The sequence below is a fragment of the Alcaligenes sp. GW821-FHT11D07 genome, from assembly GCF_058808495.1.
On the sequence record NZ_JBXART010000002.1, the window covers coordinates 692,938 to 807,506 of the forward strand.

Consider the following 114,569-nt stretch of genomic DNA (forward strand, 5'->3'; position numbering starts at 1 on the left):
GCCTGGCTTCAGGCTTGGACGGGCTGGAGCTGGACTGCCTTAGACCAGTTCCAGATTCAGATCATTAATATCGCTTTGCCAAGCTTGCACTTCCGCCAGCAAGGAAGCCTGAGACAAGGGGTGGCTGGACATCCATTCATGATCCAGATGAATCAGCACCGTCTTGCCACGCACTTGCAGGCTGAGGGGCAAAGTCTCGCGGTCTTCACGGCGGCGCATCAACATGACGGCCAGACGCAGGCTTAGCAGCGTCAGCCACCAGGCATTATTCGTCTCAAAGCGCTTGAGCTTGCCCAGCTTGCCCTGATGACCCAGGCTCAGAAAACTGAGCAGGGCCTGATCGTCGTTGGAAAAGCCGGGCATATCGGCGTGTTCCAGTACGTAGGCGGTGTGCTTGTGATAATCGGCATGGGCAATGCTCAGGCCCACCTCGTGCAGATCGGCTGCCCAGCCCAGCTGACGTTCCAGCTCTTGGACTTCTGAGGTATCGGGCAACTTCAGTTGCTTGAAAAATTGCAGTGCAGCTTGATGGACACGATTGGCCTGTCGCGTATCAATCTGATAGCGCTTGACCATCTGCTGCACGGTTTGATCGCGTTGGTCGTGTTCTGATTCACGGCCCAGCATGTCGTAAAGCACCCCGACGCGCAGAGCACCTTCACCGGGCAACATCTGGCGAATTTTCAGCTCTTGGAAGGCGGCCATCATAATCGCCAGGCCTGCTGCCAGCACGGGTGCGCGATGTGGCTTGATGCCGCTCAGGTGGCGCGTGTCCACTTTGCCATCTTGTACCAGCCGCTTGCGCAGCAGTTCCATGCCTTCCAGCGTAATGCCCTTTTTGGACATACCGTTTTCTTGCAAGATAGCGATCAGGCCCTTGGCCGTTCCAGAGGAGCCGTAGGCTTCCTGCCAACTTGTCTTGCGATACTGGCGGGTGATACCTTCCAGCTCGCGGCGCGCAGTGAGGATTGCATTGTTCATGCGATCTTCTGTGATCACGCCATCAGAGAAGAACTTGTCCGTATAGCTGACACAGCCCATGTACAAGGAAGAGAGCAGCAAAGGTTTGAGTCCTTTGCCGATAATGACTTCTGTTGAGCCGCCACCAATGTCTATCATCAGACGTCGATTGGGGGAGGGGGGCAGTTCATTGCTGATCCCGGAGAAAATCAGACGGGCCTCTTCGTGGCCGGAGATGACCTCGATAGGAAAGCCGAATGCGGCCTCGGCAGCTGGCAGAACTTCGCTCAGGTTGCGGGCAACCCGAAAGGTATTGGTGGCCACTGCGCGAACACGATTGGGGTGAAAACCGGCCAGGCGTTCGTTAAAGCGTTTCAGGATGACTACGGCGCGTTCAATAGCATCGGGGCTGATGTACTTATCGGGGCCCATGCCTGCGGCGAGTCGGACGGATTCATTGAGACGGTCTATGGTGTAGATCTGGGCATGACCATTGTGCTGAACCACTCGTCCAATGGATAAACGAAAGCTGTTGGAGCCCAGGTCCACAGCGGCAAGAAGTTGTTCCATGAGGCATTGCTCGGGATGATTACTGTGCGATTATAAGGACATTAATCATGGCTTTTGTTACATAAACAGGAAAATTAAGAAAAGATAGACTAAAGCTTGTTTTCCAAGGCGATAGGGTATTTGTAAGGCCGGAGCGTTACTGTGATTTAGACTTCAAAAAGCTAGGGGTCATAGAGCTGTAACATTCATGTAGTAAAAGTCTCACGATCCCATCTTCTTTGGCTTTTTTAACGACCTCACTATGCAGCCTTCCCAAGATTCAACTTTGCTAAACCGTGAGTTGTCCTTGCTCAAGTTCAATGAGCGAGTTCTGGCTATGGCCGAAAATCCGACCACGCCCTTGCTGGAGCGTTTGCGCTACATCTGTATCGTCAGCTCCAATCTGGACGAGTTCTTTGAAATTCGTATCTCCAGCCTGAAAGAACAGATTTTGCAGAACCCTCTCCAGGTGGGGGACGATGGGTTTTTACCGCAGCAGGCTTTCGAGCAAGTGCAGGCCGCTGCCCACCAACTGGTGGACAGGCAAAATGATCTGTTGATGGACGAGGTCTTGCCCACTTTGATGGACGAGGGCATTGGCCTGCTGCTGACCGCGCTATGGACACCGGCGCAGCGTGAGTGGGCCTATCAAACCTTTTTGCGTGATGTCATGCCTTTGCTCACGCCTATCGGTCTGGACCCGGCGCACCCTTTCCCGCGGGTCTACAACAAAAGTCTGAATTACATTGTCGAATTAAGTGGTGAAGACGCCTTTGCGCGTACCGGCACGATTGCCATTGTGCAGGCCCCTCGCGCTTTACCGCGTGTGATTCGCGTGCCCGATGACATTGCTGGCATTCCCCAAGGCTATATGCTGCTGACCTCCCTGATCAGCGTCTTTGTGGGGGAACTGTTTCCCGGCATGGACGTGAAAGGCTGCTATCAGTGGCGCGTGACGCGCAACAGCGATTTGTTCGTGGACGAGGAAGAAGTCACCAATTTGCGAGCGGCCTTGCAAGGGGAGCTGTCGCAACGCAACTTCGGTGCGGCCGTGCGTTTGGAGATCGATCGTTCCATGCCGCAGCGCCTGGAGCGTTTCTTGCAAAGCGAATTCTCGCTGGATGTGCTCGATACCTATCGCGTCAGCGGCCCGGTCAATCTGACCCGCTTGATGCAGCTGTGCAATGTGCCTGACCGTCCTGATCTGCTGTTTTCGGACTATCGTGCGCCCATTCCAGCCCCCTTTGATTCCTCTTTTGAGTCCCCAGCGCAGTTCTTTGAGGCGATTGCGCGCAAAGACCAATTGCTGCACCACCCTTATCAGTCCTTTCAGCCTGTTCTGAGCTTTTTGCGAGCGGCAGCGGCAGACCCGGCTGTGGTGGGCATCAAACAGACTATTTACCGTACAGGTGAAGACTCGGAGTTGATGAACATCCTCTTGTCGGCAGCGCGCGCGGGTAAAGAAGTCACGGTAGTGGTGGAACTGATGGCCCGTTTTGACGAGCAGACCAATATCAATTGGGCCGCCAAGCTGGAAGAGGTGGGGGCACATGTCAGCTACGGTGTCGTGGGGCATAAAACTCACGCCAAGATGGCCCTGGTCTTGCGCCGCGAGGGCGGTTCTATTCGTCGCTACGGGCATTTGGGGACGGGGAACTATCACCCCCGCACGGCGCGTCTGTATACGGACTTTGGTCTGATTACCGCCAATCAAGATGTGTGCGAGGACATGGACAAGGTGTTTTCCATGCTGACGGGCTTGGGAGCCTGGCGCCCCTTGAAAAAGTTGCTGCAATCGCCTTTTACCTTGCACGACAGCATGATGGATCGGATTCAGGCAGAGACAGAGCGCGCCTTGGCAGGCCAGAAGGCGCGCATCATGGCCAAGATGAACTCTTTGCTGGAACCCAAGATCATTCAGGCCCTGTATGACGCCAGTCAGGCCGGGGTCGAGATAGACCTGATTGTGCGCGGTGCTTGCGCCTTGCGCGCCGGGGTCAAGGGCTTATCGGAAAACATTCAGGTGCGTTCTATCATCGGACGCTTTCTGGAGCACTCGCGCGTTTTCTATTTCTACAATGGCGGCCAGGAAGAGGTCTTTATTTCTTCAGCTGACTGGATGGATCGCAACTTTTTCCGGCGTGTGGAGCTGGGTGTACCGGTTCTGGACCGCAGCCTGAGAAAACGGGTGATTGCAGAGGCATTTACCTATGCGCTGCGCGATAACCAGCTGTCCTGGAAAGCCAGTCCCGATGGCACGTATAATCGCATCCGAAGTCGTGGGGCGCCATTTAATCTGCATTTGCATCTGATGCAGCGCCTGGGCGGTGTGTGAAAAAAACAGACTGTCACGAACGTGTCATATAGCTTGTTTAATATGACGTCACATACAGGGTGGGCCTGTCATCTGACTATCATCAAGAGGATTTCTCGATGTTAAAACGTGTATTCAACAAGGTAAGTATTGCTCTGGCATTTAGCGCCTTTGCAGCCACTGCCACAGCTGCGGACGTCACCGGTGCCGGCGCGTCTTTCCCTTACCCTATCTATGCAAAGTGGGCGGCTGAATACGCCAAGCAGACCAATAACCGCGTTAACTACCAGTCGATTGGTTCGGGTGGTGGTCAGCAGCAAATTATTGCCAAGACCGTGGACTTTGGCGCATCGGATGACCCGATGAAGGTCGAGACCCTGGAAAAAGAAAACCTGCTGCAGTTCCCCGCCGTGATCGGTGGTGTGGTGCCAGTAGTCAACGTGGAAGGCATCGAGCCTGGCCAATTGAAGCTGTCCGGTAAGGTACTGGGCGACATCTACCTGGCCAAGATCACCAAGTGGGATGACGAGGCCATCAAGGCACTGAACCCCGATTTGACCTTGCCTAACAAAGACATCGTGGTGGTTCACCGCTCCGACGGTTCGGGCACCACATTTGGCTGGACCAACTACCTGTCCAAAGTGTCGCCAGACTGGAAATCTCAGGTTGGTGAAGGCAAGGCTGTGAAGTGGCCTGCCGGTCAAGGTGGCAAGGGTAACGAAGGCGTAGCCGCTTACGTTCGCCAGCTGAAGAACTCGATCGGTTACGTTGAATACGCTTACGCCAAGCAAAACAAACTGTCCTGGACTCAGTTGCAGAACAAGGATGGTCAGTTCGTTCAGCCTGGTCAGGAAAGCTTTGCAGCTGCCGCGGCCAATGCAGACTGGACTGGTACGCCTGGCATGGGTGTGATTCTGACCGAAGAGCCAGGTGCACAATCCTGGCCTATCACTTCGGCCACTTTCATCTTGATGCACAAGGTGCAGGACAAGCCTGAAAGCGGCAAGGAAGTGCTGGAGTTCTTTAACTGGGCCTTTGAAAACGGTGCCAAATCGGCTGAAGAGCTGGATTACGTTGCCTTGCCCAAAGATGTAACGGATCAGATCAAGGCAGCCTGGGCTTCCGAGATCAAGTCTAAAGACGGCGCTGCGGTCTGGAAGTAAGATTCGTGTTCAAATACAGGTCAGTTGTAAATTGATCTTGTGAGACGGCCCACCTTTAGGTGGCGCCGTCTTTATTATGTAAAAATTACGGTTTTGTCTTGGACGCACAGCGCGTGAAGTCCTCCGTTTTACCGCTCTGATCAGCTCTGGCTGTTACAGAATCCGTGAATCGGTTGCAGTGCGTTTGTCCCATTCCGGCCTGACCCTTCATCTGTCTACATGAAATCAAATCAGAACGCCTTTATGGACGGCATTTTCAAGAACATGACGCGCTCCTTTGCGTTTTTCGTGTTCATTTTGCTGGCTGCCATCTCTATTTCCCTGATCTATGGAAGCCGGGAATCGATTGCCGAATACGGTTTCTCTTTCCTTTGGACGAATAACTGGGATCCGGTCAATAACGAATATGGTGCATTGGTGCCCATTGCCGGCACCTTGCTGACTTCCTTGATCGCCCTCTGTATTGCGGTGCCGGTCTCGTTCGGGATTGCCATGTTCCTGACAGAACTGTCGCCCGCCTGGTTACGGCGTCCCTTAGGTACCGCCATTGAAATGCTGGCCGCGATCCCCTCCATTATTTATGGCATGTGGGGTTTATTCGTTTTTGTGCCCCTGTTTCAGACCTACGTGCAGCCAGCCCTGATCTCCCTTTTTGCCGGTGTGCCGGTGCTCGGTCAAATCTTTGCCGGCCCTCCCTTCGGTATTGGTGTGTTCACGGCCGGTTTGATCCTGTCCATCATGGTGATCCCCTTTATTACGGCAGTGATGCGGGACGTGTTCGAGCTGGTGCCTCCCATGCTGAAAGAGTCTGCATACGGCCTGGGCAGTACCACCTGGGAAGTGATGTGGCGCGTTGTCTTGCCCTTTACCAAAAACGGGGTGATTGGCGGAATTATGCTGGGCCTGGGTCGTGCGCTGGGTGAAACCATGGCGGTGACCTTTGTGATTGGTAACTCCTTTAATCTGCCCAACTCGCTGTTCTCGCCGTCCAACTCGATTGCGTCGGCCTTGGCCAACGAATTTAACGAAGCCGGTGGCATGCAAAAGTCCGCCTTGCTGGAGCTGGGCCTGATCCTGTTCCTGATCACCACGGTTGTGCTGGCGATCTCCAAATTGCTCTTGCTGCGTCTGGCTAAGAGCGAAGGCACATCGCGCTAAGGATCACCTACCATGTTTGATAAAAAATCTGCAATTAGTCTGAGCAACCCGATTTACAAGCGTCGACAGATTTTCAACCGTCTGATGCTGGGTGTGTCTTTTGCTGCTCTGATCTTTGGCCTGTTCTGGCTGTTCTGGATTATCTGGACCTTGATCGAAAAGGGCAGCAGTGCCATGGGCTGGTCCTTGCTGCTGGAAAGCACTCCGCCTCCTGGTGGCGAGGGTGGTCTGCTGAACGCCATTGTTGGCAGTGTGATGATGGCGGGTGTGGGCACCTTGATTGGTACGCCCATCGGTATTCTGGCCGGCACTTACCTGGCCGAGTATGGCCAGCGTGGCTGGTTGGCTCCGGCGACCCGCTTTTTGAATGACGTGCTCTTGTCTGCACCGTCCATCATTATTGGTCTGTTCATTTACGCAGTCTACGTGGCGCAAGTTGGGCACTATTCGGGTTGGGCTGGTGCACTGGCTCTGGCTATTTTGGTGATTCCAGTTGTGGTTCGCTCCACCGACAATATGTTGCTGCTGGTGCCTAACGGCTTGCGGGAAGCGGCGGCGGCGCTGGGCTGCCCGAAATGGAAGATTGTGATGTCCATTTCCTACCGTGCGGCCTTGCCCGGCATTGTGACCGGTGTCTTGCTGGCCGTGGCCCGTATTGCGGGTGAAACCGCGCCCTTGCTGTTTACGGCGCTGAACAATCAGTTCATGTCTTTGAACATGAACGCGCCACTGGCTAACTTGCCCGTGGTGATTTTCCAATACGCTGCCAGCCCCTTTGAGGACTGGAACCGTCTGGCTTGGGCTGGTGCGGTCCTGATCACCTTGCTGGTGCTGGGTATTAATATCCTGGCTCGCAGCCTTTTCCGCCAAAAATAACGTTTTCACGGAGCGCCCTTGTCGGCCAACGCTATGAGTCAAATTATTACCTCCGACGAATCGACCAAGATTGAAATCCGTAACTTGAATTTCTTCTATGGCAAGTTCCATGCCCTGCGCAACGTGAACATGTCCATCAAGGAAAAGAAAGTGACGGCCTTTATCGGACCTTCGGGTTGCGGTAAATCCACCTTGCTGCGCACGCTGAACCGCATGTACGAGCTGTACCCCGGCCAACGTGCAGAAGGTGAAATTTTGCTGGATAACGAAAACCTGCTGACCTCCAAGCAGGACATCTCCTTGATCCGCGCCAAAGTGGGCATGGTGTTTCAGAAGCCCACTCCGTTTCCCATGAGCATTTACGACAACGTGGCCTTTGGCGTGCGTTTGTTCGAGCGACTGAGCAAGGGTGAAATGGACGAGCGCGTGGAATGGGCCTTGTCCAAAGCAGCGCTGTGGAATGAAGTGAAAGACAAGCTGCACCAAAGCGGTAATGGCTTGTCCGGTGGTCAGCAACAGCGTCTGTGTATTGCCCGTGGTGTGGCGATCAAGCCAGAAGTCTTGCTGCTGGATGAGCCTTGTTCGGCTCTGGACCCGATTTCTACTGCCAAGATTGAAGAGCTGATCGCGGAATTGAAAACGGACTACACCGTAGTCATCGTGACCCACAATATGCAACAGGCTGCTCGTTGTTCGGATTACACCGCCTATATGTACCTGGGCGAGTTGATGGAGTTTGGCGAAACGGACCAAATTTTCGTCAAGCCAGCACGCAAAGAAACCGAGGACTACATTACGGGTCGTTTCGGTTAATCAGGCAGGCTCGGGCTAAACCCGTGTTCGTCCGGGTGGATCCGAGCCCAGCGGGATCGATACAGCAGGGCCGGGCGGATGCTCTGGCCCTAAGCCCCCGAAAGTTTGGAGAAATCTTCAGGCCTTCGGGGGTTTTTCTTTTTCTGGGATCAGCGTTTTGGTCTGCCCTTAAAAGTGTCTGCTTTTGCCGCTACGCATGGGCCAGCTTACAGCTTTATCGTTTACGCAAAGCATGACGAATGACTTTTCCAGTGGTCGTCATGGGCAGAGCATCTAAAAACTCGATCAGCCGGGGATACTCATGTGCCGCCACACGGTGTTTGACGTGCTCCTGAATCTCTTCGATAAGGGCCTCGGACGGCTCCAAGCCTTCCTTCAGCACAATGAAGGCTTTCACCAGCTCTGTGCGTTCGGGGTCAGGCACACCAATGACAGCGGCCAGGGCGACGGCCGGATGGCCCATCAATCCGTCCTCGATCGGGCCGGGGCCAATGCGATAGCCTGAGCTGGTGATGACATCATCATCACGGCCAACAAACTGGATGTAGCCCTGCTCATCCTGCGTGCCTTTGTCGCCAGTCAGCAGCCAGTCGCCCACAAACTTGTCGCGTGTGGCTTCTGCTCGTTGCCAGTAGCCCAGGAACATGACCGGATCGGGAGATTGCACGGCGATATGTCCTTCTACCCCCGGTTTTAGCACTTGCCCTAGATCATCAACGATAGCGACCTTATGGCCCGGTACGGCCTTGCCGATTTTGCCTGCCTGGCCGGGAAACCAGGCCGAGCAAGAGGACACGATCATATTGCACTCGGTCTGTCCGTAAAACTCGTTGATGGTGATGCCCAGCTCTTGCTTGGCCCAGTCCAGAAGTTGTGCACCCAAAGACTCACCGCCACTGGCAATGGATTGCAGTTTTAAAGGCCATTGTTCGCGTGACCATTGGCTGCGACGCAGCATTTTCAGGGCAGTGGGGGGCAAGAACGTATGGGTGACGCCGTGCTCGGACATCAGCTTCCAAGTGGCTTGCGCGTCAAACTTGGGGAAGCGGTAAGCCAGGACCGGGATGCCGTGGTGCCAGGCCGGCAGCAATACATCCAACAAGCCTCCAATCCAGGCCCAGTCTGCGGGCGTCCACATCAGTCCTTCACCGGGGCGCAGGAAATTGTGCGACATCTCCACACCTGGAAGGTGTCCCAGCAATACACGGTGGGCATGCAAGGCGCCCTTGGCAGAGCCGGTCGTGCCAGAGGTGTAGATCAGCAGGGCAGGGTCGTCAGCGCGGGTGTGCAGCGTTCCTGTTACAGGCTCGGGGTGATCTTGAATGGCTTGCCACAAAGAGCGCGCCGGCTTCTGGTCGTGCTGGCTATCACTTTGATAAAGGTGTTTAAGCTCAGGCAGCTGGTCAAGTAAAGGCAGCACCGAGACCAAGCCTTGTGCGTCAGTAATCAAGGTACTGGCGCCTGAGTCATTCAAGCGGTAGCGCAAGGCGTCTGTGCCAAACAAGGTGAACAAGGGCATGGCAATCGCCCCGATTTTGTACGTTGCTAAATGCGCCAGTGCGGTTTCCAGACCTTGTGCCAAAAAGATGGCGATGCGGTCGCCGGCCTGTATGCCTTGGGCCTGCCAGGCGGCAGCCAAAGAATCGGACCAGGCTTTGAGTTGATCGAATGTATAGCGCTTGACCTGACCATCGGGCAGTTGCTGGATCAAGGCCAGGCGGCCTGAACCGTCAGCCCACTTGTCGCAGGCGTCTTGAGCGATGTTGTAGTGCTCGGGGATGGACCAGTGAAATTCCGAGTAGCTTTGTGAGTAAACAGAATCAGCAGACAGCATGGGAGACAGGTTTTCCAAAGGTGAAACACAACTCCATCCTAACGCCTTAGACGGGATGACCCTATCCGGGCTAGTCAGTAGATAAAGCAGAACGGGGATTGGAAAAGGCGGATGTGAAAAGGGGGCGGATTCTGTGTAACTCGAGTGGGCAAGAAAAACGGCGCTGGGGGGCGCCGTTTTTCGTCCAGCTTACTACAACTACACCTACTAGCTACAACTACTGACTACTGCTTTGAATAACAATGCGAACAACAACAGCAAACAGCAACGGCTAACTTCACTTGCTTAGGGGAAAGTGATTCTGAACAGGCTCAAGCTCAAAGCTTATTTGGCCTCTTTCGTGGCGGCGTCACGCTGCTGTTCATGACCAGCGCGGTGACCACGACGGTGTTGACCATCGGTCTTGCGTTCTACAACGCTAAAGGCGCCGTTTTCACCTTGGGCCTGGACACGGACGACTTTGCCGTCTTTATCCACAACCATGGCCATGATGCGGTCGCCGCGTTGGTGCAGGCTGCCAACCTTGGTGTAGCCTGCGTCCTTCAGGCGTTGGTAGGCTGGGCCGATATCTTTGACTTGATCTGCCGTCAGGGGTTTGTGTTCACGAGCTTGACGAGTCTGCGTCGTAGCGCTTTGGGCCTGGGCAGTCGTAGCGGCTTCCTGGGCGATGGCAGCGGTGCCGCCCAACAGGCTGGCGCTCAAAACCAAGGCGGAGAAAAGGGAAGTGCGTTTCATGTTTAGCTCCTTCAAGTAATCAAAAAGTAGTGCTGTCAGATTCCTGGGTAGCTTCCGTTTTGGAGGGGGAAGTGGTGCTTTCCTGTCAGCCTGGTGCCCATTATGCGTAGTGGCCTCTGAATCTAAACTGAAGTCGCTGTTCATGTTATGTTCATCCGCAGCTTGCTATATAAGGGGGCGTGATCTTTTGATCCCTCTTTTTCGTGTTGCGCATACCGGTTCCCATGATGTCCATTAAACAATCTGCATTGCTGCTGTGTCTGGCTGCGGTCCTGACCGCCCTGATGCCGCTGGCAATGGCCCACTCCCATGATGACTCTGCCTGTGATGTGCCGCGGCAGGGCGATTCGCGTTGGGGGACGGATGAGCCCGCAGACTGGTCGGGACATGAGTATTGGCATGATGAGCTGCGGGAGGATGACTGTGCTGGTCGCCCACCTCCTGCGCCTCCCCCCAATGAGCGCTTTGGGCCTAGCCCTTATTGGCCGCCGGGCCCGGCTTATCGAGGCCACGATCAGGCCCGAGAGGCGGTGCGCCGTGGCGAGGCCCTGCCGCTTAGAGAAGTATTGCGGCGCGTCCGCGATGATTATCCCGGACGAGTTCTGCGGGTGCAGTTTGAATATGATGAGCGCTTTGAGCTCTGGGTGTACGACATACGCATGCTGTTTGATGACAACCGTTTGCTGCGTCTGAAAGTGGACGCCTTGAATGCCAAAGTGCTGCTTGTGCGGGGCGTAAAGCGCTCGCATTCCAAAGGACGTTGATATGCGGATACTGGTTGTCGAAGACGAACCCACCTTGGCAGCGCAATTGCAGCAGGCACTGGAGCGGGCGGGCTATGCCGTTCAGGTCGCCCATGATGGAGAGCAGGGCCATTATCAGGGCGAAGTCGAAGCCTTTGATGCGGTGGTGCTGGATCTGGGCTTGCCGGGACTGGATGGCGTGTCGGTGCTGCGCCGCTGGCGGGCATCGGATATCAATATGCCGGTGCTGATTCTGACGGCGCGCAATGACTGGCATGACAAGGTGGAAGGCATGGATGCCGGGGCCGATGATTATGTGGCCAAGCCATTTCATATGGAAGAATTGCTGGCTCGGATGCGGGCCTTGCTGCGTCGTGCTGCCGGGCAGGCGAACCCTCGCTTGCTGCTAGGCGAGCTGGAGCTGGATGCACGCTCCTCCTCGATAGCTTGCGCGGGCATGACCTTATCACTGACCAGCCATGAATACCGGCTTTTGGCCTTTATGATGCATCACCCTGGGCAAGTGCTGTCGCGCACGCAATTGACCGAGCATATTTACTCCCAGGATTTCGAGCGGGACTCCAACACCATCGAAGTGTTTATTGGCCGCTTACGCAAGAAACTGCCCGCTGCTTATATCGAGACTGTGCGTGGCATGGGCTACCGTCTGGTGGACCCTAAAGCATGATTGTCGCGCGCAGCCGCACTGCTTTGGGCTCTTTGCGCAGCCGGCTGCTGCTGGGGACCTTGGCCTGGATTTTGCTCAGTATCATTTTGGCGGGCCTGGGTTTGAACCGCCTGTTCCAGGACCATGTCTACCGCCAGTTTGAGCAGCGTTTGCAAACCCATCTGGACCAGATCATGGCTGACGTGAATCTGGACAGTGCGGACAGCGTGACCTTGCAGTCGCGCTTGAGCGACCCCCTGTTTGAGCAGCCGTATTCCGGTATGTACTGGCAAATTGCCCGTCAAGAGGTCGAGAGCGATCAATGGATCGTGGCTTTGCGCTCTACCTCATTGTGGGACGAGGCGCTGGATGTGAATGCGGCGGATACCCCCTCTGGTGTTTTGTCTCTGACTGGCCCGGAAAAGCAGCGTCTGGTGGTCTTGCGCCAGGAGCTGGATGAGGTCAACGACAAGGGGCAAAGCCTGCAAATCATGGTGGCGGGCAATCGGGAACTCTTGGCAGAACCTTTGGCGCGTTTTGAACGGATTCTAGTGCTGTCGCTAGGCGGTCTGGCGCTTGGGCTGATTCTGGCGGCGGTACTGCAAGTAGTGCTGGCTTTGTATCCCTTGCAACTGCTGCGACGCCGTTTGCTGGAAGTGCGTGAAGGGCAGCAACCTCAGGTAGGGGGCAGCTTTCCCACTGAAATTCAGCCCTTGGTGGATGACTTCAATGCGGTGCTGAGCGCTAACGCAGGCATGGTGGACAGGGCACGCGCCCAAGCTGGTAATTTGGCCCATGCGGTCAAGACGCCCTTGACGATTATGGGCAATGCCGCGCAAGCGCAAGACCCTCATCTGGCTGCTGTCGTCAGTGAGCAGGTGGCTTTGGCCCAGCGGCAGGTGGATCACCACCTTTCTCGCGCTCGGGCGATGGCGGTGCGGGCGATTGGGGTACGTACCGATGTGACGACTTGCCTGCAAGCCCTGTGCCGGGTGATGGGGCGTTTGCACAGCGATAAGCAGATTCATTTGGACCTGCCCGAAAACGCGTTGATCTTCAAAGGCGAGGAGCAGGACTTACAGGAGATGGCGGGTAACTTGCTGGATAATGCCTGCAAATGGGCAACACAGAATGTGTGGTGCCATGTCTGGCAGCAAGATAATGTGCTGCATCTGGTGGTGGAAGATGATGGCCCGGGGCTGGACCCGGAGCAACTGGAGCGAGTTTTTGGCCGAGGCCAGCGCGCGGATGAGCGTCATCCCGGCTTTGGTCTGGGGCTGGATATTGTGCGTGAACTGGCGCGCAGCTATCAGGGGCAGGTGCAGGCCAGTGCGTCATCAAAAGGTGGTTTGCGCCTGGATTTGACGCTGGCCAGCTAGATGCTTTTAACGACTTGTTCCAATGAAATGCGCCCGTTAAAACGGGCGCATTTTTTAATTCTGCCAAGGCGGGGCAGGCTTAATTCCAGGGGCCGCTCTCGCCACCCAGACTGTAGCGGCCGGCGCCAATCAAACCGACTGTCAAGGCACCGATCAGGAACATGCCTTGCAGTTCTAAAGCCCAAATGCCCTGGGCATTAAAGCTGCCGATCTGGTTGCTGTGGGCCAGCAATAAGGCGATGAGCATGTTCATGGCTACAATCAAGCCGCCAGCGCGGGCGTAAAAGCCCAGGATCATTAAAACGGGGGCAATCACTTCACCGATATAGACGCCCCAGGCCAGAAAGCCCGGCATATTATTGGCGATCAGCATCTTCTCAATCCCTCCGATGCCATAGCGTATCTTGGCGATGCCGTGCAGCAGTATCAGCACTCCGACTGTGACACGCAGCAAAAGTTTTCCAAGATCATCACGAGACATACAAACGCTCCATTATGTATTGGGACAGGAAGGTGAGTTATTGTAGAAGACCGGGTTCTTAAAAGTATGACGGAGCATTTACATGACACAAAAGCAGGCTGTTGCAGCAGAACTTGCCCCTACCGGGGTCTTGCGTGTTGCCATGAACTACGGCAATCCCGTCCTTGCCCAACGCGGTGCCAATGAGCAATCGCCTCGGGGTGCCTCCGCCGATCTGGCGCGCAGCGTGGCGCAGGAGCTGGGTTTAAGTATTCAGTTCCATAGCTACGACGCGGCCCAGGCGGTCGTCGAGGGCGTATACAAGGACGAGTGGGATCTAGCCTTCTTGGCGATTGATCCCAAGCGCGCTGAAAAAATCCGTTTTACCGAAGCTTATGTGCATATCGAAGGGACCTATTTGGTCCGTGAGGATTCCGCTTTTCAGACGGTCGATCAGTTGGATCAGCAAGGCGTGTGTATTGCAGTAGGCAAAGGGGCTGCCTACGACTTGTTTTTAAGCCGTACCTTAAAGCATGCCGATCTGGTCCGAGCCGCGACATCGGCTGCGGCGATTGACCTGTTTGTGGAGCAAGAGCTGGATGCCGCGGCAGGCGTGCGTCAGCCCTTGGAGCGCTATGCCAGTTCACGCAGCGGTCTGCGCGTCTTGTCTGACAGTTTCACCGTGATTCGTCAGGCAATGGCCGTTCCGTCCGAGCGTAGTTTGTCTCATTCCTGGCTGGAGGCCTTTATTGCCCGGCAGAAAAAGGAAGGAATGGTGGCGCAGTTTCTGGCTGATAGCGGTCAGGCGAATGTTACGGTGCCGCAATAGGCTGAATACGCGTATTCAATTCGTCCTGCAGGGCCTGACGGAACAAGGCCTGCGCCTTACCCGCATCCAGACTTTTGGATTGCAGCAGGTAGATGGGCAAGTCCAGACCATTGCTGCCGGTAGAGAACTGGATGCGGCGCAGGCGCCCCGCAGTGAGTGCAGGGCCCAGGCAAGACAAGGGCAGATTCGCCCAACCCAGGCCGCGCTCCACCAGTTCCAGCGTCAGGGCCAAATTATCGGTTTTCCATTGCCGCAGGCTGAGCATGGAGCGGTCTTGGCTTATATCACCTCCTGGGCTGGTAATGACAATCTGCCGATAAGCCTTCAAGTCCTCCAATGGCCGCGCTCCGTCCTGCAATAAGGGATGGCCGGGAGCGGCTACGGCGCTGATGGTTTCCGTCCAGAGTGATTGCACAATACCGACGCTTTCCAGCTCCAGGCCCCCGTAGGCAATGCATAAATCTAGTTCCCGTTCTTTCAAGGCCTTGATCAAAGCGTCTTGAGGGGCGGTGCGCAGCTCTATATCTAGGCCGGGATAGCGCTCTTCCAAGGTTTGCAGCGCGATCAGTGCCGGTTTGGGGTCTACATCGCATACCATCCCTAAGCGCAAATGGCTCTCCAAACCACCGGACAGTTCTTGCAAGTGAAGACGCAGACCTTGGAGCCGGCTGGCGATCAGCTTGGCATCGGGCAACATGGCCAGTAGCTCGGCGGTGGGTACGGGTTCCCGGCGACTGCGGTCAAAAAGTGACAGATCCAGTTCGGCCTCCAGATTGGCCACGGCCATGCTGACGGCAGACTGGGTGCGTCGCAAGGCTCGCGCTGCGGCGGAAAAGGAGCCGTGCTCGACAACGGCCAACAAAAGTTCAAGGTGATCACTGCTAAGCATGCTCAACCCATAAGTAAAACTGATGGAATCTGACTTTATCTAAAAGCCGTACTGCGGATAATCATCCTTTCTTAGATTTTGTTCAAGGATATTTATCGTGCAGGGATGGAAACGAAAGCTGGTCTACGTTGGCATGTTCGAATTGCTGGGCATGATGGTAGCGGCAACCGTATTGGGGCATTTGAGCGGGGCGGGGGCGGTGGAAAGCGGGGTGTTGTCGTTCATGATCAGTACCTGCGCGGTGTCAGTGAACCTGTTCTACAACATGTTGTTTGAAGCGTGGGAACGTCGCCGTGCCATTCAGGCCCGTACCTTCTGGCATCGAGTGTTACATGTGGCGGGCTTCCAGCTGATGCTGGTTTCCATCTTGATTCCGCTGATTGCCTGGTGGCTGGATATCAGTTTGTGGAAGGCTTTCATGATGGAGCTGGTGCTGCTCGCTTTCTTTCCCGTGTTTGCCTTCATTTACAACTGGGCCTTTGACGCAATTTTTGGCTTGCCCGATTCGGTTGGCGTCAGCACCAGCTAAAGCCAAGTTTTAGTCCCACAGCTTGGCTAAAGCGCCCGGAAAACTAAAAGGCCTTGCAGATGAAAATCTGCAAGGCCTTTGAATTTTTTTGGTCGGGGCGATAGGATTCGAACCTACGACCCTCTGGTCCCAAACCAGATGCGCTACCAGGCTGCGCTACGCCCCGACTAAGAAAAAAATTATATCCCGTGCCTGTGTACTTGGCAAGCAAATGCCTGCCTTACGGTGAAACTGGCTGGCGTATTGGGGGTGTCAGGGGCGGTTACAGCTCTGTAAGGGTGTGTTTCTTGTCTTGGGCTTAAACATTTTAAGTGCTTATAGTTAAGTGACAAGCTGATAACAAAGCATTGTGATCTTTGATGGTTTCCACACGAGTAGCATTCATGCACCGGGGATTAGCAAAGAAGTTGGGGGGCGGATGCTGCTCATCACTTTTCCCAGAGGAGAGAGCACGATGAGCCAAGTTTCACAGGGTGGAATACTGACACGGCGACATTTCCTGACCATGGTCGGGTATGCCGCAGGTGGCGCGGCAATGTATCAGGCCATGATGCGCCTGGGCCATGCGGCGGAAGGGAGTTACGACGGCCCTATTCGTCTTGAGGGTAAGCCCAAGCCAGGAACCTCTGTTGTGATTCTGGGGGCAGGCTTGGCCGGAATGGTTGCCGCTTTAGAACTGCGCAACGCAGGCTATAAAGTCAAAATTCTGGAATATCGGGAAAAAGTCGGGGGCCGAAACTGGTCTTTGCATGGCGGTGACAGTTTTACCGAACTGGGCGGTGCCAAGCAGGAGGTCAAGTTCGATAAAGATCAATACATCAATCCAGGCCCGTGGCGTATTCCTTATCACCACAGAGCCTTGATGGACTATTGCAAGCGGCTCAAAGTGCGGCTGGAGCCCTTTGTCCAGTACAACTACAACGCTTACCTGCACAGCAGCAAGAGTTTCGATGGCAAGCCACAGCGCTTTCGCCATATCCATGCGGACTTTCAGGGACAGGTTGCCGAACTCCTGTCCAAGGCCATCAATACCAAGGCGCTGGATGCCCCTATCTCCAAAGAAGATCAGGAAAAGCTGCTGGAAGCCCTGCGCAGCTGGGGTGCTCTGGATAAAAACATGGCTTATGTAAAAGGCCATGCCAGCTCTGAGGTGCGTGGTTTTGAGCGTGATGCCGGTGGTGGTCTGAATGCCGAGCCGACTTTCTCCGAACCTCTGGGCCTGGGCGATATTGTGAACTCCAGCCTTTGGCACAATATGGGCATCCATGATCTGTACGAATTTCAGCAGACCATGTTCCAGCCCGTTGGCGGGATGGATCAAATCGGGGTGGCATTTGGCAAAGAGCTGGAAGGCCTGTTTACCTTTAACGCAAAAGTCACGGCCATCAAGCAAGGCGATGGCAAAGTGACTGTGACCTACACCGACCACGTCAAAGGCGAAGAGCACAAGGAAACGGCAGACTGGTGCGTTTGCACCATTCCTTTGTCGATTCTGAGCCAGATTGATGTGGATGCCAGCAAGGAAATGCGCGCGGCTATTGATGCGGTTCCCTACGCGCCTTCCGTGAAGATCGGCCTGCAGTTCAAGCGACGGTTCTGGGAGGATGACGAAGCCATTTATGGCGGGATCAGCTATACCGATTTGCCCATTACGCAGATTTCCTACCCCAGTGGCGGGATGAATGCAGGGGGCAAGGGTGTCTTGCTGGGTGGCTATATGTTTGGGCCCAGTGCCACTGAATGGTCTTCGCTCAGTCCGGAAGACCGAGTCAAGCATGCCGTCCAGTATGGGGCGCAGATTCACCCGCAATATAAGGATGAGTTTGAAAACGGGGTGGCGGTGGCCTGGCATCGGGTTCCGTGGACCTTGGGCTGCTATGGCATGTGGACCGATCAGACCCGCAAGGCGCATTACGACAATCTGTGCCAGATCGACGGGCGGATGGTGTTGGCCGGGGAGCACGCTTCCTACATCAACGCCTGGCAGGAAGGGGCGATTTTGTCTTCCTTGAATGCCATCACTCGTTTGCACAGCCATATCGTTGGTAATCAGCAAGCCGATTCCAAAGGAGCCCAGTCATGATGATGCGATCTTTAGCGGCCTTGCTGGCCTCGGGTTTTCTCACCGTCAGCTATGCCGATACGGCAGTAGTGGGGGGTGACACCCAGGTCTTTACTCAGAAAACGGGCAAGGAGCTGTATGAGCAGGTCTGTGCCTCTTGCCACATGCTGGATGGCAAAGGTGCGCAGGGGGCGGGCACTTATCCGTCCCTGTCCAAGAATCCCAAGTTGGGAGCGCCCGCGTATGCGGTGTTTATGGTGACCCAAGGTAATAAAGGGATGCCCGGGTTGGGGGGCGTGATGAATGACGAGCAGATTGCTGAAGTCGTCAATTATGTACGCTCTAACTTTGGCAATGAGTTCAGTGACAAGATTAGTGCGAAAGAGGTTGCTGCTCAGCGGCCTAAAGACCACCAGTATTTTGATCTGAACTAGTCTTTATTTTGTCTGCGGATGGCAGGGCTGGGGCTTCAGGCCTGATAGCCCTGTCCAATCCAGATCAGGCACAGGATGAAGGTAAACAGGGCAAGCGGAAAAGGTAGCAGGGTGATGGCTCGAATACCGAAACTTCGATCTTGTCCGCGCACGCCGCGTCTGTAGACGTAAGCGCTGATCAGGCAGGCCAGCAGGGGAAGTAGAAAGACGGGCAGGATGAGAAAGAGGGTGGGCACTGTCATCAGGCACAGCAGCACGGACAGAATGCTCAAGCCTAGAATTTTTGAATTGCTCATTTGCCGATTCCTGATCGTATTTTGCGTCTAAAGCATAAAGAAAATCAGGTTTCAGACAGGCAAAGAAAAAGGGTTAGTTCACTAGAAAATGAACTAACCCTTTAATTCTTTAATGGTCGGGGCGATAGGATTCGAACCTACGACCCTCTGGTCCCAAACCAGATGCGCTACCAGGCTGCGCTACGCCCCGACTAAAGACAAGCATAATAGAACGGATTCTTGGCTTCGTCAAGCCTTGCCCGAAGAGAATTAGCGTTTTTGCAGATGCGGCAGAGTGTAGGCCTGTTCGTGATAAGCCCAGCTAGGCCACAGCACATGAGCCAGGGCTTCTTTCGCCAGGGCTTGGTCAATGTGTTCCAGTTCTTCGTATTTGTCAGGTGCGGTGTAGCGGTATTGGCAAGGCGGTAGGTGTGGCATCAGCACAGTCAGGATGTCGCCTTTTAGATAACCGTAGTTTTCAAAGTACTGCATCATGGCTCGGTCGCTGTCTTGTTGGGTCAGATCGCGCCCGATCATGGGGTGCTCACTTTCAATGCCCATCAGGGACAACAAGGTGGGGGCCAGATCAATCTGGCTGATGATGCGCTCGTCCTGGCGGCTGGGAACACCGGCGCCCAGAATCAAAGCAGGGATATGGAAGTGACGCAAAGGCACTAGGTTGGCCCCGCCTACGCGAGAGTCATGATCCGCCACAATCAAAAAGACCGTGTTGTCCCAGTATTCGGATTCGCGAGCTTTCTTGAAGAAGTCGCCAATCGCCCAGTCGGCATAGCGCACTGTATTTTCGACTGTGGCAGGGTCGCCTTCAACCTGGATGCGGCCAGCAGGGTATTCCCAAGGCGAGTGGTTGCTGACGGAAAAAGCCAGCGTCAGGGTGGGTTGCTCCGTATCCTGGCCAAGCAATTGGTGCAGCTTATTGAACATATCCTCGTCGCTGGCGCCCCAGGTGCCTACGAACTCTGGGGATTCAAAGCTGGACTGCTCATGCAGTTCATCAAAGCCATTGCCCAGGAAAAAGCTCTTCATATTGTCAAAGTGAGCCTCGCCGCCGTAAATAAAGCGTGAGCGATAGCCTTGTTCTTTTAACAATTGAGCCAGGGTGAAAAAGCGGGTTTGCGAACCGGGTAAACGCAGGACAGCGTCGGCAACCGTAGGCGGAAAGCCTGCCGAGACCGCTTCAAGACCACGCACGGAACGCGTTCCCGTGGCGTAAGCGCGGCGGAAATTCCAGCCAGTCTGCGCCAGTTTGTCCAGTTCGGGGGTCAAGTTCGCCCCGCCCAGATTGCTGACGTACTGTGCGCCCAGGCTTTCTTCCACAATCAAGACCAAGTTGGGCTTGCGGGTGCGCTGCTGAGACGGGGTTTGCTGGTGCAAGGTGGGCAGATTGTCCGGCCCGGCAGGCAAAGAAGCTGCATCACGCACGATCTGGTTCATCTCGCTCACTTCCATGCCACCGTAAATATCTTCGGCAGAGCGCTCGTTCTTCATGCTGTAAATGGCATAGGCCACGTTATACAGCGAGTTCAGTGGCAGCGTGTTGAGCATGCTGTCGCTGCTCCAGGCTACCGAGGAAGGATTGATAGGGCGGTGGGCCAAGGTGCCCCGTATGGCCAGCACGCACAGAACAGCACCGATCAGTGTCCAGACAGGACGTAGCCACCAGCTCATAACCGGGTCTGGTGCAATGTGGCCGAAAATCGACCAGCCTGAATACACAATCAGTGCAAGCCCAATCAAGGCTACGCCTATCATCAGCTTGTAGCCTTTCCACAGCATGCCCATGACTTCCTGAGGATGCTTCAAATAGTCCACATACAGGCGGTTGGGGCGGGTGTCGTATTCAATAATGAATTGCGGGGTGGAAACTTCCAACAGGGTCAGCAAGAACCAGGCGAAGGTAAACCAGATGGCCGCTATGGTGGTCATCCAGGAGTAATGACCCAGCCAAGGGGCCAACAAGACCACAGGCGCGCTCAAAGCGGCAATCATCAGGGCATCTATTCGCAAGCCGCCGATCAAGATAGGCAACAGCCCGCCTGCCTGACGCACCCGCGGCCATTGCCAAAGGGCAAAGGCCAGCCTGAAGGCTGTCAGCAAAATCAGAGCGGATGGAATGAATACGTAAACAAGATGGCGCATAAGAGTGTGGTCCCTGGTCGACCCACACGTCACGGGCGTGACACTGGCATCGAAGTGCATCGATTGTATGTCAGTTTATTGAGCAAACGATGTCCTTAAACGGGCATGTTCCCTAGGAGCAGGTATCGGTTTGCTACGAATACGTACAGGCGAAAAAAAGCAGGCCGCTTGATAAGACAGCCTGCTGTCAAAGAGGAGCTAAAGTTTGCCAACCCTGCAAGCAGGGTTGGCGGTAGGGGGGTTAAGCAACGCGCTGGCTAGGTTCCGTACGGGATCGGAACTGGCTGCGTTGCAGTTCGCGTTGGGCGTAGGCTTTCACATGACCGGCATCTTTCACGTGACCGTAGCCACGAATCAGGTCCGGGTAGTTCAACCAGCGCTGGGCCGTTTCCAGATTGTCCGCATCCAGGTGAGCGCTAACTTCATTCAGGTCAGCCAGATAGTCCTCGATATTCTGGCGTTCCTGACGACGCTCTTGCGTGTAGCCAAAGATATCCAGAGCGGAGCCACGCAGGCCGCGCAGCCGCGCCAGGATCTTGAACAGGCTCAGTGTCGAGGGGCCGAATTTGCTCTTGATGGCTTGGCCTTCGCTGTTTTTGCGGCCTAGCAGGGGCGGAGCCAGATGGTATTGAATCCGGTAATCCTTGCCAGGTTCACCCGCAAATTGGGCGCGCAGCTTGTCCATGAAAGCGGGGTCAGTATAAAGACGGGCGACCTCGTACTCGTCCTTGTAACTCATCAGTTTGGCCAGTTGCGTGGCCGCAATGCGGGTCAGAGGCAAGGTTTTGTCCTGCTCCAGGCGTGATTCACGTTCCATCACTTTATGAATGGCATCGTGGTAACGCTTTGCCCAGGCCGGGTTCTGATAGTCGCTCAGATGGGTTTCCATCCGTTTGATCAAGGACTGCACCGTTTCAGGGAAGGCAACAGCACGTGCTTTGGGCTCTGCCCCTTCCATCAAGGCATCGATACCTTTTTCAGCGGCCAGACGACCCCATTGGAAGGCCTTGCGGTTGGCTTCAACAGACACGCCGTTCAGCTCAATGGCGCGCAGCAAGCTGTCCATATGCAGCGGAATCCAGCCACGCTGGAAGGCGTAACCCAGCAAAATGGGGTTGGCATAGAGCGCGTCACCCATGACATGCACGGCCAGGGCGTTGGCATCCAGATAACGAATCTCTGTGCCAACTGCACTTTCAATATCCGTGCAGGCTGTTTGCAGCGGGAATTTCCAGTGCGCGTTACCAATCAGATCCGAGGTAGGGCTGGCAGCAGTATTGATAATAGTGTGAGTACGGTCGCGGCTGACACGGCTAAGAACATCCATGGAAGCGCTGACCAGTGCATCACTACCAATCAGCAGCGAAGCCTCGCCGGTTGGAACGCGAGTGGCATGCAGCAGATCAGGGTGGCGGGCAATTTGCACGTGGCTAAGAACCGCACCTCCTTTTTGGGCCAGACCGGCCATATCCAGAACACTGACGCCTTTTTGCTCGATATGGGCAGCCATGCCTAGCAGGCCTCCAACCGTCACAACCCCGGTGCCACCGATACCGGCAATCAGGATGCCGTAGGTCTTGTCCAGATCAGGCAACTTGGGCAGTGGCAGATCGGCCAGATTGAACGACTCCAGCGAGCGGCCCTGAGCTTCTGGCTTGCGCACTTGTGCGCCTTCCAGCGTTACAAAGCTGGGGCAGAAACCATTGACGCAAGAGAAGTCCTTATTACAGGAGGACTGGTTGATGCGGCGTTTGGAACCCATGGGGGTTTCTAAAGGTTCAACCGACAAACAGTTGGATTTCACCGAGCAGTCACCACAGCCTTCGCAGACCGCGTCATTAATAAAGGCGCGGAGTGCCGGGTCGGGGTAAGTACCTTTTTTGCGACGGCGGCGTTTTTCTGTGGCACATGTCTGGTCGTAGACCAGAATGGTGGTGCCGGGTACTTCACGCAGTTCGCGCTGGACGCGGTCCAGTTCATCTCGGTGATAAATGGGCGGATTGCCGGCCAGTGTCATGCCCTTGAATTTTTCAGGCTCGTCAGTGACCACCACAATCTTGCGGGCACCTTCGGCGTGAACTTGGGCAATGACATCAGTGACTTTCAAGATACCGTCTACGGGTTGGCCGCCTGTCATGGCAACGGCATCGTTATACAGAATCTTGTAAGTGATATTGGAGTTGGCGGCGATCGACGCGCGAATCGCCAGCACCCCGGAGTGAAAATACGTTCCGTCGCCCAGATTGGCGAAGACGTGTTTTTCGTCGGTAAAGGGTTGCTGGCCAATCCAGGCCACCCCTTCGCCACCCATATGACTGAAGGTGGAAGTGCTGCGGTCCATCCAGACGGTCATGTAGTGACAGCCAATCCCGGCCATGGCACGCGAGCCTTCCGGCACACGGGTAGACGTATTGTGCGGACAGCCCGAACAGAACCAGGGTTTGCGCTCTACGCTGACGCGCGGCATTCGCGCTTCGCGGTCCTTGGCGTCCAGAATAGCCAAGCGCGCCTGGATACGGGCTTGCAGCTCGTCGGGAATGTCCAGGGTGCACAAACGGCGGGCAATAGCGCGCGCAATAATGGCGGGGGACAGTTCACCTTGAGGAGGCAAGAGCCAGGGTGAGCGCGACAGGGACCATTCGCCACCACCGTGTTCGGTTTCGTCGAACTTGCCGTAGACGCGGGGGCGTACATCATCGCGCCAGTTATAGAGCTCTTCTTTCAGAGCGTATTCCAGGATTTGGCGTTTTTCTTCAATAACCAAAATCTCGGACAGGCCGGTGGCAAACTGGCGAGCGTCTTGCCCATCCAAGGGCCAGATACAGCCCACTTTGAATAGGCGAATACCTAGTTCTGCGCAGAGTTCGTCAGACAGGCCCAGATCGGCCAGCGCCTGACGGGTGTCCAGATAGGCCTTGCCGGCGGTCATGATGCCAAAGCGGGCCTGGGGCGAATCGATTTCAACGCGGTTCAGCTTGTTGGCGCGCACATAGGCCAAGGCGGCGTACCACTTGTGGTTCATCATGCGGGCTTCTTGAGCCAGCGGCGGATCAGGCCAGCGGATGTTCAAGCCATCGGCGGGCATGTCCTCGATCTCGGGCAGCACAATATTCAGGCTGTCCGGGTCCAGGTCTACCGAGGCGTTGGATTCCACCACCTCGGTCACGCACTTCAAGGCAACCCACAGACCGGAGAAACGGCTCATGGCCCAGCCGTGTTGACCGAAGTCCAGGTATTCCTGCACGTTGGAGGGGTACAGCACGGGGATGCCGGCGGCGGCAAAAACGTGGTCGGACTGGTGGGCAACAGTGGAGGATTTGGCACCGTGGTCATCACCAGCCAGAACGAGCACACCGCCATGGCGTGCGCTGCCGGCCGAGTTGGCATGCTTGAACACGTCCATGGAACGGTCTACGCCAGGGCCTTTGCCGTACCACATGGCAAAGGTGCCATCGAAGCGGGCACTGGGATACAGATTAGTTTGCTGGCTACCCCAGACTGCGGTAGCCGCCAAGTCTTCGTTCAGACCGGGCTTGAACACGATGTCGTGTTCTTTAAGGTGTTTGCTGGCTTGCCACAAAGCTTGGTCAACGCTACCCAGGGGGGAGCCCCGGTAGCCTGAGATAAAGCCAGCTGTATTCAGGCCGGCACGCCGGTCCCGTTCTTTCTGCAGCATGGGTAAGCGCACCAGAGCTTGGGTGCCGCTCATATAGGCGCGGCCCTTGGTGACAGTGTATTTGTCGTCCAGGGACACGGATTCCAACATAGCCTTGTAAGGTTTGTTGAGTGGGGCATTCATGAGTTGTCTCCTGCAAGAAGAGGTTTTCGTGCAAGTTGTTGTAGTTTGTTGTTTAGTCTAGGGCAGGTTTTTGTTATCGTAAAATCAAATTTACGTGTACCTGATATCTGAAAAACGGATGGCTATGAAACACGAAGTGACCCTGAGACAGTTCCGATATTTCATTGCTGCTGCGGTCAGTGGCCAGTTCTCGGCAGCCGCCCAGGCGGAGAACGTATCGCAGTCGGCAATCAGCAATGCGGTACAAAGTTTGGAACGCCAGCTCAACGTTTCCTTGTTTGAGCGTTTACCCCATGGCGTGGAATTGACACCACAGGGACAGGCTTTTTTTCACCATGCGCATCACGTGCTCGATGCGGTCAGTGATGCCCTGAACCATGCCGATTTGCGGCGTCAGAACATCAAAGGGCAGATTCGGGTGGCGGCGGGCTACACCGTGCTGGGCTATTTCTTGCCTGATCTCATCAGCCGCTTTAAGCACAGCTATCCCAATATCGATATTGAACTGGTCGATATGGAGCGCCCGGAAATGGAGGCAGCGCTGCAAGCGGAACGCATCGATTTGGGTGTGGCTATTTTGTCTAATATCAGCGACTTGGCCAGATATGGGCATCATCGCCTGAGCAGCTCCCGGCGTCGCTTGTGGGTATCGGATCAGCATGCTCTGGCAAATGAAGCCAGTGCGTCGCTGGAGCAGATTAATGGTTTTCCCTACATATTCCTGACTGTGGACGATGCAGACACCGCCGCCATGCGCCATGGCGGTGACTCCGGCTTTCCCGAGCGGGTCGCCATGCGTACTCGTTCTTTGGAAGCGGTACGAGGTTTGGTGGCTTACGGTTTTGGTGTGACGATTCTGTCTGACATGGTTTACCGGCCCTGGTCATTGGAGGGCAAGCGTATTCATGCCATTGGAATCAGTGACCCGGTAGAGTCCGTTGAGGTGGGCTTGTTGTGGCCCAAAGGGCGCGAACCTGAAGGTTTGGTGGCCTTGTTCCAGCGCTTTTTAATTCAGGCCTGTGACCATGATATGGCTCGCGCCGGCCTGGGAGGCCGGCGCGGTGGGGGATTGCTGTAGCGTCGTAAGGGTTTACGGCACCAAAGCCAAACCGATACGGAACTGCGAGGAACTGCGTTCGCGGTAGCTCAACATGGTTTCTGCGTATCCCGAGAAGTACTGGCCATAGATGTAGCCATTCATATTCAAGGGGGTACGCTTCAAAGGCCAGGCAATCGAGAGCTCGTGCGTGTTGCGATTACCCGCTCCCTTGTTGTACATACCTGACAAGACCAGCCCGTTATCCTGAGCGTAGCGGATCTTCCAGTCGAAGCGGCCACGGTAGTGTGCCCAGTCATCGTTCTCGCCCATGAACACATAGTGTTTGACGCGCGGCGCAAAGGTCAGGGTAGCGCCGTGATCGAAGCGGTAATTGAATTCAGGCTGGATAAAGACTTCGTTCATGGAACGGGAATCGTCGCCTGCCTTACCGTTGGACGCGTGCTCGTACCCCGTTGCCAGGCCCATGAACAAACGTTTCTGATCGGATTCCCAGATCGAATCCTTACGCCAGAAGAAGCTGGGTCGGTACGTGGTATCGATAAAAGGCTTGGAATCAGAATGCAGATCCCACAAAGCCGTCTGCGTGTAACCGATATAGAAGTGGTCGTAGAAGCGCGGGTTGCTCGGGTCTGACGGGGAATGCAGGCGGTACTTGAAGCTCAGCTGGAAGCGAGCATTGTTACCGCCTTTATTGCCCATGATGAAGTAGGTCGGATCATGCTCGGAGATCGCATTGCTGAAATTCTCAAAGCTGGAACTAGCAGGCTTAAGACCATAGCCACTATTGATGGCGGGGCCTTCTGCTTGCGCACCGGCTGCAGCGGCCTGGGCAGAGGGCAGGGCCGGGTCAATCACGCGTGGATCACTGCCCGCACCGGCATTCACGACTGCAGAAGCGGCTGGCCGTGACGTAATCGGGCTTTGGCCTTCCGGATTGGTGTCCAGCGCCAACATTACACGTTCGCCTTCAATATTGACGGCTTGCAGGCCGATGAGTCCATTGGGGACGACGGCTCGCCAGCTGTAGGCGGTGAAATTGTTGGTGGGGATGGACGCTCGGGGCCGTGGGGTCACTAGCTCGGCCAAACTGCGGATAACATTGCCATCGTTGTCGCGCCATTGCAAAACCAGGTTTTGCGGGGCGGTCCAGTTCATCAAGCTACCGGTGTCGTTGTAGACGATGGCGTCAATATTGACGCTTTCGCCTGAGCTGGCCTGAACTTGGCGCAGTTGATAGGTGATACCTGCCTGGGCGGTGCTCAGGACTGCGCTCAAGAGAAGGAATGGGGCCGATAGGATTAAAGAGTGCTTGCTTAGTTTCTTTGTTGTCGGCATGGAAAATGGGTCCAGGAAACGAGTTAATCCGTACACGACTGTACCATTTGGGCTCCAAAATACTACTTATAATTATTATTCTTACAGTATTGACACTCTGTCCCGCTTGCTGCTTATCTAAATCGGCTTTTCAGGCTAAAATAGTCGATTGTCCTATTCACGCCTTATTTTTCTTTGCAAAATCAGGCTGGAAATTCGGTCCTTTCTGACAGGACCTTGCACCGGACAGCGACTGCTGTTTGGCGTGCAATCTGAACTTGGCGGGTGTAGCTCAGTTGGATAGAGCACAGGCCTTCTAAGCCTGGGGCCGGGGGTTCGAACCCCTCCACCCGCGCCATCTTCACTCCTTTTCTTACACGGTTTGCGTCGCCTTACTTTCTGGCCGACACGCTGCTTCTGTGCGTCTTTTATCCCCTTTGTTTTTCTTGCAAGTCACTGTTTTTGCAGTGGTTTTTTGTGTCTTTGTGTGCCTGTTTCCTAGCAGGTGGAAAGAGGGCTTTGTGCTTTCCTAGGCATTACCCTGATGCCCTGCTCATAGTAAGCATGGTGTAAGTGTCCGGATCTAATGTTCACCGCATAGGCGTCGGCAGGCGTCTTTACAGCGCCGTTTTCCGCCTTTTCAGGGCGGGGCCGGTTCATAAGATACGCCAGCGAAATAAGGCGTTCAGAACAATGCGGAGACAAACTATGCAAGACCCTCTTGTAGGTCGAATTTCGGCCAATCCTCGCTATCAGAATCTGGTCAAGACCCGGCTGCGCCTGGGATGGATCCTGACTATCGTGATGCTTGTGGCGTATTACAGCTACATCGGCATTATTGCGTTCGACAAGGAATTGTTCGCTGAGCGCTTGGACGACGGTGTCATGACCTTGGGCATTCCCGTGGGCTTTGGCGTGATCGTCCTGGCTGTTGTCATCACCGGCATTTATGTCTGGCGGGCCAATACCAAATTTGACCAGATGGCCAAGGAAGTTCTTGAGGAGGTGCGTAAATGAAGCATTCCTACCTTCGTTCTGGCCTGGCTTTGGGCTTGATGCTGGCTAGCCCCGCTTTGTGGGCGGCAGGCGGCGATCTGGGTGAGCTGCAACAGCAGCCCACCAACTGGACGGCCATTGGCATGTTCGGTGTCTTTGTTCTGGCCACCTTGTGGATCACTAAATGGGCGGCTGCCCGTACCAAATCGGTGTCGGACTTCTACACGGCAGGCGGCGGCATTACCGGCTTTCAAAATGGCCTGGCCATCGCGGGCGACTATATGTCGGCTGCTTCCTTCCTGGGTATTTCTGCGGCAGTGATGATCAACGGCTATGACGGCCTGATCTACTCCATCGGCTTTTTGGTGGGCTGGCCCATCATTACCTTCTTGCTGGCAGAAAAGCTTCGCAACCTGGGCAAGTTCACCTTTGCCGACGTGGCTGCGTACCGCTTCCGCCAGGGCCCCATCCGCGCCTTTGCCGCTTCGGGCACGCTGGTGGTGGTGCTGTTTTATCTGATTGCCCAAATGGTAGGCGCGGGCCAGTTGATCAAGCTGTTGTTTGGTCTGGAATACTGGGTTGCCGTGGTGCTGGTGGGCGTGCTGATGATGGTGTACGTGCTGTTTGGGGGTATGACAGCCACCACTTGGGTACAGATCATCAAAGCTGGTCTTTTGCTGTTCGGTGCCTCGTTTATGGCCATCATGGTGTTGGCACAATACGGCTTCTCGCCTGAGAAACTGTTTGCTGCCGCCGTGCAAGTCAAGACGGATGCGGCGCTTGCTGCCGGTAAAGACGCTGTGCAGGCCTCCACGATTGGTCAAGCCATCATGGGTCCTGGCAACTTCATTAAAGACCCCATCAGTGCGATCTCCTTTGGTATGGCTCTGATGTTTGGTACGGCTGGTTTGCCACACATCCTGATGCGCTTTTTCACTGTGCCTGATGCAAAAGAAGCACGTAAATCCGTGTTCTGGGCCACTACCTGGATTGGCTACTTCTACATTCTGACCTTCATTATTGGCTTTGGCGCTATCGTGCTGGTGTCCACCAACCCTCGCTTCCTGGAAGTGGGTGGCGACTTGATCGGTGGCTCCAATATGGCAGCCGTTCACTTGGCGGATGCTGTTGGCGGTGATGTGTTCCTGGGCTTCATGTCGGCCGTTGCCTTTGCCACGATTTTGGCGGTGGTGGCTGGTCTGACCTTGTCGGGTACTTCGGCCGTATCGCACGACTTGTACTCCACCCTGATCAAAAAGGGCGAGGCCACTAACGAGGAAGTCATGCGTGTTTCGCGTATCACAACCTTGATTCTGGGCGTGATTGCCGTGTTGCTGGGCATTATGTTCGAGAAGCAGAACATTGCTTTCATGGTGTCCCTGGCCTTTGCGATTGCGGCTTCGGCTAACTTCCCGGTCCTGTTCCTGTCCATTATGTGGAAAGGCTGTACGACACGGGGCGCAACGATTGGCGGCTTCCTGGGTCTGGTTGTGGCTTTGGGTCTGACCTTGCTCTCGCCATCGGTGTGGGAAGCCACATTCGGCAATCCAGCAGGTTCGTCGCCATTCCCATATGCGTCGGCAGCCTTGTTCTCCATGCCCTTGGCCTTCGTTGCTATCTGGTTCTTCTCGATCACGGACAAGAGTGCCCGTGCCCAGATCGACCGTGCGGGTTACGAAGCTCAGTCGGTACGTTCCGAAACAGGGGTGGGTGCAGAAGCAGCGTCCTCGCACTAATCTGATGCTCAAAGGCGGGCTTTCGGGTCCGCTCTTTATCCCGACAAGCTTGTTCTGTGTCGGGATATAAAAAAACCGGTGTGATGCAAATCACGCCGGTTTTTTCTTTCTGTCTACGCCTGATGGGAACGACGTTGGATAAGGCGTCAGATGGCTTGAGCCGAGTCGGCAGGCTGTGGCAGTCCGTCAAATCGCTCGTAGAAATAAGCGGCCGCCTCAGGGGCCTGATCATCTTCGGCCCGCAAGGTGGACAGAATGTAGCGCTCTGCCTTGCCGCAGACCTGACGATAGATAGCCCGGCACAACTCATAGGCCTGTTTGCCCGCCCAACCCGCTGGAAGCAGTTCGATGGGCAATTGGGGGTCGTGCAGCTGGATGCGTCGGAATTCGTGGATCAACAAGGTGCGGATCACAAAAGCCAACTCGTCGTTATAGTCCTGTCCGGCCTCCAGCATGGCCTGCGCAGGCGCAAAGCGTTGAATGAACTGGCCGTAGCCGCTAGCGACTTGAGCCAAATCCCAACTGTCCTGAATCAATTGGGACAGTGGGCGGGTTTGGGGCAGTTGCGACGGCTCCAGCTTGCCCACATACACTTGGGACTGGGCCTGAGTGGCCTGCAGGATGTAATCCAGAATGGTGTGGTCTGGATTGGGATGCAAGAAAGCCGTGGGCGACAAAGCACAAAAGCCTTCCCACAGCAGTTCTTTACGCAGGTCTGCCCGCTGCTTGGAATTCATCATCAGGCTGGGCATGCTAAAGATCAGCGTCCATTGCCCATCCCAGGCCAGATAGGTGGGGGTGTAGATGCGCTGGTAGGCGTGCTCAAAGCGCTGGCTGGCTTCGGGGCGCAAGGTGTACTGGCTGCGCCTTCCTTCGCGCTGCGCGCTGAGCCAGCCTTCCTCTGCCAGGCGATAAACGCTGGTACGCACCAAGCGGTCGCTGATCCCAAAGGGGGCCAGCAACTGAATCAGGCTGCCCAGCCAGAGTTTGCCGCCATGCGGGCGAATAACGTCGCCAAACAAGGTCATGACCAGGGACTTGGCGCGGGGAGGGCGGTTTTCCAGATGGTGGGCGGCCCATTGGGCCAGGTCGGGATTAGAAAGCTCGGACATTGTTTTTGTAAAGGCGCTAATGGCTTTATTAAGATGGAACGCCTGTCTGTGTGGACCGTTTAAGCGCTTGATTATAAAGGCTGGGTGCGCAACAGGATTGAAAGATTGTGCAAGCCAAGGTCTTTCTTGAAGCTTGCGCCAATCGGTATGTGCCGGTTTTACAGATATGGGCTAGCCAGCCAGATCAGTCGGTTGCGCAGGCGTTTGCTAAAGCCAATCTCGCTCAAGGACTCCAGGCTGACTGCTTCGGCTTCTTCAATTTCAAGATCAATCAGGTTTTGAAGCTGTCTGGCCGTATCGCGGCTGTAGATCTCCACATCCAGCTCGAAGTTCAACCGCAGGCTGCGGGGGTCCAGATTGGATGAGCCTATATAAGACCACACCCCATCAATCGTCATGAGCTTGGAGTGGTTGAACGGCCCGCAAGCACGCCACACTCGGCACCCCGCGCGCAGTACCTGATCCAGTTGGGCGGTCATGGCGTAGTTCACCAGACGCAGGTTGTTCTTTCCCGGAATCACGATGTCCACTTGAATGCCGCGCCGCGCCGCTGTATTCAGGGCACCCAGCAAGATCTGATCGGGCAGAAAATAAGGGGACTGAATGCGGATATGGCGTTGGGCAACGGCGAAGGCGCCCAGCAGCATATGGTGGGTGCTGGCCATGAAGCGATCCGGTCCGGAAGCGATGCAGCGAGCAGGAACATGCGGCTTGGGGGCGGGCGAGGCGCTGGCGTGCCAATAGTCGGGGGACAGATCCTCGCGGGTGGTAAATTGCCAGTCGTGCCGGAAAGAAGCCAATAACTGCATGACTGCCGGGCCTTCCAGGCGAAAGTGGGTGTCCTGGGAGGGCTTGCCGTCCGTGTATTGGGCCATAAAGGATTCGCGCAGATTCATACCGCCAGTAAAGCCGACGGTGCCGTCCACAATCAGTAGCTTGCGGTGACTGCGTAAATTCGCATAGGGCATGCGGAGAAAGCCCAGGGGATTAGTCATGAACAGAGCGCAGCGTATGCCCTGACGCCGCAGCAGCCGCACGATAGGAGTGCGGGAGTATTTCGCTCCAATTGCATCGACCAGTACGCGAATTTGCACGCCGCGTTGATGGGCGAGTGACAGCGCGCTGACAAATTCGCGCCCTAAGCGGTCGCTGTCAAAGATGTAGCTTTGCAGCGCAATAGTGCTGTGTGCCTGATGAATGGCTTCCAGCATGGCGGGATAGGCCTGATCACCGCCCACCAACACCCGTACATTATTGCCATTGCGCAGTTGGCTGCGGCTGACCCGGTCTCCCAGAATCTGCAAGGAACGAAAAGGGGCGCCGACTAAAGCGCCGATATCTGAAACCGGGGGATGTAGATAAGTGACTTGTTCGTAGAACACATCCGCACTATGTTCCAGCCGGCTTTGCCTGCGTACCCGGTTAATGCCCGCAATCAAATACAGAAAAGGCCCCAGCAGCGGCGACATAATGATGACGCCTACCCAACTGATGGCGGCGCGCACATCATTTTTGGTCATGGCGGCATGAATAGCTGCCGAGGCTCCCAGGACAACGCTCAGTGTCAGGGCCAGGTGCGGCCAATATTCGTGCAGCAGGAAGCGCAGTTGTATCAGATGCTCTTGCATGGGCTTCAGGGTTGATGGTTCTTGTCAGGCAAATCCGGGCGTTGGCAAAGGCTATGCATCCAGGACGGATTGGGTTCACCTTGGGCAGCCAGTTGCTGCAAGCGGGAGGGGGATCGCCACACGCCACCTCCTATACCAGGGCTAGGCTGTACGCCATACCAGAACCATTGGCCGTCTTCGTCTTGTGCTAACCAGTCCCAGTTGGCGGGCGCCTGATCCCAGCAGGGAAAACTGAGTGTCATCAGCAAACTTCCAGGAAATAGGACAGATTAGAGTATAAGAAAGCGTGGGTTTGTGCCAGTTTCTATTACAGAAGAGACCTGTCTGGTGCCAGGGATACCAATAAGCGCTTGCCTTGGTATCAGCTGTTTGCCGCCTAAGCAGTGGGGGGCTTGATAGCAGAGTGCTTGGGGCGGGGACTCACATTCAAACACAGTTTATTGTCCTGCCTGATTGCAGGTGGGGGTGTGCGAAGGCGCCAAACTTGCTACGATGAACAAACGCAAAAAAGCCCGCTTGCTTGCGGGCTCTTAGTTTTTTCCAGTTCCCGGTTTTGTCACCACTTAAGGAGATATGCAAAACGTGAGAAGCGGTAAATTTTGGGGTGACCGATGGGGCTCGAACCCACGACAACCGGAATCACAATCCGGGACTCTACCAACTGAGCTACGGTCACCACTGTTACTGCTGTTTTTGCTTCCAGACCACTTTTAGGTGTGCTGTGAAGTAAAAAATGTATTCTAGCATGGCTTTTCAAAATAATGCAATAGCTCTGCAAGAATGTCTCGACCCTGAGTTTGACCCCGGTCTTGCCGGTTTCAACACCACTCAGGTTTAATGATTTCCCCTCGTAATAGCAAGGAAGCGCGAAATGTCTCAATTATTCGTCGTTCATCCCGAAAACCCCCAACCCCGCGCATTGGCTCAAGCGGCCGAACTATTGGCCCAAGGAGGGCTTTTAGCCATTCCTACCGATTCCAGTTATGCCGTTGTGGCACGACTGGATGATAAGTCTGCGGCTGACAGCCTGCGTCGTTTGCGTGGCTTGGATGACCGTCATCATCTGACCTTGCTGTGTCGCGATCTGGCTGAGATCAGCCATTTTGCCAAAGTGGACAACCCGCAGTATCGCTTGTTGAAAATGGCGACTCCTGGCCCGTGGACTTTTATTCTGGAAGCCACCAAAGAGGTGCCACGCCGAGTCTCCCACCCTTCGCGTAAAACCATTGGTATTCGGGTTCCTAATCAGAAAGTGGCCCTGGCCCTGATGGAACAAGTGGGCAGCCCCCTTATTTCCACCACCCTGATTCCCGAAGGCGAAGATGAGCCTTTGAATGATGCCCAGGAAATTCTGGAGCGTTACGCGCATCAGCTGGCCGCAGTCGTTGACGGTGGTCCTTGCCCCTTGCAAGCGACAACCGTGATTGATCTGACCGGCCCTACACCTGAAGTGCAGCGTCTTGGCTCGGGCGATCCGGCCACCTTGGGTCTTTCCTGATCCCTTTCGCTTGCACAAAACTCGCGTCCAGGTGCGTATCCGTGTTTCAATTCTGAACCTTGGGGCAGCACTCGCTGTCCCAATCAGACGGGCTGATTGCAGGTGGTTTATCACTTCTGATTGTTCATAGATAAGCCCCCAGCCCGGACCAAGGATCACCATGGACTCTTTTATACAGACCTTGACGGTCTATGCCTTGCCAGTCATTTTCGGTATTACCCTGCACGAAGCCGCTCACGGCTACGTGGCGCGCATGTTTGGCGATCCCACGGCCATGTTGGCCGGACGCATCAGCTTAAATCCGCTGCGTCACATCGACCCGATCGGGACCATCGTTGTGCCAGCGGTCTTGCTGTTGTCCAGCGCCATGATGGGCATGGGCGGTATTTTGTTTGGTTGGGCCAAACCGGTGCCAGTGGATTGGAGCCGCTTGCGCAACCCCAAGCGCGATATGTTGTGGGTCGCATTGGCTGGCCCGGCCTCCAATATGCTGATGGCCATCGTGTGGGTGTTATATGCTCATTTGATGGTCAAGCTGGGGCAGGGCGATAGCCGCTTCTGGATGGGAATGGCTGTTGCCGGCGTTCAGGTCAATCTGGTCTTGATGGCCTTAAATCTGCTGCCTTTGCCGCCTCTGGACGGTGGACGCATCGTATTTAGTCTATTGCCTAATCGTTTGGCCTATCATTATTCCCGTATCGAGCCTTACGGCATGATCATTTTGATCCTGCTGATGTTTACTGGCGTACTTTGGACCCTGATGCGTCCTTTGATTGCGCTGGGCGAAGGCGTGTTGAAATGGTTCTTATGATTTAACGGCTTATCCGTTAAACTTGTGAGTCATATTTTTTTTGGGCTGTTGGGCCTTAAACCCGGAGATTCATCTCATCATGGCAAGTTCGGACTCTGCTATTTCCAATTTTCAGGGCAGCATGGTTGCCCTTGTTACACCCATGGATCCCAATGGGGGTCTGGATTTTGCCGCTTACCGAAAGCTGATCGACTGGCACATCCAGGAAGGAACCCGTGTGCTGGTGGTCGTTGGAACCTCGGGCGAATCGCCTACGGTCTCGGTTGATGAGCACGCCGAACTGATCAAGGTAGCCGTTGAACACGCTGCCGGTCGTGTTCCCGTGATGGCCGGTGTGGGTGGAAACTCCACGCTGGAAGCGATTGAACTGTCCCGTCACGCTCAGGAAGTGGGCGCCAATGCCGGTCTGTCGGTCGTGCCTTACTACAACCGTCCTACCCAGGAAGGGATGTATCAGCATTTCCGCGCCATTGCTGAAGCGGTTGATCTGCCTCAGTTCCTCTACAATGTGCCCGGCCGCACGGTTGCCGATCTGCAAAACGAAACCGTGCTGCGTCTGGCACAAATCCCCAACATCATTGGTATCAAGGATGCAACGGGGGATTTGGCTCGCGGTGGCTTGCTGTTGCGCGATGTTCCAGAGGACTTCATTGTGGTCAGCGGTGATGACCCAACCGCGGCTTCCTACATTTTGCTGGGCGCCAAAGGTAATATCTCCGTGACCGCCAACGTGGCCCCACGTTTGATGAGCCAGTTGTGCCAAGCAGCCTTGGACATGGATGTACCTACCGTACGCCGTCTGAATGCCCATTTGGCCGGTTTGAATAAAAACCTGTTTATTGAAGCTAACCCCATTCCCGTGAAATGGGCCGTTGCAGAATTGGGCCTTACTCAGCTGGGATATCGTTTACCATTGACGCCGTTAAATGCACAGCATCACGAATTGCTGCGTCAATCTTTGAAACTTGCGGATCTTCTTCCATGATTGCTAAGTCAGTTAATAAAAGCCTGATCGGGCTGTCCCTGGGTATGGTGCTGCTGTCGGGTTGTTCGACAGTGGACCAGATAATGGGGGGAGGCGAGTCGGTTGATTACAAGAGCACGGTGTCTGGTGATCCTTTGAGCATTCCTCCGGATCTGACCCAGGCCAACCGCGATGCGCATTACCGCGCTCCGGAAGGTGCTACGTCCTACTCGATCTACGCACAAGGTCAAAACGCTCAGCAGGCCAAGGGCGGAGCAAGCGAGATCTTGCCTCAGTCCGATGCCATTAAAGTGATGCGTGACGGCGATCTGCGCTGGTTGGTGGTAGACCGCCCCGTAGAAGACCTGTTCCCCCGCATTATTGAGTTCTGGGGTGATCATGGTTTCACCATTCAATCCCAGGATACGCGTGCTGGCCTGATCCAGACCGACTGGGCAGAGAACCGTGCCAAGATTCCTGAAAGCTGGATTCGCAGCGCCTTGGGTTCCATCATTGATCAAGTCTTTGACAGTGGCGAACGTGATCGCTTCCGCACTCGCTTTGAGCGCGTAGGCAACAAGACGGAAATCTATGTGTCCCACCAGCACATGGAAGAGACCCCTACGGCTGACGGCTCTGCCTTCAAATGGGTGTTTGCCAAGGAAGATCCAGGCCTGAACGCAGCCATGCTGGCTCGCATGATGGTGTTCCTGGGTACCGATATTGAAACTGCCCGCAACGAAGTGGCGAATGCCTCCAAGGACCCAGGCAGCGTTCAGGTTCAGACTGCGGACAAGTCGGACCAGGCCGAACTGGTGCTGAACGAGCCCTTTGACCGCGCATGGCGTCGTGTTGGCGTGGCTATCGACTCGGCAGGCTTCTCGGTTGAAGACCGTGACCGTTCCGCTGGCGAGTTCTTCATCCGCTATCTGGATTCGGATACCGGTGAGAAGATCGAACAGCAAAACATCATTGGCCGCATCTTCGGTAGCCGCAACACCGCCGAAGCCACACCGTTCCGCATCAAGCTTAGCGCTCAAGGTGCTGGCACACGTGTGACGGTACTGGATCAGCAGGGTCAGGAACAGACGTCGGGAACAGCCAAGCGCATCATCAATGTGCTGTCTACCAATCTGAGCTCCGGCAACTGATTGTTTTAAGCTGGCTTTGCGGCCGGCTTGGAAAAAGCCCTGGTTTTTACCAGGGCTTTTTTTCGTCTATGCAGGCTTGGCAGGCAGGGTGCTCAGCCTTAGGCACCTGGCTTGGCTCAAGGCTTAGAGCCCCTTGGGGACTTTCTTGTGCTGCTTAGATGATGGCTTTGGAACGGGTAGATTCGTGTTGGTCCGCCACTAACTTTTTATCCCATATAAATCTTTACTGCACAGGGCTGGACTTTCTTCAAAACTGTAAAGATAATAGGAACTATTATCATTTGATGCTTTTAGGGAGTGGCCCATGCTGAAATCGTTTTACCGTTCCGGTTTACGTTTTTGCCTGCGTATAGTGCGTGGCAGTCAGGCCTCTGCTCACGCTCCTGTAGAACCGGGTGCCCGCGCCCTGGCCATGATCGAAGCGTTGCCACGCCGTCGCCGTGAAGCGTTTGTGCTGCATCGTTTTGAGGGGCTGACCTACAAAGAAATTGCCATGCACATGGGCACCAGCCCGCGAGTCGTGGAGCAGTATGTACGCATGGCGATGCTGGCGTGCCGTCAAAACCCTGCCTCTGCAAACCGGAAGGATGGGGCTGTGCCGCGTCCGGCTGGCTCGTATGTCTAAGGACGAGCAGATGCAGCATATTGATGAACAGGCCTTGAACTGGCTGCTAAAGCACCACGACCCCAAGCACCGGAACGATGCCCGTAGCCAGTCTGCCTTCAGAGCCTGGCTTTCGATTGATCCTGAACATCAGGCTGCCTTTTTGCGCTGGAAGCTGGAGTGGGAGGCGATGGACGGGATTAGCGCTGAACAGGTGGAAAATCTGCGCTCACGTTCATCACGGTCTCAAGGGACGGAAGAACAAAACACCTGGCGTCAGCGCTGGGCGAATTTCTGCGTGGATGCCTGGTCTGCCAATCCCGCCTTACGCTTTGCCTTGAGCGGTGCTGTCTGTCTGCTCTTAGGTGTCGCCTTGCTAGGGGGCGTAGGCAGCTACTTTCTCTAAAAAACCTGTGGTGCGTATATTGTTCACAGGCTCCAAGGTGAACGCAGATACTGAGCCGCTTGTTCAATACGTTCATCAAGGCAGGCTGAGTCCAGCGAGGGAATCACACCCAGACAAGCGCCGGGTAAGTAATCGTGCAGAGTTTGCAGGTTCTCCTGAAGATGCGTCATGTGCGGGTCAACACAATTGGCCACCCAGCCCAGCAAAGGCAAACCACTGGCACGTATGGCGTGAGCCGTTAGCAAAGCATGGTTCAGTGCGCCCAAGCGCAGTCCTATGACCAGCACAACAGGAAGCTGCAAAGCCTGCGCCAAATCCACACCGCTTAGCCCTTGGCCCAAGGGCAACATAAAGCCACCCACGCCTTCAAGGACCATATAGTCGGTCTGCCCATGCAGTTGAGCAATCTTGTGTTTGATCAGAGTTGGGTCCAGTTGAAGGCCCGCTTGTGCTGCCAAAATATGTGGTGCTGCGGGCTCTTGAAACAGATAGGGCGTTAATGCCTCGGTAGAAATCTGAACGCTGGAGTGACGTGCTAATGCGTCCACGTCTTCGTTATGCAAGCGACCATCCTTTTCTTGCGCACCAGAGGCAATGGGTTTCACACCCAAGCAGCGTGCCCCTTGCTGGCGGAGCTGGTGCAGCAGGGCCGCGCTGACCAGGGTCTTGCCGATCTCCGTATCGGTGCCTGTCACAAAACAGGCCTTCATGCGTATTCCTTCATCAGTGCGTCCAGGCCAGCCAGCAAATGCTGGGCTTCAGCCTCATTCCACAGATAGCCGGGCATGAGGTAAATCGTATTGCCAATTGGCCGCAGCATCAGCCCGTATTGCAAGGCGGAGCGATAAAAGCGCCGTGCAAAACCTTGATGATCGTAGCGGGCGGGCCCCACATCCAGCTCAAAAGCCCAGATCGTTCCGCAACGCCGCAGATGCTGCATCTTTTGATGGCGCCGTGCCAGCGATTGCAAGCCGGCTTCCAGTTGCCTGCCCAATGTGTTTTGCAGCTCGTATATGGGGTACTGACGAAACAGCTCCAGAGTGGCCAGGGCGGCGCGACAAGCCAGCGGGTTACCCGTGTAGGAGTGGGAGTGCAGAAAACCTCGCCGCAAATCAGTATCGTAAAAGCCTTGGTAGAGCTGCGTGCTGGATAGCACCACGGACAAAGGCAAGGCACCGCCGCTAATGCCTTTGGACAGACACAGCAGGTCGGGCCAGATGCCGGCCTGTTCGCAGGCAAAGAAGGTGCCGGTACGCCCACAGCCGACTGCAATCTCATCCAGAATCAAATGCACTTGATAGCGGTCGCACAAGCTTCGTACGCCCCGCAAATAGTCCGTGGAATGCATCCTCATGCCAGCCGCGCATTGCACCAAAGGTTCCAGAATGACGGCTGCAATATCAGAATGACTATCCAGAATGTGTTCCAGAGACAGCAAGGCGTTTGCTGTGACGTGCGGGTAATCTTCCGGGCCAGTTGCCTGACGCAGATCCGGGCTGGTTGCAGTGTAGTGAGCACTGAGCTGGGCGCCGTAGTGTTCACGGAATAAAGCGACATCAGTGACTGCCAGGGCACCCAGGGTTTCACCGTGATAGCCCTGTTCAATGCCGACAAAACGCTGCTTGTGCTCCTGCCCTTGATTGCGCCAGTAATGCAGGCTGAGCTTGAGCGCGATTTCTACGGCGGAAGCACCATCACTGGCATAAAAAGCGTGGCCGAGTTGATGCTCTGTCAGTGCCGACAGCTGTTCAGACAGTTGCACCACGGGTTCATGAGTGAGTCCGCACAGCATGATGTGATCGAGCTGCTGCACCTGATCGGTGATGGCGGCCACTAGATGAGGATGGCTATGACCAAATAAATTCACCCACCATGAGCTGATGGCGTCCAGATAGCGGTTCCCCTCCTGGTCGTAGAGCCAGGCCCCTTGGGCGCGTTGGATTGCCAGCAGCGGCACTCCTTGCTGGTGGTGCTGCATTTGAGTACAGGGATGCCAGACAGCCTGCAGGCTGCGCTGGGCCAGGGGAGACAGAGAGCTAGGATTCATGGCAAATCACCGTAAAGAGTAGGCGGCTTCATGCAGGGCCTGGAGCAGTTTTTCAATGTCTTGCTGCTTGTGGGCGGCGGATAAAGAGATGCGGAGTCGGGCTTGATGGCGGGGTACGGTGGGCGGGCGGATGGCTGGTGCCCATATCCCGGCTTGAAGCAAGTGTTCGGAGAGCTGCATCGCCGCTTGGACTTCCCCTATCAACAGGTTTTGAATGGGGGTGTCCGAAGTAGCCAGATGCCAGGGCAGGGTCTTGCCCCGGGTCTGAAATGTGCGGATATGCTCACGTAGCACAGCGCGTTGTGTCTGAGCCTGTTTGATCAGCCCCAGACAAGCGTGTAAAGAGGCGCAGTGAGCGGGGGACAAACCTGTGCTGTACACATAGCTGCGTGCCGATTGGGTCAACCAGTCAGCTAAAGATAGCGAGCACGCAATAAAGGCTCCGCCTTGTCCTGCAGCCTTGCCAAAGGTCCCCAGGTAAATCAGGCGCTGGCGTTGCTGTGCGCTGAGCGAGAAATGCTCCGTCGCACCACCACCGTTTTCTCCTAATACTCCGATGCCGTGGGCGTCATCCAGATACAGCAGGGCGTCATGGCGTTCACACAGTTCAATCAGCTCTTGTACAGGGGCGATGGTGCCGTCCATGCTGAACAGGCTGTCTGAGATCACCAGTTTCAGGCCGCTGCGGGGGCGGCCTAGCAAGTCGTCCAAGCGTGCCATGTCCCGGTGAGGATAAACGCGCAGCCGTGCGCCGGACAGGCGGCTGCCATCGATCAGACTGGCATGGTTGAGCCGATCGCAAAAGATCGTGTCACCAGGGCCCACCAAGGCAGGAATGATGCCCAGGCTGGCTTGATAGCCGCTAACAAACAGGCGGCTGGCCTGAAAGCCCGTCCAGGCTGCCAGATCGTCTTCCAGCGCCTGCGCTAGAGGGTGGTGACCACAGATCAGGGGCGAGGCGGTTGCTCCTGCTGTGTCTTGAGGAGGGAGCTTGCTTAAGAGCGGATGCCGGCTAAGGCCCAGATAGTCATTGCCCGCGAAGTTCAACAGCAGTTGCCCATTGCTCTCGATGTGGGCATTGGCCAAGGGGCGGCTTAGGGAGCGTTGACGCCACAGATTCTTGTCTTTCAGGGCGCGAACTTGCTCTTCGATATGAGCTAAAAAAACACTCATGATGGCATTTCCCGCCATTGCACTGGCAGGCTTTTCCAGCCCCGATAGGCGGGTAAGGTCAGGCGCTCGCCTTTCCCTAGTTGAAGTCGTGACAGCAGCGGTAAGAATGTCTGCAGGCTTAGTTTGGCTTCCAGATGCACCAGGCCTGTCCCCAAGCAATGATGGATTCCGTAGCCCAGAGACAATTCGGCATGAAGCGGGCGGTTGAAATCCACTTCATCCGGCTGGGGGAAAACGTCCGGGTCTCGGTTGGCGGCGCCCAATAACAAAAGCAGCAATTGTCCTTTGCGCAGAGCTTGACCGTGCCAGTGCTGATTACGCATCACACGCCGGGCGGTGTATTGGATGGGGCTGTCATGGCGCAGCATCTCTTTGATTGCAGCAGGAATCCGAGCAGGGTTCTGCTCCAGCTCCTGCCGCTTGTCCTCGTGGCTGAGCAAGGTCTGAAACAGGGTGCTGAGCAGATGCCGGGAGGTTTCATAGCCTGCAAACAGCAACATACAGGACTGGGCCAGACGTTCGCGCCGACCTTGCAGGGATAAGTGCGGGTCTTGTAAAAGCCTCCACGCCAAGCCGTCTACTTGCAGATTGGATGGAGTTCCCAAAAAATCAGCCATCTGCAACAGGGCGTCCTGGGTGTCCATTAATAAGACAGTGTCCGGGGTGGGAGACCCGATAAAACGAGCCAGTTGCTCCGACCAGGTTTGAAAGAGTGGCAAGGGCAATTGCCCCACGCCCAGCAGATCCATCATGACCCACGCTGGAAGAGGGCGGCATACCTGCTCCACTAGATCGGCCTGACCTTGTTGAAGCTTTTGCTCCAAAGTCAGGAAGGTTTGCGCTACCCGTTTTTCAATCGTGCCGTGTAAAGACTCCAAGGCTCTTGGGGTGAAGGCGGCATTCAGGACGCGCCGTACGCGGGTGTGTCGGGGGCGGTCCATAAAGACCAGTGTTCTGGCCATCAAACCCTTAAATGCTTGCAAGCGCGGCGAGGGTTCTGCGCCCACTTGAGATACCCAGCCACCGACTCGTCGCACACTTAAATCTGGATTGCGCAGCGCCTCTTGCACGTCTTGATGCCGATGAACCAGCCATGCTCCCCCACAAAAATCCGCATCCCAAGCTAAAGGCGGCCCTTGCCGAAGAAGGGCATAAGCCGCATAGGGGGAAGCCAAATCGAAATCACCAAACATGACGCTGTTTTCCTGAAGATCAAAGCCAGCGCAGGCTAGCACTTGAGGTTCAAAGAGGCAGTCAGGAGATTGTGTCTATTAATTCTTTCCAGGTATTTTGGTGTATTTACGGGCGCATAGATCCCTTTTGGCAGTAGTAGATGTTTTTTGTGTGTCTATTTTTTACAATAAACTTGTCTGGATTCAGGTGGTTTTCACAGCAGTGGATAGCTGCATTCTGCGTATCGTGCTGACCATCCTGATGGAAAGGAGGGAGCCTTTCACTAATGCAAAGCGTTGGATATCCGCGTATCACTGCGCCTGTCAGACAGGCATAAAAAAGCCCGGCGCAAGGCCGGGCAGCTTCCAGGTAGGGCTTACCAGCAGCTAGTAAGGATCTTGGGACCTGGAAGAAAAATCAGCGAGCATCAGAGGTGGTGGCCAGCCTTGCATCAGCTTGTTCTTTGGCCTGACGCGTGGGCAGCTTCCCATTCAAAATAAAGTAGGCCAGCAAACCGATCACCAGGCCCCAGAAGGCTCCGCCAATACCGAAAAGCGTGATGTTCGCCGCCGAGGCCAGGAAGGTAATCAAAGCGGCTTCGCGGGATTTGGGTTCTGCCATGGCTCCGGCCAAACTACCCCCAATGGTTCCCAATAGCGCCAGGCCCGCCAGGGTGGTGATGAAGGTGGCGGGGAAGGCCATAAAGACGGCAGCCAGTGTCAGCCCAAAAATACCAATCAGAATATAGAACACGCCAGCGGCAATACCGGCAACCCAGCGTTTGGAGGGATCTTGGTGTGCTTCGGGGCCGGTGCAGATTGCAGCGGTAATGGCGGCCACATTCATGGCATGCGATCCGAAGGGGGCCATGATGAGCGAACCCAGGCCCGTTACCCACACAATTGGGTTGGCGCTGGTGCGAAAGCCGTCATTGCGCAAAACCAGCATGCCTGGCATGTATTGGCCCGTCAGGGTGATCAAAAACAGCGGCAGGGCAACGCTGAGCAAGGCATTAAGCGAGAAAACGGGCATGGTGAAGACAGGGGCGGCCAGTTCCAGCTTTAGACCGCTGAGGTCCACACGATGCTCCACCAGTAAAAACGCCAGGCCCAGAACCAGAATTCCGACCACCGCATAACGGGCAGAAAACCGCTTGATGATCAGGTAGGCCAGAATCAGCAAACCTGCCAGTTTTGGGTCTAGCGTCATGCTGCCAAAGGCGCCAATGCCAAATTGCAGCAAAATCCCGGCCAACAGACCGGCGGCAATACCGTTAGGAATCAGGCGGATCAGGCGTTCGAAGTACGAGGACAGGCCCAGAATCACAAAGGCCGCTGCTGAAATCAAATAGGCACCTATGGCTTCTTCGTAGGGGGTGCTGGCTAAAGCGGTGACCAAAAAGGCGGCTGCTGGGGTAGACCAGGCGGTAATAATGGGTTCGCGAGAAACCCAGCTTAAAAGCAGGCCCGTCACGCCGACACCAATTGAAATTGACCAGACCCAGGAGGCCGTCAGCTCGGGGCTGAGTCCGGCCACTTTAGCGGCTTGAAAAACCAGGATGAACGTGCCGCCATAATTGACGATGACCGAGATCAGGCCAGCCACGATAGGCGGGATCAGATCGCTGAATAAATTGGAGGAGGGCGATTGGGAAGTAGACATGGTGCTCTGCGCTTTCCAAAAAGGAAGATGACAAACGAGCACTATTTATAGCCATTAAATGGACTAGTATGACCTGACGCTTTAGGGTGTTTGAGCAGACCACTTTTAAAGTGGCTAGTCGGCTGAGTAATTGATGGGGAAGTTTAAGGCAGGGTTTGACGGTGGCCGGGATTCAGTTTTTTGATAGCTGTAAAGCTACTGGCTGTGGGCCTTGGGAGCTTTTGGCGATGAATGTTTCGCCAACTTAGCTAAAGATTGAGTGCTATAGAACGCAGCCCAATAATTTAGGCTTCTGCCATTTCTTATTTCAGCCAGCCGCATTCAGTAAATTGCTTCTTTACTGGTGTTGAATTAACCACAAGATAGCTGTTCTGATGCTGCGCTGCTGTACCTGCCAAGGCAGATAATACTGCAAGAACAAAAGCTTTCTGTACTCTTTTTTTGTTGTCAGAAATACCAAGGGCGAGACTGTTGCTAACCGGTCTCGCCCTTGTCAGGCTAAGTGGTGATGTTGGTTTTAACTTTCGTAGAACTGCAACCAGCCATCATCCATCCAGGCGTTGAGCATGTCGCGCTCATCGTCGTCCAGCTCGGCAAAGGTGTCACCCGGAATTTGCAACTCGCGCTGATCGGCCAACAGCTTCAGTGCGGGGCTGGCCGGGCAGGAGGCAACTTCACCATTGATGTACAGCTCTTCGCCGCGATACATCATGCGTGAACAGCGGTCCAAGGCCAGACGGCCAGCGGGCAGCTCGGAATCGTGCAAATCAAGCGGTTCGTCAGCGATATCGAACCAGGTATTGCTGGGTAGCTCGGTGAGCCAGACGCCTAAAAAACGAGCTGCCAAGGAGTCGTCAAAACGGATGGCGTTCAGGGCATCCAAAGACTTTTGAATCAGGTTTTCAGGCAAAGCGGCGGGGGTCGCACTGGCGCCGGCGTCTGGATCGGTATAGCGCGTTTGCATCGCTTCTGGCATAGGCATGGGTGGGTCTGCATACAGCCCGAAACCCTCCCCACTGGCAGCGGCCAACTGGTCTGAGGCGGCGTCCATCAAGCCTCGTGCCAGGGTAGCCTGCGTAGGCGAACGAAAGCCGATCGAGATCGTCATGCAGTCGCCAATGGCAATGCCGTCATGCGCCACATGCGGGGGCAGATACAGCATATCGCCCGGCTCCAGTGTGAATTCTTCCTCGGCCTGGAAATTGCGCAGAATCTTCAAGGGCAGATCGGGCACCAGGCTTAAATCTTTTTGCTGACTGATGCGCCAGTGGCGCTTGCCGTGGGCTTGCAGCAAGAACACATCGTAGCTGTCGAAATGTGGGCCTACGCCGCCGCCATCGGAAGCAATGCTGATCATGGCATCGTCCAGACGCGCATCGCCGATAAAACGGAATTGGCGCATCAGGGCAGCCGTGTTGTCATCGTGCAGATCAACGCTTTGCGCCAAGGCCGTCCAGTTGGGCTGCGAGGCAGGCGGCAGCTCGTCAAAAGGGCCGGTTTCCATTTCCCAGTCTTCGCCATCATGGACGATCAAGCGCGACTCGACTTCCTCGCGCGTTACCAGCTCGCGGATATTGTCTATGCTCAGCGAATGCTTAAAGCCAGGGATGGCAGCGCGTATCAACAAAGGTTTGCGTTGCCAGTAGGTTTGCATGAACTCATGCGCACTGATGCCACCCAAAAGGGTTAATGGCTGGTCGATATTCATGGACTGCCCGAACAAGAATTAAATTAGCCCGTAGCTTAACTGATCCGGCCCGTCCAGGCTTACGCTAAGCCAGCCAGGAAGGTGCATCCAGAGCAAAGAAACCGGAAAAAATATTCAGACACTTGCTGTTTGGCTTGTGAAAGTGTGCCGACAGGGACTATGGTTTGCGTTCATCAGCCGCTCTTGCTGGCTCATGGATTCTTCTATGCGGGAGAATGCTTCCCAAGGCCATTCCGTGCCGGGTAACAACTAGGCATCCGGACGCGTGGAATGGCAGAAAACCAAACCGGAGCACCTATAAAAAAAGGGAGCTTTTTGAGCTCCCTTTGTGCTGTTTAACCCGCTGCTTTCATCTCTTTTTTCCAGCGGTACAACAGATCCAGCGCGTCACGTGCGCTGAGATCATCGACATCCAGTTGCTTGAATTGATCCAGCAGCTCCAGCGCCTGTTCCGTGGTGGGGTCTGGCTCTGCGACCGTAGCTTCGGGGGCGCTACCTGCATTGAACAAATCCAGCTGGGCGCTAGGGTCGTTCTGTGCTTCCAGACGGCTGAGCTCACGGCTGGCTTGGCGGATAACGGCAGACGGAATTCCGGCGCGTTGTGCTACCTGAATCCCGTAGCTGCGGCTGGCGGGGCCTTCTTGGACTTCGTGCAGGAACACAATGCCCGAAGCAGATTCGGCGGCTGCCAAGTGCACGTTGGCGGCGGCAGGCAGCTCGTTGGGCAAGCGCGTGATCTCAAAGTAGTGCGTGGCAAACAAGGTGAGTGCCTGATTATGGCTGAGCAGACGATGCGCAATAGACCAGGCCAGTGCTAAACCATCATAGGTGGAAGTGCCGCGGCCAATCTCATCCATCAGCACCAGGCTGTAGGGAGTAGCGCCTGCCAGAATGGCAGCGGCTTCGGTCATTTCCATCATGAAGGTAGAGCGCCCACCTGCCAGATCATCCGCTGCTCCGATACGCGTAAAGATACGGTCGATCTGTCCGATGCGTGCGCGGCTGGCCGGTACAAAGCTGCCAATGCGTGCCAGCAGGGCAATCAAGGCCACTTGCCGCATATAGGTGGACTTACCGCCCATGTTCGGGCCAGTAATCAAGAGCATGCGGCGCTGGGCGTGCATTTCACAATGGTTGGGGGTAAAGCGTTCGATGCTGTGTTCCACCACCGGGTGGCGGCCCGCTTCAATCCAGATACCCGCTTGTTCCGTCAGCTCGGGGGCGATCCAGTTATTGTCCAAGGCATGCAAGGCCAGGGACGATAGAGTGTCCAGCTCTGCCAAGGCGCTGGAGCACAGCGCCAAGGGGCCAGCGTAGCTTTGCAACTTGTCCAGCAATTCTTCAAACAGGAATTTCTCGCGGTTCAGGCTGCGATCCTTGGCGGACAGCACTTTGTCTTCCCACTCTTTTAGTTCTGGGGTTATGAAGCGCTCGGCATTTTTCAGGGTTTGGCGACGGCGATAATCATCCGGGACCTTATCGGCCTGACCACGGCTGACTTCAATAAAGAAGCCGTGAACGCGGTTGTACTCCACGCGCAGGGTAGGAATGCCTGTGCGTTCGCGCTCTCGGGCCTCGATTTTTACCAGTACATCGCCGCTGTCGCTGGCCAGGCTGCGTAGCTCGTCCAGATCAGCGTCGTAGCCGTCTGCAATCACTCCGCCATCACGCACCAGCAGCGCTGGCTCGGAGGCAATTGCGGTGTGCAGTAGCGCTGCCAGCTCCGGGTCTAGGGCTAGATTCAGTAAATGCGCATGTAGCTGTTCTGATTGGCCAAAGTGCTGCTCCAGGTCGTGGCGCAGCTCCGGCAGGGTAGCCAGCGCATCGCGCAGGCTGGCCAATTCACGTGGGCGCACACTACGCAGCGAAATGCGGGTGGCGATACGTTCCAAATCGGGGAAACGGCGCAGCGCCTGCCGCAGCAAGCCCAAAGGATCGCCCGCATTCAGGCTGGCTGCTTGTTGAGTCTGGAAAAAGAGTGACACTACATCTTGGCGCTGCTGAACGGCTTGGTTCAAACGCAGCGGGTGATGCAGCCAGCGGCGCAGCAAACGGCTGCCCATAGGGGTCTGACAATGATCCAGAGTGGAGAACAGCGTGGGGCTGGTTTCACCGCTAATGGTTTCAGTAATTTCCAGATTCTTGCGCGTGACTGCATCCAGAACCAGAAAGTCCGAGCTGTGCTGCACGCGGATGGCGGCAATGTGCACCAGTGACTGGGATTGAGTGCTGCCTACATAGCGCAGCAAGGCGCCAGCCGCTGCCGTGGCCGCAGGCAGATCGTCCAGCCCGAAGCTGGCCAGAGAATCCAGATCAAAATGGTCCAGCAAGGTTTCGCGCGCCCCATCTTGCGCAAAGTGCCAGTCCGGCAAAGTGTGACAACTGGCTTGCGGCAATTCAGGGCTGGGGCGCAGGGATTCGGGGTAGACCAGTTCCACTGGGCCGATGCGGTTGAGCTCGGTATCCAGCATGTCAGGTTCGCACTGGCTCACCAGGAATTCGCCACTGGCCAGGTTCATCCAGGCCAGGCCAATCATTTCCTGACGTTGCACCTTGATCAAGGTGCAGGCGGCAATCAGCCTGTCGGCCTTGGGGGGCAGGAGAGCGTCATCGGTCAGTGTGCCGGGGGTGACCACACGCATGATCTTGCGTTCAACCGGGCCCTTGCTGGTGGCAGGGTCTCCCACCTGTTCGCAAATGGCTACGGACTCGCCCAAGGCGACCAGACGTGCCAGATAACCTTCCATGGCATGAAAGGGCACACCTGCCATGGGGATGGGCTCGCCATTGGAAGAACCGCGCTTGGTCAGTGTCAGGTTCAGCAGGCGGGCACCGCGTTCGGCATCGGCGTAGAACATCTCGTAGAAGTCTCCCATCCGATAGAACAGCAGATGCGAGCCAGCTTCAGCTTTGAGCTGAAGGTATTGGCGCATCATGGGCGTGTGGGCGGACAGATCGGCAGCAGAGGTCATAGCGCAGTAAAAGTCAGGAATTCAACAACAATGCCGCCCAAGAGGCGGCCGAGTGGATATTGTAGCGAGCGCAGTCAAGTGGAGGGTAGGCAAGTGCGCCTATTTAGCCCGCGTAGATATGCGGATATTGCTTGTTTGCGCATTGCCTCATCATTATCTTGCTCATTGCTATCAAACAGTAATAGAATTCATTCTCATTTATTGTTTAAGATAATCACTTCCGTTTCCAGCAGTCAGTGACCGGCCCGTCTGAGTCCTTTGCATGGTGGGTGGTGCTGAGTTTCATGACTTGATGGACGCACGGCATTATTCCGAATTGGTCAATTTCTTCGCTCGCTTCCTGAATGACCGGGATGCGGCGCGCGATGTGGTCCAAGAAAGTTATGCGCGTGTGTTTGCCACGGTGTCGCCTGCGCGTCCGGCCCGCAATTTGCGGGCTTTGTTGTTTCGTACGGGCAAAAATATTGTGATTGACGGGGCTCGGCGCGATCAGGCCGAAAAGGCCATGCTCGATACGCTGGCCATGACCATGGTCTCCGAAGCCCCTTGTACGGAGTATCTGGTTCAAGTGCGCCAGCAGTTGCAGGCTTTGCTGAGCCGTTTGGGGGTGATGCCGCGCAAGCGACGCGAGGTATTTGTGTTGGTGCGCATCTATGGCTTCAGTCACCAGGAGGCGGCGCTTCACCTGGGGCTGTCTGTGGCGGCTATTGAAAAACACGTGGTGCGGGCGGTGATGGATTGCCTGGACTTGGCTAACGCTCACTGAGTCTGATTCATGTCTGCACCGGATAGAGCCGCGCGCGAGCGCCTGGAGCAAGCGCTTTTGATGCTGGCCCGTCAGCACGGCGGGGACCCGGCAAGCGCGCATGCGGCAAAAGAGCAGTTCTTGCAATGGCGCAGACGCAGTGCAGACCATGAGGCCGCGGCACAGCTGGCTTTGCGGGCTTGGGAAGGAACACAGGCCCAAAGCTTGCAAGAGTTGGTGCCCATGCCCGATCACTATGGCAGTGCTCGACAGTCGCGTCGGCGGGTCCTGGCCATGCTGGGCATGGTGGGTGTCGGTGCCGCAGGTGGTTTTGGGGCCCGCTGGTATTGGCAACAGCCTTTGCAATTGCTGGCTCTGCAAACCGGCCATGGCGAGCAGCGTGAATACAGTTTGCAAGATGGTTCCAAGTTGTCCTTGGCACCCTATACCCGACTGGAGGTGCGCATGATGCGCTCGGAGCGTCGGGTGCAGTTAAGTGAAGGCATGATTTATGCCGCAGTAAGCAAAGACCCTGCTCGGCCCTTTCTAGTAGAGACACCACAAGGGCAGATTCGGGTGGTAGGGACCGAGTTTTCCGTCAGGGTGACGGCGCAGGCCTTGCGCGTAGCGGTGGCACATGGGCAAGTGGCATTTTTCACTCATCATGGGCACGAGCATGTCATGGACCTGAAGGCTGGGCAGGCATTGCGTCTGGATGGGAATGCCCCCGCTGCTCGTGTCGATGTAGACCCGGAGCAGGTAGGTGCCTGGCGTTTGGGCTGGCTGGTGTTTGATGAGACGCCTCTATTTAAGGTAGCCGCGCATTGGAATGACTATCTGTCTCCGCCCCTGAATCTGGCCGATGAGCCAGGTCTGCGCGAGATGCGGGTAACAGGCAGCTTCCGTTTGCGCGATCCGGGGGCTTTTCTGGATAGCTTGCCGGGAATCTTGCCCGTGCAGGTTCAACGTGATGGAAAAGGGGCCTGGCTAGTGTCCTTGAAAAAATAATTGTCCGGTAAATAGGCTCTCGTTCGTCTACACATGGAAAGCCTATACAAGGACCTCTTGCCATGAAATCCCTTTTGCGCCGTTCTGGTGACTCTACTCGTTCTGTTTATGTGGCCGCTCGCCTGACTGTGTTGGGAGCGAGCTGTCTGCTTGCTTTGAGTACCGTGGGCACTCCTGCCTGGTCTCAGACACAGGCTCAGGGGGCTGCTGCCATCATGTTAAGCAATCGCACGATTGCCGTGCCAGCTCAGCCATTGAGTATCACCATCAATACCTTGGCGCGTCAGTGGAACGTGGCAATTTTATTGGATGCCGCCCTGGCTGCAGGGCGCACAGCTCCTGCTTTGCAAGGTGAGGTGTCCCTGGACCAAGCATTGGAACAAGCCCTGACCGGTACAGGCTTGCTGGCATCGGTGAGTGGATCGGCGGTCATTATCAGTGCCCAACCCTTGCCACCGACCAGCAGCAATATCGAGCAGGCCCAGGCATTGGCTCCCATCCGGGTTCAAGGCAGTGGGCTGGGTGCCGGGGTGACGGAAGGCTCCGAGTCCTATACGGCGGACTCCAACAGCACGGCGACCCGCTTGAATTTGTCCTTGCGGGAAACGCCGCAGTCGGTCAGCGTGATGACACGTCAGCGCATGGACGATCAGGGGCTGACCCAATTGTCAGATGTGGCCAACCAGACCCCAGGGCTGGTGTATGTGGCTGGGGGGAATTCCGGTTCAGACAGCAGCATGATTTATGCACGCGGCTTTGTGGTGGAGAACTACATGGTCGATGGCATGGGCCAGACCTTTAGTGGCTACCGGAGCCTGTTCCAAAGCAACGATATGGTCTTGTACGATCGGGTGGAGGTACTGCGCGGTGCCAGTGGCCTGATGAACGGCGTGGGTGAACCGGGTGCAACCATCAATATGATGCGCAAGCGCCCAACACGAGATTTTCAGATACGGGGCAAGTTGGAAGGGGGCTCCTGGGATCACTACCGGGGCGAGGCGGATCTGTCTACGCCCTTGGACGAGTCCGGCAGCATGCGGCTGCGCACGGTTGCCGCCTGGCAGGACAGCAATTCCTTCATTGATCGCCTTAACGAAAAAAAGAAAATCTTCTACGGTATTTTTGAAGCAGACTTGTCGCCCTCAACCTTATTAAGTCTGGGATACACCTTTCAGGAACATAAGAGCACTAACCACGCTGGCCGTGGCTTGCCCATTTTTTATTCCGATGGCGGAATGATCGACTGGGACCGCTCGACGTCCTCGGCAGCCAGTTGGGCTTATTCTCAACGCCGCAGCCAAAGTCTGTTTGCGTCCCTGGAACATCACCTTGAAAACGACTGGACCTTGAAAGGTGTGCTGGATCGCTCAGAGACTTATTACGACGAAGTCTTGGGCTATGCGTCCCGGGGCTTCCCGGATCGTCAGACAGGTGCCGGGGCGTCCGTGTGGGCGGGCCGTTGGGGTGGCAAGCCAGTTCAGACCAGTCTGGATGTCAGCGCCAGCGGCCCCTTTAGCTTATTGGGCCGACAGCATGATGCGGTGGTGGGATTTACCAGTTCGCGCACGCGGGACGAGGCACCCAGCTACAACCTGTGGTGGCACAACAATTGGACGGGCGATATCGACAATATCTTCAATTGGGATGGTCGGCAGCCTGGCGAACCCAATAACCCGACCATCGGCCAAACGCGTTCTGTAGAAAAAGTGAATAGTGCCTATGCCACGGTGCGTTTCAAACCTGTTGATGATCTTTCCGTGTTGGTGGGGGGGCGCCTGACCAGTTGGTCCCTGTATAAAAACTCGCTTAACTATGCCAGTGGCAAACGCACTGAAACCGTGCGCACGGCAAACGACCAGTTCACGCCGTACTTTGGTCTGGTCTATGACCTGTCCGAGCACTGGTCCGTGTACGGCAGCTATACCAATATCTTCAAGCCCCAGGACAATCGTGACATTGATGGCAATTACCTGGACCCGCGTACGGGCAACAGCATGGAAGTCGGGTTCAAAGGCAGCTATCTGGATGAGCAGCTGAACCTGGGTCTGGCCTTGTTTCGCACCCGCCAGGAAAACTTTGCGGTCGTGATCCCTGGCGCGTTTGCGCCTAATGGTGATGCCGCTTACGAGGCCGTGTCCGGTGCTCTGACTCGGGGCATAGAGCTGGAAGCGGCAGGCCAGATCACGCCGCAGTGGCAAGCATCGGCCAGTTTTACCCGTGTGATTGCGCAGGACCGTGACGGCAAACCTTTGCTGACGACGGTGCCTGACAACACCTTTAAGCTCTACACCTCTTACCGCTTTCCTTCTATTGGGCAGGGTTTGACGGTGGGGGGCGGTGTGCGCTGGCAAAGCAGGTTTTATAACGCCGCTTCTGGCCCCTCCGGCAAGCAACGTCTGGATTTACCCAGTGTTGCCGTCTTTGATTTGATGGCTCGCTACCCCTTGAACAAGCAGGTCACAGCCTACGTCAATGTCAGTAATTTATTCGACAAGCATTACCTAACTACCACCAATACCGCTGTTTACGGCCAGCCACGGATGATTCGGGCGGGCGTTGATTTGCGGTTTTAACGGGATTATTTATGAAGTCCAAAGCAGTAAAGCGCCGCTGGGCGTTGGCCGTTCTGGCGGTGTTGGTGCTCGGCGCGCTGGCAGCGCAGGCCGGGCGTTCGTCGGAGCAGTTTGAAACCGTGGCTGTGGAGCAAAGCGATATTCGTGCGACGGTAGCCGCCGTGGGCACCTTGAAACCTAGCCGCTATGTGGATGTGGGGGCACAGGTGTCGGGACAGATTACGGCCTTGCCTGCTGCGCCCGGCGATCAGGTGGAACAGGGCCAGTTGCTGGTGGAGATTGACCCCAGCGTGCAGCAGGCAACAGTCGATGCGGGCCGGGCTTCCTTGGCAGCGTATCGCGCTCAACTGGCCGAGCAGCAGGCGCAGCTTTTGTTGGCGCGGCAGCAGTTGACACGGCAGCGCCAGTTGGAACGTCAGCAGGCTAGCCGCCAGGAAGATATACAGATTGCCCAGGCCAGCCTGGCCACTGCTCAAGCGCGGGTAGCGCATGTGCAGGCGCAGATGGAGCAGACTCAGGCCACTTTGAAGGCGGATGAGGCTCGACTGGGCTACACACGCATTTATGCTCCCATGAGCGGCACTGTTATTGGTGTGCAAGCGCGTAAAGGGCAGACCTTGAACGCCACCTATCAAACGCCGAATATTTTGCGCATTGCTGATTTGAGCACCATGACAGTCTGGACCAGTGTGTCCGAGGCCGATATCCGGCGCATCAAACCCGGCATGGCAGTGACCTTCACGACCCTGGGAGAGCAGGGCGAAACCCAGGCTCGCCAGTGGCAGGCCAAGGTGCGCCAGATCATGCCCGCGCCCGAAGGCAGTATTCAAGACGAGAGCACGACAGCCACTCCCGCCGCCACGCAGGCCATTATGTATACGGTTCTGTTCGATGTGGACAATGAAGATGGCGAGTTGATGCCGCAAATGACGGCTCAGGTCCTGTTTGAGATTGATCGTGCCGATCAGGCCTTGCTGGTGCCCTTGGTTGCCTTGCGTGCTGATCCGCAGCGCGGTCCCGATGCTTACACCGTGCCAGTGTTGGAACAGGGCAAGTTGCGGGAAAAACCGGTCAGTCTGGGTGTGCGTAATCGCCATCAAGTGCAGGTGCTGGATGGCATCGCCAAGGGTGAACAAGTCGTGCTGGCAGTGCTTACTCCTGAACGTGGCTGGCGGTGGTTGCAATGGTAGGATCGGCGCCTCCTTTGATTGAGCTGCGCGATATCAATCGTATCTACGGTGGTCCACCCAGCACTAAACCGGCTGTACAGGTTTTGTTCGATGTCAGTTTGAGCATCGAGCCGGGCGAGTTTGTGGCCATTGTGGGGGCCTCCGGTTCGGGCAAATCTACGCTGATGAATCTCTTGGGCTGCCTGGATAAGCCCAGCAGTGGAACCTATTTGTTCCAAGGCCGGGATGTTGCGCAGTTGAACCCCGATGAACTGGCGCAGTTGCGTCGCGAGACTTTCGGTTTTGTGTTTCAGGGCTATCACCTGATCCCCACCGAAAGCGCCAGCGAAAACGTGCAGATGCCGGCGATTTACGCCGGAATGGATGAAGACGCTCGTGCCGAGCGGGCAGCTCAATTGCTGAGTAGCCTGGGTCTGGCCGACAAGCTGGATAACCGGCCCAATCAGTTGTCGGGCGGCCAGCAGCAGCGGGTGTCGATTGCGCGTGCGCTAATGAATGGCGGCCGAGTGATCCTGGCGGACGAACCCACCGGGGCGCTGGATTCGCGCAGCGGTGCAGAGGTCATGGCCTTGCTGCGCAAGCTCTCGGATTCCGGGCACACCATTATTCTGATTACGCACGACCATGAGGTTGCTGCCATGGCGGATCGGATTATTGAAATCCGTGATGGCTGCATTCTTTCCGACAGTCGCCCCAACGGGGCCCCGGAGAGTAAAGCCAAGCAGCCCTTGCCTGAATCAGAACACCGCCGCTCGCCCTGGTTTTCGGAAATCAAGGATGCAGCGCGTAGTGCCTTGCGCAGCATGTTTATCAATCGGCATCGCACCGCCTTGACCTTGCTGGGCGTGATTATCGGGGTGGCCTCGGTCATCGTGATGCTGGCTGTGGGGGAGGGGGCTCGTCAACGGGTGATGGATCAGATGGGGACCATGGGTACCACCATCATTTATTTAAGCAGCTCCTCGCCGCCCAATGGAGTTGCCAAGGGCCAGTTGACGCAAGAGGATCTGGAGGCGATCAGCGAGCTGCCCTTGATACGACGGGTGATGCCGGTGATTGGAGACCCCATCACAGTGCGGCGCGGCAGTGTGGATCGGCAGGTTTATGTGTTTGCCGCCAATGACAGCATGCCCGACATTCACCGCTGGAACTTGGCTCAAGGGCGCTATTACACCGATGCTGAAGACCGGGATTTGGCTCCTTTGGTGGTGCTTGGCTATCGTGCGGCCAAGCATTTCTTTCCCGATATGGACGTGCCCTTGGGGCAGCAGCTGCTGATTGGCAATTCGCCTTTTGAAGTAATTGGGGTGATGCAAGAGCGCGGTGCGGATTCAGGCGCTCAAGACTATGACGATATGGTTTTTGTGCCCTACCACGCGGCCCGGGCACGGGTGTATCAGGCGCAGACCCAGCCAGACTATGTGGTGATTGATGCGCAAGATAGCTCTACGGTCCTGGAGGCCGAGCAGGATATGCGTCAGTTGCTGACACAGCGCCACGGGGGGCGAGAGGACTTTTCCATCGGAAATGCCGCTGCCCGTTTGCAGGCTGAAGCATCGACCCGTCAGGCCATGAGCATGATGCTGGGCCTGATTGCAGCTGTGTCTCTGGTAGTGGGAGGGATCGGTGTCATGAACGTCATGCTGATGACAGTGCGCGAACGCACCCGGGAAATTGGCATACGTATGGCGACGGGCGCACGTCAAAGCGACATCATGAGGCAGTTTCTGACCGAGGCCGTTTTGTTGACGATTACCGGTGGATGTCTGGGTGTGCTGGCAGGGGCCATCGTGGGGATAGGTTTGATTTTTGGTGGGGTAGATGTGGTGTTTTCCTTGCGGGCAGCCTTGGGCGCCTTTGGCTGCGCCGTGGTGACGGGCATGGTTTTTGGCTATATGCCAGCACGTACGGCGGCCGCTTTGGACCCCGTTCAAGCCTTGGCAGGAGAGTAAACATGGTTCCATATCGTTGGGTACTGGGGACCCTGACTACTGTTTTGCTGCAGGCGTGCACGTCGCTGTCTACAGATTTGGATAAGGCAGCGCCTGCTTTGCCGCAAAATTATCAGCAAGCTACAAGCACGGCTGCGGCGCCAGGCGTACAGGTAGAGCCGCAGTGGTGGCGCGCTTATAACAGCCCAGGCTTGAATGCCTTGATGCAGGAAGCCCTGGGGGATGTGGCGGTGCTGCGTCAGGCCCAGGCTCGTGTGTTGCAGGCTCAGGCCCAGGCTCGAATTGCGGGAGCCAGCCTGTTGCCGGAACTGCAAGGCAATCTGTCTGCACAGCGGGATGCGCCGTTCTCATCCAGTCATGGAGATTCACGCTCTCAGTTTGTGGCAGGCGTGTTCATGAGCTATGAGCTGGATCTATGGGGGCGCAATAGCGCACAGGCCAACAGTGCCTTGTTCCAGGCTCAGGCGGCTGGCTATGAACTGGATGTGCTGCGCGTCAGTGTGCAGGCCCAGGTCGTGCATTTAAGTCTGCAAGCGTTAGGTGACAAACAGCGGGTAGCCATTGCCCGGCAAAACTTGGCGGTGGCGCAACGCTTGCTCAGTTTGTTGGAAGCCCGTTTGCAAGCGGGGGCGGCTTCGCCGTTGGAGTTGGCCCAGCAGCGTCAGCTATTGGCCTCTCAGCAGCGCAAATTATTTGTGTTGGAAGAGCAGGCCATACGAACGCGGGTCGAGCTGTCGACCTTGTTAGGCCGTACCGAAATTCTGCCAGAACCGCTGGAGGATATTGCCAACTTGCAGGTGCCGGAACTGCAGGCAGGTTTGCCCTCGCAATTGTTGGCCCAGCGTCCGGATATTGCGCGCATTGAATCCCAATTGGCCGCTGCTCATGCTGATGTGCATGTTGCACGGGCAGCGCTCTATCCTAGCCTGACTTTAAGCGCCCGAGCCGGGGCGTCGGGGGATCATTGGCAGGACAGTTTGCGTCATCCCGTCTATAGCCTGATCAGCGGTTTAGTCGCACCTATTTTCAATGCAGGCCGTCTGGCTGCGGGCAAAGACTTGAGTGATGCCCGTTTGCAAGAATGGCTGGCGCAATATCGTCAGACCATCGTGCAGGCCTATATGGACGTAGAGGGTGTGCTGGCTCAGTTGCAGAGCCTGGACGCGCAGGCGCAGATCATGGAGCTGGAATGGGAGCAGGCCAAGTTGGCCTTTCAACTGGCTGAAGCACGATACCGCTCCGGGTCGGAGACGCTATTGTCTTTATTGGATGCGCAGCGCACCTTGTACGCTGCTCAAGATGTACGCGTGAGCCTGATGCAGTCGCGGCTGCAGTCTCGCGCAGCGCTGTTCAGAGCGCTGGGCGGGGGCTGGCAAGCCCGTTCAGGCAGCGTAGCTGATGACGGGGCGCTGACACAGGCTGGGGTCTAGCAGGCTGGCAGCCGCCTCGTCCAGCAGGATCTGGACGTTGGCGTGCTGCTTTAGTGCGGTGAACGGCAAGTCGGGCGTAATGCCGCCGTCTTGGTAGTTCAGCATGGTGCGAGCCTTGTGCTCGCCCGTGACAACCAGCGCAATCTCGCGGGCGCTCAGAATGTCGGCAATCCCCATGGTGATGGCCGATGCGGGGACTTCATCCATCGCGTCAAAAAAGCGGCTGTTATCCAGACGTGTGCGCTCGGACAGGGCAACCACATGGGTCAGGCTGTCAAACGGTGTGCCAGGCTCATTAAAGCCAATGTGGCCATTGGTTCCTACGCCCAATAATTGCAAGGCCACGCCGCCGCTGGCAGCGATTGCCGCTGAATACGCTTTGCAGTGTTGTTCCAGCTCCGTGGTCAGGCCATTGGGCAGGTGCAGGCGTGCGGGGTCAAAAGGCAATTGGCTGAACAGGTGCTGCTGCATGTAGTAGGCATAGCTTTGTTCATGCTGGGCGGAAAGACCTACATATTCGTCCAGGTTAAAGCTGTTGATCCCGGACACATCCAGGCCGCTGGCGCGTACGTCTTGAACGAAACGGGCATACACGGGTTCCATAGTTCCCCCCGTTGCCAAACCCAGAGTTGCATTAGGTTCTTGACGAATAATGTTCTGAAGGTGGGCACTAAGGTGCGCAGCAATGGCTGCAGAATCGGGGAACACTAAAAACATAATCTTATTGTTTATATAGGCCGTGATGAATTGAAAAAAAACTTCGCCGCAAGCACGGCGAAGTTTGATCTGCTGAAATTCTAATGGCACAAAGGCGTACCGTCAGTTTTTTTTTGCAAGCAAGTGACACGTATTAACTATCTTGCTTGCCGGTTTCCCCAAGAAAACCACCGCTTTGACGGGCCCACAAGCGGGCATACAAACCACCTTGCTCCAGCAGTTGCTGGTGGCTGCCTTGCTCGATAATCTGGCCTTGGTCCAGCACAATCAAGCGATCCAGCGCAGCAATGGTGGACAGACGGTGGGCAATGGCGATCACGGTTTTGCCGTGCATCAAGGTATTCAGACTTTCCTGAATGGCTGCTTCCACTTCAGAATCCAGGGCGCTGGTGGCCTCATCCAGTAACAGGATGGGGGCATCTTTGAGCATGACACGTGCAATGGCGACACGCTGGCGCTGGCCTCCCGACAACTTCACTCCACGCTCGCCCACATGGGCTTCCAGGCCCTGGCGGCCTTGGCGGTCGTGCAGTTGCGGGATGAATTCGGTGGCAGCTGCGCGGTCAACGGCCATATGCAAAAGCTCGTCATCAGCCTCGGGGCGGCCATACAGAATGTTGTCGCGCATGGAGCGGTGCAGCAAGGACGTATCCTGCGTCACCATGCCAATGGCGGCACGCAAGCTGTCTTGTGTGACATGGGCGATGTCCTGGCCGTCGATGCGGATGGTGCCGCTATCCACATCGTGAAAGCGCAGCAACAAATTGACCAGGGTGGATTTGCCCGCGCCCGAGCGTCCGATCAAGCCGACCCGCTCACCGGGTTGAATCACCAGATTGAGCTTGTCGATGACCTGACGGCTTTTATCGCGATAGGCAAAGCTCACGTCCTGAAATTCAATGCGGCCTTGAGTAATTTGCAAAGGCTTGGCGTCCGGAGCATCGACCACAGTAGGCTCTTGCGTCAGGGTATTGATGCCGTCCTGAATCGTGCCGACGTTCTCAAACAGATTGGTCAGTTCCCACATCAGCCAGTGCGAGTGCCCGGACAGGCGCAGCGCCATGGCAATAACGGCTGCCACCACACCGGCGGAGGACTGGTCGATAGACCACAGGTACAGCGCCAGCCCGGCAGAGCTGATCAGCAAGAGCGTCGCCAGCACGTGGTTGGTGACTTCAAACAGGCTGATCAGGCGCATCTGAGCGTGGCCTGTTTCCTGAAACCGGCGCATGGCATTTTTTGCATGGTCGGCTTCACGACGGGTATGGGCAAACAGTTTGACCGTGTTGATATTGGTATAGGCGTCGGTAATGCGGCCCGTCATCAAGGCGCGTGCATCGGCCTGATCAGCCCCTACTTTACCCAGGCGTGGCACGAAGTAAACGCAGGCCAGGGCATAGCCCAGCAGCCAGAACAGGAAGGGCAAAATCAGCAGCAGATCAAAGCTGCCTGCCAAAATCAGGATACCGATCAGGTAGGCGCTCATGCCCACGACCACTTCTACGGCCATGAACAGGGTCTCGCGCACTGCCAGCGCGGTTTGCATGATTTTGGTGGTGATGCGACCGGCAAATTCGTCCGCGTAAAAGGACATGCTCTGGTTCAGCATCAACTTATGGAACAGCCAGCGCAGGCGCATGGGAAAGTTGATGGCCAACACCTGGTGCATGACCAGCGTATGCAGGCAAATCAACAGCACGCTGCCCAGTAGGATGGCAGCAATTGTTAGCAGGGTGCCACCGTGATGGCCCCAGAACTGGGCCGGCTCAATAGAAGGCAGCCAGTCCACAATAAAGCTGAGCAGAGCAAACAGCATCGCCTCGTAAGCCGACAGGCCGATGGAGGTGACGGTCATCAAGGCAATCCAGCCCCGCGAATTTTTGGTGCAGGACCAGATAAAGGGGAAAAATCCCTTGGGGGGCGTATCTACGTGTTGTTCGGGATAGGGGTCGAGACGACGTTCAAAGAATGACAGCACCAAATGGGCTCCAGCGTACGGGCCTGAGGATGATAGGGCCGTGTGACAGAAAAAAAACCGCTTGTTGGGTAGAGAGCGGCAATTTTTTGATGGTAACGCAGTCGTTTAAACAGGCTATAGAAAACCTGATAAATACACAGTCTTTGTCTCGTAGAAGCGTCAAATACTGGGGGCTGATCCAGGATCAGCCCCCATTCGGATTTTGATAAGGGGTTTGATGGCGGATTTAGTAAGCCACCACCTGTCCGTCTTTACGCGGGTCCGAACCGCCTACGTAGTGCTCGCCCTGACGCAAGATCAGCTGCGCGCCGCCAAAAGCAAACACGCCGCTGCCCGGTTCCACCACGATGTCATGGCCACGTTCACGCAAAGCCTGAACCATGGCCGGGTCGAAGGTGGGTTCCACCGCCACGCCACGGCCACCGGTGACGCGCCAGCGTGGGGCATCTGCTGCGGCTTGTGGGTTTTGACCATAGAGCAAGACGCGCAAAGCCATTTGCACATGACCTTGGGATTGGAAAGGGCCACCCATGACGCCAAAGGACATTTGTGGGGTGCCATCAGCATTCATGGCAAAGGCGGGAATGATGGTGTGCGAGGGGCGCTTGCCGCCTGCCACTTCATTCACATGGCCAGGACGCAGATTGAAACCGTGGCCCCGGTTTTGCAGACTGATGCCGGTGCCGGGGACAACCACGCCCGAACCAAAGCCCATGTAGTTGGACTGAATCAAGGACACCATCATGCCGTTGGCGTCTGCTGCAGTCACGTAGACCGTGCCGGACGGACCGGGCAGGCCGTGCTTCGGGTCACCGGCCTTGTCCATTTGAATCAGGGCCGCGCGTTCACGCAGGTATGCCGGGTCCAGCAAGTGCTCGGGCTGATGGATCATGTGTTCCAGGTCAGCGTGGTGCTCGTACAGGTCGGCAAAGGCCAGTTTCATGGCCTCAATGCTCAGGTGAATCGTATCGATATGATCCAGCGGCTGCTGTCCGATACCGGCTTGTTCCATGATGCCCAGGGCAATCAGGGCAGCCAGGCCCTGGCCATTGGGCGGAATTTCGTGAATGACGGATTGCGCAAAGGGATGGCTGATGGTGCCGCACCAGTTGGCACGATGTTCGGCCAGATCCTGTTCGTCCATGGCACCACCATGCAGGCGCGAGAAGTCGGCAATGCGGCGGGCCAGTTCGCCGGTGTAGAAGTCCTGCCCTTGGGTAGCGGCAATGCGCTCCAGGGTATTGGCTTGATCCAGGTTCTGATACCACTGGCCCGCAACGGGAGCTTTGCCATCACGTAAAAAGGCTTCAGCAAAACCGGGCTGATCGCCCAGGCGTTGACGGCCCAGTTCCCACAATCGAGCAATGACCGGCGACACTGGAAAACCATCGCGTGCGTAGTGAATCGCGGGGGCAGCCACTTGTTCCAGGCTTAGACGGCCCAGCTTGCTGGACAGCTCAGCCCAGGCCGACACGGCACCGGGCACAGAGACACTTTCCCACCCTTTGTCAGGGATGGCCTCGTGGCCTTTGAAGCGGTCCGGGGACCAGCCGCGGGGAGAGCGCCCGGAGGCGTTCAGGCCATGCAGTTCTTTGCCGTCCCAGACAATGGCAAAGGCGTCACTGCCAATGCCGCAGCCGGTGGGTTCGACGACGGTCAAAGCGATAGCGGCTGCCAGGGCCGCATCAACCGCATTGCCGCCCGATTGCAGCATTCGCAGGCCCGCCTGGGCCGCCAAGGGGTGGGAGGTACTGACCATGTTGCGGCCCAGTACGGCAGAGCGAGCGGATGGGTAGGGGTTGGCCCAGTCCATCGCGGTAGCAGTGGTGTTGTTCATTGGATCTGAATTCCAGTCAGTTTGATCAGGCCTTGCCAGCGTGCGCTGTCCTCGCGTACCAGTGTAATGAACTCTTCACGGCTGGTACTACGGGGTTGATCCACGCCCAATGTTTGCAGGCGGGCACGTACTTTAGGATCTTGAATGCTGCGTGCAAAAGCGTCGAAGGCTTTGTCACGAATATCGTCGGGCAGGCCAGCAGGGGCATACAGGCCAAACCAGGTTATGGACTCATAGCCGGGCAGACCGGATTCCTGAAAGGTAGGCAGATCAGGAGCCAGGGGCGAGCGTTGTTGGCCGGTGACTCCCAGGGCGCGCAACTGGCCGCTGTTCACGTAGGGCATGCCGGTGGGGATGGCGTCCAGCAAGACATGAATGGAACCGCCCAACATATCGTTGATGGCCTGTCCTGTGCCGCGGTACGGCACATGAGACATCACGATGTCTGCCTGATTCAGAAAAGCTTCGGTGCCCAGGTGCACGATCGTGCCGTTGCCACTGCTGGCGTAGTTCAGTTCGTCCGGATGAGCGCGGGCGTATTCGATCAGCTCCGGCAAGGTTTGTGCGGGAACCGAGGGATTGACCAGCAAGACACTGGCGGCATCACCCAGGTGGGCGATGGGCGTGAAGTCTTTCTCTGCATCGTAGGGCAGAGACTTGTACAGATGCGGCGCAATGGCGTGGGTGCTGCTGGTGCTGAACAAGAAGGTGTAGCCGTCCGCCTTGGCGCGGGCCACTTCGGCCGAACCGATGGTGCCGCCAGCGCCGGTGCGGTTATCCACAATGATGGTGGTATTCAGCTCTTTGGACGCGGATTCGGCAATCAGGCGGCTGATGACATCAGTGGCGCCGCCGGTTGGAAAGGGAACGATCAGGCGGATCGGACGCTCGGGCCAATCGGTGGCCTGGGCGGCCAGGCTGCTGGTGGCCAGTACGGCACCCAGCAACGTTTGGGCAAGACGACGCCAGGGGCGCTGTGTCGAAGTGGGCTGCTCTGTGCTCAGGGCGGGACGGGTCATGGCTATCTCCTCAATTCAGAGATGATAGGAAAGGCGGTCATGCCGAACCAGCAACAAATAAGCAGGGAGTCCTTGCTATTTTGGCAAGGCTGGCGGGTCTATTTCCAGCTGGGGCAAAAGCTCGTCCAGAAAGCGACGCACGATAGAAGGAAGACGACGGCCAGCCAAGGCTTGTACTTCGATTTGCCGGTTCAGCAGGCCTCGCTCATGGATATAGCTGGCTTGCAACAAACCCTGTTCAATCAGATGGCGGGCAGACAGCAGGGCCGACACGGTTGCACCTGCTCCGGTCAGGGCAAACTGATGCAAGGACTGCATGTGATTGCTGCTGAACACCGGGTCCAGACTCAGGTTCTGCGCGCTGCAGGCCACATCCATCATTTGTCGCACAGTGGTGTCCGGCCCAGGCAGGGCCAGCGGGTAGGCCAGCAGACTTTTCAGGCTGATGCGTTCCGTGCGGGTTGCGGGATGTCCAGGAACCGTCAGCGCCATGACGGGGGCATCGCGCCGGAATAAGGTCTTGATGTCTTTTTCCGCTGTCTGGGTGAACTTGATGCCGATATCGATTTGGCCGCTCAGTAGCAGCATGGTGATTTTGTGCGGTGGCAGTACATCCAGTTGAAAGCGGATGCCTTGGTGTTTTTGCCTGAATTGCGCAATGCACTGAGGCAGCAATTGTGCGGCCAAACCTTCCGAAGAAGCAATGCGGATCAAGCCGGTTTGCAAGCCTTGCAGGGCAGCAATGTCATGCAAGGTGCGTTCGGCATCCAGGGCGCTGCGGCGCGCATGAGCCAGCAACAATTCACCGGCTGCGGTCAGGCTCATGCCACGGGCATGGCGCTCGAACAAGGCCATGCCCAGGTTTTCTTCCAGGCCGCTGATCTGGCGGCTGATGGCCGAAGTGGCCACATGCAGATTGCTGGCCGCCTGGGAGATGGAACCACAACGCGCTACCTCCTGGAAGTAGCGCAGTGCGGTCTCTTGAAGGTGTCTGGGGTTCATACCAGACTGCCGCGCAGCTCGGCGGCAATCTCGTAGGAGCGCAGGCGCTTCTTGTGATCAAAGATGTTGGCGTTCAGCATCAGCTCGTTGGCGCCCGTCAGCTGGATGAAGTTCTTCATCTGGCTAAGTACCTGTTCGGGATTGCCCACTGCCGTGCAGCTGAGCAAGGAATCGAGCAGGTGCTGAGCGGACGGACTGCTTTGTTCGTAGTAGTCCCGCACAGGAGGAGGCAACTGGCCGGGGCGGCCACTGCGCAGGTTCACAAACGACTGCTGCCAGGAGGAGGCCAGCAGCTTGGCTTCGTCTTCGGTGTCGGCTGCAAACATGTTGTAGCCCAGCATGACGTATGGTTTTTTCAGGTGCACGGAAGGCTGGAATTGACGGCGGTACACCTCAATGGCATCCATCAGTTGAGCGGGTGCAAAGTGCGAGGCAAAGGCATAGGGCAGGCCCAACGCGGCCGCCAATTGGGCCCCAAACAGGCTGGAGCCCAGAATCCAGACGGGCACATTCAAACCACGGCCTGGTACGGCCATGATGCGGTTGCGGGGCTCATCGGACATATAGTCCATCAGCTCCAGCACATCACGCGGAAACTGATCCGGGTCGCTGTTCAGATTACGGCGCAGGGCACGGGCCGTTTCAGGGTCGGAACCCGGAGCACGTCCCAGACCCAGATCTATGCGGCCGGGGTAGAGCGAGGCCAGGGTGCCAAATTGTTCGGCAATCACCAGCGGGGAATGGTTAGGCAACATGATGCCGCCCGCGCCGACGCGAATGCGGCTGGTTTGACCGGCAATGTGACCGATCAGCACGGCCGTGGCGGCGCTGGCAATACCGGGCATGCCGTGGTGTTCGGCCAGCCAGTAGCGGTGATACCCCCACTGTTCGGCGTGGCGGGCGATGTCCGCGGAGCATTGAAAGGATTGCGCAGGGGTAGAGCCCTGAACAATAGGGGACAGGTCTAGAACGGAGAGTGGGTAGCTAGGCTTCATGGCATTTAGGTTCGGAGTGGACTCAGGATATAGTCAAGGCATCGTTAGGCAGCGTCAAGTAAACCCATAACACAGGCAAGGATGTTCAGATGAAAGAGACCAGTCGTCGCACCGTCAATCATTACCAGGACCATGCGCAGGCTTATCGGGAGGGCACCTGGGATCACGATGTCAGCCAGAATCGCCAAGCCTTGCTGGCAGCTATCGGTGCTAGTGGCCCTGTGGATATTCTGGACTTGGGCTGCGGACCAGGGCGGGATCTGGAGGCTTTCAAGGCCCTGGGGCATCGGCCTGTCGGCTTGGATGGCTGTGCGGCCTTTGTGGAAATGGCTCGTCAGCAAACCGGTTTAAGCGTGCTGCATCAGGACTTTCTGGATTTGAGCTTACCGCATGCTGCTTTTGATGGTGTGTTTGCCAATGCCGTGCTGTTCCATATTCCCAGTGCGGAACTGCCAGCAGTGCTAGTGGCTTTGCGCCAGAGTATGCGGCCAGGCGGCGTTCTTTTCGCTTCCAATCCGCGCGGGCAGGGGCAAGAAGGGTGGAACGGGCAGCGCTACGGTTGTTACTACAGTTGGGATCAGTGGTCGCAGTGCTTGCAGCAGGCCGGTTATGAGTACATTGATCACTTTTACCGGCCCACCGACAAGCCCCCTCAGGAGCAACATTGGCTGGCTTCGCTATGGCGTGTACCCTTCCAAAAATGATCAAAATGGTGAATCCCTGACCTGCCTACTTAGGGGTTTGTTTTATAACGATATTTATTGTTAATACAGGGGTTTTCCCTATTTTTATGCACATCTTTTGTGGATAAGCCGGTTTCAGGCCCCTTGGCGCCCATACAGAGAAAAAAAAGGTAAAGAATTGTCGATTCTCTGACCAGCAATTATAAGTGCTTGATTAGATTGATCTAAGTGTAGTGATTCACGGTTTATCCTGTGACTTGTCCACATTTTTCGGGGATAAGAGCGGCTGCTTTTATGCTTTTGGCTGTTTTATGTCCTCGGTTTTTAAGTAATTGATACTAAAGCCTGTTTTCTTGATTTGCCCAGTTTTTCCTATGAGCTATCCACAGTTTTCGGGGATAAGATGGGGCGCGTGCCCAGCTTGGGTTGTAGCCAGTCTCAAGGCTATGATTCGGTCTAGCAATGGTTACCCTTAGCGGCCAGTCCCTTCGGTTCTTTGCCATCTTATTGAGGAGATTGAAACGTGGAAAAGTTGCAAGCATGGATCACTGAGTTTCCCGCCTTGGGCGCGGTGGCTCTGAATGTGGTGATTGCCCTGTTGATTCTTATTTTTGGCTGGTGGCTGTCAGCCATTGCCGGCCGGGCAATCAAGCGCATGGCCAGCCGGTCCAGTCGCATTGATCCCACCATTGTGCCTATGGCCCAGACGGTAACGGTCTGGACGATCCGCATCTTTGTGCTGATTGCTGTGCTGGCCCGGTTTGGCGTACAGACAGCCAGCATTATTGCGGTACTGGGTGCTGCTGGTTTGGCCGTCGGTTTGGCCTTGCAGAACACGCTGCAAAATATTGCGGCGGGCATCATGTTGCTGATGCTGCGTCCCCTGCGTGCGGGCGAGTTCGTGTCCATCGTGGGCAAGGGGGATGGCACGGTTCAAGAGGTCGGCCTGTTTCTGACCCGTTTTGAACAGGTGGACGGAATTCAATTTACCTTGCCCAATAGCTTGATTTGGGGCAATCCCATCATCAACTACAGTCGCAATACAACGCGCCGTCTGGATTTTGGTGTGGGTGTTAGGTATGGCGATGATTTGGATCTGGCCCTGAGCCTGCTGCAAAAACTCTTGGACGAGCACGACAAAGTCTTGAAGGACCCTGCTCCTCAAGTCATGGTGATGGAATACAAGGACAGTGTAATCACCGTTAACTTGCGTGCCTGGATCAATTCTGCAGACTTCTGGGATGCTCGCTTTGATTTGTTCCGCCGTGCCGTGCAGGTGCTTAATCAGGCTGGTTTGCAGACCCCTATCCCGGTGCGCGAAATTCTGCAGTCCGGTGGCGAGCAAAAAGCCGCTTGATGATTTGATTCAAGAGCAGGTTGCACACCTGTTTCAGACCTTGGCTTAGGTATTCAGGCCAAGCTGTCTTTCGATCGGATCGTAATGCCCCAAGCCTGATTGACAATGGCTTGGGGCATTTTTTTCGGGTTAGCCTGCATTGGACTTAGCCAAGCCTTCACCCATACTGTAGCCTGTGCTGCTTAGCTGTTTTTCTGCCTGCCCTCACGATGTTTCTGATCGACGAAAAAATCACGGTACGACGCCTGGAAGTGTTGCTGGCTTTTTTGGAAGCCGGCACGATTGCGCGTGCCGCCGAGCATTTGGGCACCAGTGCGGTCAGCGTGCACCGGGCCTTAAAAAGTCTGGAAGAAGGTTTGCGTTGCCCCCTGTTCTTGCAAGAGGGGCGCAATCTGGTGCCGCAGGAGTCGGCCCGCGAGCTGGCGGAAGCTGCCAAAGAAACCATTCGCACCTTGCAGCACGGCATTGATGCGGCACGCGAAGCGGGTGGGTATTCTTCGGATCAGGTGCGCATCGGCTCCATGTATTCATTGACGATCCGTCTGGTGCCGCGGCTGCTGGTGGAGTTGAAAGTACACAAGCCTTTGCTGCAGATTGATCTGGTGCTGGATTCCAACGAAAAGCTGCTGCAAAAGCTGCGCGGTGGCCACATTGATGCCGCCTTGATCGAGTTGCCTCCGGCGCAACCAGACTTGGAAGTGCTCCCCATTTTTGATGACGAGCTTTTATTTGCGGCCCCCATGGCTTGGCAAGGCTCGGAGTCTTCCGTAGTGGATTTGGCGCTTTGTTCCAAAGAGCGCTTTGTCTCCCTGACGGATGACTTTGCAACCGGGCGAGACATGCAGCGTATGTTGGCCAAAGCAGGATTTGAGGCCGATATTGTGATGCGCACTGGCGACATTTTCTCGCTGATGAGTTTGGTCAGTGGCGGGGTGGGGTGCTCTTTATTACCTGCCCGCGCCAAAGAGGTTTTCGCAGACAAAATTCAATGGCTCAGCCTGGAGCCAGAGTACCGGCATTCGCAGCGGATTGGCCTGGTTTGCATGAAGTCGCGTGAACGCAGCCCTAATGTGCTGAGCCTGCTGCGAGCTTGCCGGATCGTGCGTACGCAACTGGAAAAAGAAGCGAAAAAAACGGCTTGAGGCCGAGGGTTCGCAACTGACTCAAGTCCCGCATAGCCGTCTCTAAAAACCGCCTACTGCGTCCAGCGCGACAGCCAGCGTTGCAAACCGTCCAGCGTTTGGAACTCATCCACACTACGCGCTGCAATATCGGGATAACGCTGGTTCCACATAGTGGCCAGGCTGCGTCCGGGCCCAATTTCAAGCACCACCGCAGGCTGGCGTTCTTCAATCTGTTCCATGCAGGCATCCCATTGCACGGTTTGCATAAGTTGTGCGGATAGGGCGTGGGCGGCGCTGGCTGCATCATGGACCCAAACCCCGGCATTGGTGGGCCAGGGCAGAGCAGGCGCTAAGAGCTGACTTTGCTGTAAATGCTGTTGAAACGCTTGGGCTGCGGCGCTCATCCAGTGGCTGTGAGACGCGATATTAACGGCCAATGGTGTGCAGCGTGCTCCTTGTTCCTGAGCGAATTCGGCCAGTAATGCCAGCTTGTCACGAGGCCCGGCGCACACGGCGCTATCGGGTCCGTTACGGATGGCCAAAGCGGTGCCTTGAGCTTGACACCATTGTTCTATGGTTCGAATGGCAACCCCGCTGATCGCCAGCATGCTGCTGTCTTGCCCCGCTCCTGCTTTATCCATGACTGCGGCACGCAGACCAGCCAGTTTGACGGTATCGCTGGCCGACACAACGCCTGCCACGGATGCGGCCGCCAGTTCACCAATGCTGTAGCCCGCAACGGCGACTAGGGGCTGGGCGGCGGGGCGCAGCGCCGGTATCTGCTCTTGCAATTCTTGCCAGGCGGCCAGAGCGCAGGCCGTCAAGACAAGCTGCGCGTGGGCATTGGTGCTGGCCCAGCTGGCATCACGCAGGGCGGCACGCCAATCAGCAACTGCTAGCTGCTCTTGCATCTGTAGTAGCAATGGATGTGTGGGGTTCAGCCAGGGCAACATATCGGCGTATTGCGTGCCTTGCCCGGAAAACAGCAGGGCGATTTTCATAGTCGGGTTCCAGTAGGTCGGCGCTGGCTGGCCGGTCCCGGCGCGTGGGCCTGTAAACGGTCCAGCCAGCAGCAGGCGGATAAGGTGTCGGCCGCTCCACCCGGTGACAGGCGGCGTTCCATGAAGGCCAGGTGCATAGCCTGTGCTCGCTCCAGCGCATCGGCCGTGAAGGCACTGCCTGCTTGCAGGTATTGCTGGGCGCAGCGGCGTGCGTAATGCAGCCCCTCCAGTCCGCCACGATGGGCCAGATTGCTATCGTCAAGGACCGCCATGACAGAGAAGAAGGTATGCAAGCCGACGGCTTGCAGCTGCTGTTCTGACACTGGTGTGCTGTGCGGAGACAAGGTGTTGACAGCGACTTTCCAGGCGGGCCAGGCCGTTTCAAACAAGGTGGGAAATCCTTGGGCAGCTTCCTGATTGGCGCCTTGCAAGCCATAGCGGCGTACCGCCCGTCCACCCGGCAGTGCGGACGAAGCCTGCAGGCTGCGCTCATGCAAAGCCGCCCCCCACAGTGTTTGAAGTTGGTCCCGAATCGTGGCGGGAGTCAGGGTTCGAAAAGGTAGGCATGCGCCTGCGGCAGCGCACAGCAGGCCCAGCATGAAAATGGCGCCGCGATGGGTGTTGACGCCGCCCGTGGCTTTTTGCATGCAAGCCTCTGCTGCTATTCCGCAAGTTTGCAGCTGGCTGAAGGGGACGCGCTGTTGCCCCAGTTTTGCCATATCGGTGAAGTAATGGCGCAGGGCAAACAGACTGCGATAAAAGGTGCTGGCATCCATATCGTTGTGGCTGCCGCTGTCTATCAGGGACACTAGCCCCGGTTTGGGGGCCAGAATCAACTCGTCGTACAAGGCCAGCACGGCGGCACGGCCTATAGCCGCGCAGCTCCAGGAACGAGATGGGTCTAGGGCTTCTTGCGCATTCGCTAAAGAGCGCAATGCCTTGTGTTCAATCACATCAAGCAACATGAGAAGGCTCCCCCAGAGAGGCGTGTTCGGGCCAGTCCGAATGCGCCTGCATGCTCACGCCCTGCGTGCGTTTGACCATAACTTTGGCAGCGTCACCACTGCGCCATTGCTGCCATTCACGCCAGGCAATGGCGGCATCGTCAGCGAACACAAGCTCACCATCCAAACGAGGCAGGCCGCATAACTGGCCGGCTTGTGCCAGTAGGCTGACAACGTGACCCGCTTGTGTGCCGCACTGTACGGGCAGAATCAAATCCAGATCCGAGCCTGCACGTACATAGCTTTGGGCGGTCATCAACTCCCAGCCATAACTGCCGTAGACCAGAGCGTTGCAGCCCAAGGACTGGAGTTGTTGGCATACAGTTAGCCAGTCTTGTGCCAAAGCCGTAGGCAGTAAGGTTTGGGCTTCGTGTGCGGCAGGAAATGCGTCCACCCTGGAAACCTGAGATTGAGGAACGATCAGTGTCAGACGTTGCCGCCCCCAATCGCTGGGCAAGGGAATCCCCACTTGCAGCTGCCCGCTGCGCAGCTCACCAGGCTGGCGGCTGACGACCAGCGGCCAGTTCCGCGCCTGCCAAGAGCGCAGGCACTGATAGGCATGGCTGGCCGGTTCCAGACCCGCCAGAACTTCCTCCCACGCGCTGTCACTGAGCGTAATCAGGTCATGGCGGTAAACGGGCAGCGCTTGTGTCATTGGGGGGCCTGCAAGACCTGTTCAATGATCTGGGCGGCCAAGCGCCGTCCGCCGCGTTCAGCGCCGTCGCTGGCACGTCGATCCTGATCATTGGGCTGGGCCAAGGCGGCACGTAGGCAAGCGCGCAATTGATCGGGGGAACGGTTGTCCCAGACCGATTGAATGCCGCCCATGGCGACATAGTTATCTACGCCCGGTGCAAACACCGGGTTGGACTGGGCCAGTTCTTCCAGCATGGCTTCGGGCAGCTTGGTCACGCGAGCCATGGCGGGAATGCGCATGACGCGAATCTCCGCTTCAGGTACGGCGTAGCAGGCATCGGCAATTAAACCGGAAGTAATGAAGCCGCCGGACAGGGCTTGGTCGTACACCAAACCAATCACTTGATGACCTTGGCGTCGTGCCAGGTCCAGACACATGCCCAGATGGGCCATGGCGCGATTGATGCCCAGCAGCTCATCACGGCGACGCAATTGCTGGCCCTGGGTATCGACCAACAGCAACAGACTGCGGCCCGGATGGTGCTTGATCGTGTCCAGTACGGCCTGGGCTTGGGTCAGCGCCAGGTCCACCCCAATAGGCGCATGATCAGTGGTGCCGATAACGCTCAAGGTTTGGCCCTCGAACTCGGCGCTGCCTTGCAAAAACAGGTCCTGCTCAACAATGTTGTGCTGCTTGTCGAACAAAGATTCCACCAGTGTTTCCCATTTCATGCCTGCACCTCCTGACGGCGCAGTGCTTTGACTGCCTCCGCATCCATCTGACTGACTTGATCGGTTTGTTCTAGTCCCAGTGCTTGCCACAAAGTCTGGGCCTGATTGTCGTTTTGATTCCATTGCTCTACAGGCAGTAGAGAGGCACGTTTGCTCAGCAGCTGATGCTCCTGTTCCAGCTCTTCCAAGGTGACAGGGCCACGGGCGGGCTGCTGCAGACCGAGCAGAGCCGCGCGACGAAAGGCAGCAACCGTGTCAGGAACCAAGTCGTCGCAGTCTGCTGTCAGCCAACGGTGTTTGCCACCACTGGTTTGCCAGACCAAGGCACGGTCCTGGGAGTCGTATTCCTCTACGCCATGTGATGCCTCTATGACCTCTGGGCCGGACATGGCCAGTCGGCCCACATCGCTCATGATCAAGTGATTGGTGCAACGGACCACAATGCCCATGCCGCCAAAGCAACCGTTTTGTCCGCCAATCAGGCCAATGACGGGGACACCCGCATTGCGGGTATCCAGCAGGGCGCGCATTACTTCGGAAACGGCAATCAGCCCAGCATTGGCTTCATGCAATCGGACCCCGCCTGATTCCAGCAGCAGGATGACGCCTGCAGGACGCTCGATCATGGCTCGGCGTAATAGGCCAACCAGCTTGGCACCATGCACTTCCCCGACCCCACCACCCATGAACTCTCCTTCCTGGGCGCCCACATACACGGCGTGGCCCTCCAGCAAAGCATGGCCGATGACCACGCCGTCATCAAAGGCAGAAGGCACACCCAACTGCGCCAGATGCGGACTGCTCAAGCGCTGCGCGGGGGGCAACCATTCATGAAAGCTTTTTGCGTCAAACAGAGCCTGGACACGCTGGCGGGCGGAACATTCCAGATAGCTGCTCATGACTGAGCCCCCTGGGCTTGGCTGCGGGCCAGCGCTTCACTGGCTGCTTGATCCAGACGCAGGCTGACGACTGCCGGTGTGGCGCCCATATCGTTGATATCAAAGTGGATGCCTGCCAAGGGATGGCGCTGGTGAAAGTCCCGCACTACTGCATCCCAGATGGTGGAAAATCCGCGTGCCGAGGTGTGAATGTGAATAGTGCATTCGCGGCTGTCTGTGGGCTCGGCCAGCACTTCCAGATTGCCGGAGCCGACTACGCCAACCAGCACAGGCTGAAATTGGCCGATGGGCTCTTGCCCTTTGAAGGTGTAGGCCAGGGTTTCCAGGCCGTGAGGAACAGTGGTCATCGTGATCTCCTAATTCAAAACGTCTTGAGGGCCATTACCAGTTACGAAAGCGGGCCGGCGGTTGATACAGCCCGCCGGAGGCTTGAACCAGGTCCCGCATGCTGCGTGCGGCCAATAGATTGCGTGTGGCCTGGCGTGGGTCTATGCCCAGGTCCTGGGGGCGGCGGATGATGCCACGGTCGCGCAGGTTTTCCACCATGCGGGCATCACGGCCCAGACCCACTTGGGTGTAGCCCGCCACGCCACGTATGGCTTGTTCGCGTTCTTCGTCAGTGCGGCAGAGCAAGAGATTGGCAATGCCTTCTTCGGTCAGGATGTGGGTGACATCGTCCCCATAGACCATGATGGGCGGCAAATCCATGCCGGTTTGTTCTTGCAGTGTCCAGGCATCCAGCGTCTCTACAAAAGCCGGGGTCATGTGCTCGCGGAAGGTTTCTACAATCTGCACTACCAGCTTCTGACCGCGTGGTGTGCCAGCGGCACCTTGGCGTCCTGCACGAGCTTGCTGACCCGCTTTCAACCAGGCCGGGCTGGCATGGCGACGGCCACGGGCGTCGGCCCCCATATTCGGCGCGCCTCCAAAACCAGCAATACGGCCCAAGGTGGCCGTGGAGCTATTGCCATGCAGGTCAATCTGCAAGGTGGAGCCAATGAACAAGTCGCAGGCGTAGTGACCAGCAGCCTGACAGAAGGCGCGGTTGCTGCGCATGCTGCCGTCGGGTCCGGTAAAGAACACATCGGAGCGAGCGCGCAAATAGTTTTCCATGCCCAGCTCGGAACCAAAGGAGTGCACCGACTGCACCCATCCAGCTTCAATGGCCGGGATCAGCGCAGGGTGGGGATTCAAGGCCCAGTGCTGGCAAATCTTGCCCTTCAAACCCAAGGATTCGCCGTAGGTGGGCAAAAGCAGTTCAATGGCTGCAGTATCAAAACCAATGCCGTGATTCAGGCGTTGCACGCCATATTCGGCATAGATTCCCTTGATGGCCATCATGGCCATCAAGACCTGAATTTCGCTGATCTGGGCGGGGTCGCGGGTAAACAGGGGCTCGATAAAGTGCGGGCGTGGGGCGGGTATGACGAAGTTCACCCAGTCCGCAGGAATGTCCACACGCGGCAAACGCGTGGTCTTGCTATCGACCAGCTCGTTGACCTGAGCAATGACAATGCCGCCGGAAAAGGCCGTGGCTTCTACGATTGCCGGGGTGTCCTCGGTATTGGGGCCGGTATACAGATTGCCGTGCTCATCCGCGGCCTGGGCAGCGATCAGCGCAACATTCGGGGTCAGGTCCACAAAGTAGCGGGCAAACAGTTCCAGATAGGTATGAATGGCACCGATGTTCAAGCGTCCTGCCGACGCCAGTCTGGCCAGACGCGCACCTTGCGGGCCAGAAAAGCTGAAGTCCAGGCGGTTGGCAATGCCTTTTTCAAATACATCCAGATGCTGGGGCAAGGCCAGCACGGATTGCACCATGTGCAGGTCATGAATCTGCGCGGGATTGACGGCCACCAGTGCATCAGCCAGAAAATCGGCCTGCTTTTGGTTATTGCCTTCCAGACAAACTCTGTCCCCCACTTGTAAAACGGCCTCCAGCAAAGTGCTTGCTTTATCCGTGCTGCATACCTTGCCATTCAAAGAGTCTCCCAGTGCGCGGCTGGCACGTTGCAGTCTTTGCTGGCGGGCTTGATTCTTAAGATTCCAGTTGCTGTCCGTCATTGGGTTTCCCTGTTCTACCTCTGTCGATGTGATCCATTAAATAAACTGCCTGATGCCTCAGGATCGGAGTTCAGGCAGTGCGATGTTCAATGTGCCCAGACTCTGGGCGATGCGGCTGGCCGCTTCTAAAAGCAACTCATCCTGTCCGGGGCGAGCAGCCACTTGCAGTCCTATTGGTAGCCCCTGCTTACCAAAGCCAATGGGCAAGTTGATGCAGGGAATGCCCAGCGCTGTCCAGGCGCGGCACAGTAGCGGATCGCCCGTGGTGTCGCGCGTTGGCGCTTCGCCCAAAGCGGCAGCGCTCACAATCAGGTCGGCATCCCCAAAGATCAGATCGGGCTGGCGCTTGACCTGATTAAGCAGGCCTTGCGCCTGAATCAATTCGGCAGGATTGGTCTGCGCGCACTTATCCAGATAGGCCTGCAAAACGGGTGAGAGCTGGTCCGCATGGTTCTGGCGCTCTTGACCCAAGTGCACCAGTACCTCAGCGCCCATTACCACTTGCTGGGCCTGGGTCAGCTCACCAAATAGACGGTCTTTGTCGCTGGTATGAGTCGTAAACTGCTCGCTGTCGGCCTGCAGGCGCGCCACCACGTTTTCCAGGCGATCACGTAGATCGGCGCTAATGTCTGACCACCACGGGGTATGTAGAAAGCTCAGTCGCAATGGCAGCGACAGTGATGCTTGCGGCACTGTGGGCGTCGTGCGCAAGGCATGGAATACCCGTTGGATGTCATGCAGGCTTTGGCCCAGAATGCCCAAGGTATCTAAGGATGGGCTGATGGTTTTCAGTCCGCTGATAGGCAAGGCCCCAAAGCTGGGCTTGAAACCGTAAATACCGCAAAAAGTTGCCGGGCGCACCACGGAGCCTGCTGTTTGCGTGCCCAAGGCCACGGGCACCACATTGGCTGCAACGGCGGCTGCCGAGCCCGAGGACGATCCCCCCGGTGTGTGGTCCAAATTCCAGGGGTTGCGGGTTTTGGGCGGGCTGAACAGAGCAAATTCCGTGGTGACGGTTTTGCCAAACGGTACGGCTCCCGCCGCACGCAATGCTTGCACAATCGCGGCGTCTTGCTGGGGACGGTTGTCCTGATAAATGGGCGAGCCATAGGTAGCCGGGGCATCAGCCGTGTTGATCAAGTCCTTGATGCCCACGATCAGCCCCTTCAAGGGGCCGTCGCTTTGACCTTCATCTTGCTCTTTGGCCACTCGGCGCACTTGAGCCTTGTCCAGATGGGCGAAGGCGTGGATCAAATCCTCGGTTTGCTCATAGCGGGCAAGAGCGGCCTCCACAGCCTCTTGGCAAGATGTCGTGTTTCGGGGGGCGAAATCAGTCACAGACATGGCAAGTCCTTAGATCGTGAAGGGTGCAATAAGAATAGCAATGGTCAGAACCGCAGTGCCAATCAGAAAAGCTACGACGGTAAAGCCCATGACTTGCCGTACGTTGAGCCGGGCAATGGCCAGTACGGGCAGCAGCCAGAAGGGCTGGATCATATTGGCCACGGCTTCACCAAATGCCACGGCCATGGACATCAGGCCCAAATAGGCTTGGCCGCCTTGGCCGATTGCCAGTGCCGATTGCACCGCGATAGGGCCTTGCACGCCCCAGTGTCCGCCGCCTGATGGTACGAACAGGGAAATGATGATGGAGGCGATAAAGGTCAAAAAGGGCAGGGTGTATTCATTGGCGCCAGTCACCAATGCAGAGGACAGGATCTCTTCCAGTGCCCGCCCGCCGTCCATGGGGATATAGGCCAGCAAACCCATGATGCCGCCGTACAGCGGATATTGCAGGATCAGCGGGCCCGCAGTTTTGGCCGACTCCACAAAGGCTTTGATAAAGCGGATAGGGGTCCAGTGCAGCAGCGCACCCGTCACAGTAAACAGCATGATCATGGATGAGATGTTCAATGCAAATCCGCTGCGCACGAAGTAGTACATACCCGCGGCAAAGAACAGCACATTCAAAATCCACAGGTTTTCCAGTTTTTCAGCCGGGGTGCGGGGTTTGTCTTTGGGCAGGTCCTTTTCAATGTCGGCAAAGACGGCGGGGTCGGGTGGCAGGGCGTAGTCTGGCTCCATACGCCAGATGGTCAGAAACAGCAAAATGATCAGCGCAACTACCGGCACCCAGCTATACGGTTGAAAGATGGTCAGGCTGAAAGGGACCGTCATGCCAGTTAGTTGATGGATGACGTTGATGGGGCTGCTGGGGTCCGTGTTGGCAAGCGCAATAGAGCTGGACAGGCCCTGCGTCCAGAGCAGATAGCCCATATAGCCCGAGGCAATCAGATAGCCAAAGTGCACATTGGGCAAACGGCGCGCCACTTGACGTGCGACCAGAGCACCGGCCACCAGGCCCAGGCCCCAGTTCAAGAGGCAGAAAATTGACCCCACGGCAAAACACAGCAGAGCGCCTTCAACTTGAGTACGGGCACGAGAGGCCAGCCAGATAATGGCGCGTTTTAACGGAGGTGCTTCAGCCAGGGTGTAGCCCGTGACCAGAATCAGCACCATCTGCAAAGCAAAGGTAAAAATGCTCTTGGGGCCCCACACCCCGCGATACCAGGCATCCACCATTCCTCCTGGGGTGGCGCCATCGACAAACAGGGCAATCAGTCCTACAACCAGCAAACTGAGAATGACCGCAAACAGATAAGGGTCAGGCATCAGTTTTTCTACATAACGCACGCAGATATTGGTAAAGCGAGTCAGCAAGTTTGGCCTGGGTTTGGCCGTGATGGTAGCGGTATTGTTCATGATGAACTTATCCTTTTTTTTGTCTCCCCGGCCTGGCTAGTGGACCGGCGTATGGAAGTTGGATGCTTGATACACAGTCCCGCTAGCGCGTCCTTCTCGGTGGTGACTGTCGCCTGTATCTCGCCTTCCTTTTTTTGGCGTGCCTGTTAGCAGGCTTATCGTTGTGTGCACAAGATAGCGACAGGCTCGGTGGCAGATCAATAAAGCAACTGTGCAATTCTTTACGCAGAGTGAAACGATGGCGCGTTAACCCTAGGATAAAAAAGGGGGGCAAGCGTCTGTACAAGCGGCTTTGGATATAAAGCGGCCTGCTTTTTGGAGAGTGGGGATATTTAGCTAAAACGAATTTATTAGTCGGCGTATCGTTTAGGGCGATAGAAAGCCTGGCATGGTCTCAATGCATCGACGGGAGGCTTGCTTGAGTAGAAGCAGGGGACGATTTGCGGTCAGGCCCGCCATTGAGAGGCGGCGGGCACATCAATACAAGCTGGTGGCTAGTGCAGAGGCAGGGGAGGCGAAAGGGCGGAGGGCCACTTTGCTAAACAGAAGGCACCAGAGCATTTGCTGGTGCTGAGGATTGGGGTGTACGTAGGGTAGCCAAAGTGGGACGCGGACGCGTTGCGTCCACGACCGTTCAGAACTTGTCTGCGACCGAATCCAGTGCGTCGCGCAGCAGACCGGCAATTTCTTTTTGACGGGGAGCTGGCATGCGTTCGGTAATGGCGGTGACGCTCATAGCCAGGATAGGGCGTCCTTTGTGGTCACACAGTGCACATCCAACCCCTAGTGCTCCACGTACCGCGTAGTTGCCAACTACGGAGTAACCGCGAATACGGGTATTGGTGACCAGTTGGCGCATCTCGCGTTGAGTCATGCCGCCGTACTGATCCAGTTGGTTGGCATTGCGCTCGATGATCTGCTCTATGGCTTCATCGCCCAGAGTGGCTAGATAGGCCATGCCGCCCGAGCCTACGCCCAAGGGTTGGCGCTTGCCTACATAGGTAGCCAGAATCTGTACGGGGTAGGGGCCAATCTCGCGCCACAGGCTGATGGAGTCATCCCCATCGCGTCCCACCAGAAAGACGGCATCGCCGGTCAGTTGAGCGAGCTCCTGCATGATGGGCTGCATGATGGTGACACGCGGGTCCAGTCCAAATAGGCCCTGGTCCTGGCGGGTTGCGCTATAGCGCCGGCTATGGCTGCTGTTTTGCACCAGACCGTGATCGATCAAGGCAGCCAACAGGCGGTAGATGGTGGGGCGCTGCAATTGGGTTGCACGCGACAGGTCGGTCACGCTCAGTCCTTTGCCTTGATGGTTCTGCAAAGTTTTGAGTACCAACAGGCCGCGCTGCAAGGTACGCGGCCCAGCCTGATCCTGTGGTTCTACGGTCTCGGGAGTGTTCATGCTTGAAGACAGCGATCGCTTACCTAAAAGTAACTCAGTAAGAATATACGCCAGCCGCCAAAGTGTCCACAGGGCGATCGTTCATCAGGCCAGATTGCCCGCTGGGTAAGGCGGGCGGCGAGGTCAGGCCGGACAACGTCCGGTTTTAGTGACGCTCCGGTCCAGCCGAGTCGTCTTTACGCTGTTCTGGAATGGGATGGCCTGCCGTTTTTGCCGTCTTGATCATGGCGGTACACAGGCCACGCAGCATATCGACTTCATCCAGACTTAGCTGGGCACGCCCCAGCAAGTGCTGCATGCGCGGCACCAGTTTCTTGGGGTGCTTGGGGTCCAGGAACTTCACGCTTTCAATCGCTTGTTCCCAATGTTGCAGCAGAGCCTGCACTTTAGCGTGCGGAGCCAGCTCCTTTCCCGGGTCAGCCTTGCCGTCGGTGTCGGGCAGCAGGCTGGCACCGCTTTCAGCCAGCAAGGCATAACGCAGTTCCCAAGCCGCCAGTTGCAGGGCCTGGGCTACGTTCAAAGAGCTGTATTCCGGGTTGGCCGGGATGTGGCACAGATACTGACACAGGCTGATATGTTCATTAGCCAGACCGACACGCTCAGTTCCCAATACAATGGCGACCGTTCCTGTGTGTTGGCGCAGGTGCTCGCGGCTCAGTTCTGCCGTTTGGCGAATATCTGCCGCAGGCGGGCCCAGATAGCGGGGGCGGGCGGTCAGCGCAAAGGCTAAAGTGACCGGTTCCAGTGCGTGCGCCAGGGTAGGAACAATCGTTGCGCGCTCTAAAACGTCCACTGCGCCGCTGGCCAGCGAGATCGCTTGAGGGTTTTGTGCAACGTCCGGGTCCAGCGGGTCAACCAGGCATAAGTCGCCAAAGCCCATGGTTTTGATCGCTCGCGCTGCTGCGCCCACGTTTCCAGGATGGCTGGGTTGCACCATAATGAAGCGAACCCGGTGAAAATTATCATCAAATGCCGATGCTTGCGTCTGAGTCATTTAAAATAGCTACTTTGAAGCTACGCTTCCTGTGTCTGCCCACGCGATTTTTCCCTGCATCAGGGCTCGCCAGGCAGGCTCAATTATTGTTAAAAAAACGGAATTTCCATGCACCCGATGCTCAATACCGCCATCAAGGCGGCTCGCCGTGCCGGCACCATTATCTCTCGCGCCAGTCTAGACCTCCAGCACCTGTCGGTCGCGCGTAAAGGCCCTAAAGATTATGTCACGGAAGTGGATCGCGCAGCAGAGGAAGCCATCATTGAAATTTTGAGCGAAGCCTACCCTGATCATGGCTTCATTGGCGAGGAAACAGGCGAGCGTCCACCGCTGGAGCCCGCAGGTGAAGGCACGCCCGAATACCAGTGGGTGATTGATCCGCTCGATGGCACCACCAACTTTATCCACGGTTTTCCTTGCTACGCCATCTCGATTGCATTGGTGCACCGTGGTCAAACTGCGCACGCCGTTATCTATGACACCACACGCAACGAGCTGTTCACTGCCAGTCGTGGAGGCGGTGCCTTCCTGAACGATCGTCGTATCCGTGTTTCGGGCCAGACTCGTTACCACGATGCCCTGATCGGCGCTCATGTGCCCAACTCGGGTGCCGGTGTCAAAACCACCTCTCCTTTTACCGATATGTTGTCCGAGTGCGCCGCTGTGCGTCGCGTGGGTGCAACGGTTCTGGATCTGGCTTACGTCGCTACGGGTCGTCTGGACGGCTTTTGCGCCGTTGGCCTGAAACCTTGGGACTTGGCCGCAGGCACTTTGCTGGTGACTGAAGCCGGTGGTCTGGTGGGCGACTTTGAAGGCGAACAAACCTGGAAAGAAACTGGCAACGTGATTGCCGCCAGCCCGAAGATCTTTATTCAGATGCTGGCGCACCTGCAGGATTAAGAACGTAGACCCCGGCCTGACCGGGGTGTTCTTTTAATGACAGCGCCAAGGAGTTGAGATGGAGTGGTTGATGGACCCGACTGCCTGGGTCGGGTTGCTCACACTGGTGGTTCTGGAAATTGTGCTGGGCATCGATAATCTGGTGTTCATTGCAATTTTGGTCGACAAGTTGCCTCCGGCGCAGCGCGACCGGGCGCGTGTATTAGGTTTGTCGCTGGCCCTGCTGATGCGGCTTGGCCTGTTGACGGTCATGTCCTATCTGGTACAACTGACCGATCCTTTTATCTCTGTCTTTGGCTTGGATTTCTCTGGCCGCGATCTGATCATGATCGTGGGCGGCTTCTTTTTGCTGTTCAAAGGCACGCTGGAGCTGCACGAGCGTATTGATAACCGCAGTGTCCATGCCTCGGGCTCGCGCATGTATGCCAGTTTCTGGGTCATCGTGGCGCAGATCGTCGTGCTGGATGCGGTGTTCTCTATCGACGCCGTGATCACTGCCGTCGGGATGGTGGAGCATTTGCCCATCATGATGGCTGCTGTAGTGATTGCCATTGGCATCATGCTGGTGGCCTCCAAACCTTTGACGGCCTACATCAACAGCCGGCCCACCGTGGTGATTCTGTGCCTGAGCTTTCTGCTGATGATTGGTCTGTCCCTGCTGGTGGAGGGCTTTGGGGTGCATGTTCCCAAGGGCTACCTGTACGCGGCGATTTCTTTCTCAATCCTGATCGAGATGTTCAATCAACTGGCGCGCCGCAAGTTGCGCCAGTTGCAAGCCGGGCGTCCCATGCGTGAACGCACTGCCGAGGCCGTGCTGCGCATGCTGGGCAAGAGCCCATCCTCGGGAGAAGCATCCATCGGTCCGGATCTGCCCGGCGGCAGTGGTGCCCAGATGGTCTTTGGTCAGGAAGAGCGCAATATGGTCAGCGGTGTGTTGACCTTGTCAGAGCGCACCGTGCATTCGGTCATGACGCCGCGCAATGCGATTACCTGGGTAAATATTCAGGACTCCCCCGAAGTCTTGCGCGACAAAATGACACAAGAGCCCCATAGCATGGTGCCTGTTTGTCGCGGCTCGCTGGATGAGGTCATTGGCATTGGTCGAAGCAAAGAGTTACTGGCAGATTTGCTGATTCATGGTCATATCCGTCTGGATCAGTTGCGTCAGCCGGTCTTTGTATATGAGTCCATCGGTATCTTGAACCTGATGGAAACCATTAAACAAAGCCGTGGCCAGCTGGTTTTGGTGACGGACGAATTTGGCACGATTGAAGGGCTGGTGACGCCGCTGGATATTTTCGAGGCGATTGCCGGTGACTTCCCCAGCGAAGACGAGAGCCCCGATATTGTTCAGGAGTCCCAGGACCATTGGGTGCTGGATGGCTCTACGGACTTGCATCATCTGGAACAGATGTTGGGGGTGGACGGTCTGGTGGACGAAGAGGAAGAATATGCCACTTTGGCGGGCTATCTTCTGACCCGTTTCGGGCAGCTACCCAAGGTGGGTGATGTCTGCGAGCTTGAACAAAATGATGCAATGTATCGCTTCAAGGTGGAACAGCTGGATGGGCGTCGCATTTCCCAGGTCAGCCTGGAACGTCTGCCTTACGATGACGAGCAAATCGATCCGTTCCTGGCGTCTTAATTTTTATTGGCTTTGATTCACACAACATGACTGAGCAAACTGTCTATCTTTTGAAAGCCCTGTTTTTGGGGATCATTGAAGGCATTACGGAATTTATTCCTGTCTCCAGCACGGCACACTTGCTGATTCTGGGTTCCTGGATTGATTTTTCTTCCGGTGATGCGAAGGTGTTCGAGGTAGTGATTCAGTTCGGGTCTATTTTGGCCGTAGTCTGGATCTTCCGCGCCCGCTTGATTCAGTTGATCGTCGGCACCTTGCGGGGTGATCGAACCGAGATGATGTTCACCCGCAATCTGTTGATCGCCTTTTTGCCCGCGGCGGTCATTGGTGCTTTGACGATTCAGTATGTGAAGGCCTTGTTCCATCATCAGATTGTGTTTGTGTTCACCCTGGTGCTGGGTGGTCTGCTGATGTTGTGGGTAGAGCGCAAGCCGCAGTACGCAAAGAATCTGTCCGAGGCAGATCAAGGTGAAACGGCAACGTCGCAAAAAGCGACCGCGTTTGCGTTGGAGGAGATCACCTGGAAGCAGGCTCTGGTGGTGGGCTTTGCTCAGTGCGTTGCGATGGTGCCGGGTACTTCCCGTTCGGGAGCCACAATTATTGGTGGCATGCTGGCCGGAATTCAGCGCAAGACGGCGACGGAGTTCTCTTTCTTTTTGGCCATGCCCACCATGTTGGCCGCAACGGTTTATGACCTGTACCGCAATGGTGCGTCCTTGAGTCCAGATCAGGGCACGGCAATTATTGTTGGTTTTGTGGCCGCTTTCTTCAGCGCGTTGTTCTTGGTGAAGGCTGTACTGCGTTTTGTGTCTAGCCGTACTTACCGGCCTTTCGCCTGGTATCGGATTGGCCTGGGGGCGGTCTTATTAGTGTGGTTGATGACTCGCTAGTTTAGTCATCTAAAGGTTTCAGAATCCCCGCTTGCACTTGTTGCCAGCGGGGATTTTTCTTGCCCTACGATTTTAGGGCTGTTGGCTGTTGGCTGTTGGCTGTTGGCTGTTGGCTGTTGGCTGTTGGCTGTTGGCTGTTAGTGGTTTGTTCTTTGTGTGTTTCAGTTCTCTGAGCTGATTTTTATCTTCTTTCTTTCTGCCTTTCCCCCGGCCTCTCTTTTTCTATTTCTTCCCTACCCCTATCTATACTTCTTCGCCTATCTTTGCCTTTGCCTTTGCCTTTGCCTTTGCCTCTGTCTTGGTCGTTACGTCTACCTCTATCCTTAGTGCTTGCCGCTCATCGCTTTGTTTGTCCGACAGCTTCTTGCTTTTGCTAGCGAGAGCAGGGTCAGACGTTTGGAGGATTCAGTGTCCCAGAGGACATCTCAGGGCAGCACTGGGCTTCAGCAAAGACGCCTCTCGGTCCGGCTGCTCCCGTATCTGGGCTGACTACTTGCCGGCGCTGCGCACCGGTGCCCTTGTCAGTGTCTTGATACGGGCGTGCTCTGAACTCGCCCGGTGATTTGTCCCCCGGACAAACCACAAGCGCCGGGCTCACACAGCAGAGCACTTGCATCCCGTATCAAGACACTGTCCGCGGCAAGCAGTCTGAACCGCCCCGCTACGGGAGCAGCCGGACCGAGAGGCTCAAATCATCGATTAGGCCAGCGCTATCTCCGTTCTGTTATCCGCTGCTTGTGTCTGAAATCTTGGAAAATTGCCCTTAGCTTAGGTGCTTGATTCGTTGTTTGTCTGAGGGGCTGAGTTGTAGGCAAGAGTGACGGTCTCTTTAGCGTTTTTGAGGGCCCCAAGCCGCTCGACTAGGCGAGTCAGGGGTTCAGCCGCAGGCTCTTGAGGCATACAGGATACAAGCTCTGTGCTGTTTGAGCCGGACGCTTGCACTTGGTCCGGGGGACCAAGTGCCCGGCGAGTTCACAGAGCGCCTGGATGCCTCAAGAGACCAGGGGACCCGTGCACAGCACGGGCTGGAGACCCGCCAAGTCGAGCGGCTTGGGGCCCTCAAAAATGCTTGTGTGGCAATAGCCGATACCTGCCTGCAGAACGACTAAAAAACCCAGTTGTTCCACAAGCACTAAACTCAGCCGCCCACCGCCCACCGCCCACCGCCCACCGGAAATCACCTACGCTTATGCCCACACCCACACCCACACCCACACCCACACCCACACCCACACCCACACCCGCAGGCTCAGTCACAGCCGAAACTAAAGTCTCACCCAAGCCCAAGCCCAAGCCAACCTTGAACCCAAAACCAACCCAACCCAGCCCAACCCCGAACCCAAACCCAACTCAACCCCGAACCACACCTTCCACCCGCTGTCTGCAGCCGAACAGCCAACCTTCACTTACCAACCAGTAGCCGATAAAAACCTGGCAGCCGCCAACCCAGCAACTGAATGCGGCAGAGAAAAAATAGAGTTTTTGGAGAAGTTAGCTACGTAATGAAAGTAGCTTTTGGAACTGTTTGAACCTGAGCAGCCACGAGGCTACTAGGCCGAGCAAGATGCACACAAGGATCAGGCAGGCATGAAAGAGAACTATAGAGCCTAGCCGTAAAGCTAAACCGTAAAACCAAACAGCCTTTAAGCGTTCACCGCAGCAAGCGTCTGGCACTGATCCGCCATTCCCCACTGATGCAGACATAAGTCCGAACCCTGAATACTGATATAGCCCCCGCGACGGATGCCACCCGGTTCTGCATCCCAGTCCGGCAGTACCCAACGGCGTACCGGTTCAAAGCCGGGAATGTCATGCACAGCAGGACGATGCGTATGACCGTGCACCATCGCCGCCACAGGGTGCGCCTCACAAGCCGCAACAATAGCCGCAGGCTGCACATCCATAATGTCTGTGGACTTGTACTGCTTGCCGCGCTGACTACCCGCACGGGCAGAATCGGCAATGCGTTGGCGCAGACTTAAAGGGCAGGCCAGATATAACTTCTGAAGCCAGGGCTTGCGCACCCAATAACGAAAACGCTGATAGGCCAGATCATCCAGACAGTACTCATCGCCATGAGACATCAAAATCAAACCGGCGCTGGTATCCAGAACAGTTTGGTCGGGCAAGAGTGTGGCATGGACATGGCGAGCATAAGTTTGCCCCAGCAAAAAATCCCGATTGCCACGCATCAAATACAAAGTGTGGCTTGATGCAAATGCTCGTAGAGCATCGCTGACTTGAACAAGCCAGGGAGCAGGGCGGGCAATTTGATCGTCGCCAATCCAGGCATTGAAAATATCACCGCCCAGAATCAAGACTTGAGCTTGACGCTGGGCGGAGTGCAGAAACTGCAAGAAATCCTGGACGGTGTCTGGATTGTCCGGACCCAAATGCAGGTCCGCCGCAATCCAGACGTTGCCCGAAAGCGTGAGCTTATTCGACAAGCGTGGCTTTTTCCAGAACGACATCTTCAACAGGAACGTCTTGGTGGAAGCCCTTGTTGCCGGTGCGCACGGTACGGATCTTGTCGACCACATCCATGCCTTCGATCACACGGCCAAATACGGCGTAACCCCAACCATTGGCGGTAGGAGCGGTGAAGTTCAGGAAGTCGTTGTCAGCCACGTTGATGAAGAACTGAGCGGTAGCCGAATGTGGATCGGAGGTACGAGCCATGGCCAGCGTGTACTTTTCGTTCTTCAAACCGTTGTCGGCTTCGTTTTTGACCGGAGCATTCGTGGCCTTTTGCTTCATGTCGGCCTCAAAACCGCCGCCCTGGATCATGAAGTTGTTGATCACACGGTGAAACACAGTGCCGTCATAAAAACCGCTGGACACGTAGTCCACGAAGTTGGCAACCGTGTTGGGGGCTTTTTCAGCGTTCAGTTCAATCAGGATGGTGCCCTGATTGGTCTGCAGTTGGACGCGTGGAGAGGTGCTCATAGAAGTGCCTTCAGAAGAAGTGGAAGAATCTGCTGCCATGGCTGGACTGCTCATCATAGGCATAGCCATACAGGCAGCAATAACCAGGGTGCGCAAGCTGCGAGCCTGACCACACCATTGAAATGTGCTTGCAAACATAAGAAAGGAACAATCCCGTCAAAGTAAAATCTTATTGTTGCAGAATTTGGCCGGTTTGTTGCGCACGCTGGGCTGCTTTGGAAATGCCGCTGGAGGCCGCCTGACGATACGTGTCATTGGCCAGCATCAGTTGTACTTCGCCCATATTGGCGCGGGCCAGTGCGTAGGAAGGATCAGCGGTAAGCGCCATTTTCAGGGCTTCCAATGCCATGTCCAGCTTGTCCTGCGCAATGTATTCAGCCGCCAGATTATTCCAGGGCTCGGGAAGCTCTGGATAATAGGTGGTCATATCCTGGTAGAGGCGAATGGCAGCATTGTGGTCACCACTGGCCGACAGGGCGCGCGCCTTCAAAAACAGCAATTGCACGTTCGCGCCGGGCTCACCCTTGTCTTTGCGCTGTTCCAGTTGCTTGTCGATAGCCTGCAAGGCATCGGCGTGACGGCCTTGGGCAATCAAGGTGCTGATACGCTGGCTGACTTCAGCAGCGCTTAGCGGCAAAGAAGTGTCGACACTGGGAGCCAGAACATCGAGCGCACGGGCCAATCCCTTCCAGCCGCGCTCAGGTTCAGGGGCGATATCCAGCAAAGGATCGTTCACCCGCGCACCGGCGGGGGGCAATTCGGGCAGGGATTGGGCGCTCACGTTGAAACCCAAGGCCAGCATCAGGGCCAGGGTGTAAGGAGCGAGAAACCGATTCCGTCTAGGTGTACTGAACACAGAGGGGGCGCCTATAAAATCTGGCTTGAAGACCAGGAAGGTTGGTAGATTGCTGCCTTTAACGAGGTCTGCTTGCTATACTTATTGACCATCATTCTAACCTTGCCTCTTGCCGGGCGGGAAATACGGAAACACAAGCCTGGGGCAATCGTTCTGGCGCAAAGTTCCGATTTTATGACGATTACAGGCCATGTTGCGCATTTATAACTCGTTATCACGCTCTAAAGAGGTGTTTTCTCCGGTCGAACCGGGCCACGTACGTATGTACGTCTGTGGCATGACGGTGTACGACTTCTGTCACCTGGGGCACGCCCGTATGCTGGTCAGCTTTGACATTGTGCAGCGCTGGTTGCGAGCGAGTGGGTATCGCGTGTCCTACGTGCGCAATATTACGGACATTGATGACAAGATCATCCGTCGCGCGGTCGAGCGCGGCCAGCTAATGTCTGAAGTTACGGACTTCTATATTGATGCCATGCATGCCGACGAAAAGGCATTGGGTGTGCAAAGCCCGGATTCGGAGCCCCGTGCCACTCAGCACGTCCCCGATATGCTGGGCATTATTGCCAAGCTGGAAGAAAACGGTCTGGCCTATCAGTCCGACGATGGGGATGTGAATTACGCGGTGCGTCAATTCCCTGGTTACGGCAAATTGTCGGGTCGTTCCCTGGACGACTTGCGTGCCGGTGAACGGGTGGCCTTGAACTCCGCCAAGCGCGATCCCCTGGATTTTGTGCTGTGGAAATCGGCCAAGGATGAAGAGCCTGCTGAATCCAAGTGGGAATCCTCTTATGGCCTGGGTCGCCCAGGTTGGCACATTGAATGTTCTGCCATGAGCAAAGCCCTGTTGGGTTTGCCGCTGGACATTCATGGCGGCGGCCCGGACTTGAAGTTCCCTCACCACGAAAACGAAATTGCGCAAACCGAAGGCGCTTTCGGTGGCCAACTGGCCAATGTCTGGATGCACTGCGGTCCGCTGATGGTGGACTCGGAAAAAATGTCCAAGTCTTTGGGTAACTTCCGTCGCATTCGCGATACGGTGGCTCCCGAAGGGCTGGCCGACGAAGAAAGCAGCTACGATGCCAACCCGCGCGAAGCGGAAATGCTGCGCTTTTTCATTGTGCGCAACCATTACCGCAGCATGCAGAACTACGCGCCAGATAATCTGCGTGATGCTCAACAAGCCTTGGATCGTCTGTACCAAACCCTGCAACATGTTCCCGCTGCTGACGTCCAGATCGACTGGACTCAAGGTCCGGCGCTGGCATTTGCTCAGGCAATGGATGATGACTTCAACACAGCTGGGGCCGTGGCTGTCTTGTTTGAACTAGCCGGTCAGGCTAACCGCGATAAAGATGCCCAGATCTCTGGTTTGATGCGCGCCTTGGGCGGTGTGATGGGTCTGTTGCAAGTTGACCCCGCCGTCTACTGGCGTGCCAGCACCCGCTTTGGGCAGGCAGCCAATGTGGCCGGTGCTCAATCCTTAAGCGATACCCAGATTGACGAGCTGATGGCTGAACGCAGCCAAGCCAAACAAAACCGTGACTTTGCGCGCGCCGACGCCATCCGTGAGCAGCTTAAAGAGCAGGGCGTTGAGCTTGAAGATCGGCCAGGTGGAGCGACGCAATGGCGCAGGGCCTAAGCGGCGTCCAGTCCGGCCCGCAGGTTCGCTTGGTGGGCAAGCCAGATTACTGGGACGACGCGTGCGCCCAGTTGATGAAGCGCGATCGTATCTTGCGCAAATTGATCCCCCAGCACGGCGATTACTGGCTGCAGCATCAGGCGCCAGCCTTCACCACCTTGGTGCGCTCTATTGTGGGTCAGCAACTGGCCTCACGTACCGCTGACCAGCTCTGGCGAAAATTGCTGGAGGGTTGCGGGCAAGCCCTGTCCCCCGAACTGATTATTGAGCTGGGTTACGATGCCTTGCACGGCTTGGGGCTGCCCAAGCGCAAGGCCGAATATATAGTAGATTTGGCGACGCACTTTGATGCTCGTAAAATCGACCCCCAGGCATGGCAATCCCTGTCTGATGAGGCCGTCATTGCAGACCTGTGCGCCATTCGTGGCGTGGGTCGCTGGACGGCAGATATGTTTCTGATTTTCAACTTGCACAGACCTGATGTTCTCCCTTTGGATGATGCGGGCCTGCTCAAGGCAATCTCACAGCACTATTTCAGCGGCGAACCGGTATCCCGGTTCGAAGCGCGTGAAGTTGCTCAGGCTTGGGCACCGTGGTGCACGGTGGCTACCTGGCATCTGTGGCGCAGTCTGAACACAGTTGCGGTACGATATTAAATTAGGCCTAAACCTTAAGAACCGACATGCGAAATACATTCCTGGAATTTGAGCAGCCTTTGGCCGAGCTCGAAGGCAAAATCGAAGAGCTCCGCTACGTGCAATCTGATTCCGCTGTGGATATTTCAGAGGAACTCAGCCGCCTTCAGCAAAAAAGCCAGACCTTGGCCAAGAACATCTATGCCAAGCTCACTCCCTGGCAAACGGCCCTGGTTGCTCGTCATCCACAACGTCCCTACACCATGGACTATGTGAATCAGATCTTCTCTGATTTCCATGAACTGCACGGCGACCGCATGTATGCGGATGACTTGGCCATTGTGGGTGGCCTGGCTCGTTTCAATGGCACGCCTTGCATGGTCATTGGCCATCAAAAAGGCCGCGATACCAAAGAGCGCGCACGCCGTAACTTCGGCATGCCTCGCCCAGAAGGCTATCGCAAAGCTTTGCGACTGATGCGTCTGGCCGAAAAATTCGGTATCCCTGTTTTCACCTTCGTGGACACGCCCGGTGCCTACCCAGGCATTGGCGCAGAAGAGCGCGGTCAATCCGAAGCCATTGGCCACAACTTGTTTGCGATGGCCAAGCTGCGAGTGCCCATCATTGCCACCATTATTGGTGAAGGTGGTTCGGGCGGTGCCTTGGCAATTGCCGTGGGTGACGTGGTGTCCATGTTGCAATACTCCACCTACGCCGTGATCTCGCCTGAAGGTTGTGCCTCTATTTTGTGGCGCAGCGCAGACAAGGCCCCGGTTGCCGCAGAGGCGCTGGCCATTACTGCTCCCCGCCTGAAAGATTTGGGTCTGGTAGACCGCGTGATTAACGAGCCTATTGGTGGCGCGCATCGCGACCCCACCATGATGGCGCGCCAGTTGGGCCGTGCTTTGGCTGACGCCTTGCGTCAAGTCTCTGGCCTGACAACTGAGCAATTGCTGGCGCAGCGTATGGAACGTCTCTTGGCCTACGGCCGCTATCAGGAAGTTCGTGCCTGATCCTCTGCCTTCCAGTCAGCTGGGGGGCTTTAGCCCCTCACCCCTGCTGCTGGAGGCGCTTAACCATCACCTACGTTTTAAAAGCGGCGATAGTGTCGCTGTTGCCTTAAGTGGTGGTGCGGACTCGGCAATGCTGGCGGTACATGCCCATCTCTGGGCCAGCCGCCGCAAGCTCACACTTCATTTTCTTCATATTCATCATGGCTTGCAGGCCATGGCCGAGCAGTGGCAATGGCATGTGCATGATTTGGCGGCTCGTTTGCAGCGTCCCTGTCATAGCCTGCGAGTTCAGGTCCAGTCCCGCCGCCTGAGTGCAGACGGTATGGAGTCCGCGGCCCGGGATGCTCGTTATCAAGGCTTGGCTGAACTGGCTCAGTTTCTGGGGCTGCAGCATGTGCTCCTGGCGCATCACCAAGACGATCAGGCCGAAACAGTGTTAATGCGTTTGCTGCGCGGCACGGGGACAACCGGCCTGGGCGCGATGGCCCCGCGCATGCAACGCGATCAGCTCACTTATTGGCGTCCCTGGCTGGAACAACCCAGGACGCGCATTCTGCAAGCCAGTCATGATTTTGCTGCGGCCACGGGCTGGCAAGCGGTGCAAGATCCCACCAATATCAATCCTGAATACACCCGTGGTGCGCTGCGTGACCTGCTCACGCCTGTGCTGGATGCGCGCTGGCCAGGCTGGCAGAGCCGACTTCAACGTCAGGCCCAGTTAAGCCGGGAAACACAGGAGGTCCTGGACAGTGTGGCCAGCCAAGATTGGCAAAGTCTGGAGCCCGATGCATGTGGGCGCAGTTTCAGTTTGCAGGCCTGGCGTGGCCTGGAGGCGGCCCGGCAAAGTCTGGTGATCCGGTATTGGTTGCAAGAGCAAGGCGCGGGTTTGCCTACACAGGCTCGTCTTGCCGAGCTTTTGCGACAGTTGCGTGGCTTGCATGCGCAAGGCCACGACAGAAATTTGATGTGGAAACATGGACAGCACTTGATCCGCTGTGTGCGTGGTCGGGTGCTGATCGAAGCCCTGGGGGACACTCCCTCTCAAGATGACTTGGGGGCTAATCAAGCAAGTGAGTAGTTTCGGGTGGCCTGTGGCAGGAGTGTGGGCTATGGTGTTGAGTCGACAAAGTACGTGTTTTTTTGCGTTGGCATGCGGTGGAGCCTACGCTTGGGGCGCAGAAAGTCGTTAGAATAGTTGGGTTTTGTGTCTATCCCAGACCTTAGCCCTTTGATGCAGAGTAAAAGATGTCCCTGATCGTACATAAATATGGCGGCACGTCGATGGGCTCGATCGAGCGCATCCAGAATGTGGCGCGTCGGGTTGCCAAATGGCATGCCGCCGGGCACCAAGTGGTTGTGGTTCCTTCGGCTATGTCCGGCGAAACCAACCGTTTGCTAGGCCTGGCAAAAGAACTGAGTATTCAGCCTGATCCACGAGAGCTGGATATGCTGGCAGCCACTGGCGAACAAGCCAGCAGCGCTTTGCTGGCAATGGCCCTGGCCGCTGAAGGCGTTCCCGCCCGCAGCTACGCTGGCTGGCAAGTTCCCGTGCAAACCGACAATGCCTACACGCGTGCACGCATTCGTTCTATTGATGACACCCGTATTCGCCAGGATCTGGACGCAGGCCGTGTGGTCGTTGTGACCGGTTTCCAGGGCGTGGATGAAGAAGGCAATATCACGACCTTGGGTCGTGGTGGCTCGGACACCTCGGCGGTGGCTGTGGCCGCGGCCATGAAGGCCAGCGAATGCCTGATCTTCACTGATGTGGACGGTGTATATACCACCGACCCCCGCGTGGTGCCTGAAGCGCGTCGCATGAAAGTGCTGTCCTTTGAAGAAATGCTGGAAATGGCCTCCTTGGGCTCCAAAGTTCTTCAAATCCGGTCCGTAGAATTTGCAGGCAAGTACAAGGTTCCTGTCCGTGTCTTGTCCTCTATGACCGACCCCCTGATTCCGCTCGAAGAAGAAATGTCTTCGGGCACGCTGATTACTTTCGAGGAAGACCAAAAAATGGAAGCTGCCGTTGTTTCGGGCATTGCCTTCAGCCGTGATGAAGCTAAATTCACCCTGCGTGCCGTGCCTGACACCCCCGGTGTGGCTTATTCCATTCTGGGCCCCATTGCTGCCGCCAATATCGAAGTCGATATGATCTTGCAGAACCTGTCGGTTCAGGGCACGACAGACTTCTCCTTTACCGTCAGCCGCAATGACGCGCTGCGCACCAAGGAATTGTTGACCAATCAGGTTGGCCCGGCCGTTGGTGCTGGCGAAATCGTGTTCGACGAAGCCGTATGTAAAGTGTCCATCGTCGGTATTGGCATGCGTAACCACGCTGGTATTGCCAGCTCCATGTTCCGCGCCTTGTCCGAAGAGGGCATCAATATCCAGATGATCAGCACCAGCGAGATCAAGACCTCGGTCATCATTGCGGACAAGTACATGGAATTGGCTGTACGTGCTCTGCACAAGACCTTCGAACTGGATCAGGAAAAATAATCTCTTTTGCTATTTGCATTGGTTTTTTAAAAATGCTATAGTAGCTTCTTTCCTAGAGCTGGAGACGTGGCCGAGAGGTTGAAGGTACTCCCCTGCTAAGGGAGCATACGGCTTATACCCGTATCGAGGGTTCGAATCCCTCCGTCTCCGCCAGCTAGAAATAATTAAGCCCTTGTTCTTCAAGGGCTTTTTTATTGCCTATTAATATCGTGGCTAACTATTTGATCGTCCAGTCTGCTGTGTTTAAAGAGCATGGCAGCGAAAAAGGGCATCAAAACTGCGGTTGAGTCTTTGCAAGTAGCAGAACGAAAAAAATAATTGTTACTTTTCTGACGGCCTTCGCTCTAATCCTGGCGGGTAGCAGCAGGTCACTCATGCTGAGCAGTTTAAGCAGTCAACATTATTTTTAGTGCAAGGCTTTTCGAGACAAAACAGTTGAGGATTGAAAAGGCTGTGTTGTTTTTGGCACAGCCAAAGAAAACCAGCGAACCTCGTGCTTACAATCGAAGAATGTCTTTTGCGTCGTTCAAGACGATGGTCTTGTTTTTTAGGGCGAGCGATGATTAAACGAGTCCTCTGTATTTGTGGCATTGCCTTAATGGGCTTGCCTTTTTTGGCGTCCTCCACAGAGCTGGCATTAGATGAGCAGGTGGTGACTCGTTACGTGCAAAGCCTGCGCGATATCTTGCCTGTCCTGCAAACGGTAGAGCGCAGTGAGCCGGTCTGGGACGGCAGCATGCCGGACGGTCTGCCACCCGTGCTGGACGTGACTCAGGTGCAGCGCGGTTCGGACCTGTATCGCCGCTTAAATAGTCTTTCGCAAAAGCACGGCTTTGCGGGACTGGATCAGTGGAACGTGCTTGGCCAACAGATCTGGCTTACCCGACTCTATATACAAGAGCGTGAAGAGCTGGATTCGGTGTACGAGCAACTGGATCTGCTGGAAGAAGCCTTGCGTGATAATGCCCGCCAATATTCCACTGCCGAACTTGAGCAGTTAATGCGTACCTTCCAGGAAAGTAAAACGCATATCCTGCGTTTGATTGCCACGCGTAGCGATGTCCCCCCCGTTCTGCCTCATCTCAGCGAGCTGGATACCGTCATGGCGACTCTGGAATAAGCACGCTGGTGGGCGGCTGCATAATCAATCGGCGCCAATAAGGCGCCTTTTTAATGTTTATTACCCGCCATACTGCTGATTTGTCATATTTTGACGCTTCTTTTCTGAGCATGACAGAAGGAATCGGGGATAATTGCCCTCTGATTGAAATCTAGTGGGAAGACTGAAGCGTCATGCGTATCATCTTGATTTTGTTGGGGGCTGCAGTATTGGCCTACTTGATTGCCAAAGGCATACGGCAACTGATGGTTGAGCGTCGTCAATTGAAAGACAAAACGCAGCAGCCACGTAAAGGAAGCCGTGATGAGCATTGATAAAAATACACTTACAAAATTGGCCGCTGGAACTAAACGAGAAGGCGGTCCTAACTACACCAAGGGACTGTCGTTTCTAGGTGCTGCTGTTGTTATTTTCCTGATCCTGATTGTGGCCTCCATGGGCTCTTTCTTGCAGGTCGATCAGGGCGAGCGTGGCGTGGTGCTGCGCAATGGTAAATTGGTACGCGTTGCCGAACCTGGTCTGGACTTCAAGGTTCCGTTCTTTGATACCGTACGCAAGATCTCGGTGCGCGATCATACGGTTCGCATGCAGTTGGAAGCCTATAGTTTTGACCAGCAGTCCGCCTCCATGGTGGCCTCGGTAACCTACCGTGTACCTGAAACTGACGTGGCTCAGTTGTACTCGGAATACGGTTCCTTGGAAGCGCTGGAAGCTCGTTTGCTGGAGCGCAAAGCGCTGGACGTGATCAAGAACGTTTTTGGTAAGTACACCGCCGCCCAGTCGATCCAGAATCGTGAAAAGCTGGGTGCTGATATCAACGAAGCAATGCGTGTGACGTTGGAAGCCTCGCCCCTGCAAATGATGGGTGTGCAGGTAGAGGAAGTGTCTTTCTCCAAAGCGTACGAGCAATCGATTGAAAACCGCATGTTGGCTCAGGTGCAAATTGAAACCACCCGCCAGCAGAAAGAAACAGCTTCTATCCAGGCTGAAATTCAGGTGGTTCAGGCTGAAGCCGAAGCCCGCGCTCAGCGTGAGCGCTATATGGCTGAAGCAGACGGGATTTTGCTGCGTGGTGAAGCCGAAGCCAAAGCCATTCAAGCCAAGGCACAAGCCCTGGCCCAGAATACCAATCTGGTTAATTTGAATGCAGTGGAAAAATGGGATGGCAAGCTGCCAGAAAGCTTGGTTCCCGGTTCCGCTATGCCATTTATCGGCTTGCGTTAAGCACCTTGCTTTACCTGGCCTGAATGGGTTTTTTTCGGTAGCGTTATGGGACACCTGGCGCTACCGTTATTTTTCCAAGGAGTAATACGGATGAATGAGGATATGACCCCTGTTCCACAAGGCGAGGGTACCAAGCAATTGGTCGATCTGCGCAATCTCACTCTAATCATTTACGGCCTTTACATCCTGTCCATGTTTGGCGGTATTACCGCCTTGGTGGCCATCATCATCAACTACATCAAGCGTGATGAAGTCAGAGGCACCTATCTGGAATCGCACTTTGACTGGCAAATCCGCACCTTCTGGTGGGGTCTTGCCGGAGTGGCGCTGTCCTTTGTCCTGATGGCGATTCTGGTTGGTTTTGTGACGATCGCGATTGTGGGTGTGTGGATTCTGTATCGCTTGATCAAAGGCCTGTTGGCCGTCAACGATGGCAAGCCCATTGCCTGATCAGACTGATATCGTTATTGCCTGAGCAAAGGCCCGCATGCTGCTGCGGGCCTCTTTAGGCGGCATGCCAAAGTGCTGCTTGAAGCTTCGGCTAAAGTGGGCTGAACTGCTAAAGCCCCAGTGATACGCAATTTCCGTAATTGTTTTGCTGGAGCAGGCCAAGCGGCGCAAATCTTGCTCCGCCCCTTTAAGTCGCATAGACCAGATCCAATTGCTCAGTGAATCGGGCTCTTGTTCCCACGCCCGATGCAAGGTGCTGGCTGTCATGCCCAAGCTTTGCGCTATCTTGCCAATACTTAGTTCGTGATCACGCAGATTGGCCATCACGTAGGCTTTGATCCTGTCGCATCGCACCGTCCCGGCATCATTTTTCAAGCTCAGGCTGCCCAGGTTTTCGGCCAGCGTCGCCACCAAAATACCGACCAGACCGTCAGCAAGCGACCCATCTACGACGGGCCCGCTAAGCGCAGGGCTTTGCATAAGCTCGGTCACCATATGGGACAGCAAACGAGCCGTTCCCGATTGAGCGGTGGCAATCTTGCTGGCAGTCATGTCCTCGGCGTTGTGCAGCCGCTTGCGCAATAAAGAGCCGGGTAAAGACAGTACGTATTGCTCAAAGTGCTGATCGAACAGCAACTGGTAGGGGCGGGTGGAATCATATAAAGCCAGATCCCCCGGTTTTAGATGAGCGGTTTTGTCATCCTGAACCAGTCGTCCCGATCCGGCGACCTGAATGCTGAGCAGAAAAATATCTTCGGAGGCTTTGGAGATTTGCTGCGGGGTACGCAAAACAGTCTGCGAGGTTGAACTGATACGGGACAGATTGACCGCCGCCAGTTCACGGCGTGTGATGGCTCCAAAAAAGGGCGTCGCCGGGCTGGTCGGTACGGTGCATTCCAGCGAGACATAGGCTTGGTTGACGGCCTCCATCCAATAGGGCGCGCGCCTGATAGCGGGAATTGCCGAAGTTGACCATCGCTCCATTGATACGCTCTCCGTCTTTGATCCATGTGCTGATGGCAGGGAGCTGCAATCAGCTGATCTGGATAAGTATCAGGCAGGATCAATGGCGGTGGTCAGACCGGAAGGAGCGACAGTTGGCGATAATTTCCGACCACGACAACAGGGCCTTAGCGCTGCATGCTATGCACAGAGCATAAGGCCCCTGATTGAGCAGGGTTCAGAGGCCTTGTCGCCCTGGCTGCTTAGGACAGTTCTGGCAGTACGAGCTTGTCAGTATCCTGAACTCGTTCGGCTCCAGGCTGGTGCTCTGAAGCCGCTCCTTTATGGTCCAGACTCTCCTGCCCAGGTTTACTACCAGAGCGCACTATCGTCATGGGTTCTCGATGGCCCAAGTCCAGGATCATGCGTGTGGCGTCGGGTTTGGAATAGTGGCCAGACGGGTCGTTGATTGCCTTGGCATAGGCAATTTCTTCCATATTCAGATCCGCGATGACCAGACCTTCTGCGTCATGGGGCAGGTAAGGGGCTAGGGTGCGTCCGTCTGGTCCAAAAATCATGGAACTGCCGCCGCCCACTTTAAGTAAGGACGCATTGTGTTCGCCCACTTCCAGCATATCCAGCGTCTCTTGAGTGACGACGCTGCTGGCCGCGATGGTAAAGCACTGCCCCTCAACCGAGTAGATTTGCGAAGCGGCCATATTCACTTTGGCGCTCAAGGCATGGGCCTGCTCTGAGTAAAGCGAAAAAGAGGGCCAGGCGGCGATGTGTATGGCTTCCTGTTGGGAATACAGGGCGTATTTGCTCAGTGGGGATAGATGCTCCCAGCAGCACAAAGCACCGACTCGACCCAATGGCGTATCCGTCACAATCAGGTCACGGCCATGACCTTCACCAAAGACAGTGCGCTCTACATGGGTCGGTTTTAGTTTGCGGCGTGACCACAGCATTTCGCCCTGGTCGCTGATCAAGCATTGGCCCAGATACAGACTGCCGCCGCTGCGTTCGCTATAGCCCAGGGCAATGAAAATCCCCAGCTTGCGTGCGGCCTCAGCAATAAGGTGGTATTCCTTGCTACCCAGTTCCAGCGAGTTCGCAAAGTATCGTGCACTGTATTTCATGGACCAGGCGGGCGCTCCCAGCCACACATGAAAGGGGTAGCCGGGCAGCCAGGTTTCACCGAACACGATCAGGTCGCAACCTTCATCGCGAGCTTGCCGCGCCAGGGCAATCGTTTTTTCGACTCCGCTGGCCAGGTCATAGTTGGGGGAAGCAGCTTGTACAGCCGCCGCCCTGACGATTTTTCGAGTCTCCATATATCCTCCGTGTCGCGGTGACCGCGATCCTGATCGCTAATCCGTGCCCGTCAGCGGGGACGGTTCTGTGAGTTTGCGTCAGTGTAGGAGGGGGAGCAGGCGGTGAATTGACTGGCAGGTGCAGAATGCTTGACTGGGAGACGCAAGCAACAGGCCTTAAGCAATCGATGCGGGCCTGTGCTTGGTGTTATAGCAGCGACCTTGGGCTTAAGGCACAGCGAAACTGTATTGCACCGTTATGCCCAGACCAACCACCCACAAAATCAGCGGAATAGGGCGCATCAGCAAGGAGGGGATGGCACGCAGGATAAAACTGATCATGCGTGAAAACAGCCATAACAATGGCGGTGAACGATCCTTTTCCTTCATGTAAATCATGCCTTGTGCCAGTAAGGAGGACTGGGACAGGTAGGCGGCGTAAAACACCATGCCCAAGAAAAAAGCCAGCCAGTAGTACAACATGCTCATAGGATGCAAAAAGAAAGGGGACGGCGCATTATATCGGTCTGTAGCAGCTATGATCGTATTTTTGGCCGGACCGCAGGTCGGCCGGGTGCAGGCTTTGGACGAGGCAGGTATGCAAAATATCTATTCTATTGATGGCTTGGTGCCCGTGGTTCACCCCACGGCCTATGTTCATCCTACTGCGGTACTGATTGGCGACGTCATTATTGGCGAGGGCGTGTATATCGGCCCCCTGGCCAGTTTGCGCGGGGACTTTGGCCGCATCATCATGAAGGCTGGCTCCAATATCCAGGATACCTGCGTCATCCACGGTACGCCTTATCAAGACACCATCGTGCATGAAGATGGGCACGTGGGCCACGGTGCGGTATTGCATGGCTGTGTGATTGGCCGCAATGTGCTGGTGGGCATGAATGCCGTGGTGATGGATGCCGCCGATATCGGGGCCGACAGCATTATTGGTGCCATGGCGTTTGTGAAAAAAGGCATGCAAGTGCCGCCACGCAGCCTGCTTGCCGGTTCACCCGCTACTGTCGTTAAAGAGCTGGACCAGAAGGCCATTGATGGCAAGTTCTTTGGGACTCGCATGTACCAGCGTCTGGCGCAGCGTTCGCTGGCAACGATGCAGCGCGTGGAACCTTTGACAGAGGTCGAAGCTGATCGCCCCCGTTTGCGTGAAGACCAGATTTACCCAGTCGATTAATTACAGACGCTCAGACGCTCAGATAGGCAGCGGCATTTTTGCGCCTTGCCAGGTTAAGCACCCAGCCCATTATTTGGCGTTGAGTTATCGCGACAAGGCCCTTTTTCAAGGGCCTTCCTGCTTTGACTTCAAGTCTGTGCCTTTGCGTCCCTGGTTGTGGCTGATGGGGCTTTCATGAGCCCCAATTTTTTTATTCCACTTTTTTAAATTCCTGGAATATCTGTCCAGGGCCGCCAGCATGAGGGTGTGCAGCTTTGTAGCTGCTTGACGAGGAAAAGGTCGTGGAAAATTCGCCTGCTTTGTAAACGGGGGCTTTAGAGGAGCTCAGCCTGTACTCGCCCTGGATCAGCTCAAGTCTTACATGGGTATCCGTTATTTCTTGAACCCGCCATCTAGTGTCGCGCACGCTACTGACGGGGCCGGGTACGAACATATTCCGGGTGGAGTCGTAGTGTTGATAGGGCACCACGATGTCCCCCACCGCAAAGGTGGGTGCGACTTTTTGCCTTGCCGCTTCTCTCTGCTGTTTCAGCTCGTGGCTTTCGGGACACTGAGCCAGGCTGGCTTGCAGGGATCCTGCCGAGTCCGTGACGGGCGGGAATAAGGAAATATATTTGTGGCCACCGGCAACAGGGACAATGCCCACAATGCCTGCGCCACTACTGGCCTCTATGACGGCCAGATTGCCTGTCTGATCCAGAAAAGCCGTGATGCTACCCCTGGTGCAACCCACACCCGGACTATCCTGGCTGGCGCATCGAGACGATCCCTTGATTTCCACCGAGCCATTGCTGCTGAGCTGGTAATCCTGTCCGCGGATGTACTGACGGGAACCCACTAGACGCAGGTTTTTGTCCAGATATTCGGTGGCGATTTCGTCCTTGGACACGACCTTGATCCGGACCAGCTCCACGTCTTTTGCCGTCCAGAATCCAAACAGATGCGACAGTACATATTTCCCACGGAAGACGCTATCTTGGGTGGCGTAGCTGGCATGTTGGCAGAAGTAGGTGCTGGGCTTATCGAGTAAACCCGCTACCGCTGTGGTCCGGGAAATTTTGGGATCAGAGTACGTAGAGCATCCCGTCATCACTAGAGCGGCAAGAAGAAAGATAATTTTTTTGCTCATGGTTCTTCAGTTAGCCAGGGGAAGACGTCAGCCGCTTTAGGCCTGACTGATTGGGTGAGTGAATGGTGGGGAGCCTGGGGGTTCCATGATAATCCTCTTTCCGAAATGCGAACAAAAGCAGGCCCACCATGTAAAAAACCCCTTGGCATCTGGCATAGGTCCAGACATCAAGGGGTTGGGTACAGCGCTAACTGTGATTCAGCTTACTTGCCTGCTGCGCTCAAGGCCTGTTTCCAGGCGGCGATCACGGTTTCGTATTCAGCGGCAGCTTTCAAGGGATCGATATTGGCCACTTTGATCTGATCCAGGTTGGGCAACTTGGTCAGCTCGGCCACATTGATGTCGCTGCGAGTTGGGCGGCGGAAGTTTTCCACCAATTCAGCCTCTTGCACTTCCTTGGACAGCAATACATCCACCAGCTTGCGAGCTGCTTCTTGGCCGTTCTTGGGGTTCTTGATCACTGCCACGCCTTCAGGGGCAATGAATGTGCCGTCTTCAGGGTAGATCAGTTCAATCCCTTTCTGGCCGCCCGCCACGTAAGCGTAGGCCGCGTATTCCATGGTCACACCCAGCGGGTATTCACCGTTAGCCACGCTTTTGTAGACTTGGCCCGAGCTCTTGGACACGATCACGTTGGCCGCCAGTTTTTTCAGGCCGTCATCGCCGTACAGCTGGTAAATGCCATAGACTTGGTCATAAGCACTGCCCGAAGATGCTGGGTCGCCAATGATGACCTTGCCTTTCCACTGAGGGTCGAACAGATCGGACCAGGTCTTAGGAGCGGCCAGGCCTTTCAGCTGGCGCTCGTTGGCCATGATGACCATGACGTGAGCATTGGAGCTGGTCCACAGGCTGTCTTTGCCATGGAAGGCTTCGGGAATGGCTTTGTTCTCGGGCGATTCGTAGGCTTCAAAGTTCTGCTGGAACGCGGCCATGGTGCCGTAGGCAGCACCCCAGACAACGTCTCCCAGCGGGTTCTGGGCTTCGGCTTCGATACGCTTCATCAAGGCGCCCGCGCCCGAGGTCACCTGTTGAATAGACAGATCAGGGGCTGTCTTGCGGGCGATCTCCAACGCGGTGTCAATGGTTTGTACATTATTGGGGGTGTACATCACGGCATTGGCAGCCTGAGCGGCACTGGACAGAGACAGGGCGCCGACACTGAGAGAGAGTGCCAGACCAGTTTTCAGAAAACGTGTAGTCAGCATAGTGAGCCTTTTTAGATTAGCGGCTGGAAAACAGATCCAGCTTGAGAAAACGGATAGCCAGATAAATCGGCACCAGAATTACGACCATCAAAATAACCCCGTAAGCCGAGGCACGGGCCAAAAAGCCGGCGTCGATCTGACGGAACATCTGGATGGGCATTGTCTCCATACCACCGTAGTACAGCACGATAGTGGCGGAAATCTCGGCCAGCGAAGTCACCCACATCAAGATGGCAGCACCCAAAATGGCAGGCTTCATCAAGGGCAGGACGACCTTGAAGAAACTTTGGAAGGGAGTCACGCCCAGATTGATGGAGGCCTCTTCGATAGAGTCAGGGATGTTGTAGAGCGAGGCTGAGGCCGATCGAATGGAGAAGGGCACTTTGCGCACAAAGTAAGCCCCGGCCATGATCACCCAGGTGCCTGTCAGCACCAGCATGCCGCTGTTGTACGTTTGAATCAGGGCAATACCCAGCACTGTGCCGGAAATGGCCAGGGGCAGCATCACCATATAGTCCAGAGCCGTCACAACGAACAGGCGCTTTTTCACGATCAGGTAACTACATACCGTGGCAAAGCAGGTGCCGGCAATGGTGGCAACACTGGCCAGCATCAAGGAGTTCAGGATGGGCTCAGGCGCGTAACGCAGAGCACGTTCCATATTGTCCAGGGTGAAAGTGCCATATTGCATGACCGGGCCGCTGGCCTTGGTGAACGCACCAATCAGCACAATAAAGGCTGGGATCAGCGAGAAAGTCACGAACAGGACGGCACCTACCGTCAGCAAAATTCCGGTCAGGCCCTGAGCCCGTATGGGACGTGGAGCACGGCCTTGCTGCATCTGGAAAGTCTTGCGTTCCAGCACCCGCTTTTGGATGAACAGCACGGCACCCACCAGAATTACCGACACCACCGCCAGCACACCTTGCATGGTGGGGTTGCCGCTCATCTCGGACAGGAAGGTGGTGTAGGTCAGCGAGGACAAGACATCCACCTGACCGCCCAGAATCATGGGAATGGAGAAGTTGTCTACGGCCAGGGTGAACACAATCATGGCGTTCACCAGCAAGGCGGGCATCAAGACCGGGAAAGTGACTGTCAGCGCGCGCTTGAAGTTGCTGGCACCCAGGTTGACAGCGGCTTCTTCCAGCGTGCCATCAATGGCTTTGAGTGCTGCCAGCATGCCGATATACACATAGGTGTAGTCGTTCAGAATCAGCACGTAGGACATGCCAAACCAGCCGTAAAAGCTGGGCAGGTCAATACCGATGCCTTCCAGAGCCAGACGTACCACGCCGTTATTGCCCAGCAGCATCAGCCAGGCCTGCGAGACGATGATGTCCGGCAGCACGATGGTGGTCAGCGGCAGGATGGCCACAATGGCCTTGCCGGGAAAGTCGTAGCGGGCCACCACATAGGCCAGCGGGGCACCCAGCAGCAGCGTGCCAATGGTGGAAATCATCCCCAGCTTGATGGTGTTGAAAAAAGCTTCAACATAGCGGGGATCACTGAAAAATGTCTCAAAGCCGTGCAGGCTGGGAAGGCCCGTTACCGGGTCAATAATGCTTTGATAGAACAGGGATGCCAGCGGCCAGACGACCCAAAATACCAGCACCGCCAAACAGATCAAAGCGGGCAGGAACCAGGGGGAACGAAGGGCCTGAGGTCTTGCAAGGATACTCATGAGTCTCAGGCCTCGACCAGACGGCTTTCAGGGCTGAAGCTCAGGCTGACCGAACTGCCGGCCGCCAGATGAGGGTCCAGGGCGGCAGCCACATCCGCGATGATTTGTTTGCCATCGCTCAGTTTCAGGCTGTAGGCCGTTTTGGTTCCCAGATACTGGCGCGCCACGACGTGGGCAGGGATGCCACCTGCTTGGGTCTGGGCATGCAAAGTAATGTTTTCAGGGCGAACGGCCAGCAAGACCTGACCGCTTGGGGGCGGGTTGTTCACCATGATGTGGCCGCCTGCGATGCTGACCGTCGTATGGTCGGCTTCAACGTGTACGCCCAGGGTGTCAATCAGGTTGGCTGCGCCAATAAAGTCGGCGGCATAAGCGGTGCGTGGTGTGGAGTACATGGCCTCGGGGGTATCGAGCTGGTCGATACGGCCTTGGCGCAGCAAGGCAATTCGATCCGACATGGACAGGGCTTCTTCCTGGTCATGGGTCACGAAAATGGCCGTGATATTTGATTCTTGCTGCAGTTCGCGAATCACTTGGCGCATTTGAATACGCAGCTTGGCATCCAGGTTGGACAAGGGCTCGTCCATCAGCAGAACACGCGGCTCAATCACCAGGGCGCGAGCCAGTGCCACGCGCTGACGCTGACCGCCGGACAGTTCCGCCGGGTAACGCTCGGCCATCCCGCCCAGTTCAACCCGTTCCAGGATGTAGCTGACTTTTTTCTTGATTTCGCTGCTGCTGACTTTGCGCACTCGCAAGCCATAGGCCACATTGTCAAACACAGTCTTGTCGGGAAACAGGGCGTAGTCCTGGAACACCATGCCGGTCTCGCGCTTGTGGGCGGGCAGGTAGGTGATGTCTTCTTTGTCCAGAAACAGGCGGCCTTCATCGGGGATGATGAAGCCGGCAATCATGCGCAGCAAGGTTGTCTTGCCGCAGCCGCTGGGCCCTAATAAAGTAAAGAACTCGCCATGCCGAATTTGCAGGCTGAGCTCATTGATGATGGTATTGCTGCCGTAGCGTTTAACTACGTGATCGATGTGGATTTCTGCCATGGGGATAGATCAGCCTGGGACTGAATAGTGCAGGTAAACCGCGCATCAAAAGGGGCGGTTGCCTAGGCTTTAAAAGAAGCGTCTTAGCGGCCGTCAGCGACGAAAAAGCCACTGTGGCGTAAGCACGAACACAGATTACAAATTAATGACAAGTTTTATAGGAAGTTGCTATCTTAGCAGCAGGCCAATGCTTGTAGTTTTAATTATCAGGCGTCTAAGCCTCATGTAAAGGCATGGCTGCTCGGTGTTGCGCGATGAAGGCAGGAAGAAAAATCTTGCTGACTAGCATCATATTGCGATAATCGAGTGGTAGTAATGTGTCTTGATTTTTCGTCTAAAGCGGTCTAGTGCGATACAGGTTTTCTTGTGTCAAATAAAGGCCCTTATAGCGAGATCCAAAAAGAATGACAGTTTCTTGCTAGGCGCGAGGGTGGGAGAGGGACATAAAAGGGTAGCTTTCTATCCTGTTTAATCAGGCGTCAGACACGCCTGTGCTTGCGCATCCGAATTTGTAGATGGTGTTCTGGTTTTGTGCGGGTGGCACAAACCAGGCTGGAGTGGTTGTTGGGTTAGATCCGATAGGTGCCGCTAGCGATTACATCTTTAAAGGGCTGGCGCCCTGGTTCGTTGATAGACCCACCCATCCGGGTAATGCACGTCGTCAGAAATCATAGAAGTTAGTTAATTAACTGGAGATTGAGATGCGACTGGGTGTATTCACCCCCCGGAGTACCGGGGAAAAGAGGGTAGCGGCCACGCCCGATACCGTCAGGGCCTATGTGAAGGCGGGCCATGGCGTAGTGATCGAGGCGGGAGCCGGGCAGGGGATTGCCTGCCCGGATGCAGATTACGAAGCCGCCGGGGCAACGATAGGTGATCCTTATCAAGCCACGGTGCTGCTGGTGGTCGGTGCAGCCGATGTAGATCCGGCACGTTTACGTGCCGAGCACGTGATCGTCGGTTTGCTGGACCCCTACGAGAGCGAGGGGCTGGACAGGTTGGCACCCAGCGGCTGCCAGGCCTTTGCCCTGGAGCTGATTCCGCGTACCACGCGGGCGCAAAGCATGGACGTTCTGTCCTCACAAGCCAATATCGCTGGCTACGCGGCCGTCTTGAAAGCCGCCACTTTATATCCCCGATTCTTTCCCATGATGATGACCGCGGCGGGTACCGTCAAAGCGGCGCGTGTCGTGGTGCTGGGCGCAGGGGTAGCGGGTTTGCAGGCCATCGCCACTGCCCGTCGTCTGGGAGCCGTGGTTGAGGCCTCTGATGTGCGTCCTGCTGCACGCGAGCAGATCGAGTCCTTGGGCGGCAAATTCATTGACGTGCCTTATGAGACGGACGAAGAGCGCGAAGCGGCTCAAGGCGTGGGCGGTTACGCCCGGCCTATGCCTGCTTCCTGGCTGCAACGACAAGCTGCTGTAGTGGCGGCGCGTTGTGCGCAGGCCGATGTCATCATCACGACCGCTTTGATTCCGGGGCGGCCTGCTCCGCGTCTGATTGCGGAAGAGGTGGTGCGCTCCATGCGGCCCGGTTCGGTGATTGTGGACTTGGCCGCAGCGCGAGGCGGTAACTGCGCCTTGACCGAAGCGGACCAGATTGTGGAAAAGCATGGCGTCACTTTAGTGGGCGAGACTAATTTCCCCGCTCGTGTGGCAGCCGACGCCTCTGCTTTGTATGCACGCAATATTCAACAGTTCCTGGGCTTGATGCTCAAGGAGCAGTCTGATGAGCTGCATATTCCAGAGGACGACGACATTGTGAATGCCAGCCGTGTTGTACAGGATGGCAAACGACTCTTTCCACAGCAGGGAGCCTGATCTCATGGATATTATTTCTCCCCTGGTCATTAACCTGATCATCTTTGTGCTGGCCATCTACGTGGGGTATCACGTGGTTTGGACGGTGACGCCTGCTTTGCACACTCCGTTGATGGCGGTGACCAATGCGATCTCGGCCATCATTATTGTGGGCGGGATGCTGGCGGCAGCCCTGACTGAAAGCCCTTGGGCGCAGGCGATGGGCATTGTGGCCACCGCGCTGGCCTCCGTTAACGTGTTTGGTGGTTTTCTGGTGACCCGCCGCATGTTGGAAATGTTTAAAAAGAAGGGCGCTAAAAATACGCCCAAGGAAGGGCAGTCATGATTTCCATGAATACCGTTACCTTGTGCTATTTACTGGCCTCGGTGTGTTTTATTCAGGCTTTAAAGGGCTTGTCTCATCCGGCCAGTTCGCGGCGCGGCAATTTGTTCGGCATGGTGGGCATGGCCTTGGCCATTGCGACAACTGCTGTGCTGATCTACAGCTTGGCGCCGGAAGGTAAAGAGCTGTCCGGTTTGCTGCGCGTGCTGATTGGTCTGGTGATTGGCGGCATTTTGGGCACCCTGATGGCCCGCCGTGTCGAAATGACCAAGATGCCGGAGCTGGTCGCTTTCATGCACAGCATGATCGGCCTGGCGGCAGTGGCCATTGCTATTGCAGTGGTGCTGGAGCCGGTGGCTTTTGGCATTGGCTCTGCCGAGTTCGCCCTGCCTATGGGCAACCGGGTGGAACTGGCCCTGGGGGCACTAGTCGGTGCGATTACCTTCTCCGGATCGGTGATTGCATTTGGCAAGCTGTCGGGCAAGTACAAGTTCCGCTTGTTCCAGGGCGCGCCAGTGACTTTTAAAGGTCAGCACATGCTGAACCTCTTGCTGGGTCTGCTGGCCCTTGCCTGCGGTGTGGTCTTTGTGATGACCCAGGCATGGTGGGCCTTTGGTGTGCTGCTGGCCTTGTCCTTCCTCTTGGGCGTGATGCTGATTATCCCGATTGGCGGAGCCGATATGCCTGTTGTGGTGTCCATGCTGAATAGTTATTCGGGCTGGGCAGCGGCCGGTATTGGTTTCTCCCTGAACAACTCCATGCTGATCATCGCCGGTTCGCTGGTGGGTTCCTCGGGGGCGATTCTGTCCTACATCATGTGCAAGGCCATGAACCGCGCCTTCTTTAACGTGATTCTGGGCGGCTTTGGTGCCAATCCGGAAGCGTCGGCAGGCGGGGCTGATCAGGGCAATCGCTCGGTGAAGTCCGGCAGTGCTGAAGATGCCGCTTTCATGATGAGCAATGCGGAGTCCGTTGTGATTGTGCCCGGCTATGGCCTGGCCGTGGCGCGCGCTCAACATGCTCTGAAAGAGTTGTCCGACAAGCTGACCAGCCAGGGCGTGACGGTACGCTATGCCATTCACCCGGTGGCGGGCCGTATGCCAGGGCACATGAACGTGCTGTTGGCGGAGGCTGAAATGCCTTACGAGCAGGTCTTTGAGATGGACGATATCAATAGCGAGTTTGCTCAGACCGATGTGGTGCTGGTTCTGGGGGCTAACGACGTGGTTAACCCGGCCGCTAAAAACGATCCGGCTTCGCCCATTGCGGGCATGCCGATTCTGGAAGCCTACAAGGCCAGAACTGTCATCGTGAACAAGCGCTCGATGGCGGCTGGTTACGCCGGTCTGGATAATGAGCTGTTCTATATGGACAAGACCATGATGGTCTTTGGCGATGCCAAAAAGACGATCGAAGATATGGTCAAAGCCCTGTAAGTTTTAGGGGCTGGAAGTGAAAAAGCGCTCTGCTTCCGTAGGGATCAGAGCGCTTTTCTATGGGGTAGTGAATTTAGAACTTTGGTCCCGAACGCAGTTGCTCGCACATCTTGCCGCGCTGTTCCGGGCTGGCTTTATCCAGGTCTTGGCGACCGCGCTCAAGGCCTTGCTCAAAAGCCTTGTCAAAATCTTCGTCACTCAAACCCATGCTCTGGATGGATACCTTTTGCTGCCTCTTCATCTCTTGCAACTGGGCTTCGCTATGGTCTCCGCACACTTGTGCTGCCGCGTGCATGGCACCGCCCATTTGCGCCAGCTGGCTGGCCGGGCTGCTTTCCTGGGCGTAGCTGCTGGTGCTGGCAAGAAGGAGGGCTGCCAAAGGCAAAAGAAGAGTCGTGCGCTTAAACATAGTCGATCCTGTGGGTTAAGTAAGAAATCCACTCAATTCGGGCTGGCCGATGTACGGCTGGCATGGGCAGCGAGCGTGCTGCTTGGCCGTTTGGCGGAAGTCGCTACTTTACACCGCCTGATTCAGTCTGCCTGCGCTCGCAAGCCCAGGAAAGTGCAAGCATTGTTGTAGGTCACGCAGGAAGGGATTTGTACTGGAGAAAAGCAGGAAGGCGGAGAAGGTGACAGGCAAAGAAAAAGCCCTGATGACGATGTCATCAGGGCTGATCTTTTCAGAGTCTCATCCAGTGGGTGTTACCCCAAGAGTTCTAACTCTGGTCGTTGGTTCCGGTGAAGAAAACAACGTGAATATGGCGCGGCTGGCAAGATTCGAACTCACGACCCCTTGGTTCGTAGCCAAGTACTCTATCCAACTGAGCTACAGCCGCTAAAGAAGTGAAACTATAGCAGACTATTTATGGCAATGACAAGCCTAAAATCGATTTTTCTTAAAATAAATAGAAAATACCTTTGAAAATGCAGGAAAGAGTGGCTGCAAGGGGCTGGCAGGTCTGAAAAGCGCCTGATTACCCTGGCAATCTGTAATGTTTTTAACGCAGGCTGTTTAGGGGCAAATAGATACGTACGCAGAACCGCTCTTGTTGATGTCCAAACTCCAGTCGCCCACCGTGGGCACGTAGCACCTCATCACAAATACTCAGGCCCAAGCCGTAGCCTCCGGTGGAGCGATTGCGAGAGGTTTCCAGGCGGTAGTAGGGCCGCAGGACTTTGGCCTGTTCCTCTTTTGGGATGCCAGGGCCCTCATCGGCGACAGTAATGATGTAGGCATCTGCACTTTGCTCCGCAGAAATATGAACGTGATGCCCGTAGCGCAGGCCATTGGAAATCAAATTTTCCACGCAGCGGCGAAACCGTTGGATCTGAATGTGCAAAATCGCGGGTTCCAAGCTATCCAGCGTGATGTTTTCTCCTACATCCTGACGATTGATGCTGACCGCTGTCAGGAGCGCGGCCACATCCACTTCTACAAACGCTTCGTCGGAGGTCTGAAAACTCATCAGCTCCAAGGTGGAATTGACCAGCTCTTTAAGTTCTTCAACGTCCCGGCTCAGGCTCAAACGCAGTGATTCATCCTGTACGTTCTGCACGCGCAGCTTCAGGCGTGTAATAGGGGTGCGCAAGTCATGGGAGACAGCAGAAAAAAAGTAGGAGCGTTCTTCAATATGCTTTTGCGCACGTTCCACCATGCTGTTGAAGGCCCGGCCCAAGCGCCGGAACTCTTTAGAGCCGCCGAGCTGGATTTTTTCCTGGTTCCTGTTCACATCCATTTCCAGCACGCTTTTCTCCAGTTTCTTGAGTGGCCTGAAAATGAAGTTCAGACACAGAGTCAGCGCGATGACGACCAGCACCAGCCGGAAAAAATAGATGCGTAAAAAGTAGTCGTAGGTGAATTGCAGATTTCCGATAGAGCTCCAGCCCTGGTTTTCCACCACGTGCAGCCGCCAGTGCTGTCCATTGGATAGCGTGAAAACGGCGGAAAAAGACACATCGACCAGGTTCAGCTCGCGGGAAAAGGCATTCAAGAAGGGGAAGCCGCCCACTTTTTCGGCGGGGCGGGCTTTATTGACCGCCAGCAGGTGAAAGTTTTCGTGAGCTCCGGTGCGCTCCTGGATAACCTTCTCAAAAAACGAACCCAAGTCCTCGCCCATATTGGACTGGTAGTCCAGGGGGAAGTCTTGGCTGACCAGAGAGGCGCTGATGCCAGACAGGAGGGAGGGGTCCATCTCCTGGCCGTGTGCCAGTTGGGATTCGGCATACAGGTACCAGTCAGAAAAACGGACTGCTGCGATACGTGCCGGGGTTTCGATCAGGACTTGCCGGCGCATTTGCGACCACATAGTGCCCGTCAGGACCTGGGCGACCAGCAGGCCGATGACCACCACCCAGGTGATTTTGCTGCGCAAACGCTCTGGGTAAAAAAACCAGAAGATACGGCGCAGTGTACTTAGCCACTTGGCCTTGTCTAAAGCCTGCATGGCCTTATTCGGTGTAAAGGGCTTGAGGGTCTATGTACAGGATGTAGCCCTCGTTACGAACCGTGCGTACCAGCTCGGGCTTGGAGCGATCCTTTTCTATGTAGTGACGGATGCGGCTGATGCACACATCAATGGCCCGATCTTCGTATGTCAGGTTGCGGCTAAAGGCGCGTCGCAGCAATAGCGCGCGCGACAGCACTTTATTGGGCGCCTCCAATAAGGCCATCAGGACATGGAAGTCTGAATTTGGCAGGGAAACGGTGACGCCTTGCGGGGAATAGAGCTGGCGTGCATTCAAGTCCAGTTGCCAGCCTAAGAAATGATAGCGGCTGGGTGGGGCATCGACGGCTGGAGTTTCCTGATGCGGTTGCGCCACACTGTGACGCCGAATCACCGCTTTGCAACGTGCCAGCAATTCCCGCGACTCAAAGGGTTTGACCACGTAATCATCTGCCCCCAGTTCCAGGCCGGCGACCTTATCGGCCAGCTCATTGCGGGCGGTCACCATGATGATGGCAGGGGGATTCTCAATGCTTCGCAGTCGCTTGCACAGCTCCAGGCCATCCTCGCCCGGCAGCATCAGGTCAAGCAGCACCAGGGAAATGGGATAGTGCTTGAGCAGTTCAAAGGCTTGTTGGCCGCCTTGTGCAATATGCGTTTGGAAGCCGCCAACGCTCAGTTCCTGAGCGATCAGTTCGGCAAGTTCAACATCATCTTCAACAATGAGTACACGGCGTGGGGGGCTTGCTAATTCAGTCATTACATACCATTACGTAGCGTTTGCGCGGGAACATATGGCGAAACATCGCCTGAAACCATACACGCTAATCTTACGGCAAACAAGAATTGTTCTCATTCCTAGCAAGGAGTAATGTTTTGCCGTTCCCTTTATCTCGCCCTTCACTCAAGCCACTTGCAGCCTTGATTCTTCTGGCTCTGAACGGGCAAGCCGCCTGGGCGCAAGAGGCGCCCGCTTTGCTTAAACCCATTACAGTTAAAGGTCATGAGCAGGCCGAGCCCCAAGACAGCTATCAAAAAATCTATAGCAAAAGCGCTACTGGGCTGCGCATGGAAGAAAAAGATACGCCGCAGGCTATCACCAACATCACACGCCAGCAAATGGAGGATGAAAACATCCAGACTCTGGATGATGCTCTGACTTCGGTATCGGGCATTAGTGCTAATGAGGTAGATATAGGCTCGCGGACCACGTATCGGGCCAGGGGGTTCAACATCAATAACTACAAGATTGATGGTCTGGAATTCAATGGGGAGTCGGGCTTTTCCGGGATTGGCGGCGCCATCAATATGGATCTGTACGAAGATGTCAGCGTGCTGCGCGGCGCTAATGGCTTGCTGGGAGGAACAGGAGATCCCTCCGCCAGTATTTCCTTGTCCCGTAAAAAGGCTTATCGGGAGTTCGGTGTTCAGGGCAAGGTAGAGCTGGGCAGCTGGCGCAAGCGGCGGCTTATGGGGGATATCAATACGCCCTTGACGGAAGGCGGGGATTTGCGGGCGCGTCTGGTCATCAGCGGGGACGACAGCCATACCTTCCGCGACAAGGAAAACCCGAAAACCTTTGGTTTGCTGGCCACCATGACGTATGACTTCTCGCCTGATACCAGCGTGACGGCAGGCTATGAATACGATTACAAAAAGCACAAAGGGACATCCTGGGGTACGAACGTGCCCATCTGGTTCTCGGACGGCAGTCGTGCTGATTTTGACCGCAGCTTTCACCCGGTCAGTGACTGGAGCTACACCCAGCGCAAGAATCACACTTGGTTTGCCAACCTGGAGCAAAATTTGGGTGGGGGCTGGCATGCGGATGCCAATTACAGCTACAGCGACCTGGAAAGCATCAACAGCTTTGGGGTGCTGAAAGCCAATAGTGCAGGCTCAAGATGGGGCTTTTTTGATAAAGAAACCGGGCTGGCATATTTGAACAGCCTGCACTCTGAAAGTGAGGGCACACAGCATGCGTTTTCGGTGAATGTCACCGGACCGTTCCAATTGCTGGGACGTGAGCATGAATTAATTCTGGGCTTTAACGGCCAGCGTTCCGAAGAAACCTCTTATCAGTTCAGTGGTGCCTTGGGGAACTGCAATATTGATGGCCATGTCCCTGCGCGTGGATGTCAGTATCGTCTGGATCTGCCCACCAACTGGCAAACCTGGAGCGGCAATGAGTACGGCGCACCGCAGACGTTCCGCACGGATGCGCGAGGTGTCACCCGGACCACCAATTATGGTCCTTATATTGCGACCCGCCTGGAGCTGGCTGACAAGTTGAAAGTGATCCTGGGTTCGCGCTACAGCTATTACAAGACCTATGCGTATGACTACGACAAGGACAATGTCAAAAGTGCTCGCCGCTCTGAGCTGGACAAGAAAGTATGGACACCTTATGTGGGCCTGACCTATGAGCTCACGCCCAACCATACGCTCTATACCAGCTATACCGACGTGTTCAAACCGCAAAACCAGCGCGATGTGTCGGGCAATATCATCAAACCGATTCGGGGCGCCAGCTACGAGGCCGGGATCAAGAGCAGTTGGTTGGATGATCGCCTGTCCAGCACGGTAGCGGTGTTTCATGCCAAGCAAAGCAACGTAGCCAAAGCGGATGATGATCGCACTGTGTTGGATACGGGCGATCAAGCGTATGTGGCCAATTCAACCGGGATTAAATCGACCGGGGTGGACCTTCAACTTGCTGGCGCGTTGACCAATCGCTGGAATGTCTACGCTGGCTACACCTATATGAATGTGGTGGATTCCAGCCCGAATAGCAGCCCGCGTCAGGACCCGCGTCACAGCTTTCGCGTCAGTACGACATATCGCCCCGATATCTTGGGGGACAAACTGACTTTGGGTAGCAGCATCAGCTATGACAGCTCCACCACGTCTACGCCTATGCCCGGTCGCCCCCTGGCTGGTGGTGGTTTTGATAACAGCCCCATCCGCCAGTCCGGTTATATGCTGGCCCATGTGATGGCACGCTACGACGTGAACAAGAACTTGAGCGTAACGGCCCGCGTGAACAACCTGTTTGATAAGGAATACTATCGGCAGTTCGGTTTCTATAACGGGCTGATCTACGGTGAGCCACGTAACGTCATGGTGAATGTACAGGCACGGTTCTAAATAAGTGCTGAGCCTTTAGAAAAACGGCGCTATGTGTTGGCGCCGTTTTTATTGCCCTGATTCAGCTGGCTTGTATATCTGCCCAAGGGGGCATCTACGGCACTAGGTCTGAGATTAGGGGCTGGCTTGCGTCTGCCTGGCGGCTATCTGTCAGGAGAGGAGAATTTGCCTAGGATGCCAGTCAGGAGCGGTAGAACACAAAAAAGCCACAATGAAAAATCATTGTGGCTTTGTTTGCCAAGACCTAAGTCTTGAAGAAAGCTCTGCGTACAGAACGATCTGGAATATGGCGCGGCTGGCAGGATTCGAACCCACGACCCCTTGGTTCGTAGCCAAGTACTCTATCCAACTGAGCTACAGCCGCTAAAGAAGTAGAAATATAGCACGGGTATTTTTACTTGTCACTCAAATATGCAAGTTTTTTGCCTGAATCTTTGTTTTTTAGGATTTCAGGAAGCCCAAACAGGTAAAACTGGCCTGAAAACAGGGCTTGTGGGGGACTGTTTCGGTGAGTCGTGAGGTTTTTTCTTTCATGTTTTGCAGCGAGGGCGGGGTGGCAGAGGCTGGAAAGTCGAACAGGTACGTCAGATGACTTGCCCCACCGGGAACAAAGTCGCATTATTACGCCATTGTTTTGGAGCCCAATGTAATGGATCTGTCGAAAATTACCTGCACTGAAGATTTCCGCTTGGCAGCTAAGCGCCGCGTGCCCAAGATGTTTTATGACTATGCCGACTCCGGCTCCTGGACGCAGGGCACCTACCACGCCAACGAGCAGGATTTTCACAAGCTGAAATTCAAACAGCGCGTTGCGGTGGATATTGATCACCGCTCCTTGAAAACCACTTTGCTGGGTCAGGAAGTGGCCATGCCTTTGGCTATCTCGCCTACTGGTTTGACCGGCATGCAGCACGCGGATGGTGAAATGCTGGCGGCTCTGGCAGCCCGTGACTTCGGCATTCCCTTTACCTTGTCCACCATGAGCGTGTGCTCGCTAGAGGATGTAGCCCAAGCTACTCGTGCGCCATTTTGGTTTCAGCTCTATGTGATGCGCGATCGTAGCTTTATCGAAAACTTGATTGCGCGTGCCAAAGCGGCGAATTGCTCCGCGCTGGTGCTGACGTTGGATTTGCAGGTCTTGGGTCAACGTCATAAAGACATCAAAAATGGTCTGACAACGCCTCCGCGCCTGACCATCCCGAATATGCTGAATCTGGCCACCAAGCCTTACTGGTGCCGCAATATGCTGCGCACGCATCGTCGCAGTTTTGGCAATATTGTGGGCCATGCCAAAGGGGTGTCGGACCTG

Annotated in this window: 97 protein-coding genes and 7 tRNA genes (1 of these 104 running past the window's edge); 50 read left to right on the top strand and 54 right to left on the bottom strand. The window is 55.9% G+C overall.

The window, feature by feature from the left end; genetic code table 11:
• Positions 1 to 39: 39 nt before the first annotated feature.
• Positions 40 to 1,530: a Ppx/GppA phosphatase family protein gene (locus tag AC1RSM_RS11775; protein ID WP_492932707.1), complete on the bottom strand. Its 1,491-nt coding sequence runs from the start codon at positions 1,528 to 1,530 to the stop codon at positions 40 to 42.
• 241 nt (positions 1,531 to 1,771) lie between these two features.
• Between AC1RSM_RS11775 and ppk1 the strand changes: the two genes are divergently transcribed.
• The 5 genes from ppk1 (at position 1,772) to pstB (ending at position 7,833) form a co-directional block, all read left to right on the top strand.
• Entirely contained in the window at positions 1,772 to 3,844 is a 2,073-nt protein-coding gene (ppk1, locus tag AC1RSM_RS11780; RefSeq protein WP_492932709.1) for a polyphosphate kinase 1, read from the top strand.
• Positions 3,845 to 3,942: 98 nt separating this feature from the next.
• The gene (gene pstS, locus AC1RSM_RS11785; RefSeq protein WP_492932711.1) at positions 3,943 to 4,986 is read left to right on the top strand and encodes a phosphate ABC transporter substrate-binding protein PstS; all 1,044 of its coding nucleotides are present in this window, start codon (positions 3,943 to 3,945) and stop codon (positions 4,984 to 4,986) included.
• A gap of 219 nt (positions 4,987 to 5,205) precedes the next feature.
• Entirely contained in the window at positions 5,206 to 6,144 is a 939-nt protein-coding gene (gene pstC / locus AC1RSM_RS11790; RefSeq protein WP_492932713.1) for a phosphate ABC transporter permease subunit PstC, read from the top strand.
• Between the two features lie 12 nt (positions 6,145 to 6,156).
• On the top strand, positions 6,157 to 7,020 hold the full coding sequence (gene pstA / locus AC1RSM_RS11795; protein WP_492932715.1) for a phosphate ABC transporter permease PstA: 864 nt from the start codon (positions 6,157 to 6,159) through the stop codon (positions 7,018 to 7,020).
• A 33-nt stretch (positions 7,021 to 7,053) separates the two neighbouring features.
• Positions 7,054 to 7,833 carry a phosphate ABC transporter ATP-binding protein PstB gene (gene pstB, locus AC1RSM_RS11800; RefSeq protein WP_003802766.1) on the top strand — a complete coding sequence of 260 codons (780 nt, stop codon included), beginning with the start codon at positions 7,054 to 7,056 and terminating at the stop codon, positions 7,831 to 7,833.
• 214 nt (positions 7,834 to 8,047) lie between these two features.
• On the opposite strand, the gene AC1RSM_RS11805 is transcribed toward pstB, so the two are convergent.
• A complete protein-coding gene (locus AC1RSM_RS11805; RefSeq protein WP_492932718.1) occupies positions 8,048 to 9,667 on the bottom strand; it encodes an acyl-CoA synthetase in 1,620 nt (539 codons plus the stop codon).
• Between the two features lie 324 nt (positions 9,668 to 9,991).
• A complete protein-coding gene (locus AC1RSM_RS11810; protein WP_492932720.1) occupies positions 9,992 to 10,402 on the bottom strand; it encodes a hypothetical protein in 411 nt (136 codons plus the stop codon).
• Positions 10,403 to 10,626: 224 nt separating this feature from the next.
• Here AC1RSM_RS11810 and AC1RSM_RS11815 point away from each other — a divergent pair, with 224 nt between their 5' ends.
• The 3 genes from AC1RSM_RS11815 to AC1RSM_RS11825 are packed head-to-tail and all read left to right on the top strand — an operon-like array spanning position 10,627 to position 13,191.
• On the top strand, positions 10,627 to 11,166 hold the full coding sequence (locus AC1RSM_RS11815; protein WP_492932722.1) for a PepSY domain-containing protein: 540 nt from the start codon (positions 10,627 to 10,629) through the stop codon (positions 11,164 to 11,166).
• 1 nt (position 11,167) lies between these two features.
• Complete coding sequence (locus tag AC1RSM_RS11820) at positions 11,168 to 11,833, top strand: response regulator transcription factor (protein WP_492932724.1); 666 nt, start codon at positions 11,168 to 11,170, stop codon at positions 11,831 to 11,833.
• Positions 11,830 to 13,191: a sensor histidine kinase gene (locus tag AC1RSM_RS11825; RefSeq protein ID WP_492932726.1), complete on the top strand. Its 1,362-nt coding sequence runs from the start codon at positions 11,830 to 11,832 to the stop codon at positions 13,189 to 13,191. The genes AC1RSM_RS11820 and AC1RSM_RS11825 overlap by 4 nt, the downstream gene beginning before the upstream one ends.
• Before the next feature lie 79 nt (positions 13,192 to 13,270).
• Here the strand turns inward: AC1RSM_RS11825 and AC1RSM_RS11830 are convergent, their stop codons facing one another.
• Entirely contained in the window at positions 13,271 to 13,672 is a 402-nt protein-coding gene (locus tag AC1RSM_RS11830; RefSeq protein ID WP_492932728.1) for a DoxX family protein, read from the bottom strand.
• A gap of 82 nt (positions 13,673 to 13,754) precedes the next feature.
• On the opposite strand from AC1RSM_RS11830, the gene AC1RSM_RS11835 reads away from it, so the two are divergent.
• Positions 13,755 to 14,480 carry a transporter substrate-binding domain-containing protein gene (locus AC1RSM_RS11835; protein WP_492932730.1) on the top strand — a complete coding sequence of 242 codons (726 nt, stop codon included), beginning with the start codon at positions 13,755 to 13,757 and terminating at the stop codon, positions 14,478 to 14,480.
• On the opposite strand, the gene AC1RSM_RS11840 is transcribed toward AC1RSM_RS11835, so the two are convergent.
• The gene (locus tag AC1RSM_RS11840; protein WP_492932732.1) at positions 14,464 to 15,369 is read right to left on the bottom strand and encodes a LysR family transcriptional regulator; all 906 of its coding nucleotides are present in this window, start codon (positions 15,367 to 15,369) and stop codon (positions 14,464 to 14,466) included. The two genes, AC1RSM_RS11835 and AC1RSM_RS11840, sit on opposite strands and share 17 nt — an antisense overlap.
• Before the next feature lie 97 nt (positions 15,370 to 15,466).
• On the opposite strand from AC1RSM_RS11840, the gene AC1RSM_RS11845 reads away from it, so the two are divergent.
• Positions 15,467 to 15,898 (top strand): PACE efflux transporter, encoded by a 432-nt coding sequence (locus AC1RSM_RS11845; protein ID WP_492932734.1) that lies wholly within the window; start codon positions 15,467 to 15,469, stop codon positions 15,896 to 15,898.
• Positions 15,899 to 15,987: 89 nt separating this feature from the next.
• Here the strand turns inward: AC1RSM_RS11845 and AC1RSM_RS11850 are convergent.
• Positions 15,988 to 16,064, bottom strand: a tRNA-Pro gene (locus AC1RSM_RS11850).
• Positions 16,065 to 16,352: 288 nt separating this feature from the next.
• On the opposite strand from AC1RSM_RS11850, the gene AC1RSM_RS11855 reads away from it, so the two are divergent.
• Together AC1RSM_RS11855 and AC1RSM_RS11860 are read left to right on the top strand one after the other, a co-directional pair.
• Positions 16,353 to 17,981 carry a flavin monoamine oxidase family protein gene (locus tag AC1RSM_RS11855; RefSeq protein ID WP_492932736.1) on the top strand — a complete coding sequence of 543 codons (1,629 nt, stop codon included), beginning with the start codon at positions 16,353 to 16,355 and terminating at the stop codon, positions 17,979 to 17,981.
• A complete protein-coding gene (locus AC1RSM_RS11860; RefSeq protein ID WP_492932738.1) occupies positions 17,978 to 18,394 on the top strand; it encodes a c-type cytochrome in 417 nt (138 codons plus the stop codon). Before AC1RSM_RS11855 ends, AC1RSM_RS11860 begins: the two co-directional genes overlap by 4 nt.
• A 35-nt stretch (positions 18,395 to 18,429) precedes the next feature.
• On the opposite strand, the gene AC1RSM_RS11865 is transcribed toward AC1RSM_RS11860, so the two are convergent.
• The 4 genes from AC1RSM_RS11865 to AC1RSM_RS11880 form a co-directional block, all read right to left on the bottom strand.
• Entirely contained in the window at positions 18,430 to 18,690 is a 261-nt protein-coding gene (locus AC1RSM_RS11865; protein ID WP_492932740.1) for a hypothetical protein, read from the bottom strand.
• Between the two features lie 113 nt (positions 18,691 to 18,803).
• Positions 18,804 to 18,880, bottom strand: a tRNA-Pro gene (locus tag AC1RSM_RS11870).
• A gap of 59 nt (positions 18,881 to 18,939) precedes the next feature.
• Complete coding sequence (locus tag AC1RSM_RS11875; protein WP_492932742.1) at positions 18,940 to 20,829, bottom strand: LTA synthase family protein; 1,890 nt, start codon at positions 20,827 to 20,829, stop codon at positions 18,940 to 18,942.
• A 241-nt stretch (positions 20,830 to 21,070) separates the two neighbouring features.
• The gene (locus tag AC1RSM_RS11880; RefSeq protein WP_492932744.1) at positions 21,071 to 24,628 is read right to left on the bottom strand and encodes an indolepyruvate ferredoxin oxidoreductase family protein; all 3,558 of its coding nucleotides are present in this window, start codon (positions 24,626 to 24,628) and stop codon (positions 21,071 to 21,073) included.
• A 124-nt stretch (positions 24,629 to 24,752) separates the two neighbouring features.
• On the opposite strand from AC1RSM_RS11880, the gene AC1RSM_RS11885 reads away from it, so the two are divergent.
• A complete protein-coding gene (locus AC1RSM_RS11885) occupies positions 24,753 to 25,706 on the top strand; it encodes a LysR family transcriptional regulator (RefSeq protein ID WP_492932746.1) in 954 nt (317 codons plus the stop codon).
• A gap of 12 nt (positions 25,707 to 25,718) precedes the next feature.
• Here AC1RSM_RS11885 and AC1RSM_RS11890 read toward each other — a convergent pair whose 3' ends face one another.
• Positions 25,719 to 27,059, bottom strand: coding sequence for a phospholipase A (locus tag AC1RSM_RS11890; protein ID WP_492932748.1), 1,341 nt, complete (start codon positions 27,057 to 27,059; stop codon positions 25,719 to 25,721).
• 224 nt (positions 27,060 to 27,283) lie between these two features.
• Here AC1RSM_RS11890 and AC1RSM_RS11895 point away from each other — a divergent pair.
• The 3 genes from AC1RSM_RS11895 to AC1RSM_RS11905 all read left to right on the top strand — a co-directional run bounded on the left by AC1RSM_RS11895 (position 27,284) and on the right by AC1RSM_RS11905 (position 29,734).
• Positions 27,284 to 27,360 (top strand) — tRNA-Arg (locus tag AC1RSM_RS11895).
• Positions 27,361 to 27,710: 350 nt separating this feature from the next.
• The gene (locus AC1RSM_RS11900; RefSeq protein ID WP_492932750.1) at positions 27,711 to 28,019 is read left to right on the top strand and encodes a DUF485 domain-containing protein; all 309 of its coding nucleotides are present in this window, start codon (positions 27,711 to 27,713) and stop codon (positions 28,017 to 28,019) included.
• The gene (locus tag AC1RSM_RS11905) at positions 28,016 to 29,734 is read left to right on the top strand and encodes a cation acetate symporter (RefSeq protein WP_492932752.1); all 1,719 of its coding nucleotides are present in this window, start codon (positions 28,016 to 28,018) and stop codon (positions 29,732 to 29,734) included. Before AC1RSM_RS11900 ends, AC1RSM_RS11905 begins: the two co-directional genes overlap by 4 nt.
• Before the next feature lie 146 nt (positions 29,735 to 29,880).
• Here AC1RSM_RS11905 and paaX read toward each other — a convergent pair whose 3' ends face one another.
• The 4 genes from paaX to AC1RSM_RS11925 form a co-directional block, all read right to left on the bottom strand.
• Positions 29,881 to 30,846, bottom strand: coding sequence for a phenylacetic acid degradation operon negative regulatory protein PaaX (paaX, locus tag AC1RSM_RS11910; RefSeq protein ID WP_492932754.1), 966 nt, complete (start codon positions 30,844 to 30,846; stop codon positions 29,881 to 29,883).
• A 158-nt stretch (positions 30,847 to 31,004) separates the two neighbouring features.
• Positions 31,005 to 32,474 carry a phospholipase D-like domain-containing protein gene (locus tag AC1RSM_RS11915; protein ID WP_492932756.1) on the bottom strand — a complete coding sequence of 490 codons (1,470 nt, stop codon included), beginning with the start codon at positions 32,472 to 32,474 and terminating at the stop codon, positions 31,005 to 31,007.
• A gap of 5 nt (positions 32,475 to 32,479) precedes the next feature.
• Positions 32,480 to 32,716 carry a hypothetical protein gene (locus tag AC1RSM_RS11920; protein WP_492932758.1) on the bottom strand — a complete coding sequence of 79 codons (237 nt, stop codon included), beginning with the start codon at positions 32,714 to 32,716 and terminating at the stop codon, positions 32,480 to 32,482.
• Positions 32,717 to 33,074: 358 nt separating this feature from the next.
• A tRNA-His gene (locus AC1RSM_RS11925) sits at positions 33,075 to 33,150 on the bottom strand.
• 195 nt (positions 33,151 to 33,345) lie between these two features.
• Here AC1RSM_RS11925 and AC1RSM_RS11930 point away from each other — a divergent pair.
• The 6 genes from AC1RSM_RS11930 (at position 33,346) to AC1RSM_RS11955 (ending at position 37,908) form a co-directional block, all read left to right on the top strand.
• Complete coding sequence (locus AC1RSM_RS11930) at positions 33,346 to 33,972, top strand: L-threonylcarbamoyladenylate synthase (protein WP_492932760.1); 627 nt, start codon at positions 33,346 to 33,348, stop codon at positions 33,970 to 33,972.
• A 160-nt stretch (positions 33,973 to 34,132) separates the two neighbouring features.
• Positions 34,133 to 34,783, top strand: a complete 651-nt coding sequence (locus AC1RSM_RS11935; protein ID WP_492932761.1) for a site-2 protease family protein — start codon at positions 34,133 to 34,135, stop codon at positions 34,781 to 34,783.
• 79 nt (positions 34,784 to 34,862) lie between these two features.
• Positions 34,863 to 35,768: a 4-hydroxy-tetrahydrodipicolinate synthase gene (gene dapA, locus AC1RSM_RS11940; protein WP_492932762.1), complete on the top strand. Its 906-nt coding sequence runs from the start codon at positions 34,863 to 34,865 to the stop codon at positions 35,766 to 35,768.
• A complete protein-coding gene (gene bamC, locus AC1RSM_RS11945) occupies positions 35,765 to 36,898 on the top strand; it encodes an NlpB/DapX family lipoprotein (protein ID WP_492932763.1) in 1,134 nt (377 codons plus the stop codon). The genes dapA and bamC overlap by 4 nt, the downstream gene beginning before the upstream one ends.
• 304 nt (positions 36,899 to 37,202) lie before the next feature.
• A complete protein-coding gene (locus AC1RSM_RS11950) occupies positions 37,203 to 37,523 on the top strand; it encodes a sigma factor-like helix-turn-helix DNA-binding protein (protein ID WP_492932764.1) in 321 nt (106 codons plus the stop codon).
• Positions 37,516 to 37,908 (top strand): FecR/PupR family sigma factor regulator, encoded by a 393-nt coding sequence (locus tag AC1RSM_RS11955; protein ID WP_492932765.1) that lies wholly within the window; start codon positions 37,516 to 37,518, stop codon positions 37,906 to 37,908. The genes AC1RSM_RS11950 and AC1RSM_RS11955 overlap by 8 nt, the downstream gene beginning before the upstream one ends.
• A 23-nt stretch (positions 37,909 to 37,931) precedes the next feature.
• On the opposite strand, the gene bioD is transcribed toward AC1RSM_RS11955, so the two are convergent.
• From bioD to mutS, 7 genes are all read right to left on the bottom strand, one after another.
• Entirely contained in the window at positions 37,932 to 38,618 is a 687-nt protein-coding gene (gene bioD, locus AC1RSM_RS11960) for a dethiobiotin synthase (RefSeq protein WP_492932766.1), read from the bottom strand.
• Entirely contained in the window at positions 38,615 to 39,955 is a 1,341-nt protein-coding gene (bioA, locus tag AC1RSM_RS11965) for an adenosylmethionine--8-amino-7-oxononanoate transaminase (RefSeq protein ID WP_492932767.1), read from the bottom strand. Before bioA ends, bioD begins: the two co-directional genes overlap by 4 nt.
• A gap of 6 nt (positions 39,956 to 39,961) precedes the next feature.
• Positions 39,962 to 41,128, bottom strand: a complete 1,167-nt coding sequence (locus AC1RSM_RS11970; protein ID WP_492932768.1) for an aminotransferase class I/II-fold pyridoxal phosphate-dependent enzyme — start codon at positions 41,126 to 41,128, stop codon at positions 39,962 to 39,964.
• Positions 41,125 to 42,321 (bottom strand): cytochrome P450, encoded by a 1,197-nt coding sequence (locus AC1RSM_RS11975; RefSeq protein WP_492932769.1) that lies wholly within the window; start codon positions 42,319 to 42,321, stop codon positions 41,125 to 41,127. The genes AC1RSM_RS11970 and AC1RSM_RS11975 overlap by 4 nt, the downstream gene beginning before the upstream one ends.
• 397 nt (positions 42,322 to 42,718) lie before the next feature.
• Positions 42,719 to 43,963, bottom strand: coding sequence for a benzoate/H(+) symporter BenE family transporter (locus AC1RSM_RS11980; protein ID WP_492932770.1), 1,245 nt, complete (start codon positions 43,961 to 43,963; stop codon positions 42,719 to 42,721).
• A 517-nt stretch (positions 43,964 to 44,480) separates the two neighbouring features.
• Positions 44,481 to 45,671 (bottom strand): JmjC domain-containing protein, encoded by a 1,191-nt coding sequence (locus AC1RSM_RS11985; RefSeq protein WP_492932771.1) that lies wholly within the window; start codon positions 45,669 to 45,671, stop codon positions 44,481 to 44,483.
• Between the two features lie 335 nt (positions 45,672 to 46,006).
• Positions 46,007 to 48,643, bottom strand: a complete 2,637-nt coding sequence (gene mutS / locus AC1RSM_RS11990) for a DNA mismatch repair protein MutS (RefSeq protein ID WP_492932772.1) — start codon at positions 48,641 to 48,643, stop codon at positions 46,007 to 46,009.
• A gap of 262 nt (positions 48,644 to 48,905) precedes the next feature.
• On the opposite strand from mutS, the gene AC1RSM_RS11995 reads away from it, so the two are divergent.
• From AC1RSM_RS11995 to AC1RSM_RS12020, 6 genes are all read left to right on the top strand, one after another.
• The gene (locus AC1RSM_RS11995; RefSeq protein WP_492932773.1) at positions 48,906 to 49,409 is read left to right on the top strand and encodes an RNA polymerase sigma factor; all 504 of its coding nucleotides are present in this window, start codon (positions 48,906 to 48,908) and stop codon (positions 49,407 to 49,409) included.
• Between the two features lie 9 nt (positions 49,410 to 49,418).
• Entirely contained in the window at positions 49,419 to 50,396 is a 978-nt protein-coding gene (locus AC1RSM_RS12000) for a FecR family protein (RefSeq protein WP_492932774.1), read from the top strand.
• A 62-nt stretch (positions 50,397 to 50,458) separates the two neighbouring features.
• Entirely contained in the window at positions 50,459 to 52,969 is a 2,511-nt protein-coding gene (locus tag AC1RSM_RS12005) for a TonB-dependent siderophore receptor (protein WP_492932775.1), read from the top strand.
• 11 nt (positions 52,970 to 52,980) lie between these two features.
• Positions 52,981 to 54,159, top strand: a complete 1,179-nt coding sequence (locus AC1RSM_RS12010) for an efflux RND transporter periplasmic adaptor subunit (RefSeq protein WP_492932776.1) — start codon at positions 52,981 to 52,983, stop codon at positions 54,157 to 54,159.
• A complete protein-coding gene (locus AC1RSM_RS12015; protein WP_492932777.1) occupies positions 54,153 to 56,111 on the top strand; it encodes an ABC transporter permease in 1,959 nt (652 codons plus the stop codon). Before AC1RSM_RS12010 ends, AC1RSM_RS12015 begins: the two co-directional genes overlap by 7 nt.
• A gap of 2 nt (positions 56,112 to 56,113) precedes the next feature.
• A complete protein-coding gene (locus tag AC1RSM_RS12020; RefSeq protein ID WP_492932778.1) occupies positions 56,114 to 57,541 on the top strand; it encodes an efflux transporter outer membrane subunit in 1,428 nt (475 codons plus the stop codon).
• Here the strand turns inward: AC1RSM_RS12020 and AC1RSM_RS12025 are convergent.
• The 6 genes from AC1RSM_RS12025 to AC1RSM_RS12050 all read right to left on the bottom strand — a co-directional run bounded on the left by AC1RSM_RS12025 (position 57,494) and on the right by AC1RSM_RS12050 (position 65,089).
• Positions 57,494 to 58,258 carry a glucosamine-6-phosphate deaminase gene (locus tag AC1RSM_RS12025; protein ID WP_492932779.1) on the bottom strand — a complete coding sequence of 255 codons (765 nt, stop codon included), beginning with the start codon at positions 58,256 to 58,258 and terminating at the stop codon, positions 57,494 to 57,496. The genes AC1RSM_RS12020 and AC1RSM_RS12025 overlap by 48 nt on opposite strands.
• 133 nt (positions 58,259 to 58,391) lie before the next feature.
• Entirely contained in the window at positions 58,392 to 60,236 is a 1,845-nt protein-coding gene (locus tag AC1RSM_RS12030; RefSeq protein ID WP_492932780.1) for an ABC transporter ATP-binding protein, read from the bottom strand.
• 226 nt (positions 60,237 to 60,462) lie between these two features.
• On the bottom strand, positions 60,463 to 62,073 hold the full coding sequence (locus AC1RSM_RS12035; protein WP_492932781.1) for a gamma-glutamyltransferase family protein: 1,611 nt from the start codon (positions 62,071 to 62,073) through the stop codon (positions 60,463 to 60,465).
• The gene (locus AC1RSM_RS12040; protein ID WP_492932782.1) at positions 62,070 to 63,092 is read right to left on the bottom strand and encodes a Bug family tripartite tricarboxylate transporter substrate binding protein; all 1,023 of its coding nucleotides are present in this window, start codon (positions 63,090 to 63,092) and stop codon (positions 62,070 to 62,072) included. Before AC1RSM_RS12040 ends, AC1RSM_RS12035 begins: the two co-directional genes overlap by 4 nt.
• Positions 63,093 to 63,167: 75 nt before the next feature.
• Positions 63,168 to 64,094: a LysR substrate-binding domain-containing protein gene (locus AC1RSM_RS12045; RefSeq protein ID WP_492932783.1), complete on the bottom strand. Its 927-nt coding sequence runs from the start codon at positions 64,092 to 64,094 to the stop codon at positions 63,168 to 63,170.
• A complete protein-coding gene (locus AC1RSM_RS12050; RefSeq protein WP_492932784.1) occupies positions 64,091 to 65,089 on the bottom strand; it encodes an LLM class flavin-dependent oxidoreductase in 999 nt (332 codons plus the stop codon). The genes AC1RSM_RS12045 and AC1RSM_RS12050 overlap by 4 nt, the downstream gene beginning before the upstream one ends.
• An 89-nt stretch (positions 65,090 to 65,178) precedes the next feature.
• Here AC1RSM_RS12050 and AC1RSM_RS12055 point away from each other — a divergent pair, with 89 nt between their 5' ends.
• The 3 genes from AC1RSM_RS12055 (at position 65,179) to AC1RSM_RS12065 (ending at position 68,271) form a co-directional block, all read left to right on the top strand.
• Complete coding sequence (locus tag AC1RSM_RS12055; protein WP_492932785.1) at positions 65,179 to 65,793, top strand: class I SAM-dependent DNA methyltransferase; 615 nt, start codon at positions 65,179 to 65,181, stop codon at positions 65,791 to 65,793.
• Between the two features lie 502 nt (positions 65,794 to 66,295).
• Positions 66,296 to 67,129 (top strand): mechanosensitive ion channel family protein, encoded by an 834-nt coding sequence (locus AC1RSM_RS12060; RefSeq protein WP_492932786.1) that lies wholly within the window; start codon positions 66,296 to 66,298, stop codon positions 67,127 to 67,129.
• A 209-nt stretch (positions 67,130 to 67,338) separates the two neighbouring features.
• Entirely contained in the window at positions 67,339 to 68,271 is a 933-nt protein-coding gene (locus AC1RSM_RS12065) for a LysR substrate-binding domain-containing protein (protein WP_492932787.1), read from the top strand.
• A 53-nt stretch (positions 68,272 to 68,324) separates the two neighbouring features.
• On the opposite strand, the gene AC1RSM_RS12070 is transcribed toward AC1RSM_RS12065, so the two are convergent.
• The 11 genes from AC1RSM_RS12070 to AC1RSM_RS12120 all read right to left on the bottom strand — a co-directional run bounded on the left by AC1RSM_RS12070 (position 68,325) and on the right by AC1RSM_RS12120 (position 79,751).
• Complete coding sequence (locus AC1RSM_RS12070; protein WP_492932788.1) at positions 68,325 to 69,254, bottom strand: acyltransferase domain-containing protein; 930 nt, start codon at positions 69,252 to 69,254, stop codon at positions 68,325 to 68,327.
• A complete protein-coding gene (locus tag AC1RSM_RS12075) occupies positions 69,251 to 70,219 on the bottom strand; it encodes a triphosphoribosyl-dephospho-CoA synthase (protein WP_492932789.1) in 969 nt (322 codons plus the stop codon). Before AC1RSM_RS12075 ends, AC1RSM_RS12070 begins: the two co-directional genes overlap by 4 nt.
• Positions 70,209 to 70,913 (bottom strand): malonate decarboxylase holo-[acyl-carrier-protein] synthase, encoded by a 705-nt coding sequence (gene mdcG, locus AC1RSM_RS12080; protein WP_492932790.1) that lies wholly within the window; start codon positions 70,911 to 70,913, stop codon positions 70,209 to 70,211. The genes AC1RSM_RS12075 and mdcG overlap by 11 nt, the downstream gene beginning before the upstream one ends.
• A complete protein-coding gene (gene mdcE / locus AC1RSM_RS12085; protein ID WP_492932791.1) occupies positions 70,910 to 71,626 on the bottom strand; it encodes a biotin-independent malonate decarboxylase subunit gamma in 717 nt (238 codons plus the stop codon). The genes mdcG and mdcE overlap by 4 nt, the downstream gene beginning before the upstream one ends.
• Entirely contained in the window at positions 71,623 to 72,525 is a 903-nt protein-coding gene (locus AC1RSM_RS12090) for a biotin-independent malonate decarboxylase subunit beta (protein ID WP_492932792.1), read from the bottom strand. The genes mdcE and AC1RSM_RS12090 overlap by 4 nt, the downstream gene beginning before the upstream one ends.
• The gene (gene mdcC, locus AC1RSM_RS12095; protein ID WP_492932793.1) at positions 72,522 to 72,872 is read right to left on the bottom strand and encodes a malonate decarboxylase acyl carrier protein; all 351 of its coding nucleotides are present in this window, start codon (positions 72,870 to 72,872) and stop codon (positions 72,522 to 72,524) included. The genes AC1RSM_RS12090 and mdcC overlap by 4 nt, the downstream gene beginning before the upstream one ends.
• A 34-nt stretch (positions 72,873 to 72,906) precedes the next feature.
• Entirely contained in the window at positions 72,907 to 74,589 is a 1,683-nt protein-coding gene (gene mdcA, locus AC1RSM_RS12100; protein WP_492932794.1) for a malonate decarboxylase subunit alpha, read from the bottom strand.
• 57 nt (positions 74,590 to 74,646) lie between these two features.
• On the bottom strand, positions 74,647 to 75,933 hold the full coding sequence (locus tag AC1RSM_RS12105) for an amidase (RefSeq protein ID WP_492932795.1): 1,287 nt from the start codon (positions 75,931 to 75,933) through the stop codon (positions 74,647 to 74,649).
• A 9-nt stretch (positions 75,934 to 75,942) separates the two neighbouring features.
• Positions 75,943 to 77,352, bottom strand: coding sequence for a short-chain fatty acid transporter (locus tag AC1RSM_RS12110; RefSeq protein WP_492932796.1), 1,410 nt, complete (start codon positions 77,350 to 77,352; stop codon positions 75,943 to 75,945).
• 634 nt (positions 77,353 to 77,986) lie between these two features.
• Positions 77,987 to 78,757 (bottom strand): IclR family transcriptional regulator, encoded by a 771-nt coding sequence (locus tag AC1RSM_RS12115; protein ID WP_121738390.1) that lies wholly within the window; start codon positions 78,755 to 78,757, stop codon positions 77,987 to 77,989.
• A 145-nt stretch (positions 78,758 to 78,902) separates the two neighbouring features.
• Positions 78,903 to 79,751: an RNA methyltransferase gene (locus tag AC1RSM_RS12120; protein WP_492932797.1), complete on the bottom strand. Its 849-nt coding sequence runs from the start codon at positions 79,749 to 79,751 to the stop codon at positions 78,903 to 78,905.
• Positions 79,752 to 79,859: 108 nt separating this feature from the next.
• On the opposite strand from AC1RSM_RS12120, the gene AC1RSM_RS12125 reads away from it, so the two are divergent.
• From AC1RSM_RS12125 to AC1RSM_RS12135, 3 genes are read left to right on the top strand one after another with little or no spacing between them, the layout of a single operon-like run.
• Positions 79,860 to 80,651, top strand: a complete 792-nt coding sequence (locus AC1RSM_RS12125; protein WP_492932798.1) for an inositol monophosphatase family protein — start codon at positions 79,860 to 79,862, stop codon at positions 80,649 to 80,651.
• Between the two features lie 58 nt (positions 80,652 to 80,709).
• A complete protein-coding gene (locus AC1RSM_RS12130; protein WP_492932799.1) occupies positions 80,710 to 82,296 on the top strand; it encodes a TerC family protein in 1,587 nt (528 codons plus the stop codon).
• Between the two features lie 26 nt (positions 82,297 to 82,322).
• Positions 82,323 to 83,186, top strand: coding sequence for an undecaprenyl-diphosphate phosphatase (locus tag AC1RSM_RS12135; protein WP_492932800.1), 864 nt, complete (start codon positions 82,323 to 82,325; stop codon positions 83,184 to 83,186).
• 1,643 nt (positions 83,187 to 84,829) lie between these two features.
• On the opposite strand, the gene AC1RSM_RS12140 is transcribed toward AC1RSM_RS12135, so the two are convergent.
• The 3 genes from AC1RSM_RS12140 to AC1RSM_RS12150 form a co-directional block, all read right to left on the bottom strand.
• The gene (locus AC1RSM_RS12140; protein ID WP_492932801.1) at positions 84,830 to 85,633 is read right to left on the bottom strand and encodes a UDP-2,3-diacylglucosamine diphosphatase; all 804 of its coding nucleotides are present in this window, start codon (positions 85,631 to 85,633) and stop codon (positions 84,830 to 84,832) included.
• Complete coding sequence (locus AC1RSM_RS12145) at positions 85,623 to 86,132, bottom strand: peptidylprolyl isomerase (RefSeq protein WP_492932802.1); 510 nt, start codon at positions 86,130 to 86,132, stop codon at positions 85,623 to 85,625. The genes AC1RSM_RS12140 and AC1RSM_RS12145 overlap by 11 nt, the downstream gene beginning before the upstream one ends.
• Positions 86,133 to 86,301: 169 nt before the next feature.
• A complete protein-coding gene (locus AC1RSM_RS12150) occupies positions 86,302 to 86,988 on the bottom strand; it encodes a tetratricopeptide repeat protein (RefSeq protein WP_492932803.1) in 687 nt (228 codons plus the stop codon).
• A 190-nt stretch (positions 86,989 to 87,178) separates the two neighbouring features.
• On the opposite strand from AC1RSM_RS12150, the gene cysS reads away from it, so the two are divergent.
• From cysS to AC1RSM_RS12200, 10 genes are all read left to right on the top strand, one after another.
• Positions 87,179 to 88,630, top strand: a complete 1,452-nt coding sequence (gene cysS / locus AC1RSM_RS12155; protein WP_492932804.1) for a cysteine--tRNA ligase — start codon at positions 87,179 to 87,181, stop codon at positions 88,628 to 88,630.
• Positions 88,615 to 89,286 carry a DNA-3-methyladenine glycosylase family protein gene (locus tag AC1RSM_RS12160; RefSeq protein WP_492932805.1) on the top strand — a complete coding sequence of 224 codons (672 nt, stop codon included), beginning with the start codon at positions 88,615 to 88,617 and terminating at the stop codon, positions 89,284 to 89,286. The genes cysS and AC1RSM_RS12160 overlap by 16 nt, the downstream gene beginning before the upstream one ends.
• A gap of 26 nt (positions 89,287 to 89,312) precedes the next feature.
• Complete coding sequence (locus AC1RSM_RS12165; protein ID WP_492932806.1) at positions 89,313 to 90,278, top strand: acetyl-CoA carboxylase carboxyltransferase subunit alpha; 966 nt, start codon at positions 89,313 to 89,315, stop codon at positions 90,276 to 90,278.
• A 130-nt stretch (positions 90,279 to 90,408) separates the two neighbouring features.
• Complete coding sequence (gene tilS / locus AC1RSM_RS12170; protein WP_492932977.1) at positions 90,409 to 91,356, top strand: tRNA lysidine(34) synthetase TilS; 948 nt, start codon at positions 90,409 to 90,411, stop codon at positions 91,354 to 91,356.
• Positions 91,357 to 91,523: 167 nt separating this feature from the next.
• On the top strand, positions 91,524 to 92,777 hold the full coding sequence (locus tag AC1RSM_RS12175) for an aspartate kinase (RefSeq protein WP_492932807.1): 1,254 nt from the start codon (positions 91,524 to 91,526) through the stop codon (positions 92,775 to 92,777).
• Positions 92,778 to 92,837: 60 nt separating this feature from the next.
• Positions 92,838 to 92,930: transfer RNA gene (locus tag AC1RSM_RS12180), tRNA-Ser, on the top strand.
• A 406-nt stretch (positions 92,931 to 93,336) separates the two neighbouring features.
• A complete protein-coding gene (locus tag AC1RSM_RS12185; protein WP_492932808.1) occupies positions 93,337 to 93,897 on the top strand; it encodes a hypothetical protein in 561 nt (186 codons plus the stop codon).
• A 173-nt stretch (positions 93,898 to 94,070) separates the two neighbouring features.
• Positions 94,071 to 94,211, top strand: a complete 141-nt coding sequence (locus AC1RSM_RS12190) for a hypothetical protein (RefSeq protein WP_207873568.1) — start codon at positions 94,071 to 94,073, stop codon at positions 94,209 to 94,211.
• On the top strand, positions 94,201 to 95,121 hold the full coding sequence (locus AC1RSM_RS12195; protein ID WP_492932809.1) for a prohibitin family protein: 921 nt from the start codon (positions 94,201 to 94,203) through the stop codon (positions 95,119 to 95,121). Before AC1RSM_RS12190 ends, AC1RSM_RS12195 begins: the two co-directional genes overlap by 11 nt.
• 90 nt (positions 95,122 to 95,211) lie before the next feature.
• The gene (locus AC1RSM_RS12200; RefSeq protein ID WP_492932810.1) at positions 95,212 to 95,571 is read left to right on the top strand and encodes a DUF4870 family protein; all 360 of its coding nucleotides are present in this window, start codon (positions 95,212 to 95,214) and stop codon (positions 95,569 to 95,571) included.
• On the opposite strand, the gene AC1RSM_RS12205 is transcribed toward AC1RSM_RS12200, so the two are convergent.
• From AC1RSM_RS12205 to AC1RSM_RS12215, 3 genes are all read right to left on the bottom strand, one after another.
• A complete protein-coding gene (locus AC1RSM_RS12205) occupies positions 95,572 to 96,555 on the bottom strand; it encodes an AraC-like ligand-binding domain-containing protein (RefSeq protein ID WP_492932811.1) in 984 nt (327 codons plus the stop codon). It abuts the gene before it with no gap.
• A 221-nt stretch (positions 96,556 to 96,776) separates the two neighbouring features.
• The gene (locus AC1RSM_RS12210) at positions 96,777 to 97,847 is read right to left on the bottom strand and encodes a nitrilase (protein WP_492932812.1); all 1,071 of its coding nucleotides are present in this window, start codon (positions 97,845 to 97,847) and stop codon (positions 96,777 to 96,779) included.
• A gap of 207 nt (positions 97,848 to 98,054) precedes the next feature.
• Positions 98,055 to 98,309 (bottom strand): hypothetical protein, encoded by a 255-nt coding sequence (locus AC1RSM_RS12215; RefSeq protein ID WP_492932813.1) that lies wholly within the window; start codon positions 98,307 to 98,309, stop codon positions 98,055 to 98,057.
• A gap of 115 nt (positions 98,310 to 98,424) precedes the next feature.
• Here AC1RSM_RS12215 and AC1RSM_RS12220 point away from each other — a divergent pair, with 115 nt between their 5' ends.
• Positions 98,425 to 99,015, top strand: a complete 591-nt coding sequence (locus tag AC1RSM_RS12220) for a phenylacetic acid degradation protein PaaY (RefSeq protein WP_492932978.1) — start codon at positions 98,425 to 98,427, stop codon at positions 99,013 to 99,015.
• Positions 99,016 to 99,205: 190 nt separating this feature from the next.
• On the opposite strand, the gene AC1RSM_RS12225 is transcribed toward AC1RSM_RS12220, so the two are convergent.
• From AC1RSM_RS12225 to AC1RSM_RS12240, 4 genes are all read right to left on the bottom strand, one after another.
• Positions 99,206 to 100,144: a hypothetical protein gene (locus tag AC1RSM_RS12225; RefSeq protein ID WP_492932814.1), complete on the bottom strand. Its 939-nt coding sequence runs from the start codon at positions 100,142 to 100,144 to the stop codon at positions 99,206 to 99,208.
• Positions 100,145 to 100,347: 203 nt separating this feature from the next.
• Positions 100,348 to 101,352 (bottom strand): extracellular solute-binding protein, encoded by a 1,005-nt coding sequence (locus AC1RSM_RS12230; protein ID WP_492932815.1) that lies wholly within the window; start codon positions 101,350 to 101,352, stop codon positions 100,348 to 100,350.
• 16 nt (positions 101,353 to 101,368) lie between these two features.
• Positions 101,369 to 103,036 (bottom strand): ABC transporter permease, encoded by a 1,668-nt coding sequence (locus tag AC1RSM_RS12235; RefSeq protein WP_492932816.1) that lies wholly within the window; start codon positions 103,034 to 103,036, stop codon positions 101,369 to 101,371.
• Between the two features lie 5 nt (positions 103,037 to 103,041).
• On the bottom strand, positions 103,042 to 104,091 hold the full coding sequence (locus AC1RSM_RS12240; protein ID WP_492932817.1) for an ABC transporter ATP-binding protein: 1,050 nt from the start codon (positions 104,089 to 104,091) through the stop codon (positions 103,042 to 103,044).
• A gap of 701 nt (positions 104,092 to 104,792) precedes the next feature.
• Between AC1RSM_RS12240 and AC1RSM_RS12245 the strand changes: the two genes are divergently transcribed.
• From AC1RSM_RS12245 to AC1RSM_RS12255, 3 genes are read left to right on the top strand one after another with little or no spacing between them, the layout of a single operon-like run.
• Positions 104,793 to 105,911 carry an NAD(P) transhydrogenase subunit alpha gene (locus tag AC1RSM_RS12245; protein ID WP_492932818.1) on the top strand — a complete coding sequence of 373 codons (1,119 nt, stop codon included), beginning with the start codon at positions 104,793 to 104,795 and terminating at the stop codon, positions 105,909 to 105,911.
• A 4-nt stretch (positions 105,912 to 105,915) separates the two neighbouring features.
• Positions 105,916 to 106,236 carry an NAD(P) transhydrogenase subunit alpha part 2 gene (locus tag AC1RSM_RS12250; protein WP_492932819.1) on the top strand — a complete coding sequence of 107 codons (321 nt, stop codon included), beginning with the start codon at positions 105,916 to 105,918 and terminating at the stop codon, positions 106,234 to 106,236.
• Entirely contained in the window at positions 106,233 to 107,669 is a 1,437-nt protein-coding gene (locus AC1RSM_RS12255) for an NAD(P)(+) transhydrogenase (Re/Si-specific) subunit beta (RefSeq protein WP_492932820.1), read from the top strand. Before AC1RSM_RS12250 ends, AC1RSM_RS12255 begins: the two co-directional genes overlap by 4 nt.
• A gap of 73 nt (positions 107,670 to 107,742) precedes the next feature.
• On the opposite strand, the gene AC1RSM_RS12260 is transcribed toward AC1RSM_RS12255, so the two are convergent.
• The 4 genes from AC1RSM_RS12260 to AC1RSM_RS12275 form a co-directional block, all read right to left on the bottom strand.
• The gene (locus tag AC1RSM_RS12260; RefSeq protein WP_492932821.1) at positions 107,743 to 108,078 is read right to left on the bottom strand and encodes a hypothetical protein; all 336 of its coding nucleotides are present in this window, start codon (positions 108,076 to 108,078) and stop codon (positions 107,743 to 107,745) included.
• 350 nt (positions 108,079 to 108,428) lie between these two features.
• Positions 108,429 to 108,505: transfer RNA gene (locus AC1RSM_RS12265), tRNA-Arg, on the bottom strand.
• A 162-nt stretch (positions 108,506 to 108,667) separates the two neighbouring features.
• Positions 108,668 to 110,113: a sensor histidine kinase gene (locus tag AC1RSM_RS12270; RefSeq protein WP_492932822.1), complete on the bottom strand. Its 1,446-nt coding sequence runs from the start codon at positions 110,111 to 110,113 to the stop codon at positions 108,668 to 108,670.
• A 4-nt stretch (positions 110,114 to 110,117) separates the two neighbouring features.
• A complete protein-coding gene (locus AC1RSM_RS12275; protein ID WP_492932823.1) occupies positions 110,118 to 110,873 on the bottom strand; it encodes a response regulator transcription factor in 756 nt (251 codons plus the stop codon).
• Between the two features lie 116 nt (positions 110,874 to 110,989).
• On the opposite strand from AC1RSM_RS12275, the gene AC1RSM_RS12280 reads away from it, so the two are divergent.
• On the top strand, positions 110,990 to 113,260 hold the full coding sequence (locus tag AC1RSM_RS12280) for a TonB-dependent siderophore receptor (RefSeq protein WP_492932824.1): 2,271 nt from the start codon (positions 110,990 to 110,992) through the stop codon (positions 113,258 to 113,260).
• A gap of 287 nt (positions 113,261 to 113,547) precedes the next feature.
• Here the strand turns inward: AC1RSM_RS12280 and AC1RSM_RS12285 are convergent.
• Positions 113,548 to 113,624: transfer RNA gene (locus AC1RSM_RS12285), tRNA-Arg, on the bottom strand.
• Between the two features lie 285 nt (positions 113,625 to 113,909).
• On the opposite strand from AC1RSM_RS12285, the gene AC1RSM_RS12290 reads away from it, so the two are divergent.
• Positions 113,910 to 114,569, top strand: the 5' portion of a protein-coding gene (locus AC1RSM_RS12290) for an alpha-hydroxy acid oxidase (RefSeq protein ID WP_492932825.1). The gene runs 510 nt beyond the window's last position; the window shows 660 of its 1,170 coding nt (coding positions 1-660); its start codon is at positions 113,910 to 113,912; the stop codon falls past the right edge of the window.

Bases quoted from the DNA above. Each gene is read 5' to 3' on its own strand.
- AC1RSM_RS11775 (WP_492932707.1), bottom strand. From the start codon at position 1,530: ATGGAACAACTTCTTGCCGCTGTGGACCTGGGCTCCAACAGCTTTCGT.
- ppk1 (WP_492932709.1), top strand. From the start codon at position 1,772: ATGCAGCCTTCCCAAGATTCAACTTTGCTAAACCGTGAGTTGTCCTTG.
- pstS (WP_492932711.1), top strand. From the start codon at position 3,943: ATGTTAAAACGTGTATTCAACAAGGTAAGTATTGCTCTGGCATTTAGC.
- pstC (WP_492932713.1), top strand. From the start codon at position 5,206: ATGAAATCAAATCAGAACGCCTTTATGGACGGCATTTTCAAGAACATG.
- pstA (WP_492932715.1), top strand. From the start codon at position 6,157: ATGTTTGATAAAAAATCTGCAATTAGTCTGAGCAACCCGATTTACAAG.
- pstB (WP_003802766.1), top strand. From the start codon at position 7,054: ATGAGTCAAATTATTACCTCCGACGAATCGACCAAGATTGAAATCCGT.
- AC1RSM_RS11805 (WP_492932718.1), bottom strand. From the start codon at position 9,667: ATGCTGTCTGCTGATTCTGTTTACTCACAAAGCTACTCGGAATTTCAC.
- AC1RSM_RS11810 (WP_492932720.1), bottom strand. From the start codon at position 10,402: ATGAAACGCACTTCCCTTTTCTCCGCCTTGGTTTTGAGCGCCAGCCTG.
- AC1RSM_RS11815 (WP_492932722.1), top strand. From the start codon at position 10,627: ATGATGTCCATTAAACAATCTGCATTGCTGCTGTGTCTGGCTGCGGTC.
- AC1RSM_RS11820 (WP_492932724.1), top strand. From the start codon at position 11,168: ATGCGGATACTGGTTGTCGAAGACGAACCCACCTTGGCAGCGCAATTG.
- AC1RSM_RS11825 (WP_492932726.1), top strand. From the start codon at position 11,830: ATGATTGTCGCGCGCAGCCGCACTGCTTTGGGCTCTTTGCGCAGCCGG.
- AC1RSM_RS11830 (WP_492932728.1), bottom strand. From the start codon at position 13,672: ATGTCTCGTGATGATCTTGGAAAACTTTTGCTGCGTGTCACAGTCGGA.
- AC1RSM_RS11835 (WP_492932730.1), top strand. From the start codon at position 13,755: ATGACACAAAAGCAGGCTGTTGCAGCAGAACTTGCCCCTACCGGGGTC.
- AC1RSM_RS11840 (WP_492932732.1), bottom strand. From the start codon at position 15,369: ATGCTTAGCAGTGATCACCTTGAACTTTTGTTGGCCGTTGTCGAGCAC.
- AC1RSM_RS11855 (WP_492932736.1), top strand. From the start codon at position 16,353: ATGAGCCAAGTTTCACAGGGTGGAATACTGACACGGCGACATTTCCTG.
- AC1RSM_RS11860 (WP_492932738.1), top strand. From the start codon at position 17,978: ATGATGATGCGATCTTTAGCGGCCTTGCTGGCCTCGGGTTTTCTCACC.
- AC1RSM_RS11865 (WP_492932740.1), bottom strand. From the start codon at position 18,690: ATGAGCAATTCAAAAATTCTAGGCTTGAGCATTCTGTCCGTGCTGCTG.
- AC1RSM_RS11875 (WP_492932742.1), bottom strand. From the start codon at position 20,829: ATGCGCCATCTTGTTTACGTATTCATTCCATCCGCTCTGATTTTGCTG.
- AC1RSM_RS11880 (WP_492932744.1), bottom strand. From the start codon at position 24,628: ATGAATGCCCCACTCAACAAACCTTACAAGGCTATGTTGGAATCCGTG.
- AC1RSM_RS11885 (WP_492932746.1), top strand. From the start codon at position 24,753: ATGAAACACGAAGTGACCCTGAGACAGTTCCGATATTTCATTGCTGCT.
- AC1RSM_RS11900 (WP_492932750.1), top strand. From the start codon at position 27,711: ATGCAAGACCCTCTTGTAGGTCGAATTTCGGCCAATCCTCGCTATCAG.
- AC1RSM_RS11905 (WP_492932752.1), top strand. From the start codon at position 28,016: ATGAAGCATTCCTACCTTCGTTCTGGCCTGGCTTTGGGCTTGATGCTG.
- paaX (WP_492932754.1), bottom strand. From the start codon at position 30,846: ATGTCCGAGCTTTCTAATCCCGACCTGGCCCAATGGGCCGCCCACCAT.
- AC1RSM_RS11915 (WP_492932756.1), bottom strand. From the start codon at position 32,474: ATGCAAGAGCATCTGATACAACTGCGCTTCCTGCTGCACGAATATTGG.
- AC1RSM_RS11920 (WP_492932758.1), bottom strand. From the start codon at position 32,716: ATGACACTCAGTTTTCCCTGCTGGGATCAGGCGCCCGCCAACTGGGAC.
- AC1RSM_RS11930 (WP_492932760.1), top strand. From the start codon at position 33,346: ATGTCTCAATTATTCGTCGTTCATCCCGAAAACCCCCAACCCCGCGCA.
- AC1RSM_RS11935 (WP_492932761.1), top strand. From the start codon at position 34,133: ATGGACTCTTTTATACAGACCTTGACGGTCTATGCCTTGCCAGTCATT.
- dapA (WP_492932762.1), top strand. From the start codon at position 34,863: ATGGCAAGTTCGGACTCTGCTATTTCCAATTTTCAGGGCAGCATGGTT.
- bamC (WP_492932763.1), top strand. From the start codon at position 35,765: ATGATTGCTAAGTCAGTTAATAAAAGCCTGATCGGGCTGTCCCTGGGT.
- AC1RSM_RS11950 (WP_492932764.1), top strand. From the start codon at position 37,203: ATGCTGAAATCGTTTTACCGTTCCGGTTTACGTTTTTGCCTGCGTATA.
- AC1RSM_RS11955 (WP_492932765.1), top strand. From the start codon at position 37,516: ATGTCTAAGGACGAGCAGATGCAGCATATTGATGAACAGGCCTTGAAC.
- bioD (WP_492932766.1), bottom strand. From the start codon at position 38,618: ATGAAGGCCTGTTTTGTGACAGGCACCGATACGGAGATCGGCAAGACC.
- bioA (WP_492932767.1), bottom strand. From the start codon at position 39,955: ATGAATCCTAGCTCTCTGTCTCCCCTGGCCCAGCGCAGCCTGCAGGCT.
- AC1RSM_RS11970 (WP_492932768.1), bottom strand. From the start codon at position 41,128: ATGAGTGTTTTTTTAGCTCATATCGAAGAGCAAGTTCGCGCCCTGAAA.
- AC1RSM_RS11975 (WP_492932769.1), bottom strand. From the start codon at position 42,321: ATGTTTGGTGATTTCGATTTGGCTTCCCCCTATGCGGCTTATGCCCTT.
- AC1RSM_RS11980 (WP_492932770.1), bottom strand. From the start codon at position 43,963: ATGTCTACTTCCCAATCGCCCTCCTCCAATTTATTCAGCGATCTGATC.
- AC1RSM_RS11985 (WP_492932771.1), bottom strand. From the start codon at position 45,671: ATGAATATCGACCAGCCATTAACCCTTTTGGGTGGCATCAGTGCGCAT.
- mutS (WP_492932772.1), bottom strand. From the start codon at position 48,643: ATGACCTCTGCTGCCGATCTGTCCGCCCACACGCCCATGATGCGCCAA.
- AC1RSM_RS11995 (WP_492932773.1), top strand. From the start codon at position 48,906: ATGGTGGGTGGTGCTGAGTTTCATGACTTGATGGACGCACGGCATTAT.
- AC1RSM_RS12000 (WP_492932774.1), top strand. From the start codon at position 49,419: ATGTCTGCACCGGATAGAGCCGCGCGCGAGCGCCTGGAGCAAGCGCTT.
- AC1RSM_RS12005 (WP_492932775.1), top strand. From the start codon at position 50,459: ATGAAATCCCTTTTGCGCCGTTCTGGTGACTCTACTCGTTCTGTTTAT.
- AC1RSM_RS12010 (WP_492932776.1), top strand. From the start codon at position 52,981: ATGAAGTCCAAAGCAGTAAAGCGCCGCTGGGCGTTGGCCGTTCTGGCG.
- AC1RSM_RS12015 (WP_492932777.1), top strand. From the start codon at position 54,153: ATGGTAGGATCGGCGCCTCCTTTGATTGAGCTGCGCGATATCAATCGT.
- AC1RSM_RS12020 (WP_492932778.1), top strand. From the start codon at position 56,114: ATGGTTCCATATCGTTGGGTACTGGGGACCCTGACTACTGTTTTGCTG.
- AC1RSM_RS12025 (WP_492932779.1), bottom strand. From the start codon at position 58,258: ATGTTTTTAGTGTTCCCCGATTCTGCAGCCATTGCTGCGCACCTTAGT.
- AC1RSM_RS12035 (WP_492932781.1), bottom strand. From the start codon at position 62,073: ATGAACAACACCACTGCTACCGCGATGGACTGGGCCAACCCCTACCCA.
- AC1RSM_RS12040 (WP_492932782.1), bottom strand. From the start codon at position 63,092: ATGACCCGTCCCGCCCTGAGCACAGAGCAGCCCACTTCGACACAGCGC.
- AC1RSM_RS12045 (WP_492932783.1), bottom strand. From the start codon at position 64,094: ATGAACCCCAGACACCTTCAAGAGACCGCACTGCGCTACTTCCAGGAG.
- AC1RSM_RS12050 (WP_492932784.1), bottom strand. From the start codon at position 65,089: ATGAAGCCTAGCTACCCACTCTCCGTTCTAGACCTGTCCCCTATTGTT.
- AC1RSM_RS12055 (WP_492932785.1), top strand. From the start codon at position 65,179: ATGAAAGAGACCAGTCGTCGCACCGTCAATCATTACCAGGACCATGCG.
- AC1RSM_RS12065 (WP_492932787.1), top strand. From the start codon at position 67,339: ATGTTTCTGATCGACGAAAAAATCACGGTACGACGCCTGGAAGTGTTG.
- AC1RSM_RS12070 (WP_492932788.1), bottom strand. From the start codon at position 69,254: ATGAAAATCGCCCTGCTGTTTTCCGGGCAAGGCACGCAATACGCCGAT.
- AC1RSM_RS12075 (WP_492932789.1), bottom strand. From the start codon at position 70,219: ATGTTGCTTGATGTGATTGAACACAAGGCATTGCGCTCTTTAGCGAAT.
- mdcG (WP_492932790.1), bottom strand. From the start codon at position 70,913: ATGACACAAGCGCTGCCCGTTTACCGCCATGACCTGATTACGCTCAGT.
- mdcE (WP_492932791.1), bottom strand. From the start codon at position 71,626: ATGAAATGGGAAACACTGGTGGAATCTTTGTTCGACAAGCAGCACAAC.
- AC1RSM_RS12090 (WP_492932792.1), bottom strand. From the start codon at position 72,525: ATGAGCAGCTATCTGGAATGTTCCGCCCGCCAGCGTGTCCAGGCTCTG.
- mdcC (WP_492932793.1), bottom strand. From the start codon at position 72,872: ATGACCACTGTTCCTCACGGCCTGGAAACCCTGGCCTACACCTTCAAA.
- mdcA (WP_492932794.1), bottom strand. From the start codon at position 74,589: ATGACGGACAGCAACTGGAATCTTAAGAATCAAGCCCGCCAGCAAAGA.
- AC1RSM_RS12105 (WP_492932795.1), bottom strand. From the start codon at position 75,933: ATGTCTGTGACTGATTTCGCCCCCCGAAACACGACATCTTGCCAAGAG.
- AC1RSM_RS12110 (WP_492932796.1), bottom strand. From the start codon at position 77,352: ATGAACAATACCGCTACCATCACGGCCAAACCCAGGCCAAACTTGCTG.
- AC1RSM_RS12115 (WP_121738390.1), bottom strand. From the start codon at position 78,757: ATGAACACTCCCGAGACCGTAGAACCACAGGATCAGGCTGGGCCGCGT.
- AC1RSM_RS12120 (WP_492932797.1), bottom strand. From the start codon at position 79,751: ATGACTCAGACGCAAGCATCGGCATTTGATGATAATTTTCACCGGGTT.
- AC1RSM_RS12125 (WP_492932798.1), top strand. From the start codon at position 79,860: ATGCACCCGATGCTCAATACCGCCATCAAGGCGGCTCGCCGTGCCGGC.
- AC1RSM_RS12130 (WP_492932799.1), top strand. From the start codon at position 80,710: ATGGAGTGGTTGATGGACCCGACTGCCTGGGTCGGGTTGCTCACACTG.
- AC1RSM_RS12135 (WP_492932800.1), top strand. From the start codon at position 82,323: ATGACTGAGCAAACTGTCTATCTTTTGAAAGCCCTGTTTTTGGGGATC.
- AC1RSM_RS12145 (WP_492932802.1), bottom strand. From the start codon at position 86,132: ATGAGCACCTCTCCACGCGTCCAACTGCAGACCAATCAGGGCACCATC.
- cysS (WP_492932804.1), top strand. From the start codon at position 87,179: ATGTTGCGCATTTATAACTCGTTATCACGCTCTAAAGAGGTGTTTTCT.
- AC1RSM_RS12160 (WP_492932805.1), top strand. From the start codon at position 88,615: ATGGCGCAGGGCCTAAGCGGCGTCCAGTCCGGCCCGCAGGTTCGCTTG.
- AC1RSM_RS12165 (WP_492932806.1), top strand. From the start codon at position 89,313: ATGCGAAATACATTCCTGGAATTTGAGCAGCCTTTGGCCGAGCTCGAA.
- tilS (WP_492932977.1), top strand. From the start codon at position 90,409: ATGCTGGCGGTACATGCCCATCTCTGGGCCAGCCGCCGCAAGCTCACA.
- AC1RSM_RS12175 (WP_492932807.1), top strand. From the start codon at position 91,524: ATGTCCCTGATCGTACATAAATATGGCGGCACGTCGATGGGCTCGATC.
- AC1RSM_RS12185 (WP_492932808.1), top strand. From the start codon at position 93,337: ATGATTAAACGAGTCCTCTGTATTTGTGGCATTGCCTTAATGGGCTTG.
- AC1RSM_RS12190 (WP_207873568.1), top strand. From the start codon at position 94,071: ATGCGTATCATCTTGATTTTGTTGGGGGCTGCAGTATTGGCCTACTTG.
- AC1RSM_RS12195 (WP_492932809.1), top strand. From the start codon at position 94,201: ATGAGCATTGATAAAAATACACTTACAAAATTGGCCGCTGGAACTAAA.
- AC1RSM_RS12200 (WP_492932810.1), top strand. From the start codon at position 95,212: ATGAATGAGGATATGACCCCTGTTCCACAAGGCGAGGGTACCAAGCAA.
- AC1RSM_RS12205 (WP_492932811.1), bottom strand. From the start codon at position 96,555: ATGGAGCGATGGTCAACTTCGGCAATTCCCGCTATCAGGCGCGCGCCC.
- AC1RSM_RS12210 (WP_492932812.1), bottom strand. From the start codon at position 97,847: ATGGAGACTCGAAAAATCGTCAGGGCGGCGGCTGTACAAGCTGCTTCC.
- AC1RSM_RS12215 (WP_492932813.1), bottom strand. From the start codon at position 98,309: ATGTTGTACTACTGGCTGGCTTTTTTCTTGGGCATGGTGTTTTACGCC.
- AC1RSM_RS12220 (WP_492932978.1), top strand. From the start codon at position 98,425: ATGCAAAATATCTATTCTATTGATGGCTTGGTGCCCGTGGTTCACCCC.
- AC1RSM_RS12225 (WP_492932814.1), bottom strand. From the start codon at position 100,144: ATGAGCAAAAAAATTATCTTTCTTCTTGCCGCTCTAGTGATGACGGGA.
- AC1RSM_RS12230 (WP_492932815.1), bottom strand. From the start codon at position 101,352: ATGCTGACTACACGTTTTCTGAAAACTGGTCTGGCACTCTCTCTCAGT.
- AC1RSM_RS12235 (WP_492932816.1), bottom strand. From the start codon at position 103,036: ATGAGTATCCTTGCAAGACCTCAGGCCCTTCGTTCCCCCTGGTTCCTG.
- AC1RSM_RS12240 (WP_492932817.1), bottom strand. From the start codon at position 104,091: ATGGCAGAAATCCACATCGATCACGTAGTTAAACGCTACGGCAGCAAT.
- AC1RSM_RS12245 (WP_492932818.1), top strand. From the start codon at position 104,793: ATGCGACTGGGTGTATTCACCCCCCGGAGTACCGGGGAAAAGAGGGTA.
- AC1RSM_RS12250 (WP_492932819.1), top strand. From the start codon at position 105,916: ATGGATATTATTTCTCCCCTGGTCATTAACCTGATCATCTTTGTGCTG.
- AC1RSM_RS12255 (WP_492932820.1), top strand. From the start codon at position 106,233: ATGATTTCCATGAATACCGTTACCTTGTGCTATTTACTGGCCTCGGTG.
- AC1RSM_RS12260 (WP_492932821.1), bottom strand. From the start codon at position 108,078: ATGTTTAAGCGCACGACTCTTCTTTTGCCTTTGGCAGCCCTCCTTCTT.
- AC1RSM_RS12270 (WP_492932822.1), bottom strand. From the start codon at position 110,113: ATGCAGGCTTTAGACAAGGCCAAGTGGCTAAGTACACTGCGCCGTATC.
- AC1RSM_RS12275 (WP_492932823.1), bottom strand. From the start codon at position 110,873: ATGACTGAATTAGCAAGCCCCCCACGCCGTGTACTCATTGTTGAAGAT.